Annotated in this window: 86 protein-coding genes, 6 tRNA genes, 1 other RNA gene, 1 pseudogene and 1 CRISPR repeat array; of the genes and pseudogenes, 43 read left to right on the top strand and 51 right to left on the bottom strand. The window is 63.8% G+C overall.

Translation table 11 applies throughout. The annotated features are described in order from the left end of the window. Positions 1-139 precede the first annotated feature (139 nt). The 4 genes from CU_RS09450 to CU_RS09465 all read left to right on the top strand — a co-directional run bounded on the left by CU_RS09450 (position 140) and on the right by CU_RS09465 (position 5282). Positions 140-802, top strand: a complete 663-nt coding sequence (locus tag CU_RS09450; RefSeq protein WP_012361118.1) for an RNA polymerase sigma factor — start codon at positions 140-142, stop codon at positions 800-802. Positions 803-848: 46 nt separating this feature from the next. Then, positions 849-2333: a TIGR01777 family oxidoreductase gene (locus CU_RS09455; RefSeq protein WP_012361119.1), complete on the top strand. Its 1485-nt coding sequence runs from the start codon at positions 849-851 to the stop codon at positions 2331-2333. A 3-nt stretch (positions 2334-2336) separates the two neighbouring features. After that, positions 2337-3602, top strand: a complete 1266-nt coding sequence (locus tag CU_RS09460) for a ferrochelatase (RefSeq protein ID WP_012361120.1) — start codon at positions 2337-2339, stop codon at positions 3600-3602. A 144-nt stretch (positions 3603-3746) separates the two neighbouring features. Continuing rightward, the gene (locus CU_RS09465; RefSeq protein WP_231837669.1) at positions 3747-5282 is read left to right on the top strand and encodes an ABC transporter permease; all 1536 of its coding nucleotides are present in this window, start codon (positions 3747-3749) and stop codon (positions 5280-5282) included. A 225-nt stretch (positions 5283-5507) separates the two neighbouring features. Here CU_RS09465 and CU_RS09470 read toward each other — a convergent pair whose 3' ends face one another. Beyond that, complete coding sequence (locus CU_RS09470) at positions 5508-6545, bottom strand: aspartate-semialdehyde dehydrogenase (protein WP_012361122.1); 1038 nt, start codon at positions 6543-6545, stop codon at positions 5508-5510. 53 nt (positions 6546-6598) lie between these two features. After that, positions 6599-7864, bottom strand: a complete 1266-nt coding sequence (locus CU_RS09475) for an aspartate kinase (protein WP_012361123.1) — start codon at positions 7862-7864, stop codon at positions 6599-6601. Positions 7865-8032: 168 nt separating this feature from the next. Between CU_RS09475 and CU_RS09480 the strand changes: the two genes are divergently transcribed. The 4 genes from CU_RS09480 to CU_RS10200 all read left to right on the top strand — a co-directional run bounded on the left by CU_RS09480 (position 8033) and on the right by CU_RS10200 (position 13917). After that, the gene (locus tag CU_RS09480; RefSeq protein WP_173362370.1) at positions 8033-8878 is read left to right on the top strand and encodes a DMT family transporter; all 846 of its coding nucleotides are present in this window, start codon (positions 8033-8035) and stop codon (positions 8876-8878) included. Positions 8879-8980: 102 nt separating this feature from the next. Beyond that, positions 8981-10756: a long-chain-fatty-acid--CoA ligase gene (locus tag CU_RS09485; RefSeq protein ID WP_012361125.1), complete on the top strand. Its 1776-nt coding sequence runs from the start codon at positions 8981-8983 to the stop codon at positions 10754-10756. A 251-nt stretch (positions 10757-11007) separates the two neighbouring features. Then, complete coding sequence (locus CU_RS10195) at positions 11008-12444, top strand: Ig-like domain repeat protein (protein ID WP_012361126.1); 1437 nt, start codon at positions 11008-11010, stop codon at positions 12442-12444. A gap of 30 nt (positions 12445-12474) precedes the next feature. Beyond that, positions 12475-13917, top strand: coding sequence for an Ig-like domain-containing protein (locus CU_RS10200; protein WP_050816651.1), 1443 nt, complete (start codon positions 12475-12477; stop codon positions 13915-13917). A gap of 146 nt (positions 13918-14063) precedes the next feature. On the opposite strand, the gene CU_RS09500 is transcribed toward CU_RS10200, so the two are convergent. From CU_RS09500 to CU_RS09515, 4 genes are all read right to left on the bottom strand, one after another. Continuing rightward, the gene (locus CU_RS09500) at positions 14064-17306 is read right to left on the bottom strand and encodes a VWA domain-containing protein (protein ID WP_012361128.1); all 3243 of its coding nucleotides are present in this window, start codon (positions 17304-17306) and stop codon (positions 14064-14066) included. 5 nt (positions 17307-17311) lie between these two features. Continuing rightward, entirely contained in the window at positions 17312-18157 is an 846-nt protein-coding gene (locus CU_RS09505; protein ID WP_012361129.1) for an isopeptide-forming domain-containing protein, read from the bottom strand. Next, positions 18150-19088 carry a class C sortase gene (locus tag CU_RS09510; RefSeq protein WP_012361130.1) on the bottom strand — a complete coding sequence of 313 codons (939 nt, stop codon included), beginning with the start codon at positions 19086-19088 and terminating at the stop codon, positions 18150-18152. Before CU_RS09510 ends, CU_RS09505 begins: the two co-directional genes overlap by 8 nt. A 98-nt stretch (positions 19089-19186) precedes the next feature. Next, positions 19187-20668: a SpaH/EbpB family LPXTG-anchored major pilin gene (locus tag CU_RS09515; protein ID WP_012361131.1), complete on the bottom strand. Its 1482-nt coding sequence runs from the start codon at positions 20666-20668 to the stop codon at positions 19187-19189. A gap of 537 nt (positions 20669-21205) precedes the next feature. On the opposite strand from CU_RS09515, the gene CU_RS09520 reads away from it, so the two are divergent. The 3 genes from CU_RS09520 to CU_RS10530 all read left to right on the top strand — a co-directional run bounded on the left by CU_RS09520 (position 21206) and on the right by CU_RS10530 (position 25235). Continuing rightward, positions 21206-22216: a class C sortase gene (locus tag CU_RS09520; protein WP_012361132.1), complete on the top strand. Its 1011-nt coding sequence runs from the start codon at positions 21206-21208 to the stop codon at positions 22214-22216. 406 nt (positions 22217-22622) lie between these two features. Further along, the gene (leuA, locus tag CU_RS09525) at positions 22623-24464 is read left to right on the top strand and encodes a 2-isopropylmalate synthase (RefSeq protein ID WP_012361134.1); all 1842 of its coding nucleotides are present in this window, start codon (positions 22623-22625) and stop codon (positions 24462-24464) included. A gap of 174 nt (positions 24465-24638) precedes the next feature. Further along, positions 24639-25235 carry a TetR/AcrR family transcriptional regulator gene (locus CU_RS10530; protein ID WP_157727792.1) on the top strand — a complete coding sequence of 199 codons (597 nt, stop codon included), beginning with the start codon at positions 24639-24641 and terminating at the stop codon, positions 25233-25235. A gap of 3 nt (positions 25236-25238) precedes the next feature. On the opposite strand, the gene CU_RS09530 is transcribed toward CU_RS10530, so the two are convergent. From CU_RS09530 to CU_RS10205, 3 genes are read right to left on the bottom strand one after another with little or no spacing between them, the layout of a single operon-like run. Beyond that, positions 25239-26651: an APC family permease gene (locus tag CU_RS09530; RefSeq protein WP_012361136.1), complete on the bottom strand. Its 1413-nt coding sequence runs from the start codon at positions 26649-26651 to the stop codon at positions 25239-25241. Further along, on the bottom strand, positions 26644-28269 hold the full coding sequence (locus CU_RS09535; RefSeq protein WP_012361137.1) for a class I adenylate-forming enzyme family protein: 1626 nt from the start codon (positions 28267-28269) through the stop codon (positions 26644-26646). The genes CU_RS09530 and CU_RS09535 overlap by 8 nt, the downstream gene beginning before the upstream one ends. Then, complete coding sequence (locus tag CU_RS10205) at positions 28266-28733, bottom strand: hotdog family protein (RefSeq protein WP_050816652.1); 468 nt, start codon at positions 28731-28733, stop codon at positions 28266-28268. The genes CU_RS09535 and CU_RS10205 overlap by 4 nt, the downstream gene beginning before the upstream one ends. 156 nt (positions 28734-28889) lie before the next feature. Here CU_RS10205 and CU_RS09545 point away from each other — a divergent pair, with 156 nt between their 5' ends. The 3 genes from CU_RS09545 to CU_RS11160 are packed head-to-tail and all read left to right on the top strand — an operon-like array spanning position 28890 to position 33320. Next, complete coding sequence (locus CU_RS09545) at positions 28890-30710, top strand: DNA polymerase III subunit epsilon (RefSeq protein WP_012361139.1); 1821 nt, start codon at positions 28890-28892, stop codon at positions 30708-30710. Positions 30711-30741: 31 nt separating this feature from the next. Continuing rightward, positions 30742-32214: a MurT ligase domain-containing protein gene (locus CU_RS10210; protein ID WP_148264220.1), complete on the top strand. Its 1473-nt coding sequence runs from the start codon at positions 30742-30744 to the stop codon at positions 32212-32214. Beyond that, positions 32214-33320, top strand: a complete 1107-nt coding sequence (locus CU_RS11160) for a type 1 glutamine amidotransferase (protein WP_012361141.1) — start codon at positions 32214-32216, stop codon at positions 33318-33320. Before CU_RS10210 ends, CU_RS11160 begins: the two co-directional genes overlap by 1 nt. A gap of 574 nt (positions 33321-33894) precedes the next feature. On the opposite strand, the gene CU_RS11060 is transcribed toward CU_RS11160, so the two are convergent. Then, on the bottom strand, positions 33895-35835 hold the full coding sequence (locus CU_RS11060) for a calcineurin-like phosphoesterase C-terminal domain-containing protein (RefSeq protein ID WP_012361142.1): 1941 nt from the start codon (positions 35833-35835) through the stop codon (positions 33895-33897). Positions 35836-36242: 407 nt separating this feature from the next. Here CU_RS11060 and CU_RS09565 point away from each other — a divergent pair, with 407 nt between their 5' ends. Then, a complete protein-coding gene (locus CU_RS09565; RefSeq protein WP_012361143.1) occupies positions 36243-37268 on the top strand; it encodes an FAD-dependent oxidoreductase in 1026 nt (341 codons plus the stop codon). 346 nt (positions 37269-37614) lie between these two features. On the opposite strand, the gene CU_RS09570 is transcribed toward CU_RS09565, so the two are convergent. The 7 genes from CU_RS09570 to CU_RS09600 form a co-directional block, all read right to left on the bottom strand. Beyond that, complete coding sequence (locus CU_RS09570) at positions 37615-38436, bottom strand: recombination mediator RecR (RefSeq protein WP_012361144.1); 822 nt, start codon at positions 38434-38436, stop codon at positions 37615-37617. A gap of 89 nt (positions 38437-38525) precedes the next feature. After that, on the bottom strand, positions 38526-38843 hold the full coding sequence (locus CU_RS09575; RefSeq protein ID WP_012361145.1) for a YbaB/EbfC family nucleoid-associated protein: 318 nt from the start codon (positions 38841-38843) through the stop codon (positions 38526-38528). 118 nt (positions 38844-38961) lie between these two features. After that, entirely contained in the window at positions 38962-42270 is a 3309-nt protein-coding gene (locus CU_RS09580) for a DNA polymerase III subunit gamma and tau (RefSeq protein WP_012361146.1), read from the bottom strand. Positions 42271-42325: 55 nt separating this feature from the next. After that, on the bottom strand, positions 42326-42670 hold the full coding sequence (locus tag CU_RS11010) for a TM2 domain-containing protein (protein WP_231837670.1): 345 nt from the start codon (positions 42668-42670) through the stop codon (positions 42326-42328). A 380-nt stretch (positions 42671-43050) separates the two neighbouring features. After that, complete coding sequence (locus tag CU_RS09590) at positions 43051-43731, bottom strand: hypothetical protein (RefSeq protein ID WP_012361148.1); 681 nt, start codon at positions 43729-43731, stop codon at positions 43051-43053. A gap of 32 nt (positions 43732-43763) precedes the next feature. Then, positions 43764-45062: an aminotransferase class I/II-fold pyridoxal phosphate-dependent enzyme gene (locus tag CU_RS09595; protein ID WP_012361149.1), complete on the bottom strand. Its 1299-nt coding sequence runs from the start codon at positions 45060-45062 to the stop codon at positions 43764-43766. A 130-nt stretch (positions 45063-45192) separates the two neighbouring features. Further along, positions 45193-46542 (bottom strand): IS256 family transposase, encoded by a 1350-nt coding sequence (locus CU_RS09600; protein WP_012361150.1) that lies wholly within the window; start codon positions 46540-46542, stop codon positions 45193-45195. 248 nt (positions 46543-46790) lie between these two features. Here CU_RS09600 and CU_RS09605 point away from each other — a divergent pair, with 248 nt between their 5' ends. From CU_RS09605 to CU_RS09620, 7 genes and pseudogenes are all read left to right on the top strand, one after another. Next, a complete protein-coding gene (locus tag CU_RS09605) occupies positions 46791-47975 on the top strand; it encodes an IS256-like element IS3503 family transposase (protein ID WP_012361151.1) in 1185 nt (394 codons plus the stop codon). 221 nt (positions 47976-48196) lie between these two features. Next, on the top strand, positions 48197-49375 hold the full coding sequence (locus CU_RS09610) for an IS256-like element ISCur2 family transposase (protein ID WP_012361152.1): 1179 nt from the start codon (positions 48197-48199) through the stop codon (positions 49373-49375). Between the two features lie 190 nt (positions 49376-49565). Continuing rightward, entirely contained in the window at positions 49566-50744 is a 1179-nt protein-coding gene (locus tag CU_RS09615) for an IS256-like element IS1249 family transposase (RefSeq protein ID WP_005323424.1), read from the top strand. Between the two features lie 68 nt (positions 50745-50812). After that, a complete protein-coding gene (locus tag CU_RS11165; protein WP_011116968.1) occupies positions 50813-50860 on the top strand; it encodes an erythromycin resistance leader peptide in 48 nt (15 codons plus the stop codon). 99 nt (positions 50861-50959) lie between these two features. Continuing rightward, entirely contained in the window at positions 50960-51814 is an 855-nt protein-coding gene (locus tag CU_RS10545) for a 23S rRNA (adenine(2058)-N(6))-methyltransferase Erm(X) (RefSeq protein ID WP_011117480.1), read from the top strand. 164 nt (positions 51815-51978) lie between these two features. Next, positions 51979-52396: pseudogene (locus tag CU_RS10750) on the top strand (transposase family protein); the annotation flags it as partial. A gap of 309 nt (positions 52397-52705) precedes the next feature. After that, a complete protein-coding gene (locus CU_RS09620) occupies positions 52706-53884 on the top strand; it encodes an IS256-like element IS1249 family transposase (protein WP_005323424.1) in 1179 nt (392 codons plus the stop codon). 134 nt (positions 53885-54018) lie between these two features. Here the strand turns inward: CU_RS09620 and CU_RS09625 are convergent. Beyond that, positions 54019-54104 (bottom strand) — tRNA-Ser (locus CU_RS09625). Positions 54105-54320: 216 nt separating this feature from the next. Between CU_RS09625 and ffs the strand changes: the two genes are divergently transcribed. Next, positions 54321-54415, top strand: an RNA gene (ffs, locus tag CU_RS10555) — signal recognition particle sRNA small type. Positions 54416-54435: 20 nt separating this feature from the next. Here the strand turns inward: ffs and CU_RS10215 are convergent. From CU_RS10215 to CU_RS09645, 4 genes are all read right to left on the bottom strand, one after another. Next, a complete protein-coding gene (locus CU_RS10215) occupies positions 54436-54738 on the bottom strand; it encodes a hypothetical protein (protein ID WP_148264209.1) in 303 nt (100 codons plus the stop codon). 127 nt (positions 54739-54865) lie between these two features. Continuing rightward, positions 54866-56050, bottom strand: a complete 1185-nt coding sequence (locus CU_RS09635; protein WP_012361151.1) for an IS256-like element IS3503 family transposase — start codon at positions 56048-56050, stop codon at positions 54866-54868. A 154-nt stretch (positions 56051-56204) separates the two neighbouring features. Then, positions 56205-57554, bottom strand: coding sequence for an IS256 family transposase (locus CU_RS09640; RefSeq protein WP_012361154.1), 1350 nt, complete (start codon positions 57552-57554; stop codon positions 56205-56207). Positions 57555-57644: 90 nt separating this feature from the next. Then, complete coding sequence (locus CU_RS09645) at positions 57645-57830, bottom strand: hypothetical protein (protein WP_012361155.1); 186 nt, start codon at positions 57828-57830, stop codon at positions 57645-57647. A 132-nt stretch (positions 57831-57962) separates the two neighbouring features. On the opposite strand from CU_RS09645, the gene CU_RS09650 reads away from it, so the two are divergent. Next, entirely contained in the window at positions 57963-58850 is an 888-nt protein-coding gene (locus CU_RS09650; RefSeq protein ID WP_012361156.1) for a crotonase/enoyl-CoA hydratase family protein, read from the top strand. On the opposite strand, the gene gluQRS is transcribed toward CU_RS09650, so the two are convergent. From gluQRS to CU_RS09680, 6 genes are all read right to left on the bottom strand, one after another. Continuing rightward, entirely contained in the window at positions 58847-59905 is a 1059-nt protein-coding gene (gluQRS, locus tag CU_RS09655; RefSeq protein ID WP_050816653.1) for a tRNA glutamyl-Q(34) synthetase GluQRS, read from the bottom strand. The two genes, CU_RS09650 and gluQRS, sit on opposite strands and share 4 nt — an antisense overlap. After that, positions 59898-61334, bottom strand: coding sequence for a tRNA guanosine(34) transglycosylase Tgt (gene tgt, locus CU_RS09660; protein WP_012361158.1), 1437 nt, complete (start codon positions 61332-61334; stop codon positions 59898-59900). Before tgt ends, gluQRS begins: the two co-directional genes overlap by 8 nt. Then, on the bottom strand, positions 61291-63696 hold the full coding sequence (locus CU_RS09665; RefSeq protein WP_012361159.1) for an MMPL family transporter: 2406 nt from the start codon (positions 63694-63696) through the stop codon (positions 61291-61293). Before CU_RS09665 ends, tgt begins: the two co-directional genes overlap by 44 nt. A gap of 133 nt (positions 63697-63829) precedes the next feature. Further along, positions 63830-63914: transfer RNA gene (locus CU_RS09670), tRNA-Ser, on the bottom strand. A 123-nt stretch (positions 63915-64037) separates the two neighbouring features. Next, entirely contained in the window at positions 64038-64634 is a 597-nt protein-coding gene (locus CU_RS09675; RefSeq protein WP_012361160.1) for a nucleoside deaminase, read from the bottom strand. Continuing rightward, the gene (locus CU_RS09680) at positions 64549-65079 is read right to left on the bottom strand and encodes a tRNA adenosine deaminase-associated protein (protein ID WP_231837671.1); all 531 of its coding nucleotides are present in this window, start codon (positions 65077-65079) and stop codon (positions 64549-64551) included. The genes CU_RS09675 and CU_RS09680 overlap by 86 nt, the downstream gene beginning before the upstream one ends. A gap of 170 nt (positions 65080-65249) precedes the next feature. On the opposite strand from CU_RS09680, the gene CU_RS09685 reads away from it, so the two are divergent. Further along, on the top strand, positions 65250-66260 hold the full coding sequence (locus tag CU_RS09685; RefSeq protein WP_173362371.1) for a prephenate dehydrogenase: 1011 nt from the start codon (positions 65250-65252) through the stop codon (positions 66258-66260). A gap of 73 nt (positions 66261-66333) precedes the next feature. On the opposite strand, the gene CU_RS09690 is transcribed toward CU_RS09685, so the two are convergent. After that, positions 66334-66406 (bottom strand) — tRNA-Arg (locus tag CU_RS09690). Between the two features lie 158 nt (positions 66407-66564). Between CU_RS09690 and CU_RS09695 the strand changes: the two genes are divergently transcribed. Then, complete coding sequence (locus CU_RS09695; protein WP_012361163.1) at positions 66565-67542, top strand: diaminopimelate dehydrogenase; 978 nt, start codon at positions 66565-66567, stop codon at positions 67540-67542. Between the two features lie 619 nt (positions 67543-68161). On the opposite strand, the gene CU_RS09700 is transcribed toward CU_RS09695, so the two are convergent. After that, positions 68162-68234 (bottom strand) — tRNA-Arg (locus tag CU_RS09700). Between the two features lie 173 nt (positions 68235-68407). Further along, positions 68408-68495: transfer RNA gene (locus tag CU_RS09705), tRNA-Ser, on the bottom strand. A 117-nt stretch (positions 68496-68612) separates the two neighbouring features. On the opposite strand from CU_RS09705, the gene CU_RS09710 reads away from it, so the two are divergent. Further along, a complete protein-coding gene (locus tag CU_RS09710; protein ID WP_173362326.1) occupies positions 68613-69722 on the top strand; it encodes a histidinol-phosphate transaminase in 1110 nt (369 codons plus the stop codon). Between the two features lie 110 nt (positions 69723-69832). On the opposite strand, the gene CU_RS09715 is transcribed toward CU_RS09710, so the two are convergent. Then, on the bottom strand, positions 69833-71491 hold the full coding sequence (locus CU_RS09715; protein ID WP_012361166.1) for an SLC13 family permease: 1659 nt from the start codon (positions 71489-71491) through the stop codon (positions 69833-69835). A 330-nt stretch (positions 71492-71821) separates the two neighbouring features. Between CU_RS09715 and CU_RS09720 the strand changes: the two genes are divergently transcribed. The 6 genes from CU_RS09720 to CU_RS09745 all read left to right on the top strand — a co-directional run bounded on the left by CU_RS09720 (position 71822) and on the right by CU_RS09745 (position 79656). Next, positions 71822-72670: a hypothetical protein gene (locus tag CU_RS09720; RefSeq protein ID WP_012361167.1), complete on the top strand. Its 849-nt coding sequence runs from the start codon at positions 71822-71824 to the stop codon at positions 72668-72670. A 78-nt stretch (positions 72671-72748) separates the two neighbouring features. Continuing rightward, complete coding sequence (locus CU_RS09725) at positions 72749-73147, top strand: DoxX family protein (protein WP_012361168.1); 399 nt, start codon at positions 72749-72751, stop codon at positions 73145-73147. Positions 73148-73292: 145 nt separating this feature from the next. Further along, positions 73293-75998 (top strand): YhgE/Pip domain-containing protein, encoded by a 2706-nt coding sequence (locus CU_RS09730; RefSeq protein WP_231837672.1) that lies wholly within the window; start codon positions 73293-73295, stop codon positions 75996-75998. After that, positions 75998-78229: a YhgE/Pip domain-containing protein gene (locus CU_RS09735; RefSeq protein ID WP_012361170.1), complete on the top strand. Its 2232-nt coding sequence runs from the start codon at positions 75998-76000 to the stop codon at positions 78227-78229. Before CU_RS09730 ends, CU_RS09735 begins: the two co-directional genes overlap by 1 nt. 92 nt (positions 78230-78321) lie before the next feature. Further along, a tRNA-Ser gene (locus tag CU_RS09740) sits at positions 78322-78406 on the top strand. 236 nt (positions 78407-78642) lie between these two features. After that, the gene (locus CU_RS09745) at positions 78643-79656 is read left to right on the top strand and encodes an NAD(P)H-quinone oxidoreductase (RefSeq protein ID WP_050816654.1); all 1014 of its coding nucleotides are present in this window, start codon (positions 78643-78645) and stop codon (positions 79654-79656) included. A 150-nt stretch (positions 79657-79806) separates the two neighbouring features. Here CU_RS09745 and CU_RS09750 read toward each other — a convergent pair whose 3' ends face one another. Then, positions 79807-81123 carry an aminotransferase class V-fold PLP-dependent enzyme gene (locus CU_RS09750; protein ID WP_012361172.1) on the bottom strand — a complete coding sequence of 439 codons (1317 nt, stop codon included), beginning with the start codon at positions 81121-81123 and terminating at the stop codon, positions 79807-79809. A 385-nt stretch (positions 81124-81508) separates the two neighbouring features. Between CU_RS09750 and wzm the strand changes: the two genes are divergently transcribed. Both wzm and wzt read left to right on the top strand, forming a co-directional pair. After that, positions 81509-82375: a galactan export ABC transporter permease subunit Wzm/RfbD gene (gene wzm / locus CU_RS09755; RefSeq protein WP_012361173.1), complete on the top strand. Its 867-nt coding sequence runs from the start codon at positions 81509-81511 to the stop codon at positions 82373-82375. A gap of 43 nt (positions 82376-82418) precedes the next feature. After that, positions 82419-83213 (top strand): galactan export ABC transporter ATP-binding subunit Wzt/RfbE, encoded by a 795-nt coding sequence (gene wzt / locus CU_RS09760; protein WP_012361174.1) that lies wholly within the window; start codon positions 82419-82421, stop codon positions 83211-83213. 114 nt (positions 83214-83327) lie between these two features. Here wzt and CU_RS09765 read toward each other — a convergent pair whose 3' ends face one another. After that, positions 83328-83948 carry a DUF559 domain-containing protein gene (locus CU_RS09765; protein ID WP_231837673.1) on the bottom strand — a complete coding sequence of 207 codons (621 nt, stop codon included), beginning with the start codon at positions 83946-83948 and terminating at the stop codon, positions 83328-83330. A 709-nt stretch (positions 83949-84657) separates the two neighbouring features. Here CU_RS09765 and glfT1 point away from each other — a divergent pair. After that, entirely contained in the window at positions 84658-85962 is a 1305-nt protein-coding gene (gene glfT1 / locus CU_RS09770) for a galactofuranosyltransferase GlfT1 (RefSeq protein ID WP_012361176.1), read from the top strand. 25 nt (positions 85963-85987) lie between these two features. Here glfT1 and CU_RS09775 read toward each other — a convergent pair whose 3' ends face one another. The 4 genes from CU_RS09775 to CU_RS09790 form a co-directional block, all read right to left on the bottom strand. After that, complete coding sequence (locus CU_RS09775) at positions 85988-86572, bottom strand: GtrA family protein (protein WP_012361177.1); 585 nt, start codon at positions 86570-86572, stop codon at positions 85988-85990. After that, the gene (locus CU_RS09780; protein ID WP_012361178.1) at positions 86569-87225 is read right to left on the bottom strand and encodes a GtrA family protein; all 657 of its coding nucleotides are present in this window, start codon (positions 87223-87225) and stop codon (positions 86569-86571) included. The genes CU_RS09775 and CU_RS09780 overlap by 4 nt, the downstream gene beginning before the upstream one ends. Positions 87226-87466: 241 nt before the next feature. Further along, entirely contained in the window at positions 87467-88222 is a 756-nt protein-coding gene (locus CU_RS09785) for a hypothetical protein (protein ID WP_231837674.1), read from the bottom strand. Positions 88223-88271: 49 nt separating this feature from the next. Continuing rightward, positions 88272-88961 (bottom strand): hypothetical protein, encoded by a 690-nt coding sequence (locus CU_RS09790; RefSeq protein WP_012361181.1) that lies wholly within the window; start codon positions 88959-88961, stop codon positions 88272-88274. 94 nt (positions 88962-89055) lie between these two features. Between CU_RS09790 and CU_RS09795 the strand changes: the two genes are divergently transcribed. The 4 genes from CU_RS09795 (at position 89056) to CU_RS09810 (ending at position 92243) form a co-directional block, all read left to right on the top strand. After that, on the top strand, positions 89056-89361 hold the full coding sequence (locus tag CU_RS09795; RefSeq protein WP_231837675.1) for a hypothetical protein: 306 nt from the start codon (positions 89056-89058) through the stop codon (positions 89359-89361). A gap of 147 nt (positions 89362-89508) precedes the next feature. Next, entirely contained in the window at positions 89509-89883 is a 375-nt protein-coding gene (locus CU_RS09800) for a phage holin family protein (protein WP_012361182.1), read from the top strand. Between the two features lie 154 nt (positions 89884-90037). Continuing rightward, positions 90038-91453, top strand: coding sequence for an FAD-binding oxidoreductase (locus CU_RS09805; RefSeq protein ID WP_012361183.1), 1416 nt, complete (start codon positions 90038-90040; stop codon positions 91451-91453). A gap of 31 nt (positions 91454-91484) precedes the next feature. Beyond that, positions 91485-92243, top strand: a complete 759-nt coding sequence (locus CU_RS09810; RefSeq protein ID WP_012361184.1) for a decaprenylphospho-beta-D-erythro-pentofuranosid-2-ulose 2-reductase — start codon at positions 91485-91487, stop codon at positions 92241-92243. Positions 92244-92433: 190 nt separating this feature from the next. On the opposite strand, the gene CU_RS09815 is transcribed toward CU_RS09810, so the two are convergent. From CU_RS09815 to CU_RS10685, 3 genes are all read right to left on the bottom strand, one after another. Next, on the bottom strand, positions 92434-93333 hold the full coding sequence (locus CU_RS09815) for a cutinase family protein (protein WP_231837676.1): 900 nt from the start codon (positions 93331-93333) through the stop codon (positions 92434-92436). Positions 93334-93591: 258 nt separating this feature from the next. After that, positions 93592-94473: a chymotrypsin family serine protease gene (locus CU_RS09820; protein WP_012361186.1), complete on the bottom strand. Its 882-nt coding sequence runs from the start codon at positions 94471-94473 to the stop codon at positions 93592-93594. Between the two features lie 294 nt (positions 94474-94767). Then, positions 94768-94989: a hypothetical protein gene (locus tag CU_RS10685; RefSeq protein ID WP_141759414.1), complete on the bottom strand. Its 222-nt coding sequence runs from the start codon at positions 94987-94989 to the stop codon at positions 94768-94770. A gap of 236 nt (positions 94990-95225) precedes the next feature. Between CU_RS10685 and CU_RS10560 the strand changes: the two genes are divergently transcribed. Both CU_RS10560 and CU_RS09825 read left to right on the top strand, forming a co-directional pair. Beyond that, positions 95226-95675, top strand: coding sequence for an EndoU domain-containing protein (locus tag CU_RS10560; protein WP_081477625.1), 450 nt, complete (start codon positions 95226-95228; stop codon positions 95673-95675). After that, complete coding sequence (locus CU_RS09825; RefSeq protein WP_012361189.1) at positions 95672-95911, top strand: hypothetical protein; 240 nt, start codon at positions 95672-95674, stop codon at positions 95909-95911. The genes CU_RS10560 and CU_RS09825 overlap by 4 nt, the downstream gene beginning before the upstream one ends. Positions 95912-96089: 178 nt before the next feature. Here the strand turns inward: CU_RS09825 and CU_RS10800 are convergent, their stop codons facing one another. The 9 genes from CU_RS10800 to CU_RS09870 form a co-directional block, all read right to left on the bottom strand. Further along, a complete protein-coding gene (locus CU_RS10800; RefSeq protein WP_231837769.1) occupies positions 96090-97304 on the bottom strand; it encodes an IS30 family transposase in 1215 nt (404 codons plus the stop codon). A gap of 721 nt (positions 97305-98025) precedes the next feature. Continuing rightward, positions 98026-102263: a CRISPR direct-repeat array (repeat unit 28 nt; unit sequence GGCTCATCCCCGCTGGCGCGGGGAGCAC). A gap of 75 nt (positions 102264-102338) precedes the next feature. Next, entirely contained in the window at positions 102339-102683 is a 345-nt protein-coding gene (gene cas2e, locus CU_RS09835; RefSeq protein ID WP_041628535.1) for a type I-E CRISPR-associated endoribonuclease Cas2e, read from the bottom strand. Further along, positions 102680-103618, bottom strand: a complete 939-nt coding sequence (cas1e, locus tag CU_RS09840) for a type I-E CRISPR-associated endonuclease Cas1e (protein WP_012361191.1) — start codon at positions 103616-103618, stop codon at positions 102680-102682. The genes cas2e and cas1e overlap by 4 nt, the downstream gene beginning before the upstream one ends. 2 nt (positions 103619-103620) lie before the next feature. Continuing rightward, complete coding sequence (gene cas6e, locus CU_RS09845; RefSeq protein ID WP_012361192.1) at positions 103621-104325, bottom strand: type I-E CRISPR-associated protein Cas6/Cse3/CasE; 705 nt, start codon at positions 104323-104325, stop codon at positions 103621-103623. After that, complete coding sequence (gene cas5e, locus CU_RS09850; protein WP_012361193.1) at positions 104322-105044, bottom strand: type I-E CRISPR-associated protein Cas5/CasD; 723 nt, start codon at positions 105042-105044, stop codon at positions 104322-104324. The genes cas6e and cas5e overlap by 4 nt, the downstream gene beginning before the upstream one ends. Further along, complete coding sequence (gene cas7e / locus CU_RS09855) at positions 105044-106174, bottom strand: type I-E CRISPR-associated protein Cas7/Cse4/CasC (RefSeq protein ID WP_012361194.1); 1131 nt, start codon at positions 106172-106174, stop codon at positions 105044-105046. Before cas7e ends, cas5e begins: the two co-directional genes overlap by 1 nt. Before the next feature lie 48 nt (positions 106175-106222). Next, a complete protein-coding gene (gene casB / locus CU_RS09860) occupies positions 106223-106918 on the bottom strand; it encodes a type I-E CRISPR-associated protein Cse2/CasB (RefSeq protein ID WP_012361195.1) in 696 nt (231 codons plus the stop codon). Then, the gene (gene casA / locus CU_RS09865) at positions 106902-108584 is read right to left on the bottom strand and encodes a type I-E CRISPR-associated protein Cse1/CasA (RefSeq protein ID WP_012361196.1); all 1683 of its coding nucleotides are present in this window, start codon (positions 108582-108584) and stop codon (positions 106902-106904) included. The genes casB and casA overlap by 17 nt, the downstream gene beginning before the upstream one ends. A 163-nt stretch (positions 108585-108747) precedes the next feature. Next, a complete protein-coding gene (locus CU_RS09870) occupies positions 108748-111573 on the bottom strand; it encodes a CRISPR-associated helicase/endonuclease Cas3 (protein ID WP_012361197.1) in 2826 nt (941 codons plus the stop codon). A 449-nt stretch (positions 111574-112022) separates the two neighbouring features. On the opposite strand from CU_RS09870, the gene CU_RS09875 reads away from it, so the two are divergent. Beyond that, positions 112023-113600 carry a sodium/glutamate symporter gene (locus tag CU_RS09875; RefSeq protein WP_012361198.1) on the top strand — a complete coding sequence of 526 codons (1578 nt, stop codon included), beginning with the start codon at positions 112023-112025 and terminating at the stop codon, positions 113598-113600. A gap of 276 nt (positions 113601-113876) precedes the next feature. Here the strand turns inward: CU_RS09875 and CU_RS09880 are convergent, their stop codons facing one another. Next, positions 113877-115331: an MFS transporter gene (locus CU_RS09880; protein WP_012361199.1), complete on the bottom strand. Its 1455-nt coding sequence runs from the start codon at positions 115329-115331 to the stop codon at positions 113877-113879. Between the last annotated feature and the right edge of the window lie 12 nt (positions 115332-115343).

Here is a 115343-nt window from a genome sequence, read left to right on the forward strand (position 1 = left end):
TTCATAAATAGGCTAACGCCTATTGAGTCGGTACGCAACCATTGCCCCTACCTATCGATGGATCGACGAACGCCACTCCCGCATCCCGCTACGCATGGAAGCGTGAAAACCCCAGGCCACTGCTAAACTGGTCTTTAACATGAGCAACTTCTCTCCCTCCTCCACTGGCCGCCACGGCCACACCGCCGAGGTCGACGCGCACGTCACCGACCTCGCGCTGCGCGCCGCCCGGGGAGATAAGGCAGCGCTCAACGAGTTCATCGCCGCCACCCACGATGACGTCTGGCGGCTGCTGGCCCACTTGGCGAACCCAGACCAGGCGGATGACCTCACCCAGGAGACCTACCTGCGGGTACTCTCCGCCCTCCCCCGCTTCGCCGCCCGTTCCACGGCCCGCACCTGGATCCTTTCCCTGGCCCGGCGCGTGTGGGTGGATAGCATCCGCCACGATATGGCCCGCCCCCGCAAGTCCGCCGCCGAGTGGGAGGACGCCGCCGGAGATACCCCCGCGGCAGAGACCACGGGTGGCTCCAGCTGGGTGGAGTGGCTGGACACCCAGGACATGCTCAACTCCCTGGAGCCGGACCGCCGGGAGGCGCTGATCCTCACCCAGATGCTGGGCTACACCTACGCGGAGGCCGCGAAGATCGCGAACGTACGAACCGGCACCATTCGCTCCCGTGTTGCCCGCGCCCGGGCCGAGCTGGTCGATATGCAGCAGGCACAGCAGGCCCGCCAGGAGCGCCAGCAGGCAGAGACCACCGGGACCACCCGCCTGGGGCGGCGGCTGTGGCAGGCGTAGCGCCCGAGCCTGACGTCCTAAAAAATTTAGCGCGTACCCTGGGGTCATGAGCGAGACAGTCTTCGAGCAGACCCTAGATCACCCCATTGAGCAGGTCTGGCGCGTGCACGCCACGCCGGGGATCGTCACCCGGCTGACGCCCGGCTTCACGCGCGTCCGGCTGCTGCAGGAGGCCGGGAATCTGAAGAGCGGGCTGACTCGCATGCGTTTCCCCGGTGGCGTGGTGTGGGAGGGCAAGCACGACCCGGGGTTCTACCGCCCGCTCGTCGCGGCCAGCGGTGGCCAGCCGGCGCACGTGGACTCCCCGGCACAGTTCTCGGACGTCTGTGCGACTCCCGGGATCGGTTCGGCGTTCGGTTGGCGGCATGTCCATTCTTTTCAGGACGTCCACGCCGGCGGCGGAACTCTGCTGCGTGATCGGATCACCACGAACGCACCTGGATTCATCGCAGACCAGCTGCTCAAGGGGGTTTTCGGCTACCGCCAGGCGCAGCTGGCGGGGGATCTGAAGCACCTGCAGCAGGCCCGGGGCTGGGCCGGGGAATCGACCCGCGAGATGACGATCGCGGTAACCGGAGCAACCGGTGCAGTGGGAACGCAGCTGTGCGCGCTGCTGCAGCTGGCGGGGCACCGGGTGATCCGGCTGAGCCGGAACCCGCAGCCGCTCATCGATGAGGCGAATGCGCGCCCCGGCGGGGCGGCGGTGCATTACCGGGCATGGGATCCGGAGCACCCGGCCGAGGACCTGCTGGCCGATGTGGATGCGGTGGTGCACCTGGCTGGTAGTTCGATTGCGGGCAGGTTCACGGAGGAGCACCTGGCGAAGGTCGCGGGCTCGCGGATCGAGCCGACCCGCAAGCTCGCGGAGCTGGCGGCACGTACCGGCCAGGTGCATACCTTCGTGTCAGCCTCGGCGGTGGGCTTCTACGGGGCCGATGCCTCGGAGCCGGTCGATGAAACCGCCCCGGCGGATGAGAATTCGACGTTGGGCCGGATCGTCCGGGATTGGGAGGCCGCGACGGAGCCCGCGGTGGCTGCCGGGCTGCGCGTCGTGCAGGTACGCACCGGTCTGGTCATGGCGGCGGGCACTGCCCTGCTGGATCTGCTGACCGCGCAGGCGAAGCTGGGTGGCGGGGCGCTCGGCAGCGGGCGGCAGTTCTTCCCGTGGATCGCGATGAATGACCTGGTGGATATCTACCACCGGGCGCTGACCGACCCGATGCTGGAAGGGCCGGTGAACGCGGTGGCGCCGGGGATCGTGCGCAACCGGGAGTTCATGGCCACGCTGGCGGAAGTGGGCGGCAACCCGCTGCTCCCGCGGAGCCTGCGGGGCACATTGCAGGTACCGGTCCCGGCGGCCGGGCCCCGGCTGCTGCTGGGCGAGGATGGTGCCGCGGAGCTGGCACTGGCGGACCAGAACGTCCGCCCCGCCGTGCTGGCCGATATGGGGCACGAGTTCCGCACCCCGGAGCTAGCCGACGCGCTGCGGCACGAGTTGGGGAAGAACCCGGCGAGCCCACTACAGTCATAGGTTATGAGCGCTACGGATTCTGCTTTCGCTGCCGCACCGGCTGGCCGGTCGGCTCTGCTGTTCCTTTCCTTCGGCGGGCCCGAGAAGTCGGAGGATGTGATCCCGTTCCTGGAGAACGTGACCCGCGGCCGGGGCATCCCCCGCGAACGGCTGGAGAAGGTCGGGGAGCACTATTACGCCCTGGGCGGGCGCTCCCCCATCAATGACCAGAATAAGCAGATCATCGCGAATATTGAGGCCGAGCTGGCCACCCGTGGCGTGGACCTGCCCGTGTACTTCGGCAACCGCAACTGGGAACCGTATGTCGAGGACACGATGGTGCAGCTGGCCCGCGAGGGCTTCGACACGGTGTACGTGTTCGTCACCAGCGCCTGGGGTGGCTACTCGGGTTGTGGGCAGTACAACGAGGACATCCGCCGTGCCCTGGACGCGGTGCGCGAGGCCGGGCTGGAGGCGCCGCGAGTGCAGCGCCTGCCGCACTTCCACGATCCTCCGGCGTTCATCGCCGCCTTCGCCGCTGCGGTGGACGCGGCGCGCGCGGAGCTTCCCGCTTCCGTCCAGGACGACGCCGACCTGGTGTTTACCGCGCATTCCGTGCCCAATAAGGCGGACGATACCGGCGGGCCGCGCAGCTACGGGGGCAACCTGTACTCCGAGCAGGTGCTCAATGCCTCCCGTCTGATCCAGGAGGCCTCGAGCTTCGCGGGCCAGCCTGGTTCGGGCGCGTCCCTGGGGTGGACGGGCCAGCTGGCGGCGGGCAAGCCGGTGGGCGGCCGCGGGGACGGCCCGGCCCACACGGGTGAGACCGCGGGCGTGGACCTTGGCGTGGGCACTGCCTATGACGTGGAGTTGGTGTGGCAGTCCCGCTCCGGTTCGCCACATGTGCCGTGGCTGGAGCCGGATGTGTGCGATCACCTCGAGGCGCGCGTAGCGGCGGGTAATAAGCGCCCGATCGTGCTCTGCCCGGTGGGATTCATCACCGACCACGTGGAGGTCATGTGGGACCTGGACACGGAGGTCCGGGAGGTCGCGGAGGAGCACGGGGTGCCCTTCGTGCGGGCGGCGACGCCGGGCCTGGATTCCAGCTTCGCCAGCATGATCGTGGACCTGGTCGCGGAGGTCGCTGACGGCGAGCTGCCGGTTGCCGAGTTCACCGAGTCACAGCGTGCTGCGGCGGAGCTGGTGAAGAAGTTGGGGACGGTGCCGAACTTCGGTGGCACCTGCGACGGTGCGCCCTGCGCACCGGGTTGCTGCGGGGCCCAGCGCTAAGCCAACCGCGGCATTGGGGCTAACCGTTGCGCCCAGGCCTCGGAGAATTCGCTGCAGGCTCGGTTCGGGTACTCCCTGTTCGCCGGGTGGCGGGAGGCGCTAGCATCGGGAAGGTCAACTTTCCCCAACCGTCATGAAAGGGTCGTGACGCACGAGATGGCGAATCCCTATAACCAAGACCCCACCGACCCGGCAGCGGGTCCGGACGCGACCGGGCCTGCGAACGCTGATCGCGCCGCGACAACTGACAGCGCCGCCGCAACCGACGGCAACGCTGCGGTAAACGGCGACGTCCCGGTCGGCGACGTCGCTGCTCAGGGCACCACGAGCGACGTCGCTGCTCAGGGCACCGCTGCCGACGGCACCGTCGCGGATGGCGCAACACCGGTGAACGGCGCGGCTCCTGCGGACGACACCGCGGATGGCACCGTCCCTGGCGAAGGACAAGGGCAGAATAAGCCGGCGGGCCCGATGGCGCTGTCCATCGGCACGGCGATCATGTCGATCGCAGCTATCGCGGTGATCTTCCTGACCTTCCTGTGGCCCGCCCAGAATGCCGAACCGCAGAACATCCCGGTTGGCATCGCAGCCTCGGAGAAGACCTTCAACGAGCTCGACAGCCAGATGAAGGAGGTCGCGGAGCAGAACCAGCTCACCGTCCCCTTCCAGATGGAGCGCTACGAGGACGCCTCCGCCGCGCGCACCGCGGTGAAGAATAACGAGGTGCAGGGCGCGCTGGTGATCCCTGACGAGCCGGGGCAGGTGCGTGCGCTGCTGGCGTCCGCGAATGGGCTGGAGCCCTCCCGGTCGATCGCGGAGTTCGCCCAGGAGGTCAACCAGCTGCCGGCGCAGCGCGCACAGCTCGAGGGTAAGCAGCCTTCCCAGGAGGTCATGCAGGCCGCGATGGCTGGTCCGGACATCCAGGACCTGGTGCCGATGTCCCAGCAGGAGCAGCAGGGCAAGACGCTGGGGAAGATGACGCTTCCGCTGGTCTTCGCCGGTCTGCTGCTGGGGCTCGCTTCGGTCGGCCTGCTGCGTGGTGCTCAGCAGCGAGTGCTGACCCTGCTGGCGGGCTCGGTGCTCGGCGGCTTGATCGCGGCTGTTGTAACCGTGCTGACCGTGGGTTATGTGGACGGCAACCTGGTGTCCCTGTGGCTCTCCTTCGCCCTGGGCATCCTGGCTATTTCCGCTCCGGTGGCGGGCCTCGGCGCGCTGCTGGGTGGCTACGGGGCGTGGATCGGCGTGGCGATCCCGGTGCTGGCTTACCCGCTCTCCGGCGCGATCGAGCCACGTGAGTTCCTCGGCGGCTTGGGCAGCCTCGGCGAGTTCCTGGCCCCGGGTGCTGTGACGACGCTGAACAAGCTGCTGGTGCACTTCCCGGACGCTGCGCTGTGGAAGCCGCTGTTGGCGCTACTGGCCTGGTCGGTGCTGGGCATCGCGCTGATCGCGGTGGGTCAGCTGCGCGACCAGCAGGAGGCTACCGAGGTCACTGGCGCGGATATCCAGGATCCCGCTGCCCTGGGGAATGGCGAGAGCACCGCGGGAGCCACGAACGGCGCGCTGACCGAGAGTGGCGCGCTGACCGAAACCGGCGCCGCCGTCCACGGCACCCCGCAGTCGGTTGCTGGCGAGGGCATCAACAATCCTGCTGAGGGCCCAACCAATACGGAGCGCGGCTAGCCCAGTGATTGGGGCGCACCCCGCGGCGGGCGCCCCACATAGCTAACCCCAGGCACCACATCCCCTCAGACAAGACAAAGGGAGCGGCCTAGCGAGATGCTAGGCCGCTCCCTTTCGCTATGCGCCGGGCGACGCTCGGTAGAACTCGGCGCAGCCGGGCAGAACCGGGGCGTTGCCGGACGGAATCGGGCGCTGCCGGGCAGAACCGGGCTCCGTCCGGTGGTGCTACTTCTCGAGCAGCAGCTCCGCGATCTGGATGGTGTTGAGCGCGGCACCCTTGCGCAGGTTATCGCCGGCCACGACGAACACCAGGCCGCGGTTGCCGTCGACCGCCTGGTCCTGGCGGATACGGCCGACGAGGGTGTCGTCGATACCGGTTGCCTGCAGCGGGGTCGGGACGTCCACGACCTTCACGCCCGGGGTGGACTCCAGGACCTCGCGGGCGTGCTCGGCGGTGAGCTCGTTGGCGAACTCGGCCTGCACGGTCATCATGTGGCCGGTGAACACCGGCACGCGCACGCAGGTGCCGGAGACCTTCAGCTCCGGGATACCCAGGATGCGGCGGGACTCGTTGCGCAGCTTCTGCTCCTCATCGGTCTCGCCGGAGCCGTCGTCCACGAGGTTGCCGGCCATCGGCAGGGAGTTGAAGGCGATCGGCGCCACGTAGGGGCCGAGGTCCTCTGCGCTGAAGACGGAGCCGTCCTCCACGAGCTGCTCCATCTTGTCCAGGTTCTCGCGCAGCTGGTTCATCAGGGTCTGCACGCCAGCCAGCCCGGAGCCGGAAACCGCCTGGTAGGAGGAGACGTGCAGGTGGGTCAGGCCGGCTTCCTTGTGCAGCGCGCCCAGTGCCGGCATGCAGGCCATGGTGGTGCAGTTCGGGTTCGCGATGATGCCCTTGCCGGCACCGGTCTTATCGCCGGGGTTGACCTCGGAGACGATGAGCGGAACCTCGGTGTCCTTGCGCCAAGCGGAGGAGTTATCCACCACGGTCGCACCAGCCTCCGCGAAGCGCGGGGCGTGCTCCCGGGAGGTCGCGCCACCGGCGGAGAACAGAGCGATATCGATGCCCTTGAGTTCCTCGGTCGGCGTGGCGGCGACGTCCTCAACAACAATCTTCTTGCCACCGAACTCCAGCTCCTTGCCTGCGGAGCGGGAGGAGGCGAAGAAGCGCACCTGATCGGCTGGGAAGTTGCGCTCCTGGAGCAGGTCGCGCATCACCTGGCCGACCTGGCCGGTGGCGCCGACGACAGCAAGCGTGGTCACGGGGAATCAGTCCTTAAAAGATTGTTTGAGAGAAATTCTTGTGGGCGTAGTGTTTAGCGGCCGGTTCCGGCGTAGACGGTGGCCTCTTCGTCGCCGCCCAGCTGGAAGCGGTCGTGCAGGGCGGTGACGGCCTTATCGACGTCGTGCTCGCGGATCAGCACGGAGATGCGGATTTCGGAGGTGGAGATCAGCTCGATGTTGACGTTCGCGTCACGCAGCGCCTCGGTGAAGTCGGCGGTCACACCCGGGTGGGACTTCATGCCGGCACCGACGAGGGAGACCTTGCCGACCTGGTCGTCGTACAGGACGTTCTGCCAGTCGCCGGACTCCTGCATGCCCTTGAGCAGCTTCACGGCGCGGGCGCCGTCCTCGCGAGGGCAGGTGAAGGTGATGTCGGTGCGGTTGTCGTCCAGCTTGGAGACGTTCTGCAGCACCATGTCGATGTTGATCTCGGCGTCCGCGACGGCGCGGAAGATGCGGGCTGCCTCGCCCGGCGCGTCTGGGATTCCGACGACGGTGATCTTCGCCTCGGAGCGGTCGTGGGCAACGCCCGTGAGTACTGCTTCTTCCACTGGAATATCCTCCATCGATCCGGAAACTAGGGTGCCATTGTCGTTGCTGTATGAGGAGCGCACGCGCAGGGGGACGTCGAAGGCCCGGGCGTACTCCACGGAGCGGAGCATGAGGACCTTGGCGCCGACGGCTGCCATCTCCAGCATCTCCTCGAAGCTGATGTTATCCAGCTTCTTTGCATCGCTGACGATGCGTGGGTCGGCGGTGTAGACGCCGTCGACGTCGGAGTAGATCTCGCAGACGTCTGCGTCCAGAGCCGCGGCGAGGGCGACGGCGGTGGCGTCCGAACCACCGCGGCCGAGGGTGGTGATGTCCTTCGTCTCGCGGTTCACGCCCTGGAAGCCTGCGACGATGCAGATCTTGCCCTCGTCGAGCGCCTCGCGGACGCGGCCTGGGGTGACCTCGACGATGCGTGCGTTGCCGTGGCGCTCGGTGGTGATCACGCCGGCCTGGGAGCCGGTGAAGCTCTGCGCGTCGGCGCCCAAGGATGCGATTGCCATGGCCACGAGGGCGTTGGAGACGCGCTCACCGGCGGTGAGGAGCATGTCCATCTCGCGGGCCGGCGGCACGGGGTTGACCTGCTCGGCGAGGTCCAGGAGTTCATCGGTGGTGTCACCCATGGCGGAGCAGACGACGACCACGTCGTTGCCTTGCTTTTTAGTGTCCACGATCCGTTCCGCCACGCTGCGGATGCGCTCTGCTGATTCCAGCGAGGAGCCGCCGTATTTTTGCACGATGAGTGCCATGTAGTTTTGGCCCGCCTTCCCGGATGCTCGGAGTTATTTGGGGTGGTTTTTCGTGTTGCCGTTGTGGGGCGTTTTACGTGTCACACAGATTACAGTAGGCGCAGGCGCGCCCCTATAGGAGGGCGTTCGCCGGGGGCAACCGGGCCTGGTTTAGGGTGGATTCCGATGATGCATAGCAACGCACTGGCGATTTTCTTCGGTCTCGCCTCCGCGCTCACGATCGCGTGGGGCACGGTGGTTCGGCACCGGGTCGCCGAGGATTCCGGTGGGACGGATACCTCTTCTGTGGTCGCGGCGATCACCCGTGTGCGGTGGTGGGCCGGGCTGGGCCTGTCCTTTTTGGGCTATGCCCTCCAGATCGTGGCGTTGGGCTTCGGCACCTTATTGGTGGTGCAGCCGATCCTGGTGCTCTCCCTGATGTTCACCCTGCCGCTCTCGGCGAAGCTTTCTGGGCGCCGGATTTCGAAATCGGAGACGGCGTGGGCGGCGCTGCTCACGGTCGCGGTGGCGGTGATCGTCGTCTTGGGCCGCCCGCAGGCCGGGGTGGCGCAGCCCTCCCTGCCGCGATGGCTGACGGCGCTGGGCATCGGCGTGGTGATCTTCACGGTGATGTACCTGATTTCCCGGGGGCTGCGGCATGCGAACCGGGCGCTGATTTTGGGCTCGATCACCGGCGGGATCATGGGCTATGTGGCGGTGCTTTCCAAGGCCGTGACGGATATTTTCTCCCGCTCCGGGGTGCTGGATCTGCTGATCAGTTGGGAGCTGTGGGGGCTGATTGGTCTCGCAGTGATCGGCACGGCGGTGCAGCAGGCCTCTTTCAACGCGGGTCCGTTGAAGAACTCCCTGCCGGCGATGACGGTGGTGGAGCCGATCTTCGCTTTCGCGCTGGGGTACACGATCCTGGGCGAGAAGTTCGACGTCTCCGGCTACGAGTGGATCTACATGGCCGCCGCGCTGATCATCATGATCGTGTCCACGGTGGTGCTCTCCCGAAAGACGATCACCGACTAGCCGGAACTCGCCACGCGGGCCGGGGTAGCTGGCATATCATCGTGAGTCGGGCTTGATTCAAAACCCCACCCACTGCCCTCGATTTTCCGGAGGAACCCCACCGTGAGCACTGCACCGTCCCAGAACAGCTCTTCTGACCAGGCCAAGCCGTGGCTGAAGTTCTATACGGAAGGGACCGCCCCGACCCTGGACTACGGGGATACCACCCTGGTCAGCATCTTCCGCGACGCGGTGCGTAAGTATGGCAAGCGGGATGCGATGTGGTTCCTGGGCACGCAGATCACCTACAGCGAGTTCGGTGAGCTGGTGGATAAGGCCGCGGCCGTCCTGAAGGAAAACGGCGTGAAGCGGGGCGACCGGGTGGCCGTCGTCCTCCCGAACTGCCCGGCGAACCTGGTGGCGTTCTACGCGATCGTCTCCCTGGGGGCCACGGCGGTGTATCACAACCCGCTGTACACGGCGCACGAGCTGGAGGGTCCGTTCGCAGATCACGGCGCGAAGGTCGCGGTGTTCTGGGATAACACGGCCGATATTGCGCAGCACCTGGTGGACACCACCCCGCTGGAGAAGGTGTTCACGGTGAACATCACGAAGTCGATGCCGCTGCTGCAGCGGGTCGCGCTCTCCCTGCCGGTGCCGGCGCTGCGCAAGGCGAAGGCGAAGCTGACGGGTGGTCCGACTCAGTTCGAGGACTGGGACGCCGCCTTGGACGCGATGGCTCCGGGGTTGGGTCGCCGCGCGATTCAGGACGCCCTGCCGACAGTGCGGCCGAAGTGCCCGGCGCTGATTCTGTACACCTCGGGCACGACCGGTTCGCCGAAGGGTGCGGTGCTGAGCCACCGGAATATCTGCGCGAACCTGATCCAGGGCAAGGCGTGGGTGCCGGGCCTGGGCGAGCAGGCTGATCCGGAGCGGATGCTGGCCGCGCTGCCGATGTTCCACGCTTATGGCATGACGATGAACGGTGCGCTGGCGCCGCTGATCGGCGGGGAGTTGCTGCTGCTCCCGGCCCCGGAACCGGCCCTTTTGCAGCAGGTGATTAAGAAGAAGAAGCCGACCTGGGTGCCGGGCGTGCCGGCCCTGTACCAGGCGATCGTGAAGCTGGCGGAGGAGAAGGACCTCGACCTGTCCACGATGCGGAACTCTTTCTCGGGCGCCTCGGCGCTGCCGGTGGCGACGGTGGAGAACTGGGAGAAGCTCACCAATGGCCGCCTAGTGGAGGGCTATGGGCTGACCGAGACCTCGCCGATCGTGCTGGGTAATCCGATGAGCGCGGACCGCCGCCCGGGCTACGTCGGTGTTCCGTTCCCGGATACGGAGGCCCGCGTGGTGGATCAGGACGACCCCACGAAGGTGCTGGACTACGGCGAGGAGGGCGAGCTGGTGGTGCGTGGCCCGCAGGTTTTCGGCGGCTACCTGCACCAGGAGCAGCTCAACGAGAAGATCTTTGCCGATGGTTGGTTCCGCACGGGCGATATGGCCGTGATGGAGGCCGATGGCTTCGTGAAGATCGTCTCCCGCCTGAAGGAGATGATCGTCACCGGCGGCTTCAATGTGTACCCCGCCGAGGTGGAGGAAGCGCTGCTGGAGCACCCGGAGGTCAAGGAGGCCGCCGTGGTGGGACTGGCGAAGGAGGACGGCTCCGAACGCGTGGTCGCTGCGGTGACGCTGGCGGAGGCAACGGAGGGCGAGGAGCACGAGCCGCGCCGCGTGGGCGAGAAGCTGCACGATTCGCTGCGCCAGCACTGCAAGAAGGTGCTGACGGGCTATAAGGTGCCGCGGGAGTTCTTCCACGTGGCAGCGCTGCCGGCCGACCAGATGGGCAAGGTGCGCCGCACGGAGATGCGCGCGATTCTGGAGGAGCTGGAGCGCCGCTAGGTCGGACGCGACCGGTCACGCGGCCTAGGCGGGACTCGGCGCTGGTGCGCCGCGTTCCTGCTGGCCCCTCCGCTTCCCGGGCCCCAGTTCACAGGGGTGCACCCGCGGCGAAGCGGTTTTCTTTTCAACTGCAAAGCACTGCTAGTCTTCTCGGTAACTTTTGTGCGCCCACACCCCCAAGGGTTCATGCCCAGGGGCCGTAGGCGCACAGCATTAGCTACTGCTTCACCAATTTTCACGATGGAGTGTGAATGAAGACTCGTTTCACGCTGGCCTCCGCCAGCTCCGCCACGGCACTCGCCCTGCTGCTCACCCCCGTGGCCATCGCCGAGGACGGCGTGCCCACGCCGGAGGGGGCCACCACCGGCGCGACCAACTCCGACGAGGACGGCGCTGCGGGTGGCAACACGACCCCGGCGCCCCAGGAAGGCGCTGAAGACGAAGGTGCTGAGCAGGACTCCGAGAAGGACGCCACCCCGGCGGCCCCGCAAGTGCGGGACGTGGAACTGACGATCTCCTGCAAGGCGACCCCCAGCAAGGTCGCTGGTGTCCAGCATGTCGGCCCTGAGAAGGCAGCCTTCCAACTCACCGCCCCAGGCGAGGTAAAGACCGGGGAGGTCTTCTCCCTCGACCTGGACCTCGACCCGGTGGCGATGGACCTTCCCCTGCCCGCTGGGACCTTTGACAGCGCATCGCGGTTGAAGCTCGACTTCGCCCTTCCTGCTGGGGTGAGCTTCGTGGGTGCGGATATCGACGAGTCCGGCGCCAATATCAAGGGGCTGTCGGCCTTCACTGTGAACGAGCAGGGTTACCCGGACCCGACGGGCCGGATCCTGCGTTTCGCCAGCGCTGATAACCAGACCATTGGCAATAGCCCGAATTCCTCGAAGAGCGCTGAGGGCGGGGTGACCTACAAGGCAGGCCAGAACAAGCTGGACCTGCGTTTCCCGAAGGTCAGCGCGAAGTTCCGCGCCACCTCCCCGGGCGAGAAGGCCTTCGGCGTGCGCACCGCCGGAAAGGCCGGCCAGTACGGCCAGGACGAGAACTTCCTCACCCTGCTCGGCAAGGTATCCGCACCTGTCCTCGGTACCGTGTGGGCTCCGGTCCAGTGTGCACCGCTGAGCGATAAGGCTGGCCCAGTGGACGCGTCGGCGGCATCCCTGCTGACCGTCAATGCCCTGCCGGGTGACGGGGAGGATGCGCTGAAGTACAGCTCCGTCGACGTCCAGATCACGGGCCCGAACACCGGCACTGTGAAGGAACGCGGCACCTACCGCGTCGAGCTGACCCCGAATGAGGGCGAGGCCAAGGACGTCAACGGCGTGCTGACCTTCACCGACAACGGCCGGGCCGTCATGAACGGCGAGAAGCTGCTCCAGGTCCCGGTGGTCCGCGGTGTGGCGGAGGCTGACCTGAGCTGGCTGCAGTCCGGCACGCACACCCTGGAGGCGCGTTTCCACCCGCAGCGCGACGACCTCAGCCTGGTGCTGGGCACCGGCAGCATCGACGTCGAGGTGGCAGCGGCCCCGGGCGAGACCGATGAGCAAGACAAGGGCAAGAAGCCGAATGGCTCGTCCTCGTCCTCCGAGGGCTCGAGCACGAAGGGCTTCTTCGGCGGCATCAAGGAGATCTTCGAGAAGATCTTCGGTTTCTTCGCGGAGTTCTTCCGCTCGATCTTCACGTTCTAACCGGAATCTTCAGCAGAAAGGCTTTCACCAATGATGAACAAGAACAATGCTGGGTTTTCGGTTCACCGGACCGTGGGCACTCGGGGTGCCCGCCAGCTGATGGGCAGCGCGAGCGCGATCGCACTGGCCCTGGGGCTGGTCGTGGCCGCTCCGGCGCAGGCCGAGGAGGCTGTGGAGCAGGAGGCGGGCGCCTCCTCGGTGACCACAGCGGTCAAGCAGGTCAACCTGGAGTGCGTGGAGGATGCCGGCACTATCGGCGGAGTTATCGGGAACGCATCCCAGCTGACTCTCACCCCCGACGTTGTGGACGTGAGCTATCCCGAGCGCGTGCAGCCAGGCGAGACCTTTACCGTCACCGTCCAGCCGGGTGAGATGGCTACCGGCGGCAAGGGCACAGCGCGCATGAAGTACGACATCGCGCTGCCACAAGGCGTGGCGGTTTCCAACCTGCGCATCGTGGAGCCGGGCACGAACCTCAACGCCACTCCCCCCGCCGTGGTGCAGCGGGTCAACGCTGCCGGGCTGCCGGACGAGAACGGTGAATTCGCCCGCATCTGGGATGGGGCAAACTCCGTGAATAACGGCGGCAACGAGAACGATAACTGGAGCAATGGCGTCTTCGGTTTCGGACGGGTTGCTCGTGCGGGGCTTGCGGTTGATGCCAATCAGCAGTTCCGCCTGCCGAAGATCGCCTTCGACGTCACGGCGCCAGACACCCCGGGTGCGGCCATCCGCACCGGCTTGCGCGCTGCTGGGGAGGGCACTGGCCCTGCTGGCAAGAACAATAAGAACAACGCTCTCTCCCTGGTTGCGAGCCAGAACGGCGCCCCGGGCACCGCTGTTGCCGTCTACTGCCACGCGGGCGATGCGGCGCGTGCCCTGACGAATACCGTGATCGCCCAGGCCACGCAGACCGAGCTCGCGCACACCCGCCCCGAGGTCGACCTGGAGGCGGATGCGGAGATCCTGCCGGGTGATGAGGTTCGCTTCACCGCGACGGTCACCTCCGCGGGCGAGAGCCTGCCCGAGGTGCCGGAGGGCGCTGCGGCGCCGAAGGTTGTGTTCTACTCCGGCGATGAGGTGATCGGCGAGGCCGAGGTCGATCCGGCTACTGGCAAGGCTGTGCTGGACTATGCGTTCGCGGCCCGCGGCAAGCACAAGGTTCGCGCGGAGTTCCAGGAGTTCGTGGCCAAGGAGTTCGACGGCACGGTGGCAGCGATCTGGGAGAAGTCCGAGTCTGCGCCGGTGACCGTCACGGTAAGTGCTTTCGGCTTCGATATTGATAACCCGGAACCGAAAAAGCCGGAGGAGGATCAGGGCAACGCTGGTTCCCTGGGCTCCCTCACCCCGGGTGCGGAGGGTTCTTCTGGGGAGCTGCAGTGGTGGCACAAGCTGCTGATCGTGCTGGGTTCCCTGGGCGTGGTGTTCGGTATCGGCGCGCAGCTGGTGCAGTTCCTGCCGGGCCTGCGTTAGAAGGCAGCTAGCAGGCCGCCTTCTCACCAAAGACGAGAAAGGGGCGGGCTCAGCGTTATGTACTGAGCCCACCCCTTCTTTATGTGCCTAATCCCTAGGCCGGGGTGGCGCGATGCACGCGCCACTCTCCTGCCTGGGTTTGGCCTTTAGGCGGTCTTGCGGCGGCCGAACAGGAGGCCCGCCCCCGCGAGCGCGGCACCGATGAGCCCCACCAGACCCACGCCGTAGCCGCCGGTCTTCGGCAGTTCACCCACCGTGACATTGGCAACCTTCATGAAGGTTCCTGTGCGTCCAGACGTTTCATCCTGGCCATACTCCAGGACGAACGAAGCGCCCTGTTTACCGGTCAGTTCAATCTTCTGCTTAACACCATCGAGTCCGATGCGGAAGGCGATGGGCTGCGGGAGCAGTGAGTAGCCGCCTGGCGCCTTGGTTTCGATCAAGACGTATTTGCCCTGATCCATCCGCACCGTGGACTCTTGCCCCGTTCGCCACACCGGCCCATCCCCGGTCGGTTTCGTGCCGGTGGAATCAGCGCGCCACACCTCAAAACTGGAGCCGCCCAGCGGTTCGCCGTTCTCGTCCACCTTCTCAACCCGGAAGTAGCCCTTCTCCGGATCCATTTGGTTCACAACAGAGCAGTTGACGATGCTATCGGCATCTACCTCCAGCTCGAAAGCGTCAGTGCTGTTCACGGGTGTTTTCACAATGACCTGCTTAGCCTCACCACCCTTGTTGGAGTGCGCGGTGCAGACAGCGTAAGCCTCAGTATCATCGGGCTGCTTGTTCCGCAGCAGACTGTGACCGTCCTGCTGCTTTTCAGAGATCCGAACCTTCGGCTTCTGGTCGGGGGCATCCGTCTCCAGGTTGAAGGTCAACCAGCCGCGCTTATCGGTCTTACCGTTCGTCTGGTCCACGCGCTCACCTTGAGGATCGAGCAGGTAGCTGCCCTCGGTCTGAGCAGTGAACTCCCAGCCTTCCAATTGTGGTTTATTTGGAGCCTTGCCGTCGGGCATTACAACACTTTTCTGAAGACTCACGGTACCGACGCAGGAAGCGAGGGCGAGCTGCGAGAGCACCTTGTCCAAATCGCCGAAGGATTCCGCCAGGACGGAGGTGCCCCGACCAGAGATAATGTCACCCATTTCCGTCGCTGTGCGTTCATCAACCGCCCAGGTCTTCCAGTCTTGGTCGCCGAGATCCTTCCGCCGGTTATCCGGAAGGGGCTGCTTGGCAGGTGCGGTGTTGGAGGCCAGCACATCGCCGAGCCCCTGTCCCCACAACGTATCCTCTCGCAGCCCGAACACATCCATCGTCTGGGAATTCAACTGGTCGCGTACGAAGGTTGCATTTGGATCGGCGGTTCCCCACACCATGATCGCGTGCGCCGGGGACTTGTTATACATCGCCCGATAGCGATCAAGATTGTTGTAGTCAGCGGTGGAGTCCTTAGCGATGGGCTCCTTAAAATCCTTCGGGATATTCACAAGTACCGGCTGGATGCGGGTTCCTTGATTCTTCACCTTGTCGGCGGCAACTCGTGCCCGGTTGACATCGGAGACATGGACAATACCGGCAGAGCCGTCATCGCCGCCACCGGGCTTATCCGAGTCGCTAAAAGTTGGGAAACCATCGGTCACGAAGTAAACAACATCGTATTTGTTGTTCTGGTTCTCGGAGTTGTACTCCTCAATTTCCTTGAGCGCTCCCTCCCAGTTCGTCGCGCCCTGCCCACGGCTTTGCAGCGTCGCAGGATCTTTCATATGGCGGCGATAGTTCTCAATGGCCTGAAGGACCCGCTTCTTCCCCTCGGGATCAGCAAGTGGCGTGCTCGCAACCTTGGCGTCGTTGAAACGCGTTCCCTGAGATGCGAAGTTATAGACACCGACCGACGTGGCTGTACCACTGAGCGCCTCAACAATTCGACGGGCCGCGGTCGCTTCAGCATCAACACCGTTCTTGGCGATCACTGAGTTTGAGGCGTCCAATACGATCGCGATGTTCTGGCCACACCTAGGCGCAGGCTTCGGGTTTGCTACTTCAGGCTTATCCCAATCGCTAGGCGCGTCGATTTGGGAATTCTGGTAGACCTCATTGCCGTCTTTTGGGTAAACGTCGCGACGGGCTGCGAGCGTAAAGTGGTCGGCTGGTTGGTTGCCTAAACTGTCGGGCTTGATCTCGCGGTCTGCATCAAAATTAACCAAAGCACAGACCGGGCGGTTATCGGGGTTAGGCACCGCCTTTGCGAACCTCACGTCGGCCGTATCGTTGAGCCCACTTGGGCTGAGCACCACATCAAAAGGTTCATTGATGCGTGTTAGCTGGCCTGTGGCAGGGTCTAGAAAACCAACAGCACGGACTTCACGGATCTGCCGCTTGGCATCGCTGCGCGGGAATATGCGGAAGCCGTTTACATCGCCCCGCGCAGTGAGCGGATTACAGACTGCCTGCGTCTGATTCGGATATTGGAAGTTGCTCGCCTTCTCGAAGTTGATCTTGAAGGTTCCAGGCCCGATGGGGGACTGGATACTGGAGTCGGTGACGGGGTTCGCCGGCCGGAAACCATAGGGCGACACAATCTCAATGGTGCTTCCTGCTTTTACCTTGAGATCGTCGCGCAGGGTAAAGCGCACACCGGCCCAGTTCTGGATGGGCGCTACGCCAGTGCTACCAGGCACGCCACTCGCTTTGTAGACAACAGCACCATCGGGTCCAGTGATGCGCAGCGTCGAGGCCTTGGCGCCGTCGACGTCATAACCGTTTTTATCAGCTACCCACGCCTCGATTGCACCGCTCAGCGTCCCATCTTCGCCCAGCTTTCGGCTGAAGGTGACCGTAGGCTCCTGCCCTTGGGTTGCACGCATGGTGAACTGGCCATGAGTATCCGTGCCCGTCCATTCACGGTCTGGTTTCGTAACCGGTGGCGGCGTGGTGCCACCGCTCAAAGTGCCCTTCGGGGTAACGGACACCGACCCCTGCTCTCGTGGGTAGTTGAACTGGAGGCGTAGATCGAGCTTGTCGCCCTTCTTAAGGGTTGTATCAAGCCCACTGACGGTCCTTGAGAACGGCAGCTTTTGGGATGACGAAAAAGTTTCGGACTTCAACTGCGTGCCGTTATGCGAAAGGGCATACGACAACAAGAAGTGGTTCCCTGTGACTTCGAAGTCGAAGCTATTCATCGTCGCATCGGCGTCGACCGTGAAGGTATAGCTGTTGACAGTGGTGGAGTTCTTAAAGTCCCGTTTCGTTGGGCTCACCGGAATCGCCGTGGTCTGCGCCTGCGCGGTCGGGGCCGGCAGGCTCGGCAGCGCGCCTGGGATAGCGACGCCGAAAACCAGCGCGAGCGCGGCGGTCAGCGCGGCCGCTACACCCATGAACTTTGTTTTCATTGTCGCTACCCTTCTTGCTTTCGCTTCTTCGTGATCAACAGCATCAACAGTCCGGCGCCCATCAGCGCCACCGCGGCGAGGACGAGCCCGATGATCTGCACACCAGTCATCGCCAGGTCTCCCTGTTCGCGTTCTTTCTCATCACCCGGCCCGGGGGTTTCCCCTGGTGGCGGGGTCTCGCCCGGTGGGGTGTCCCCTGGGGGTGGGGTGGTAGGTGGCGTCGTCGGTGGCGTCCCCGGTGGGGTCGACGGCGGCGTCTCCGGAGGTTCGGTCGGTGGGGTGGTCGGCGGAACCGTGCTGCTCGTCTTCGCCACGATCACGCCTTCCACCGGCCGGGGGTTATCGGCAACGGTGTGGAAAGGCACCGCCACGAGGAAAGGCTCGATTTCCCGGTACTCCCCCGCCGCGGCCCCAGCCGGCGCCTGGGAGGTGACCAGGTAGATGCCCTTCTCGAGGCCTTGGAATCGAACTTGGCCGGCCTCGTTGGTGACGGCCGTGATCGTGCGGTCGATCGGCCAGTCAGCAATCTTGTCCGCGCCGGTGTTGCGGACCTTCGCCATGTCTGCGGCGTTCTCCGGGTCGATGCCCTGCAGGCGTTCCAGCTTGATGGTCACGCCCGCGACCTTGCCCGTGGCAGGGCTGAGTGGGTCGCCATTGCCGGAAGAGAGCGTGATGCTCAGCGTGTCGGTCCCGTAGTCGCGGGACACCCCGGGCTGATCCCTGAGCCCGGCAACCTTGGCTGCCTCTGCGATACCGACGGCACCGTGTGCGCCGCCGAGCAGGCCAGCGCTGAGGGCGATGGCCGCCACGAGGCTGCGGCTGGTCCGCGCCGCGCGTGCTTGGCTAGTCATCTGCGCCAGCCCCTTCGTCATTCATCGTTTCTGTCGTTTCCTGGGATTCGTTATCCCGCTTTTGCTTTAGCAGCCACCGCAGCAGCAGGAGCAGAACAACAGCTGCTGCCGCGAGCAGCGCGTACATCCACCACTGCCACCCAGCACCGTGGTTCTTGTCGAAGATTTCGTGGTCCGATTCGTCCAGCGGGACCTGGTGGCCGCGCACCAGCAGGCGGTGCGTGTTGATCCCGTAGGGGGTGCAGGTGATCAGGGTGATGTAGTCCTTGCCCTGCTCCGGGCGGAGATCCTCGGTTTCCGTGGGAAGAACAACCTTGATCTGGTCGACCACGTACTTCAGTTTCTCGCCGGAAACCTGGACGTAGAAGGCATCGCCCTTCTCCGCCTTGTTGAGGTGGTCGAACATGGTGGAGTTCGCCAGGCCCGTGTGGCCGGTGATCACCGAGTGCGTGCCCTTGCCGCCGACTGGCAGGTCGGAGCCGAAGAGGTGGCCCAATCCCTTTTGCAAAGTGTCGTTATCTGTCCCGTGGAAGATCGGCAGGTCTGCCTTGATCTTGGGGAAGATGAGGCGCGCCATCGCGTCGTTCGCGTCGAGCTGGTCCAGGTATTCCTGGTAGTCCGGGTTGTTCTTATCGAAGCGGGCGAGCCAGGGGTCGAGGATGGGGCCGGTGGTTCGGTTCTCGTTGTATTCGTGGGCGCGCTCCCACTGGGTGTTCTTCACCTCTTGTGGGGTGTTCTTTTCGAGTTTCGCGTATTCCTGCGCGGCCTTCGTGGCGAGGTGGTTATTCCACAGGGTGGACGTCACCGGGTACAGCATCACGAGCACCCCGAGGATCACGAGCACCGCGGCCAGCACGGGGCTGGTCTTGGTGCTGTTGGCACGGCGTGGTTCCTTCTTCGGTTCCACGCTGGTGCTGGGGGTGTGATCCACGGGGTGCTCCTGGGGCTGGTTCTGCTTGGCTTGATGTGGGTGAAACCTGGCCCGGGCGATTGCCTTTTCGGGCCAGGTTTTACCTATTCAGCGGGCTATTAGTTCTTAGCGCCGCGGCGTGCGAACCATGCACCGGCTGCCACGATGGCGGCACCGATTGCGGCCAGGATGCCAACACCCATGCCACCGGTCATCGGCAGGTTCGGGGTGTCCTGCTTCTTGTTCTCGATCTCGAGCGAAGCGTTCTCGATGGTGCCACCAGCGACAACCTTTTCGCCTTCCTTCTTAGGGTTGGCGGTGATCTTGAAGGAGCTCCATGCAGCCTTGCCCTGAGGGGTTGCGTATCCCGCAGGCGCCTCGGTCTCCTTCAGGCAGTACGTCTTATCGATGATCTTGTTGTTGTCTTCGATGTTCGTGGCGTGCAGGCCTTCGATCTTGAGCTTGCCTTCAGCGTTGGTCACGAACTCCTGGTTGTCAAGAATGCGGACGTCATCGGCATCACCACAGGTGGCATTGTCAGAACGGTAGACCTCGAACTTCGCGCCCTCGAGCACCTTGCCCTCTTCGCCGGCGTCCTTCTTCACGACGTTGACCTCGCCGTAGTACGAGAACACCTCATTGGTCGGGATGGTGACATCCTCGATCTCGTTCTCATTGTTGGGGTTATTGAAGGTCACATCCGCAGAGTTCACGATCTCACCCTGCGCCTTAACGGTGGCCGGGATGGTGGTAACCACCTGCGAAGAAGGGTTAGCAGTCAGCTTCTCAAAGTTGCTGAAGGTGATGGTGATCTTGTCGCCGTCGTTAGCAATGGCGTAGTGGCTAGCCGGAATCGTCTCACCTGCGATCTCCAGCTTGATCCCGTCAACCTTGGGAGTGACCTTATTCTGGTCGTAGTCATCGGTGATGACGTACTTCTTGACCTCCTGTTGCCCGGTCAGCGCGGGGGTTGGGGTCTTAAGCGTGTAGGTGATGTCCTCGCCGATCTGCTTGTTCGCGTCCACGACCTCCTTAGACGCCTCGGCCTTGGTGTTCTTCGGGTATACGACCGGGTCGTAGTTCCACTCAGTCCCCGTCGAGTTCGTGAACGGCACCGAAATTACAAACGGAGCGCCCTTAATGACTCCCTGCGGCGCTTCAGTCTCGGTAACGACGTAGATACCGACAGGCAGGTTCTCGAACTTCACCTCGCCGTTCGGGTCGGTGGTTCCCTCCTGAGCCTGGAAGCCCTGGTCAATCCCCTTGGCCCGCGCCTGCGCTGCAGTCAGATTAGCCAGCTCAGCCCAATTATCTGCCGTCTCCAGGTCGATATTGACCTTCTCAATCTTGAACTTCACATCGGACAGTGGCTTACCCGGAGCATTCTGAGTACCACCGGTTCCCTCGATAGCCTTCTCACCGTTGAGATCACGCTTGTGGATCGTCAGAGAGCCCTTCTTGGAGAAGTCGATGTTTGCCTTCACCACGGCAGGCTGATCGTCCTGCGCAACGGCGATCGAGCCCGGTGCAGCGATGCCCAGGGAGAGGCCAGCGATGGCGGCGAAAGTGACCGAACGAACGGTCAGAGAGTTCTTCTTCACTGGAGTGAATTCCTTTACATCAGTAGTGACTGGAGCGCCCAGCGCCCCTCGACGTTCAGCGATTCACTCCGGTTAGCTGCTTTTAAGCTTCGCTGGCCCCCTCGGCCGCGTCACCTTAAAGATCGCTGGTGGTCACGCGCACCCGAAGCCGCATTGTTGACAGATCACTGCTGTTGTGATGTCACCAATTTCCCGGACTTCAGCCCCGCGATCCCCACCTAGTGAATCGCACATCATTAATCTACAACGAGTGACACATTTGATCCATCTCCGCACGTAAGAACGATTGAGACATGCGTTACTGCCCCCAAAACAAACCTGTCGGGCGCGCCCTCAAAACCGGCACCACGCTGGCCTATTGAACATCATTTCTTTATAAAACCACAGGTAATACCCACCGCCCATTTTAGGGCAAAAAGTGATTGGCGCCTCACAGTCAAAATTGAGTCTTTTGGAACCTCACAGCGAAGAATAGACTTCGATTCTCGACGCTCCACCGGAGCGAGCCCCGACACCTTTCAGCAGAAATTAAGGCCCATGACAGAGCAGCCCTCAGCGCCGGACACAACGGCAGCGACCCAGCCCCGCCGAGGCAAGAAACTGAACGCCAACGCGATCATCGCCGTTGTCCTCATCCTCGCCGGCCTGGGCGTGCTGCTATACCCGGTGCTCGCCACCCAGTGGAATAACTACCAGCAGTCCCGCGCCGCCGAGGCCTACTCCGAGCTCGAAAAAGGCGTGCCCCCAGAAGTCCTCAATAAGGCCTGGGAGGAGGCACAGCACTACAACGCCAACCTCGGGGACATCGACCCCGGCGATGCGTGGACCAGCTCCGATGACGAGAGCTCCCCGGCGTACCAGCGTTACCTGAAGTACCTCTCCGTCCTGAACGAGACCGAGGCCATGGGTCGCATTGTGCTGCCCTCCATCAAGTCCGACCTGCCGATCTTCCACGGCACTTCGGACCGCGTGCTGGCCCGCGGGGTGGGCCATCTCTACGGCACGGACCTGCCCGTCGGCGCACCCGGCGAGCCCGGCGAGGATGGCTCCATCCCGCCCGCTCCACCAGAGGGCCGACTCTCCGCACTTTCTGCCCACACCGGCCTGCAGAACGCCACCCTGTGGGACAACCTCGACCAGATCGAGAAGGGCGACCCGGTCTACATCGCCGCGGCGGGTGAGAAGCTGAAGTACGAGGTCCGGGATATCGAGGTCGTCACCCCGGATAAGACCAGCCTGTTGCGCCGCACGCCGAATAAGGACCTGGTCACGCTCATCACGTGCACCCCCTATGGCATCAATACCCACCGGCTGATCATCACCGCCGAGCGCGTGCCGATGGACCCGCAGGAAGAGTCCGTCTTCGACGGGCAGGGCACCACCTGGCAGTGGTGGATGTGGGCCATCCTCGCCGCCGCGGCAATCATTCTGTTGCTGCTGATCCGCTGGTGGTGGAAGAACTTCCGAAAGAAGACGGGCGAAGAGGAGGCCACCACGCCGGGCGCTGAGGGCACACAAGAGGCTACGAGCACCGGCACCGAAAGCTAGCGGGCGAAAAGCAACCGGCGATGGCTTAGGATCTACAGGTCATGAGCTCATCTTCCTCTCAGGCTTCTACTACCCGCCGCCTCACCACCACCGGCGCCGTCGCCCTGGCGGTGGCCACCGCCGCAACCCTGGCCACCGCGCCGGCCTCCGCCACCAGAGGCCACTTCCCACTAGGTGAACACCCCCGCCCGGGCAATGGAACTGACATGTGTTCCATTTCACGCTAAACTGAACCACATGATTTCCCCTCACCTGCGCAGCGGCGGCGCCATTCTCCTTATTAGCCGCGGCGGGGCCTAGTAGGTAGACACACCAAACCGACCGGCTCCCCGTCGCGGGGTTTTTGCATGCCGGTCGGTTTTTTCATTGCCACAGCACGACACCGACAACACTTAGGGAAGACACCATGAGCAACACCGACTCCTTCATCTCCGCACCAGCCCAGATCCAGACCCCCAACGGGGAAATCCCGGCAGACCAGCCAGCCTGGAACAAGCAGCGCAACTCCCAGATGCCCAACCGCCGCTACCTGCCCTTCTTCGAGGAAGTCGACCACATCACCCTGCCGGACCGCACCTGGCCGGATAAGGTCATCGACCGCGCCCCGCAGTGGTGTGCGGTCGACCTGCGCGACGGCAACCAGGCCCTGATCGACCCCATGAGCCCAGAGCGCAAGCGCCGCATGTTCGACATGCTGGTGGAGATGGGTTACAAGGAGATCGAGGTCGGCTTCCCGTCCGCATCCCAGACGGACTACGACTTCGTCCGCGAGATCATCGAAGAGAACAAGATCCCGGATGACGTCACCATCCAGGTCCTGGTCCAGGCGCGCGAGCACCTGATCCGCCGCACCTTCGAGGCCTGCGCCGGTGCGAAGAACGTCATCGTCCACTTCTACAACTCCACCTCCGAGCTGCAGCGCCGCGTCGTCTTCCGTAAGGACAAGGAAGGCATCAAGAAGCTGGCCACCGACGCAGCCCACCTGATCAAGGAAATCGCCCAGGACTACCCGGACACCAACTGGCGCTGGGAGTACTCCCCGGAGTCCTTCACCGGCACCGAGATCGAGTACGCCAAGGAAGTCTGCGACGCTGTCGTCGAGGTCATCGACCCGACCCCGGAGAACCCGATCATCATCAACCTGCCCTCCACGGTGGAGATGATCACCCCGAATGTCTACGCGGACTCCATCGAGTGGATGCACCGCAACCTGAACCGCCGCGACTCCATCATCCTCTCCCTGCACCCGCACAACGACCGCGGCGAGGGCGTGGCCGCCGCCGAGCTGGGCTACATGGCCGGCGCCGACCGCATCGAGGGCTGCCTGTTCGGCAACGGTGAGCGCACCGGCAACGTCTGCCTGGTCACCCTGGGCCTGAACATGCTGACCCAGGGCGTGGACCCGCAGATCGACTTCTCCGACATCGACCAGATCCGCCGCACCGTGGAGTACTGCAACCAGCTGCGCGTCCCGGAGCGCCACCCGTACGGCGGCGAGCTGGTGTTCACCGCGTTCTCCGGCTCCCACCAGGACGCCATCAACAAGGGCCTGGCAGCCATGGCGGAACGCGACGCCGCCGAGGACACCCCGGAGGACCCAGCCAGCGCGGACTCCGAGACCCTGACCGAGGCCGTCCGCAACGTCACCTGGGAGGTGCCGTACCTGCCGATCGACCCGAAGGACATCGGGCGCTCCTACGAGGCCGTGATCCGCGTGAACTCCCAGTCCGGTAAGGGCGGGGTCGCCTACATCATGAAGACCGACCACAACCTGGATCTGCCGCGCCCGATGCAGGTGGAGTTCTCCGGCATCGTCCAGGCAGTCACCGACGCCGAGGGCGGCGAGGTGAACCCGAAGGCCATGTGGGACATCTTCGCCACCGAGTACCTGGACCGCACCGCCCCGGTGGACGTGATCTCCACGACCGTCGACGGCGGCCAGAACGAGGGCGAGGAATCCGCCGTGACCTCCCAGATCGAGTTCAACGGTGAGGCGAAGACCCTCAAGGGCCGCGGTAACGGCCCGATCGCCGCGTACTGCGATGCGCTGGAGTCCCTGGGCGTGGACGTGGAGGTGCAGGAGTACAATCAGCACGCCCGCACCAGCGGTGACGACGCCGAAGCCGCCGCCTACGTTCTGGCCGAGGTCAACGGGCAGCGTGTCTGGGGTGTCGGTATTGCGGGCTCAATTACCTACGCCTCCCTGAAGGCGGTGACCTCCGCGGTCAACCGCGCGCTGAATAGCTAACAGGGAGGCTCCCGGGGGGGACGGGGCGGGGCACCGGCGCGAGAGATACAAGCGTTCTACAACCTCTGGGATCCAACCCCGCCCCCGCAAAGCATGGAAAATCACAAGACGCATCAACACACCCACACGTGCCAAGAGCGTCGGAACCGCCTAATTGTTCAACATGCCAGCACGATGGTTAAGCCGAAAACCATGACAACACGAGAAAAAATCTTGCACGCGACACAGCAGATTCTCGTTGAAGAAGGAGTATTGGCCGCCAACACTAATCGAATTGCGGCTCGGGCAGAGGTCAACATTGCCACGCTCTATAAGCATTTCCCAAATAAACAGTCGATCTTCGCAGTACTACTGAAAGAACTCGAAGACGAGCGCATCCGACATATTTCTGAGAATACTGCTTCGATCACAACCAAAGATGCGTGGGTATCTTGGGGTCACGAGATAGTCGGAGCAATGACTCGGTTCCGCCAAGAACGTCCGACGTTAAAGGCATTACGATCAGCTGTTCCCCTTTTCAAGGAGCTCCGCGAAATCGATGAGGAGTCCTCCCGGGATGCGGCAGTTGCCGCATCCCACCGGATAGAAGGAAAAACCGCTGACGCCAAAGCTGAGATAATTGAGTTCTTTGAGCTAGCGTCAAACTTGGTTTCCCACGCACTGGACGCGCACTGTACAGACGGAGATAGCTACTCACGCCGACTGAATGCACTTGAGGGTATGCTCGCGGGAAGTTATGACTATATAAAAAATCTGTCACAGAATCCGTAGCATCTATTCGATCTGTTTAGTATAATCCCCCAGCATTCCCTTCAGACTCTGTTCTTTAGACTGATTTTTGGGAGCTAGCCCGTACAGCACCACGCCCAATGCTAGAAATACGATCACCAGACCGTACTCGAACGGGCTCTGGAAGGCTAGAGGTGACGCAGGCGCTAACGTAAGCGCCACTAGAATGAGACCTCCGACGCCACCCAATGCCGGCAAGTATGAATACCTAACCCGATAGGGGCGTCGAGCCTTCGGATAATTTCGTCGTACGGTATAAAACGCCAACACGGTCAGCACCCAAATTGCTGCTACGAAGAAGCCCCCAACGTTAAGTATCCACTGGATTGCGTCGGGCCCAATAAGCCCCACTATTAATCCCATCGACGCGATGAGAAGAATCGCATTACGGGGCACCCCTGTTTTTCCGTCAACATGACCAAAGACCGTCGGCAGCAACCCAACGCGGGCCAACGAAAAAGCCAATCGCGAAGCCGAAGCGAATACAGAAATTACAGTTGTCACGATTCCGATCACTCCTGCAATGAATGCTAAAGTGGAGAGATTGGAGAAACCAGCGACGCTAAAGGCCTCCACGGTACCGTTCTCTAGTTGCGCAGTTTGCCGCCAAGGAATGATCCACCCGGTAGCATAGAAAATGATGGCATAAAATAGACCAGCGATCAGCACCGAAAGAACGATTAATCTTCCCAATTGATTAGGCCTCACATCGGCTTCTTCGGACAATACCGCCACTACCGAAAATCCAGTGAGGAATCCCAACGCAGGGATCACAAATGCGATAGCGGACGCACCACCCTCCACCGGAGATAAGTCACCGAAAGCCGGCCGGGTATTTTCATAACTGCCCGCCCCAAAAGCAACGACGACTATTAATAGTCCGATAGCAATCAGTATAATGAAGAGAACTAGCTGCAATTTAAAACTAAGTTCCGTGCCGAACCAGTTCACTAGAACAGTTCCCCCCACTAGCACTAGTCCGATTAAAAGGATAGGGAGATACATCACGCCCCCACCAATATCGTACAGCGGGATGACGTCGAGTCCATCTACAAATGTCGAGATCAAACGCCCTGTAGCCGTAATGTAAAAGCCAACAATTCCAGTGTAGGTGGCCAATAGCAGCCACCCGACTAAGAATGCTGGGAATCGTCCGAAGCTGATGTAAGAATATACAAACTCGCCACCTGCCCGTGGAAACATCGCGGCAAGCTCTCCGATACCAACAGCGACACATGCTGCCAAAAATGTCGCAAGCACCATTCCTATAACTACCCCGCCAAGAGTGAAGTTATCGAAAAGAGAACTCGCTAAATAGAGGTAGCTCGAGCCAATAACACCTGCAGCGCCAATTGCCACGAGCCCCCAAGGACCTATAGTCTTCTTTAGCTCAGACATTTAGACCTCCCTCAGTACGGCGTTTTTTCGATAACTCGTTTGCGAGACACTTCAGCGCTTTCCTATCGATTTTTCCATTTGGCAGCGTAGGAAGGCCTTCAATAATCTCAACAAACTTCGGCGCTTTGTACCGGGCCAGCTTGTTCTTGCACTGCCGAATCAAAGCACTTTCCGTTACGTGACTGGAAGTACTAAAATCTGTAGCAAGCACAACAAAAGCAAAGCCCACCTCGGAATACTTATCGTCTGGCACCGAGGTGACAACAGCTTGCGCGACTTCCGGGGCAGACTCCAACGCATCTTCAATTTCCAAAGGGTAAATGTTGTACCCGCCAGACTTGAACATCTCCGAGGTACGGCCAACTAGTTGAAGGTTTCCGCCAGACGTCACCCTCCCAATATCGCCTGTCTTGAGCCAGCCGTCATCGGTAAAGGCCTCGCGTGTCGCTTCAGGCAGGTTCAGATAGCCTGGCAAGAAGGTCCAATGCTTAACGTAGACCTCACCCGTCACGCCTTTCGCCTCGGTGAAGTCCAGCACGCGATCCGCCGATTCGGCTATTTTCATCCGGAACTCCGGGTCCGGCACCCCTACGCTGTTGGCAAGCTCGTCCACTGATGCCCCCTCCCTACTGGAAGTTAGGGACGCAACTGTTTCGGAAGATCCGTATACCGTCGTCATTCGGATGCCCCAGTCGCGCAATTTCATCACATAGGTTGTAGGAAGAGCTGCACCTCCCCAAGCAACCAAGCACAGGTTTTCTTGAGCTACCGCTTCAAAGCCGTCATAGTTCATCAGGCTAATTATTTGGGTTGGTATCTGAAACAATGCGTTTAGACGTTCCGTCTTAATGGCATTGACAGTTGCTGGAACATCGAAGTTTTCCATAAAAAACAGGTAGCCACCCGCGTATTGCACCGGGCCAACGATATCTCCCACGCAGCCAGTGTGATTCACCGGCAAATTACACAGCACTCTAGGAGTTGACACCCCCCACCGCTTTGACTGCACAATCGCAATTCGTGCCAATGCAGCTTGGTGCGCAAGTGCGCCTTTGGGCTTTCCTGTGGTTCCCGACGTATAAAACAACGCACCCGGCACACTGACCTTCAACTTCGATCTGCACGCCTGAAGTGTCTCAGCATCACGTTGCGTAAGGAAGACCTTCGAACTCCCTACTTCACGGCCATGAAAATCGTCGAAATTCTGCGGTTTAAAGCTGTCGTTTTTTCCTACAGCTGCCCTTAACTCGTCAACACTTTGGGCCTTAAGACTCGGGTTAAACAGCACCAAGTCCGGTTCGGCGTCAGCCAAAATGTGCGCCAGCTCTTGACGCTTATAGGCAGGGTTTAATCCCAGCCAAATTCCCCCAACCTGCAAAACGGCAAGGTAGGCAACCATGAACTCAACCGACGGATTTGTCATGAATGCCACGGTGTCCCCGTGCCCAACGCCAGCCCTCATCAGTTGGGCGGAAAGATGGTCCACCTCTGCGCCCAACTCTTCGTAGGTCAAAGTCCTCGTCGCATCGCCAGCAGCCGGTTGATTACGATACTTTTCTCTACTTTCAGTCAGAAGCTGGCTAAGGGACTTTTCCTTGATCAGTTTGTCGACATTCATGCTCGCCCCCGTTCTTCCGCCAATCGATCGACGTACATCATGACCCAGTCAGCAACCATCACCGGTTGCGTAGATCCGCGCCTGTACATCGTGACTGATTCAACGACACGCGCACGTGTATCGGTTTTCAAAACAGCGGACTTGATCTCGCGTACAACGCGCACCTCCTCATCCACCATGACGGGAGCTGTGAAACGCACGCTGTCCAGCCCATAGTTAAACCCGTACGCTCCTTCGACCTCAATGAACGGCTGATCGAAACTGAAGTAAGTCAACAAACTCAGCAGCAAAAAGCCATCCACCAACTCAGGCCCAAGCGCATTGTTTCTACTGATAGTCAGGTCAACGTACTTCTCATCCAAAAATGTTGAGTGGGAAAACTCGCTAAGGTGCCGCTGGTCGATCTTCAAGTAGCCCGACTCCAACCTGGCTCCCACCAAACCCTGAAGGTCAACATCTTTCATAGATAGCAATCTAAACTCCTTCGAAAAAGTAAGTACTTACTTGGACTGTGATCCAGATTACACTACTCGCTGCTTTTGTGCACAAAACTTCAGTTTTCTTTGCCCACTGAAATCCAGTCACGGGCGTCAGCGCCTGGTGGACTAACATGGTTCCCAATGAATAACCAGCAGTTTTCGGATTCGGGCGACCGTCCCGCACCCCGTCGCCGCGCCCGCCGCAGGGTCAGCCGCCGCGCCGGCTCCCCGTCCGCGGCAGCCGTCGCCTCCGCATCCGCCGTCGAGGCCGCCGAAGCGCTCCGCCCAAGCAGCCGACGCTCGAACACAGACGCCACCAGCTACCCCACGACCGGCCGCGACGGCTCCGAGCAGTCCGGCCCGGATCGCGCGGGCTCGGGCAACTCGGGTGGGGGCTCCGCGACGACTGGGAATGCCGTCGAACCCTCCGAGCACCCCAGCCCGGCCCACACCATCCCCACCCCGCCCAGCGTTGAGGACGCCCCCACCGTCGCGGTGGCCGTCACCACCAGCGGGATCCACCCGACCACGGCCCGGCTCATCGCCCTGGCCGCGGTCTACTACGACGCCGACGGCGCCGAGGCCGGCCACTTCGTCCAGGCCCTCAACCCCAGCGAGGACCCCGGCCCGTGGCACATGCACGGCTTCGACGCCGGCGAGCTCGCCCAGCAGATTGGCTTCGCCACCGCCGCCGCGGAGATCAAGGCAGCCCTCGACGGCCGCGAGGTTATCCTCCACGACGCCCCCCTCGCCTGGGGTTTCATTACCCACGAGTTCCGCCGGGCCCAGCGGGCCGCCAACCGCGGACGTGGGCGTGGCCGCTCCGGCAGGGGACGTGGGCGTGGCCGCAGCAAGGCCATCCCCACCCCGGAACCGGCGGTACTGATCGACACCCTGGCCACCACGCGTCGCCAGGAAATGCCCGCTGTGGACCCCCGCGCCAGGGCGGTCGCGCAGCTCTACCCGCATAACGCCCCGGCCGATGCTCTCCCGGAGCTCGGCGCGGCGGCCTCCGACCAGCGGGCCGCCATGCCCGCCGATGAGCTTCTGGTCGCCGATGCCCGCCTGCTCGGGGCGCTGCACGCAGCGCAGCAGGAACGGGCAGACCGTGACGGCGGCGACGTCGTCCGCCTCGACCCCGAGGACCTGACCGCGGACCAGTTCGGTTTGCAGCGCAGCGCCATCCGCGTGGACGCCATCAACGCCCCGCGCCCGCTCGAGAACCCCGGCACCCCGGATAACGACGGCGGCAGCTGGCAGCTCGTCGCGGGCATGGAATTCGTGGTCAGCCCGGACGTCGCCCGCGATCCGGACGAGCTCATCGAGCAGGGCGTGGCGGCCGGACTGGTGTACTCCGAGAAGCTGAACCGCACCTCCAGCCTGGTGGTCTGCAATCAAAACTTCGAGCTGCGCGGCAAGGCCATGCACGCCGATCGGAAGGACATCCCGCTGCTCAGCGACGAGGAGTTCCTCGATGCGCTCGAGGATGTCGCCGAGGGCACGCGGAACACCGACGCGGGCCGCGGTGGTGGCCAGCGGGGTGGTCAGCGTGGTGGCGGCCAGCGCAGTGGGGGCGGTGGCGGCCGTGGCGGTAGTGGCCGTGGTGGTGGCCAGCGCTCCGGTGGCCAGCGTGGCAGCGGCCGGTCCGGCTCCGGTGATTCGGGATCGGGCTCCGGTAACCGGCGCAAGCGCTCGCGCGGGGGACGTCGCCGTGGCGGCGGCTCGCAGGGCGGCGCTAAGAACGATGGCGCTCAGAACGGCTCCGGCAGCGGCAACCAGGCCGGAAAGAACAACGGCTCCACTACCCAGAAAACCGACAGCAAGAACCCGAAGAACACCGGAAAAAACAGTTCCGAGCAGCCGAAACGCAAACGCAAGCGCGGTGGACGTCGTCGTGGCCGCGGCGGACGCGGGTCGAACGGACAAGGCAGCAAGACTAACGTAGGCAAACGTGAAAACTAAGAATCCGAACGGCAACGGCGGCACCCGCCACATGAGCCTGCGCAGCCGCATCGCCTGCCATGCCGCAGACCTCGCGACGTGGGCGTCCCAGAAAACGGGCCGCGGTGCGGGCGGAATGATCGGCGGGCTCATCGCCAACGCCATCGACCCGAACCTCCTCGCGCAGCTTAGCCAGGGCCGCCCGACGGTACTGGTCACCGGCACGAACGGCAAGTCCACGACCACCCGGATGCTCGCGCACGCGCTTGCGTCCCGCTACAGCGTCGCCACCAACGAGGGCGGCGACAACATGGACGCCGGCGTCATCTCCGCGCTGCTCGCGGGAAGGGACAAGGACGTTGTCGCGCTCGAGGTCGACGAGCTCCACGTCCCGAATATCGCGGAGAAGCTGGACGCGGACGTGCTCGTCCTGCTCAACCTCACCCGCGACCAGCTGGACCGCGTGGGCGAGATCAACAAGATCGAACGCGCGCTGCGGGCCTGCGTGGAGGCGCGGCCGGACATGACGGTGATCGCGAACTGCGACGATGTCCAGGTCACCTCCGTGGCGTGGGACGCGCCGAACGTCGTGTGGGTCTCCGCTGGTGCTGGCTTCGTGGGGGATTCCACCAGCTGCCCGCGGACAGGTGGGCACATCGTGCGCACCGAGGACGACTGGTACGCCGTGAAGAAGCTCCCGGATGGGCGCGAGTTCCGCCGGCCCGATCCGACCTGGTGGGTCGATAAGGACGGCCTCAGCTATGGCGGGGACGGTGCTGGTGCGGGCAGTGGTGCTGGCAGCGCTGGCACTGGGAACACCGGCGTGGGGAGCGCTGGCGCGGGCAGTGGTGCTGGCAGCGCTGGCACGGGGAACACCGGCGTGGGGAGCGCTGGTGCGGGCAACACCGGCGCGGGCAGCCGCACCCTTCCCATGAACCTGCAGCTCCCCGGCCGCGCCAACCGTGGCAATGCGGCCCAGGCGATCGCGGCAGCCGTCGTCATGGACGTGCCGGTCACAGACGCACTGCGCGCCGCCGAGGAAGTCACGGACGTCGCCGGGCGCTACTCCCTCGTCGAATTCGAGGGCCGCACGCTGCGCCTCATGCTCGCGAAGAACCCTGCGGGCTGGCAGGAAGCGCTCTCGATGATTGACCGGGACGTGGACTCCGTCGTGATTGCCGTGAACGGGCAGGTCGCGGACGGTCAGGACCTCTCCTGGATTTGGGACGTCCGCTTCGAAGACTTCGAGGGCCAGCAGGTCCTCGCCGCGGGTGAGCGCGGCACCGACCTGGCCGTGCGGCTGGGCTACGCCGGGGTGCGGCACACGCTGATCAAGGACACCGTCGACGCCGTGCTCGCGTGCCCGCCCGGGCGCGTCGAGGTGCTCGCGAACTACACCGCCTTCCGCGACCTGAAGCGCGAACTGGAGCGGCGCGGCGCAACAACCGTTGAGGCTGACGGCACGGACGCCCCCAGCACCACCGGCGAGGCGACAACCACCGCGACCGAGGAGGACGCACGATAATGGCAGAGCTCAACATTGGCCTGGTGCTGCCCGACGTGCTCGGCACCTACGGCGACGACGGCAACGCGCTCGTGCTGCGGCAGCGCGCCCGCCTGCGCGGCATCACCGCGGAAATCCACACCATCCGCTACGGGGAAGCCGTCCCGGAGACGCTGGACGTCTACACCCTGGGCGGCGGCGAGGACGTCGCCCAGCTGCTGGCCGCCGAACACCTGCGCGCCGACGGTGGCCTGGTGCGCGCCGTTGGGGCGGGTCGGCCGGTGCTCGCGATTTGTGCGGGCCTGCAGGTGCTCGGCGAGTCTTTCCACGCTGGCGGGAAGCTTGCGGAGGGGCTTGGGCTGCTGGATGCGACGACGTCGCAGCTGGGCGAGCGCATGATCGGCGAGCTGCACTCGGAGCCTTACCGCCTGGGTGGTGGTGACGGCCGTGGTGCTGGTGCCGGTGCCGACGGCGTGGGTGCTGATGGTGCGGGTGCTGGCGGTGCAGGCGGCGTGGACGCGGGTTCCGGCGCTGGTGGCGCGGGCTCCAACGCCCAGCCGCTGGCCGCTGACCTGAGCGAACTCACCGAGCCGCTCACCGGCTTCGCCAACCACATGGGTGCAACCATTCTTGGTCCCGATGCCTACCCGCTGGGCATCCTGCGCCCCCGCGGCGGGATGGTCGGAAACACGGACGCGCACGGTGTTGAGGCTGCTGACGTCGTCGTAAAAAACGGCGAGAAACAGCAACGCTACGAGGGCGCGGTGCAGGGTTCCGTGATCGCGACGTATATGCACGGGCCGGCGCTGGCGCGGAATCCGCAGCTCGCGGACGTGCTGCTCGCGCGTGCGCTCGGGACGACCGTGGCTGAGCTGCCGGAGCTGGGTGCGGGCAGCATCGCGGAGTTCGAGGGCGTTCCGGCTGGTGATGCTGGGGCTGGCGGCGCTGGCGCTGGGAACGGTGCTGATGCTGGCAGCAGCGCGGGTGCTGGTGCGGGCCACGGCGCGGGCGCTGGTGATGGCGCTGGCGCTGGTACGGGCGCGGGTGCTGGGAGCCCCGACGGCCGTGAATTCGCAGCACAGCTCGCCGCTGAGGTGGAGCAGCTGCGCAAGGAGCGCCTGGGCTAGTCCCCCCAGCAGGGAGCACCTAAGCTCCGCGCGCCCCTAGCCGCGCGCGCCAACCTTCATGCGTTTTGCAGAGTTTAATGTCGCTTTTGGGCCATTTTCCAGCATCAAACTCTGCAAAACGCGTTAGGGGAACGCAAAAAGCGTTAGAGGGCGGGGAGCGGAGAGCTAAACGCGCAATGGGAGGGCAACACACAGTCGGGCCCGGCCCAAGCAACCCCTTCGAGCGCACCTCGCGCACCCTTTGCGTGTTTTGCAGAGTTTGATGCCGCTTTTGGACCAATTTCCGGCATCAAACTCTGCAAAACGCACGAGGAGGGGGGAGAGCAAAACACAACGGGTAAGCCACAACTGGGGGTTGGCCGCCGGGTCGACATCGGGCTGGACCGGGCCGGCAACCGAGCGGGCCCGGCCCAAGCAACCCCTTCGAGCGCACCTCGCGCACCCTTTGCGTGTTTTGCAGAGTTTGATGCCGCTTTTGGGCCATTTTCCAGCATCAAACTCTGCAAAACGCACGAGGAAGGGGGGAGCACAACGCAACGGGCCCCGCGTCTAGCTCGCCCGGCCCAAGCAACCCCTAGCGGACCGTGAAGGTCACCTTCTGGGTGTTGGTCTCCCCGAAGTTATCCACGGCCTTGACCTCGGCCTCGTAGGTACCCGGAGCCAGGTCCTTTGGCAGCGCCGCGCGCCACAGGTGCGGGCTCGCCTTCGCAACATTTCCGCTGGTGGACAGGTTGTGCGTCGCGGAGATCGGGTCAGTGAACTCCCACCCCTCGTTCAGCGCCTCGCCCTGGTGCGGCTGGGTGTGCTCCACATCGAGGGTGCGGGCCTCGCCGTCCTCACCGGTGATCGTCATCTCCACGGTGGAGGCACTCGAACCACCGAAAACGCTGCTGGTCAGGTAGGACTTCCCGTCGCGCAGATCGTCTTTGCTCACCGCCAGCGGGTCGATCTTCTCTGGCTCCGGACCGACCTTCTTGGCGTCCTGCCACTCCTGAGCCTTGGCAGCCCAGTCGCGCCACGCAGGGCTGTTCACGCCGATCAGCTGCTGATGATCGCGGTCCTCGTTGCGCACGGTGTAGAAGCCACCGCGGGTCACCGCATCACCAGAACCGGAGAAGGTCAGGGTGTACACGCCCGGCTCCGCTGCGTCCTGGGTGTACGCGTGCGGGACACCGTTATCGGTCAGCCCGCCGGAGTACCAATCACCGGACACGGCACCCGCCACGACCTGCTCGATCGGCAGGGACTCGATGCCCTCGGCAGCCCACTCCTCACGCTTGTCGCCGGCCCGCAGGTGCTCCATCGTGTGGGTGTGGCCGCCGACGGTGACCGCGTTGGTGTAACCGTCCAGGACCTCGTACAGGGCCTTCGCGTCGTCGGTGATGACTTCCTTGTAGTTCACGATCGGCGCGTGGCCATAGACGACGACGTGCTTGTCCTTCGGGACGTCCGCGAGGTCGTTCTTCAGCCATTCGAGCTGCTGCTCGCCGACCTTCTCGTAGTAGCCGCCGTTGCCGCCGCCCGGCTTCTGGCCCTTGTATTCGATGTTGTCGAGGGCGATGAAGTGCGTGTTGCCGACCTCGTAGGAGTAGTAGGGGGCACCGAACTGGGCACGGTAGGTGTCGGTGGCGTCCTTGTCGGAGTCGACGTCGTAGTCCTGGTCGTGGTTGCCGGGAAGGGCGCGGACCGGACCGTTGACGTCCTTGTACAGGCTGCGCAGGTCGGGGTTGAGGCTGAGGTCGTCGCCGACGTTGTCGCCGAGCAGCATGATGCCGCAGCCGTCGTAGTCATTGCGCTGGGTCAGGTCAGCGGGCGCACCCTTGCGGGCGTACTCGACCTCTTCCTTGTCGTAGGTCTGGGTGTCCGCGGCGACGACGCAGTTCTGGTCGTCCTTGGCCGTGGCCTGGGACTTTGCCATCGGGAAGTTCACGTACTCCGGGACGGCGCCGGTGGGCTTGAGGCCGCCGAACTTCAGGTCCTGCGGGGAGCCGGCTGGCTTGTGGACGTAGCTGAACTGGGCGAAGTTATCCGCGTCGACGGGGACCTGCCAGCCGGCGGGCTGGGTGACGGAAACGTTCATGTCCTCGTATACCGGCAGGGTGTAGCGGCCCTTGGCGTCGGTGGTGGTCACGGCGCGGCCGTTGGTGACCTTGACGCCCTCGATGCCCTTTTCGTTGTCGTCGTAGGTGGAGTTCTTGTTCGCATCGTCGAAGACGTGACCGGTGATGGCGGACTGGTCCTCGGCGTCGTTCTCTGCGGCTTCGACGGAACCCTCGTAGAGGCCGGTCTCGCCCGGGGTGCTGGAACCCAGGTCGCTGGAGCCCGGGATGCTGGAGCCGAAGTCGCTGGAGCCTGGGGTGCTGGAGCCGAAGTCGATGGAGCCTGGGAGACTCGATCCGAGGTCGCTGGAGCCGGCCAGGCCCGGGGCTGCATTGGCGGTACCAACAGTGGTGGTCAGGGTCGTTACTGCAGCCATTGCGAGCAGCGTCGCCCGGATGGGCTTCTTTTCTTGCATTGTCAGAGAACTCCTCTTGGACTAATCATTTGAAAGGCCACGGTGAAAATTACTGGTGGCGGATTTCCTGGGAGTTTCCTCGAGGTGAAGCCGCTTTTTATTTTTAATTAATAACTTTTTGGCGGGTGGCCGGGCCCCTGCTCCCGGCAGCGGGCTACCCGCCCCTCCCGTAGTGCGTTTTGCAGAGTTTGATGCCGCTTTTGAGCCGATTTCCAGCATCAAACTCTGCAAAACGCACTACGGGAGAGCAAAACGCGGAACGGGAGAGCTAAACGCGTTAGAGGGGTGGAGCGGAGAGCAAAACACATCAAACTCGCGAGGGCGTGTGAGCACCCGCGCACCCCTTCGTGCACCAACCCCTTGGCGCGCACCTACCCCCACCTGCTCGCGCGCCCTCGGTATATTCGATGCACATGGTCGCCCATATCCACGATTGCATCATTGTCGGCGCCGGCCAGGCCGGGCTCTCCACCGCGTTCTACCTGCAAAGACGCGGGATCACCCCCGTGATCCTGGACAACCAGCCCGGCCCCGGCGCAGCGTGGCGGCACGTGTGGCCCTCCATGACACTGTTCTCCACCCCGGGTTTCTCCAACATGTCGGGCATGCCCATGCCGAGCTACCACGGGCCCGGGGACTTCCCCGACGCCCAGCACGTCATCGACTATTTCACCGCATACGAGCAACGTTATGACTTCGACATTCGGCGCCCTGTTGACGTCCTAAAAGTGAACGCTGACACCGCGGACGGCTTCGTCCTCGAGACCAGCGAGGGCGAGTTCCGGGCGCGCACCGTCGTCGCGGCGACGGGGACGTGGGCGGCGCCGTTCGTCCCCTTCCTGCCCGGCACCTTCCGCGGGCGGCAAACGCATTCCGCGACCTACGCGGGGCCGGAAGAGTTCCGTGGCAAGAAGGTCGCGGTGGTCGGCGCGGCGAACTCGGGGGCGCAGATCGCGGCGGAGCTTACGGACGTCGCGGAGGTCACCTGGTTCACCCGCCACGAGCCGCGGTGGATGCCCGACGACGTCGACGGGCGCGTCCTGTTCCAGCGCAATCGTGCCCGCGCGCAGGCTGTTCTCGCTGGTGAGGACGATCCCGGTGGCGATCGCAATCTCGGGGAGATCGTGATGCTGCCGAAGGTGCTGGAGGCCCGGGACTCGGGTGCGCTGCGGGCGACACCGATGTTCGATTCGCTGGATGAGCTGACGGAGGCGGGCTTCGATGAGCTCGTGTGGTGCACGGGTTTCCGCCCGGCGGTGCGGCCGTTCCGCGAGCTGGTGCGGACGACGGATGCGGGGCGGTTGCGCTCCGCTGTATCCGGGTTTTACCTGGTGGGTCTCGGGGAGACGACGGGCCCCGGTTCCGGCACGATCATGGGTGTGCAGCCTTTCGCGCGCGAGGTGGCCGGGAAGGTTGCCGACGAGCTGAGTTAGGGAGCCTCCTTGTTCGCGTGCCCTAATCGCGCCACTCCCTTTTCACGGGCGCTGAGCCCCCCTTCCCGCGAGCCCATACTGCGCCCCCCCCCTTTTCGTGTGCTCACACTGCGCCCCGCCCCTATTCGTGTGCTCACACTGCGCCCCGCCCCTATTCGTGTGCTCACACTGCGCCCCGCCCCTATTCGTGAATTTTGCAGAGTTTGATGCCGGATATGGGCCCAAAAGGGGCATCAAACTCTGCAAAACGTAATGGGGGGGGGTGGGTTGGGGCCGGACGGGGCGGAATGGGGCGGGCTAGGGGCCGGGCGGGGACTAGGGCCGGGTGCGCTGGGGCGCGAGTGGGCTAGAGCTTCAGCTGGGTACGGCCCGCGAACGCGCGGGAGAGCGTGAGCTCGTCCACGAACTCCAGGTCCCCACCCATGGGGATCCCGCTGGCCAGGCGCGAGACCGTCAGCCCCGGGAACTCCTTCAGCAAACGCCCCAGGTAGGAGGCAGTGGCCTCGCCCTCAGTGTTCGGGTCGGTGGCGATGATGACCTCGGTGATCTCCGGGGCCTCGCGGTACTCAACCTCGTCGGCACCGCGTTCATTGCCCGTGGCCTCGCTGCCAGCACCCGCACCCAAGCCGTCGCTGCCTACTCCAGCGCCACCAGCACCAGCACCGCTGCCACCACCTGTGCCCGCGCCAGCGCCGCCGTCCATCAGCGACCCCTGCACCGGCCCACCGGCCGACGCGTGCGGCGCGCTCACCGCCACATCCGGCAGCACCCCACCGATCCGCTGCACGAGCGCGGTCACGTTCAGCTCCCCCGGCCCCACGCCATTCAGCGGGTCCAGCGCCCCACCGAGCACGTGGTACCTGCCCCGGTACTCACCGGTGCGCTCGATGACCTGAATGTCCTTCGGCTCCTCGACCACGCACACCAGGCTGGCGTCCCTGGAAGAATCCGCGCAGATGCGGCAGACGTCCTCCTGGGAGATGTTGTGGCAGATACGGCAAAACGCCACGCCGGAGTGCAAATTCCCCAGCGTGGCTTGGAAACGTTCGATGTCCTCGCCGGTCGCGTTTTCCAGCAGGTGGAGGGCGATGCGCTGCGCGCTTTTCGGCCCGATGCCTGGGAGGCTGGCGAACTCGTCGATGACGTCCTGAAGCGGACCTTCAAACAAAGTGAACTTTCCCCGTTTCGTCAGTGGCGCTTAGCCGTAATACGTGCCCCGCGCGCCCCGCCCCCGTGGGCTGCGCGGGCTCGAAGTGTTTAGAAAGGCAGTCCGCCGCCACCAAGGTCAGCCAGCGGGCCCATCTTCTCCTGGGCGAGGTCCTGCAGCTTCTGGTTGGCGTCCTGGAATGCGCCGATGATCAGGTCCTGCAGGGTTTCGACGTCCTCCGGGTCCACGACCTCCTGGTCGATCTTCAGGTCCTGGACCTCGCCACCGCCGGAGAGCACGAGGGTGACCTTGCCGTTGCCGGCCTCACCGACGATGGAGGATGCGACGATTTCCGCCTGTGCTTCCTGCAGCTGCTTCTGCATGCGCTGGGCCTGGGCCATGATGTCGTTCATGTTTGGCTGGGACATTGTGATTGTTCCTTCGCTTCTCGGTTTCTAGGGTTTTTGTTCTTCTTCGGCTGCCACTTTACCCATTCGGCCGGGGCTTGTCGGTGGCAGTTCACTGTGTATTTTCCTGTGTGTTTTCCTAGCGCGTGCGCTCGCCGCCGAGGATGTTCTCGATGAGCTCCCCCGCGATCTCCAGGGCGGGTCGCGTTTCGCGCTTCCCGGCCTCCCCGGTGGCGAGGTCGTCCATGATTTCGTCTTGCTGCCTGCGTAGGGCTTCCTCGGGGTCGGTGGGTTGGGTCCTTTGATTTGGGACGTCAACCCCTTGGCCTCCGAAAGCCCCACCGTTATTGGCCTGCCCGGCGGGGTGTGGGCCGCCCGGCTGGCCGCCCTGCGGGGCGCCGCCGGCCGGCCTGGGGCCTGCGTTGCCTGCACCTGGTGCGGGGCCGTTGGGGTAGCCGCCGGGGCCGGAGTCCCAGGGGTCCTCCGGCGGTTCGTCCGGGAGGGGGACACCATTGAATCCGTTGGCGAGCTTGTATTCCCTGCTGGCGGCGTATTTTGCGGCTCGGGCCCGCCATCCGCTTTGGGGCTTGGGCTCTTCGGTGTGGCTTGGCCTCGTGGGCGCCGGGGTTGGGGACGTTGCCTGGGCGGCGCTGGCTTCGGCCATGCGGCGGGCGCGCTCGAGGGCGCTGGCCCCCGCGCTGGGTTGGGCAGGCTGGGCGGGCTGGGTGGCCTGCGTCGGGGCAGCCTGGCCGAAGCCAGCCGCCTCACCCGGCGCGTCCTGGCCAGCGCTAGTCCCCTCGCCCAGCGCCTGGCCGGAGCCAGCCGCCTCGCTCGGTGCGTGCCCGCCGGCAGCGTTCGCACTGCTTGGCTCCGCTGTGACAGCGGGGGCCTGGTTCGCCGCAGCGTGGTCGGGCCCCACCTGGCCGGGCTCTGCCTGGCTTACCGCAGGCTGGCTTACCGTCGAGTGGCTAGCCTCCGCGCCAGTGGCGTTATTCCCGCTGGTCGTGCTGGTTGGGGTTGCCGACTCCGCCGGGGCCTCCTCAGCTGAGCCGGCCTGGGCTTTTCCCGGGTTATTCCCGCCAACGGTGGCGAGCACTGTGTGCGCGGCGCCGAGAACCTCCTCGGCCGCCTTGCTATAGATCGGGGCATTGCGGTCGCTGTTGACGAACTTCGCCAGCGCTCCCGTGGCATGCTCCACCACGATCTGACCTGCGGTCGGCTGCTCCGCGGCCAGGGTGGCGTCGCGGCCGGCGATCCAGGCGCTCAGGTCGTGCTCGCGCACCTTCTCCAGGATCTTCTGCCATGCCTGCTCGTCGACCTGAGCGGCGTCACCAGCGGGGGCGGTCGCCGCAGCCGAGGTGTCCGCAGGGGCGTCGGTGGATTGTGCCGCCTCTACGGGTGCCTCGGCAGGCTGCCCGGTCGGCTGCACGGAACGCTGCTCAGTGTTCTCGGCCTGGGCATTCCCCGACTGGGGCTGCTGGTCAGAGGGCTCTACACCGCTGACCTCTGTGCTGGCCTGCGACTGCGACAGCGACTGTGCCGCGGCGCCAGCGCGCTGGGACTGATCCGCAGCTGCCTGCTGCGGTGCCTGAGCTGCAGACGGCTGCGGTGCCTGGCCCGCGCCTGCCTGCTGCGATACCTGGCCCGCGTTCGCGTGGGCGGCGGCACGGCGACGGTCCATGATCTCCCGAGCCTCGCGGGCCTGGGCGATCGCCGGGTCCTCGTCCTGTGCACCGGCAGCGTTGCTCTCCTGCCGGGCAGACTGCGCTGCGGCGTTCACATCTTGAGCCGCTGGCTCTGCACCCTGCTGCTCCTGCGCGTTATCCGCGGGCTGCTGGGCGCGTGCTACTTCTGCGGTCTCCTGCACAGCTGGCTTCTCCGGCTGAGATGTTGCCTCCTGAGTGGCCGGAGCAGCTCCCTGCGCGGCGCTCTGCCCATCAGCCTGCTCACCACTCTGGTCCGCCGCCTGCTGGCCAGGCTGACCGGACTGTGCGGGCGCACCAGCTTGCGCGGACTGACCCGGCTGCGCGTCAGCATTCCCCGGCTGCTCTGGCTGCTGCGGTGCCGCTCCCTGCGGCTGTGCGCCCTTCGGCTCTGCGCCCTGCGACACCGCGTTTTGCGGCTCCGCAGCACCCGACTCCGCCGATGCAGCCTCCGCCGACGCCTTGCGACGCCGCGGTCGCTCATAACGCTTACCGCTCGACAAGCCGGACGCGTCCCCCGTCGGGGACGCCCCAGCACCCACGGCCGGGCTCGCCAGCCCACCGCTGGCGCCCATCGGCCCGGCAGCGCGCACCCCCGTGCCCTGCTCCAACGCCTCAACACGCTGCGCGAGCGCCTCCACCGTCATACCCGCGGCCGGAAGCGCCATCCGCGCGCACAAAATCTCCAACAGCAACCGCGGCGACGTCGCCCCACGCATCTGCGAGAGACCATCGTTGACCACCGCAGCACAGCGCGTCAGCGTCGCCGGCCCCAACGCCTCGGCCTGCTGCCGCAACGCGTCCTGCTCCTGGGCCGGAACATCCACCAGCCCGCGCTCGAAAGCATCCGGGACCGCCTGAACAACCAGCAGGTCACGGAAGCGATCCAACAGGTCCATCGCGAAGCGGCGCGGATCGTAACCGGCGTTGATGACGTCGTCGACAACCGCGAACAAGCCCGCCTGATCCTGGGCAGCCAGCGCCTCCGCGGAACGGTCCAGCAGCGAGGAGTCCGTCACTCCCAGCAGCGCCACCGCGCGCTGATAAGTCACGCCCTCCGGACCCGCACCGGCAAGCAGCTGATCCATAATCGACAGCGAATCACGCGGCGAACCCCCGCCCGCGCGCACGACCAGCGGATACACGGCGTCCTCAACCACCGCGCCCTCGTCGGCGACGATGCGCCCCAGCAGGCCGCGCATATCCGGCGGGGTGAGCAGCCGGAAAGGGTAGTTGTGCGTCCGCGACCGGATCGTCGCCAGCAGCTTCTCCGGCTCGGTGGTCGCGAAAATGAAGATGAGGTGCTCCGGCGGCTCCTCCACGATCTTCAGGAGGGTATTGAAGCCCTCCGTGGTGATCATGTGCGCCTCATCGATGATGAACACGCGGTAGCGGGAATCCGCGGGCGCGTAGAACGCCCGGTCGCGCAGCTCCCGCATGTCGTCCACACCGCGGTGGGAGGCGGCGTCCAGCTCGGTGACGTCCAAGCTTCCCGGGCCACCAGGGGCGAGCGCGATACAGGAATCGCACTTCCCGCACGGCGTGGACGTCGGCCCCTCCACGCAGTTCAGCGAGCGCGCGAGGATGCGTGCCGAGGAGGTCTTACCGCAACCGCGCGGGCCCGAGAACAAGTACGCATGGTTGATGCGCCCGCTATCCAGCGCGACGGACAGCGGTTCGGTTACATGCTCCTGCCCTACGACCTCGGCAAACGAGGCCGGGCGGTACTTCCGGTATAAAGCCACGCCCCTAGGTTACCCGGCGCACCAGACACGCCAATTCGTGTTCCATAGGGCGCCCCTAGCGCAGGTCGTTGCCGTCACCATCCGAATCGTAGGGGCCGGACTTCGTCAGGATGAGGATGAACTCCACAAAGGCCCAAATCTGCACGGCGAAGATAAAAGGGATTCCGATGAGGACGATAGCGGTGGCCCATCCAAAGATCGTGAGGCCGAGCTGCCACTTCGCCCGGGTCGTGTAGTTCAAATAAAAGTTGTGTACGCCCAGGGACCCCAGGAAGAAAGCCAGGAGCGCCGCCACAGCCCAGGACTTCGGCTCAGCGTTCTCTGCGTGAAAGCCCTGCTGCACCCCATGCGAGTAACCGGGGTACGCCGGATAGTTCCCAGCCCCATACTGCGGCGGCATGCCCTGCATCTGGCCCCCATAGAACGAGGAACTATGGGCCGGGCCCCCGGAAGCATGACCTCCATGGGCAGGCCCGTACGACTGGCCACCATATGGCGAGCCCCCCTGCGTATGAGGTCCATAGCTCCCCATCCCGGTGGGGTAGCCGGGCACATTTGGGTTCCCCTGATGCCCAGCAGCGCCCGCACCGAATTGATCCTGATATTCATCAGCCAAGGGGTTGTAGGGGTTCTGGAAGTCCCCGAGTCCGCCCATCGGATCGCCAATGAAGGGATCCTCCCCGTGGGGATTATTTGCCCTTTCACCGGAGTAAGGGTTCTGTGCCGCCATCGGTTCCCTCCGTTTTCTGCCTCGCGGCCCGTCGAAACGGGCCGCCTCGTTTAGCGCATCAGATCGTTGATATTGACCTGCTGCTCGACCAAGTAGTTCTGGAGTTCATCCACGCCGTTGCGCCCCTCGTCGGCAGCGCGATCGAGGATATCCAGCTCGGCGTCGGTAATCATCACCAGCTGGGCCGGTACTGTCAGCCGACCCGGGTGCGTGTAGTCGAAGCCCTTGTCGCTCACCGGACCATCCGCACCGATCTGGTCGGCCTTCTTCTCCTCATTCCCGCCGTCGCCAGCGATCTCATGAACCTGCGGAACACCCTTCTCCCAGAGGAAAGGCACGATCAGCAGCCCGTGACGAGCGGAAAGCCCCTCGCGCACGTGGTCACCCAGGCCACGCATCACCGTGCCGGGCTGCGGGGTCCACACGCCGGGGTCCTGGGAGACCATCGTGGCGGCGGCTGCCACCAGGTTCGGCGCAAGATCATCGTGACCCGCGGCCACCGTGACCAACTCGACGCGCACTTCGGTACCCGGCTCTGCCTCCAGACCGACCTCGATGCGACCAGCGTCCAGGCTCATCGCAACGGTCTCCGGCGCGGCCGTGCCGTCCCCGCCAAGAGCGACGGATGCGGCGGCGAACTCCGGGAAGGACTCACCAACCCGGTAGGTGTCCACTTCGAGGGGCTCGGGCAGCAACTGCTCGACCCAGGCGAAAGTTTCCTCTTGGTTCATGTGTCCTCCTTCAGCTCCGACGCGGCCAGGTGTTAGGCCCCGGCCTCCACTGCCTCGATCGCCGCGAGCAGCACGCAGGTCGCAAAACCGTCCATCGCCAGGCGCACCTGCTCCGGCTCCGGCATCGACGGTGCCAGGCGCAGGTTCTGGTCCTTCGGGTCCTGCTTCAGCGGGAACGTCGACCCCGCCCCGGTCAGCGCAACACCGGCCTCCTTGGCCAGCTCAACCACGCGGCCGGCGGTCCCCTCGACTACGTTGACGCTGATGAAGTAGCCACCAGCCGGGTCGGTCCACTCCGCAACCCCCAGGCCGCCGAGGCGCTCCTCCAGGATCTCCACGACCGCACGGAACTTCGGGGCCAGGGAGCCCGCGTGCTTCCGCATCAGCGCGCGCACTCCCTCGGCATCACCGAAGAACTGCGCGTGAGCCAGCTGGTTGACCTTGTTCGGACCAATGCCGCGAACGATCGCGTGGCGCTTCCACCAGTCCAGGTTCTCCTCAGAAGAGGCGAAGAAAGCCACGCCGGAACCCGCCTGCGTGATCTTGGAGGTCGAAGACATACACCAGAAACGATTCGGGTTGCCTGCTTCTGCGGCGAAGCCGAGGACGTCGTACACCGGCGGGAACTCCTCCGTCAGGGTGTGGACGACGTAGGCGTTGTCCCACACGATGCGGAAGTCCGGTGCCGCGGCCTCCAGGGACGCCAGCTCGCGGCAGACGTCCTCAGAGTAGAGAGTGCCCGTCGGGTTGGAGAACATCGGGACAGCCCACATGCCCTTAACCAGCGGATCCTTCACCAGCTCGCGGACCTGATCCAGGTCCGGGCCATCCTCGAGGAGATCCACGGTGATCATCTCGAAACCGAAGTGCTCGGTGATCGTGTGGTGGCGGTCGTAGCCCGGCACCGGGCAGATCCACTTGAGCTTCTCGCCCTGCTCCGCTGCCTCCGCAGCCTCGGCTGCCCACGGCTTGGCGGAATCGTTGGTGCCGAAGGTGTAGGCCCAGGTCACCAGGTCGAAGGCCATGTTCAGGGAGGAGGCGTCGCCGCAGACGATGTTCTCCGGGGCCACGCCGATGATTTCCGACCAGATGTTGCGGATATCCGCGATGCCGGTCAGCCCGCCGTAGTTGCGGGTGTCCGTACCATCGGCGGCGGTGAAGTTCTTGCCCGGGAGGCTGAGCAGATCCACCGCGAAGTCCAGCTGTTCGGCGGACGGCTTACCGCGGGTGAGATCCAACTTCAGGCCCTGGGCCTTGAGATCTGCGTACTTCTTCTCGACCTCTGGCTTGAAGGAAAGAAGCTGGTCACGGTCGATGTTTGCGAGCTGCACGGTGCTGACGCCTCCTGCGTATGGGGCTCAAAGAATTCTGTGGCAAATACCATTTTTGATTCTAACAAGCGCCCCGGACACGGGCTTGTTCCGTAGAGAGTGTCCGATTGTTTGTGTGCGGGGGCTTGGTTTACAAGTAGTCCGCGAATCGGTCGGGGTAAGCCACGGCTAGTTGGTTGATGGCTTGTTTCCACCCGGTGGCTTTCGCTCCTTCAATATAGCCATTGCATTCGATGTCGCGCTTTGCTTTTTTCGCTCGCTGGGCAGCGCGCTTGTCTTCGATGTTGCAGATCATCAGCCACAGCGTTTTCAGCGCCGCGGTGTCGTTCGGGAATTGCCCGCGGTTACGGGTAGCTTTACGCAGTTCAGCGTTGAGCGATTCGATCGAATTCGTGGTGTAGAGCACCCGGCGGGCCGCTGGCGGGAACTGTAAAAACGGCACGAACCGGTCCCAGGCGTCGCGCCAGACTTTGACCGATTGCGGGTATCTCTGGCCCAGTTCACTGGCCTGGAACGCGTCCAGGCTGGCACGTGCGGTGTCCTCGTTGGCGGCCGTGTAGACCTCACGTAGCGCACGGGAGACAGATTTGCGGTCCTGATGCGACACCCACCGGTTCGAAGCCCGAATCAGGTGCACAATGCAGGTTTGCACCATGGAATTCGGCCAGGTTGCCTCGACAGCTTCCGGCAAGCCTTTCAGCCCGTCGCAGCACACGATGAACACGTCCTGGACGCCACGGTTGGCCAGATCCGCGCACACCGATGCCCAGAAGGCAGCGCCTTCATTATCGGCAATCCACAATCCCAGGATGTGCTTGATGCCGTCCATGTCGACACCAACCGCCATGTAGCAGGCCTTATTGACCACGCGGTGACCGTCACGGATTTTCACGCGTAGCGCGTCGAGGAAGATCACCGGGTAAAACTCGTCGAGCTGGCGGTTTTGCCAGATCATGACCTCGTCTAACACCGCATCGGTAATGGTGCTGATCGTATCTGGGCTCATATCCACCCCGAGCGTGGTCGCGAGGTGATGCTGAATATCGCGCACTGTCATCCCACCGGCGTATAGCGAGACGATCATGTCGTCGAGCTCTGTGAGCCGCCGTGCGCCCTTGGGCACCATCTTCGGAGTAAACGTGCCGGCACGATCCCTGGGCACGGTCACTTCCACCGCGCCGTAGCCAGAACTGACGGTCTTGGTGTACGACCCGTTGCGGTGATTGCCGCCGTGCACGGGTTCAACCTGGGCTTTGGACTTGCGGTCGGAGTGGCTATAGCCCAAATGCGCATCCATCTCCGCCTGCAGACCAGCGTTGATTGATGCCTGCAGCAGGCCTTTGACCAGCTCGCTGGCATCATCAGCGGAGGTCGACAGCTCGCTGATCAGGCTAGCCAGCTCAGGATTTTCCATCAGCTTCTCGCTGATCTCGTTGACCCTCGCCGGGTCATGGCCTTTCTTCGGTGACACAGTAGTCATTATCGGTGACACTCCTTCTCGATCAGAGCCTCACACACAAACTTCCTGACACCCTCGTTCCGTATAGGCGAGCAACCCCCAGCAGATACCATCCGAGGGTTAAGTAAAGAAAAGTGTGTCCGCATGCCACCATAACCCCAGACCACACACCACAAATCACCAAAGAATAGCTCCCCGAAAGCTATTACCCACACCATCCCGCACCTCCGGCCACATTTGTGCTAACCGCACACCGGTTGGATTAAAGGATGACCACCAACCGCCCCAGCTGCCCACTATGCGGCAACAACACAAAGAAAAACGGCACCACCAGCAAATCAACCACCCGTTGGCGCTGCACCCACTGCGGACACTCCTTTACCCGCAACACCCAAACCCACAACAAAAACACCGCCACCATGGCTTTGTTCATCCAATGGGCCACCGGCACCCAATCTCTAACCACCTTCGCCGCACACCATGGCGTAACCAGGCAAACCATGCACCACCGATTCCGATGGTGCTGGTGGATCATCCCCACACCCACCATCGACTCATTCCGCATCCATGACCAAATCTTCCTCGACGCGACCTATCTAAAGTCCGGATGCCTCCTGATCGCAGCCAGTAAAACCCACGTCATCAACTGGACCTGGGCCAGACACGAAACCACCGCCGCCTACACCGAACTCCTACGCCCCATTGCCGCACCACTAATCGCAGTCACAGACGGCGGACAAGGTGCCCAATCAGCCATCCACCACTGCTGGCCAACAACACGCATCCAACGCTGCCTCGTCCACGCCCAACGAACAGTCCGCCGCCACACCACCAGCAACCCCCGCACCGATGCCGGCAAAACCCTCTACCGCCTAGCCCTGAAACTCACTCGCATCACCGACCTTGACCAAGCATCCACATGGGTCGCCCACCTGCACGAATTCGACCACACCTACCGGGAATGGATGAACGAGAAAACCACCATCAAAGACCCCGTTACCGGCGCCTACACCAAGGTCTACACCCACCAACGCGTCCGAGCGGCCTATCAATCATTGCTATCTCTGCACCGCAGAGACCTGCTGTTTACCTACCTGCAACCCCCACCAACAACCATCGACCCCGACAACCTTGCAGCAACAACAAACAGCCTCGAAGGTGGCATCAACGCCCCCATAAAAGAACTAGCGCGCAGACACCGCGGACTATCACTACCGCATCAACGCACAGTGATGGATTGGTGGCTGTATCTACATACAGAAGTCCCTGACGATCCGGTCAAGATCGCCAGGGACCAACGATGGGGTCAAGACGCACTTTCCACAGCAACAGACCTGATCACCCACGACACCACAGCCACTACCAATGACATCGGTGCACCAGCAGAATACGACACCGCCATCGACACCAGCTACCAACACAACCTCGGCATCCAAAAAGGCTGGATCAAATAACCGCAACACGCCCGGAAAAGACACACTTTTCTTTACTTAACCCTTACTTAACCCCCATCCGAGGGTTAAACGACAAAATGTGTGTCCGGATTCGTCGATTTGTTTGGGTTGATCAGGGGTAATCCGGAAAGTATATGCTCCAGGAGCTTATATCCGCCCCGGGGCAGCGAAATACCGGGTGTGACAGCAGCGTGTGGTAGGGGCTGGTGTTGGCTTGATCAATGCCAAAGAACAGACCACGCTGCCACTGCGGCGGGGAGATGAAACGCAACGGTAAGACCTGCGCCAACCGCACCCGGTGGCGGTGCAAAATCTGCGGCGCTTCCACCACCAAGCAGCGCCCCGATATCACCAACTCAGCAGCCTTCGCAGCATTTATCACCCACCTCACAACCGGTGCGAGCTTGGAAACCGCTGCCGCCGAAGCAGGGTGTCATCCGCGTACCCTGCAACGCCGGTTTGAACACTTCTGGCTAGTTGATGTCCCCGATCCCACGATCGGGCACGAAGGCCGGGTCTACGACCAGGTCTTTCTTGACGGCACCTACACCGCCGGCGGATGCTTGATTGTTGCCGCCACCTTGGATCACGTCATCGCTTGGCACTGGTGCACACGTGAGACCACCCGCGACTACCAAAGGCTCCTCGAACGTATCCCCGCGCCCCTGATCGCTGTCATCGACGGCGGCCAAGGCGCTGCCAGCGCAATCAAGACATGCTGGCCTGCAACGAAAGTGCAGCGCTGCCTCGTTCACGCCCAACGCGTGGTGCGTCGGCACACCACCTCACGCCCCCGCACCGATGCAGGACGAGCGATTTACCAGCTTGCGCTCAACCTTACGAAGATCACCGATCTTGACGAGGCGGCCGCGTGGGGTGCGCAACTGCACGAATACGGCACTATCTACCGCGACTGGATGAACCAGAAAACGTTCACAACCGACCCGGCGACACGGCAACGCACCTGGTCATGGACGCATGAACGCACCCGCAAGGCCTACAACAGTCTCAACCACCTGTGGCGCAACCAGCTGTTATTTGTCTATCTCGACCCACCTGACGGTGTCCTCGATGTCAGACGGATCAAATCCACCACCAACAGCCTGGAAGGCGGCATCAACGCCCAGTTGAAACTGCTTGCCCGCACCCACCGCGGCAGATCCGGTGAACACCAACGCCGGATGCTGGATTGGTGGCTGTATCTGCAAACGGAACTGCCTGACGACCCTGTTGAGATCGCCAGGCAGTCCAACTGGGGCCAGGACCAACTCGCCAAAGTATCCACCCTGACCCAACACGAGAACCAAGCCGACCACGAAACTGGACGACCAGCCCTCTACGACAACGCTATCGACACCGACTACACACACTCAATCGGCATCCAAAAAGGCCACATCTAACCCCGCGACACGCCGGAGTCAGACACACAGGGTTAAGGGTCAAAAAGTGTGTCCGGAATCGCGGATTTTCACGGATTGACCTGTAGGTTTCCGGAAAGTATATGCTCCGGAAGCATATATCTAGCCCCCGACGGGAAATCCTCGGTGTGGCAGCCGTGATGTGCTATGCGCGGCGTGGTGTGGTGTCGCAATGTCGAAGAACCAACCACGCTGCCACTGCGGCGGTGAAATGAAACGCAACGGCACCACCAGCAAAGGCACCACCAGATGGCGCTGCAAACAATGCGGCGCCTCCAGCGTCAAACGTCGAAACGACATCACCAACGCGGCAGTGTTCACCCAGTTCATCGAGCATTGCACCACCGCAATATCACTCGACGACCTAGCCAAACGAAACGGTGTTAGCCGCGCCACCATGAAGCGGCGCTTCAAGTGGTGCTGGCTCGTTGATGTGCCTGACCCCACCGCCGGCCACCACAAGCGGATCTACGACCAGGTATTTCTCGATGGCACCTACACCGCCGGTGGCTGCCTGATCGTCGCGGCGACCATCGACCACGTGATCGCCTGGCACTGGTGCAAACACGAAACCACCCGCGACTACCAACTGCTGCTTGAACGCATCGAAGCCCCACTCATCGCCGTCATCGACGGCGGCCAAGGCGCATACAGCGCAATCAAAAAGTGCTGGCCGACTACGAAAATTCAACGCTGCCTCGTCCACGCCCAACGCGTGGTCCGCCGCTACACCACCACCAACCCACGCACCGATGCCGGGCGCACCATCTACCGACTTGCGCTGAAACTGACCCGGATCACCACACTGGATGAAGCCGCCGCGTGGGGTGTGCAACTGCACGAGTTTTCAACGATCTACCGGGAATGGATGAACGAGAAAACCATGATCAAAGACCCCAAAACAGGTGCATGGACCCGCGTGTGGACCCACCACAACGTGCGCAAGGCCTACAACAGCCTCAACCATCTTTGGCGGTCCGAGATGCTGTTTGTCTACCTCAACCCGCCAGCAGGAGTCCTTGCGCCCGAGCGGATCAAATCCACCACCAACAGCTTAGAAGGCGGCATCAACGCCCAGCTCAAACTGCTCGCCAGAACCCACCGCGGCAGATCAGGCGAACGACAACGCCGCATGCTGGATTGGTGGCTCTACTTAAAAACGGAACTGCCTGACGATCCAGTACGAATCGCCAGGCAGTCCGACTGGGGCCAGGGCCAACTCGCCAAAGTATCCACCCTGACCCAAACCGAGAACCAAGCCGACCACGAAACAGGACGCCCAGCCCTCTACGACAACGCTATCGACACCGACTACACCCACTCAATCGGCATTCAAAAAGGCCAAATCTAACCCCCGCGACACGCCGAGCCAGACACACATTTTGACCCTTAACCCTTTAAATGGATATAATTAGACCCATGTTGATTTCAGGTACCGCTTTCTTGCGGTTGCGCACCAACCGCTAAGGCGGTTTCCTACCCCGTAGGTTAAAAACCGCTCCAGTCCTTTAGCCGGGCGGCTATTTGTCATGCCCGGCTCCCTTTCAAATCCAAGGAGCACACCTGATGTCTGCATACGGACACGGCCGTCACGAGCATGGCCAAAATTTTCTCACCAACCACAAGATCATCAACTCCATCATCGACCTTGTGAAACAAACCTCCGGCCCCATCATTGAGATCGGACCAGGAAGCGGTGCCCTCACTCACCCGATGGCCCACTTGGGGAGGGCGATAACGGCAGTTGAAGTGGACGCAAAACTAGCTGCCAAAATCACACAAGAAACCTCCTCGGCGGCGGTCGAAGTGGTCCATGATGATTTCCTTAACTTCCGGTTACCCGCCACTCCCTGCGTCATTGTGGGAAACATTCCCTTTCACCTCACCACTGCCATTCTTCGAAAGTTGCTGCATGCGCCAGCATGGACTGACGCTGTACTCCTCATGCAGTGGGAAGTCGCTCGCCGCCGGGCCGGGGTAGGCGCAAGCACGATGATGACGGCTCAGTGGTCCCCATGGTTCACATTTCACCTGGGTTCTCGGGTACCAAGGTCTGCTTTCCGGCCACAGCCAAACGTTGACGGGGGGATCTTAGTGATCCGCCGGGTGGGTGACCCGAAGATTCCGATAGAGCAGCGCAAAGCCTTTCAGGCGATGGTGCACACCGTTTTCACTGCCCGGGGACGCGGGATAGGGGAAATTCTCCGAAGGGCAGGGTTGTTTTCATCACGTTCAGAAACACAATCATGGTTGCGCTCGCGAGGAATCGACCCCGCGACCCTACCTCCCAGATTGCACACCAACGACTGGATCGATCTCTTCCAGGTGACTGGTTCCTCTCTACCTCACCATCGACCCATTTCACCATCGGGAAGTAGTCAACGACCTCCTCAACGGAAAAACCGAAGCCGGCGGCGTTAATCCCCACCAAAACCGAAATCCACCAGTAGTACTAAAAGGGCTCTTCCGGTTTTAGAGTGCATTGATTAGTTCGCCGGGGGTTCGGGCGTGGCACAAGATATTGGGGTCCTTGGCTTTGTAGGAAAAAGGTATCTAATCCATCCGTACAAAACTAAGGACCTACTGTGCAGCCTAACGGAAATGTCATCGTCGATACCATCTGCCGCACCGCAAAACTAGGAACTACTATCACCGGTGCCACAGAAAACGGTGACGTCACTGTTATTGAAGCCGAACCCGTCGAGCCGATCAATGAATGCCCTACCTGCGGGCAGCCTGGAGTATTCCGCGACCACGTCATCCGCAGCCTGGTCGATCTGCCCATCGTCGGCCACCCAACAACTTCATGTGCGCCTTCCACGCTACCGGTGCACCAACAAGCGTTGCTTGCAGAAGATCTTCCGTGCTGGCCTTGCCTGCGCGCCCGACAATTCAAAGACCACGGACCAGGTGACCCACTGGATCCTGCAACGACTCTGCCTAAATCGGATGAGCGTTGCCGCTGCACCCAAGTCATTAGGCCTGGGGTGGGATATGAAGTGTCCCAGGTTTTGTTCCGTTTGATGAAACCCGTTTTTGAAACAACGTACGGAGCACAACGCACGCCGATGCCAAAGCTTCCGCAACATCGACTACCTCATCAAACCCACGACAGTGGGATTCACACCCTCAATCCCCACGCGTGCAATCTGGGTTAAGGGTCAAAAAGTGTGTCCGGAATCGCGGATTTTCACGGATTGACCTGTAGGTTTCCGGAAAGTATATGCTCCGGAAGCATATATCTAGCCCCCGACGGGAAATCCTCGGTGTGGCAGCCGTGATGTGCTATGCGCGGCGTGGTGTGGTGTCGCAATGTCGAAGAACCAACCACGCTGCCACTGCGGCGGTGAAATGAAACGCAACGGCACCACCAGCAAAGGCACCACCAGATGGCGCTGCAAACAATGCGGCGCCTCCAGCGTCAAACGTCGAAACGACATCACCAACGCGGCAGTGTTCACCCAGTTCATCGAGCATTGCACCACCGCAATATCACTCGACGACCTAGCCAAACGAAACGGTGTTAGCCGCGCCACCATGAAGCGGCGCTTCAAGTGGTGCTGGCTCGTTGATGTGCCTGACCCCACCGCCGGCCACCACAAGCGGATCTACGACCAGGTATTTCTCGATGGCACCTACACCGCCGGTGGCTGCCTGATCGTCGCGGCGACCATCGACCACGTGATCGCCTGGCACTGGTGCAAACACGAAACCACCCGCGACTACCAACTGCTGCTTGAACGCATCGAAGCCCCACTCATCGCCGTCATCGACGGCGGCCAAGGCGCATACAGCGCAATCAAAAAGTGCTGGCCGACTACGAAAATTCAACGCTGCCTCGTCCACGCCCAACGCGTGGTCCGCCGCTACACCACCACCAACCCACGCACCGATGCCGGGCGCACCATCTACCGACTTGCGCTGAAACTGACCCGGATCACCACACTGGATGAAGCCGCCGCGTGGGGTGTGCAACTGCACGAGTTTTCAACGATCTACCGGGAATGGATGAACGAGAAAACCATGATCAAAGACCCCAAAACAGGTGCATGGACCCGCGTGTGGACCCACCACAACGTGCGCAAGGCCTACAACAGCCTCAACCATCTTTGGCGGTCCGAGATGCTGTTTGTCTACCTCAACCCGCCAGCAGGAGTCCTTGCGCCCGAGCGGATCAAATCCACCACCAACAGCTTAGAAGGCGGCATCAACGCCCAGCTCAAACTGCTCGCCAGAACCCACCGCGGCAGATCAGGCGAACGACAACGCCGCATGCTGGATTGGTGGCTCTACTTAAAAACGGAACTGCCTGACGATCCAGTACGAATCGCCAGGCAGTCCGACTGGGGCCAGGGCCAACTCGCCAAAGTATCCACCCTGACCCAAACCGAGAACCAAGCCGACCACGAAACAGGACGCCCAGCCCTCTACGACAACGCTATCGACACCGACTACACCCACTCAATCGGCATTCAAAAAGGCCAAATCTAACCCCCGCGACACGCCGAGCCAGACACACATTTTGACCCTTAACCCGACACACATTTTGTCGTTTAACCCTCCGAGGCACCCCGCCTCAATAAAAAGAAACCCCAGGTAGCGAACTACCTGGGGTTTCCCAACTGCGGAGGATGAGGGATTTGAACCCTCGAGGGGCGTGAGCCCCGCACGCGTTCCAGGCGTGTGACATAGGCCGCTAGTCGAATCCTCCGCTGACTACTATACCCAGGGCCACCAAGCGCACAAAATCCCCAGCGCTCGCAGCATTTTCCGGTCACGCGAGGGATGGCCCCGAAAGCGCTATGAGGTCGGTCCAGTCAGACCAGCCTCTAACCCCACGGGGCCAACCCGACACCGTCACGCCCCCACACCAACGCCCGCACAGATGCGAGCGTTGGCCAGGGCCGTGGCGATGCGTTATGCTTTAGGCGGATTCCGCGTGGCGTGCATCTTGTGAACTCCCCCAGGGCAGGAATGCAGCAAGGGTCAACGAGCTCTCACGGGTGCGCGGGGTCCTTTTATTTTGCCCAAAAACTTCGCCGCTACCTGCCAGCCTGCTGATCGCGCGCCCGTTCCGCACGCACGGACGCCACCATCAGGCCCACGAAATTCAGCCCGATCAGGCAACCAACGAGCAGGAAGACCAAGCCCGCAGCCCACAGTCCCGAGGAATCACCGGCGGCAGCCCACAAGGACCACGCGAGCGAGAACCCCGCGGTGAAACCCAGCACAACGCCCAGCGCGCCGGCGAAAAGCCAGCGGGTCCGCAGCGAAAGCATCACCACCGCAAACACCGCGCCGGCACCGCACGCGACCACTTGCCAATCGGCATAGGGGCCACCCATTGGCAGGCCTAGCTGGTCAGGGGTCCAGCTGAGGAAAAGAACCCAGACCACGAGCCCGGCAAAGAACGCCCGCACCCCAGCGCGGGGTTAAGTAAAGAAAAGTGTGTCTTTTCCGGGCGTGTTGCGGTTATTTGATCCAGCCTTTTTGGATGCCGAGGTTGTGTTGGTAGCTGGTGTCGATGGCGGTGTCGTATTCTGCTGGTGCACCGATGTCATTGGTAGTGGCTGTGGTGTCGTGGGTGATCAGGTCTGTTGCTGTGGAAAGTGCGTCTTGACCCCATCGTTGGTCCCTGGCGATCTTGACCGGATCGTCAGGGACTTCTGTATGTAGATACAGCCACCAATCCATCACTGTGCGTTGATGCGGTAGTGATAGTCCGCGGTGTCTGCGCGCTAGTTCTTTTATGGGGGCGTTGATGCCACCTTCGAGGCTGTTTGTTGTTGCTGCAAGGTTGTCGGGGTCGATGGTTGTTGGTGGGGGTTGCAGGTAGGTAAACAGCAGGTCTCTGCGGTGCAGAGATAGCAATGATTGATAGGCCGCTCGGACGCGTTGGTGGGTGTAGACCTTGGTGTAGGCGCCGGTAACGGGGTCTTTGATGGTGGTTTTCTCGTTCATCCATTCCCGGTAGGTGTGGTCGAATTCGTGCAGGTGGGCGACCCATGTGGATGCTTGGTCAAGGTCGGTGATGCGAGTGAGTTTCAGGGCTAGGCGGTAGAGGGTTTTGCCGGCATCGGTGCGGGGGTTGCTGGTGGTGTGGCGGCGGACTGTTCGTTGGGCGTGGACGAGGCAGCGTTGGATGCGTGTTGTTGGCCAGCAGTGGTGGATGGCTGATTGGGCACCTTGTCCGCCGTCTGTGACTGCGATTAGTGGTGCGGCAATGGGGCGTAGGAGTTCGGTGTAGGCGGCGGTGGTTTCGTGTCTGGCCCAGGTCCAGTTGATGACGTGGGTTTTACTGGCTGCGATCAGGAGGCATCCGGACTTTAGATAGGTCGCGTCGAGGAAGATTTGGTCATGGATGCGGAATGAGTCGATGGTGGGTGTGGGGATGATCCACCAGCACCATCGGAATCGGTGGTGCATGGTTTGCCTGGTTACGCCATGGTGTGCGGCGAAGGTGGTTAGAGATTGGGTGCCGGTGGCCCATTGGATGAACAAAGCCATGGTGGCGGTGTTTTTGTTGTGGGTTTGGGTGTTGCGGGTAAAGGAGTGTCCGCAGTGGGTGCAGCGCCAACGGGTGGTTGATTTGCTGGTGGTGCCGTTTTTCTTTGTGTTGTTGCCGCATAGTGGGCAGCTGGGGCGGTTGGTGGTCATCCTTTAATCCAACCGGTGTGCGGTTAGCACAAATGTGGCCGGAGGTGCGGGATGGTGTGGGTAATAGCTTTCGGGGAGCTATTCTTTGGTGATTTGTGGTGTGTGGTCTGGGGTTATGGGAGAGTGTCCGATTGTTTGTGTGCGGGGGCTTGGTTTACAAGTAGTCCGCGAATCGGTCGGGGTAAGCCACGGCTAGTTGGTTGATGGCTTGTTTCCACCCGGTGGCTTTCGCTCCTTCAATATAGCCATTGCATTCGATGTCGCGCTTCGCTTTTTTCGCTCGCTGGGCAGCGCGCTTGTCTTCGATGTTGCAGATCATCAGCCACAGCGTTTTCAGCGCCGCGGTGTCGTTCGGGAATTGCCCGCGGTTACGGGTAGCTTTACGCAGTTCAGCGTTGAGCGATTCGATCGAATTCGTGGTGTAGAGCACCCGGCGGGCCGCTGGCGGGAACTGTAAAAACGGCACGAACCGGTCCCAGGCGTCGCGCCAGACTTTGACCGATTGCGGGTATCTCTGGCCCAGTTCACTGGCCTGGAACGCGTCCAGGCTGGCACGTGCGGTGTCCTCGTTGGCGGCCGTGTAGACCTCACGTAGCGCACGGGAGACAGATTTGCGGTCCTGATGCGACACCCACCGGTTCGAAGCCCGAATCAGGTGCACAATGCAGGTTTGCACCATGGAATTCGGCCAGGTTGCCTCGACAGCTTCCGGCAAGCCTTTCAGCCCGTCGCAGCACACGATGAACACGTCCTGGACGCCACGGTTGGCCAGATCCGCGCACACCGATGCCCAGAATGCAGCGCCTTCATTATCGGCAATCCACAATCCCAGGATGTGCTTGATGCCGTCCATGTCGACACCAACCGCCATGTAGCAGGCCTTATTGACCACGCGGTGACCGTCACGGATTTTCACGCGTAGCGCGTCGAGGAAGATCACCGGGTAAAACTCGTCGAGCTGGCGGTTTTGCCAGATCATGACCTCGTCTAACACCGCATCGGTGATCGTGCTGATCGTATCTGGGCTCATATCCACCCCGAGCGTGGTCGCGAGGTGATGCTGAATATCGCGCACTGTCATCCCACCGGCGTATAGCGAGACGATCATGTCGTCGAGCTCTGTGAGCCGCCGTGCGCCCTTGGGCACCATCTTCGGAGTAAACGTGCCGGCACGATCCCTGGGCACGGTCACTTCCACCGCGCCGTAGCCAGAATTGACGGTCTTGGTGTACGACCCGTTGCGGTGATTGCCGCCGTGCACGGGTTCAACCTGGGCTTTGGACTTGCGGTCGGAGTGGCTATAGCCCAAATGCGCATCCATCTCCGCCTGCAGACCAGCGTTGATTGATGCCTGCAGCAGGCCTTTGACCAGGTCGCTTGCATCATCAGCGGAGGTCGACAGCTCGCTGATCAGGCTAGCCAGCTCAGGATTTTCCATCAGCTTCTCGCTGATCTCGTTGACCCTCGCCGGGTCATGGCCTTTCTTCGGTGACACAGTAGTCATTATCGGTGACACTCCTTCTCGATCAGAGCCTCACACACAAACTTCCTGACACCCTCGGTTATGGTGGCATGCGGACACACTTTTCTTTACTTAACCCCCAGCGCGCGCCGTGCCAAGCAGCTTCCACCAATCGCCACTCGCTACCACGTCCTGCCCGTTCTTCTGCTCACGGCGTTGCACAAGCCAGGTCGCGAGCAACTGCAGACCGAGGGGAAGTGGCCCGACAATGACGTACACCAGCAGTACGCCAAGCACGAGATTGATAACTGAACTCATAGAGCAATTTTACCGCCAAAAGCTCTCCCCGCCGCACTCGCGGCCGCGTGATGAAGAACACCTCCGGGCCCCTCTCCACGCAGCTTCCGCAATCCCCCGCGCAGCACCGCACCCGTGGGTTAGCGTGATCCCATGACAGCCCGCACTGAACACTCTTCCGCCACGACCGCCCAGGAAGCCTCCGCCCGGAACGAGGGCCCCGCCTCCCGCCACGGCGAGGTCACGTTGAACGTCGAGGACGGCATCGCCTACGTCACCCTTCGCCGTCCCGGCAAGCTGAACTCCCTCACCCTGTCCGTTCTCGACGACCTGGTCGCCACCGCGCACAGAATCCGCCGCGACCGCACGATCCGGGCCGTCATTCTCGCAGGTGAGGACCACAACTTCACCGCGGGCCTGGACTTCGGCTCCGCGTTGAAGACCCCCGCTGGCATCGCTAAGGCCTTCGTTCCCCGGCCGTGGCGCGGCACCAATACTTTCCAGGAGGCGTGCTGGGCTTTCCGACGCCTGCCCGTGCCCGTCATCGCGGCAGTCGAGGGCTTCTGCTTCGGCGGTGGGGTACAGCTCGTCGCGGCCGCGGATTACCGCTTCACCACCGCGGACGCCCAGTGGTCCGTGCTGGAGGCCAAGTGGGGCCTGATCCCGGACATGTCGGGGATCTTCTCCCTCAAGCAGCTACTGCCCATCGATACCGCGAAGCGCCTGACCATGACCGGCGAGGTGTTCGACGGCACCCGCGCCGTCGAGCTGGGGCTCGCCTCCGAGGTCGCGGAGGACCCTGCCGGGGCCGCCCGCGCCCTCGCCGAGGAGCTGGCAACCCGCTCCCCGGATTCGGTGGCCTACGCCAAGCGCATCATCGACGAGACCTGGACCGCCGGCCCGCGCCGCACCTTCTTCATGGAGCGCGCCCGCCAGGCCCGCCTGCTGGTCGCCAAGAACACCAAGATCGCGCAGAAGGCTGCAGCCAAGGCGCGCGGCGCGGTTGTGGACGCTCGCTTCAAGCCCCGCGAGGTCCGCTAGCCCAGGTACGTCACCGGCTCGCGGGAGAGCAGCTCCGGGCGGAAGCTCTCCGCCCAACCTTCGAGGATCTCCGCAGGGACCGCCCCCTGCGCCAGGGCGTCGCGCACCCTCGCGGCAGTCACGCCCACGGCCTCCCCCAGTGACTCCCCGATCCACGCCAGGGCATCGGCCACCCCGAGCTCGCGCATCGTGACCGCCCCGTCGCGCTTCGCTAGGCGCTTGCCCTCCGGTCCGAGAACCAGCGGCACGTGCAGGTACTCCACCTCCGGCAACCCCAGCAGCCCGGCCAGGTACGCCTGCCGGGGCGCGGAACTCAGCAGGTCATCCCCGCGAACCACCTGGTCCACGCCCGCGAGCGCATCGTCCACCACGACGGCCAGGTTGTACGCATACTCGCTGCCATCCAGCTGCGCGGTGTTCCCGCCGCGCCGCAGCACCATGTCATCCACCTCGCCGGTATAGGTCCCTTCTTTCAGGACGTCACTGCCCAACGCTTCCCCGGCCGCGAAGCCTTCGGTGATCGTGTGGGTGGTGACCAGGCTGGCCGGGGTGGCGGCCGAGGTAGAAAGATCACCGACGCGCAGCCTTAATGCTGGGCTGCGGCCCGCCTCGGCGAGCTCCGCCCGGCGCGTGCTTCGTTCCTCCTCGCTGAGATTCCGGCAGGTCCCGGGGTACGCGCCTGGGGCGGTGTGCGGGGCGCGGGAGGCCTCCTGGATCTCCTTGCGCGAGCAGTAGCACTCGTAGACCCGCCCCTGGTCAGCGAGCTTCTGCAGGGCATCGGCGTAGTGGTCGAGGCAGTCGCGCTCGTAGACGATCGGCCCGTCGTGGGTGATTCCGAGTGCGGCGAGGTCCGCGAGCTGCCGGCGGGCGGATTCTTCCGAGGAGCGCTGGGCATCAATGTCGTCGACGCGCAGGTGGAAGGCCCGGCCACTGTGGCGGGCGAAGAGCCACGCGAGGATCGCGGTGCGCAGGTTGCCCAGGTGCAGGTCGCCGGAGGGGCTCGGCGCATAACGACCAGCTCCCTGCTGTGCTAAACCGGCGCCCCCGTTAGCCAAGGCGCTGCTCCCAGCCCGGCCCGTAGTAGCGGCCCATGAACTCCGCACGGTACTCCTCGAAGCGGCCCTCCAGCATCGCCTCCCGGATGTTGTCCACCAGCTTGATCATGAAGTGCAGGTTGTGCAGCGTGCACAGCGTGCCCGCGAGGTATTCCTTCGCACGCAGCAGGTGGTGGATGTAGGCGCGGGTGTAGTTCTCGCTCACATAGCCACCCACCTCGGCGTCCACCGGCGTGAAGTCCCGGCGGAAGCGCGCGTTGGAGAGGTTCATCCGCCCATCGAGCGTGTACACCCCACCGCGGCGGCCGAGCCGGGTGGGCGCCACGCAGTCGAAGGTGTCCGCACCAGCGGCGATGGCAGTGAAAAGGTCATCCGGCTCGGAGATGCCCAGCAGGTGCCGTGGCTTGTCGTCCGGGAGCTCCTGGGAGACCCACTCCACGATGGTTCCGAGATTCTCCTTCTCCAAGGCACCGCCGATGCCGAAGCCGCCGAAGCCGCGCTTGCCCTCTGCCTCAGCCTCCTCGGAGAGCTGCACCAGCCCGCGGGCTGCCTGCCGGCGCAGGTCCTCGTACTGGGCGCCCTGCACCACGCCCCACAGGGACTGCAGCGGCCGGTGGCTGCGCAGCTCCGTCTGGCGCTGGTGCTCCTCCAGGCAGCGCTTCGCCCAGCGGTGGGTGCGGGCCACCGACGCCTCCTGGTAGGCCCGGGTATTCGCCAGCGTGGTCAGCTCGTCGAAAGCGAACATGATGTCCGCCCCCAGCTGGTGCTGGATCTGCATGCTGACCTCGGGGGTGAAGCGGTGCTTGGAGCCGTCGATGACGCTGCGGAAGTCCACCCCGTCCTCGTCCACGATCGCCATGCGCTTCTTCTGCTGCGCGATGACCTTATCTTCGGAGACCTTCGAGTCCATCGCGAGGACCTTCTTGTAGCCCACACCGAGGCTCATGACTTGGAATCCGCCGGAGTCCGTGTAGGTCGGCCCGTGCCAGTTCTCGAAGGTGGCCACGCCACCGGCTTCGTCGACGATGTCCGGCCCGGGCTGCAGGTAGAGGTGGTACGCGTTGGAGAGGATCGCCTGCGCCCCCGCGGATCGCACCTGCTCCGGGGTCAGGGTCTTCACCGTCGCTTTGGTTGCGACGGGGATGAAGGCGGGGGTGTTGATGTTCCCGTGCGGTGTTTTGAGCACGCCCACCCGCCCCTGCGTCAGCCGTGTTTCCCGGTCCCCTTCGCCGGAGTGCGATGCGATCGGGTCGGTCACCTCGCCCAGGGGCTTGAGGAGCTCGAAGGACGTATCAGTGGCAAACCCGGCCGCGTCGTGCGGTGGCTGCGAGTGGGATCCGGAAGTCATAACCGACAGTCTAGTGCTCGCCCCGGACCCCACACGCCTAGCGCTTGGCAGCCTCGCCGATCTCCCCGCTGGCGAAGGCATTCTCCAGGGCCGAGCCCTCGACGTCCACGGTGGGCAGCACCTTATCCAGCCACTTCGGCATCCACCACGTCCCCTTACCGAAGAGGAACATCAGCGCCGGGACGAACGTCATACGGATGAAGAAGGCGTCGAAGAGCACGCCCGCGCCGAGCGCGAAGCCGAAGATCTGGATGAACGGCAACGGCTGGAACACGAAGGACGCGAACACGCCAATCATGATCAGCGCCGCCGCCGTCACCACCTGCGCGCCCAGCGAGAAGCCACCGATCACGGAATCCTCCACCGCGGTATAGCGCGAACCGCGCGCCGCGACCTGCGAATCGTGCAGGAAACGCTCGCGCATGCGGGAGACGATGAACACCTGATAGTCCATCGCCAGGCCGAAGGTCACGCCGATGAGGAAGATCGGAACGAAGCTGATCAGCGGGCCCGGCGAGTGCCACAGCCCCCACAGGCCCTCCTGCCAGAACAGCACCGTCACGCCGAAGGCCGCGCCCACCGAAAGCAGGAACCCAAGTGCCGCGATCAGCGTGACCACGATCGAGCGGAAGACCATGAGCAGCAGGATCAGCGCCAGCCCCACCACGAGGCCCAGGTAAATCGGCATCGCGTCGGCCAGCTTGTCGGTGACGTCCTGCTGGATCGCTGTCAGGCCGGTAATGCCGATCGTCGCGCCGGTCGCCGCCTCGATCGCCGCCTGCTGTGCCCGCAGCGTGTGGATCAGCTGCACGGTCCGGTCATCCGTCGGGCCCTCCTTCGGCGTGACCAGCAGCTGCGCGGCGGTCTCGTCCTCACTCATGCCGACGATCTGCGCGTTCACCACGTCCGAGTTCTGGCGCATCTGGTCCGCCGCGTACATGAACGTCGCCTGCGCCGGGCTCGGTTGGTTTTCCGACGTCGGTTCCGTGCCGCCACGGTAAGGCTTCAGCGCCTCCGCATCCGCGCGGGCCTCAGACCCGTCCACCACGACGAGCATCGGGGCATTCTTACCGCCTCCGAAGCCCTCCTCCAGCATCTCCGCGGATTTGCGCTGTGTGGAGGTCACGTTGGCCGTCTTATCCGAGGGCAGCGCCAGCTCGAGGTTCAGCACCGGGATCGACAGCCCAGCCAGCACCACCATCACCAGGGCAAGCATCAGCCCAGGCACGCGGTGCACGAGCTTCACCCAGCGCACGCTGATAGTGTTCTTCTGCTTTTCCGGTGGCACGGCGCGGGCCTCCGTGTCGTGCGGGCCGGCGGCCTCCTTCTTGAACACCCGATCCCCGAGCACGCCGAGCAGCGCGGGCAGCAGGGTCAGGGCCACCAGCACGGCGATGAAGACATTCGCCGCGGCCGCGTAGCCCATATACGTCAGGAAGGTGATGTTCGCCAGGCGCAGCGAGACCAGCGCGATGATCACCGTCAGGCCGGCGAAAACCACCGCCGAGCCCGCCGTGCCGGTCGCCAACCCGATCGCATCCAGTCGGCTGCGCCCGTGCCGCAGCTCGTCGCGGTAGCGGGCCATGATGAACAGTGCGTAGTCGATACCGACCGCCAGGCCCAGCATGAGGCCCAGCGTGGGCGTCATAGAATTCAACGGCACGAAGAAGGTCGCGCCGACCGTCAACAGCGTGCCAATACCGATGCCAACCACCGCGGTGAGCAGCGGCAACCCGGCGGCAAGGAGGCTGGCGAAGGTCACCCACAGGATGATCATCGCCACCACCAGACCAGCGATCTCACTGATCGGTTCGACGGCGACGGGGTCCGCGAAGCCCAGACCACCGGCCTCGACGGTGAGCCCTGCGTCGCGAGAGATGTTCATCGCCTCGGTGACGGCGGCACGGTCCTCGTCGGTGACGTCCGCGGGGACGGGGACGTCGAAGGTGAAGCTCAGCACGCCGGTGCGGCCGTCGTCGGAAACAGCGCGGAGGGTGTGCGCGTCCAGCAGTGCGGTCTCGCGCGGCAGCCCCATGTCCATTTCCTGCTTGACGAGCTCCTTCTGCAGCCCGTCGTTCATCGTCACGGGATTGTGCAGCTGGAGGGTGTCGCCGAGGTGCGAAACGTCCTTCTTAATGGCCTCGACGGTGCGGTCCATCGCAGCCATGTACTCGGGGTCCTTGAGCTGCTTGCCCTCCGGGGCCTGGAATACGACGTTGACGATCGATTCCTCGCCAGGGTCGCCCATCTCGGGGAACTTCTCCTGGAGCAGCTCGGTGGCGTGCGTGGAGGGCATGTCCTCGATTTCGAAGACGTCGTTGAATCCCTTCTGGCTCGTGAGCGCGGCCGCGCCGATACCGACGAGGACGACCAGCCAGATGCCGATGGCGAGCCACTTACGAGTAAAGGACCAGCGTCCGAGGTGAAACAGGAACTTCGCCACGAGCTAAGGGGCCTTCCATGCCGGGAAAAGGGGTATCGCTCCCAGCCTAATGGGTCGGGGCTTAGGTGCCCTAAGCGTGTATTAGCCGCTGGGCAGAAAAAAACCCCGTCCGGGAAGGACGGGGATCGTGTTGCGGTGGCGGAGGGATTTGAACCCTCGGAGGTTTTACCCTCACTCGCTTTCGAGGCGAGTACCTTCGGCCGCTCGGACACGCCACCAGGATCACAGCCAGGTGGCCATGAAAACCTTCGATAAGAGTAGCAAAACCGCACCCGCGCCCCAAAAGCCACGTCAGCGCTTCGGCAACGACCTGTGCCGGCGGTGCCCGGCTCCCCGCAGGGTTAGCGGAGCTTCTCGAAGAAACCCCGCAGGAGCTGCTCGCACTCCGGCTGCAGCACGCCCCCGCGCACCTCGGCCTTGTGCAGCAAAGCCTCCCGTGGCAGGTCCCACACGCTGCCGCACGCCCCGGTGCGGGGCTCGTAGGCGCCGAACACGATGCGACCCACCCGCGCCCCCAGGGCAGCTCCCGCGCACATCGCGCACGGTTCCAAGGTCACGACCAAGGTGCAGCGCTCCAGCCGCCAGGAATCTCCGAGAGCTCGGACCGCCTGCCGCAGCGCGAGGACCTCCGCGTGCGCCAGAGGGTCGGCGTCCTGCTCGCGGCGGTTCGTCGCGGTGGCCAGGACGGTGCCGTCGGCGTCGACGACCAGCGCACCGACCGGAACATCCCCCGGCGGCGTGGAACAGGCGACGTCGATGGCCTGCCGCATCAGCTCCTCGTCAGCGACGTGCCCACCCTGCCGGGGCAGACCGCCCCCGATGAGCCGGTCCGGTTGGGCCGGGCTGCCAGGCTCAGTCGTCATCGTCCTCGTCGTCAGGCAGGTTGGCGTCCAGCAGGTCGGAGAGCTCCTCGTCGAAGCCCAGCTCCTCAGCCACACAGATCAGCTGCTCCGCCGGGTAGTACTCCGGATCGTCGAAAACAACCGTGAGCAGTTGCTCGGACACACCCAGGTCCTCCAGCATGTCGAATTCACCCTCTGGCCAGGGGGTATCGTTCTCGTCGGCCTCGTCGGCCTCTTCCTCGGTGGGGGTGTCGACGTCCAGCTCGTCGAGCATGTCGGTCGCCAGGTAGTCATCGATCGCCGCGGTGGCGTCCGACATCAAAATCCCCACTCCACCAGGGACGGGGCGCACGATCGCGCACCAGGAGTCCTCGATACAGACCAGCCCCAGAACGGCACCTTCGGCGCGTTCGCTGCGGAGGTGGTCGACGAGGCTCTCGAGGGAATCGGTCGCGTCATCAGGCAGCTCGCGGAGCGCCCAGCCATGCTCGGTGCTGGTCGCCACGACAGCGATCGTGTCGAAGGAGTCAGTGTTACTCATGTTTCGGATTTTAGCCGGTCGCCGGGCGTGAGTCTGCACCGCGGAGCCACCCATTGTTGGTGTCGTTCCGGCTACCCTGCCGGCTCACTCAGTCCCCGGCGCGCGTGCGGGGCTTATGAGAGAATTAAAGCGTGAATACGCAGCATGAATCCCAGCCCACCCGTCACCCTCTGCACCCGTCGCCGGGCACCCCGACCGCGTTCGAGCGCTTCCCAGTGTGCGTCCTGGGGCTGGGGTTGATCGGTGGCTCTCTGCTGCGTGATCTCGCGGATGACGGCTGGCCAGCGTTCGGTTGGAATCGTTCCGCGAAGACGGTGGATCAGGCTACTGAGGATGGTTACGACGTCTCCGGGGACCTCACCGCGACCCTACAGCGCGCGGAACGGGAGGACGCCCTCGTCGTCCTCGGGGTTCCGGCTCCTGCGCTACCGGAGATTTTGGACGCCGTCGGCCAGCACGCCCCGAGCGTGGGCCTGACCGATGTGACCAGCGTGAAGGGCGAGGTTCAGGCGCTGGTCGAGGATCGCGGGATGGCTGATCGCTTCGTCGGCGGGCACCCGATGGCAGGAACTGCGCATTCGGGCTGGCGCGCGACCCTCAACGGGCTCTTCGACGGCGCCGTCTGGGTGGTCGCTTACGACCGGGCCGTCGCTGAAAACGAGCCCCCGCGCGCGTGGTTCACCACCTTCGAGCGGGTAGTGCGCATGGCGGAGGCCACCGGCGCGATCACGATCCCGAGCCGCTCGGGCGCGCACGACCGCGCGGTGGCCCGGATTTCCCACCTGCCGCATGTTTTCGCCGAGACCTTGGCGATGGTGGGTGACCAGGGAGGGCCGCTCAGCCTCGCCCTGGCCGCAGGGTCCTTCCGGGACACCACCCGGGTGGCTGGCACCGCCCCATCCCTGGTCCGGGCGATGTGCGAGGGCAACCGGGATGCGCTGATCGAGTGCTTCGATGAAGCCCTGGAGATCCTCAACCAGGCTCGCGAGGAGCTGGAGCACAAGGACCTCAGCGCGCTGACGGAGGCCGGCTATGCCGCCCGGAAGCGCTACGAGGCTACGACGAAGCACGGGGATGCCACGGATCCGCGCCCGGTGATCCGCGTGAGCCCCGGGGCGAAGGGCTGGGTGGACCAGCTACTCAGCGCGGAGTCCATCGGCGCACGCATCGAGATTTTCTAGCCCCTCCGGACTCGCCACAAAAAGCAAGAAACCCCTGGTGGGGCCGAAGCCACCAACCAGGGGTTTGAACTCGTGCGCCCGAAGGGATTCGAACCCCTAACCTTCTGATCCGTAGTCAGATGCTCTATCCGTTGAGCTACGGGCGCAACAGGGCATAACTATACATGCCACCCCACAGAAGCAACAAATCGCAGCTCCTCGCACCAAAAAACGGAATTTTTGCGTGCCTAAACCTAGTGGTGGCCCGAATAATCGGCGTAACGTTGAAGGCCGACAACAAGCCACTCCAACGAAAGGAACACGCATGGCGACAATCAAGGCCGGCATCGTGGGGTACGGCAACCTCGGAAAGTCCGTCGAAGCCGTCATCAAGCAGACCAGCGACATTGAACTGGTGGGCGTCTTCTCGCGCCGCGACAGCCTCGACACCGACGCGCCGGTCATCCCTGTTGCAGACGTGGCTGAGTACGCAGACAAGATCGACGTTCTCTACCTCTGCCTCGGCTCCGCCACCGATATCCCGGAGCAGGCACCGGAGTTCGCGAAGTACGCCTGCACCGTGGACACCTACGACAATCACCGCGACGTCGCCCGCCACTACTCCGCGATGCAGGACGTCGCCGAGAAGGCTGGCAACGTCGCCGTCGTCTCCACCGGCTGGGACCCGGGCATGTTCAGCCTCAACCGCGTGTACGCAGCCGCCGTGCTGCCGGGCGCGCAGCAGAACACCTTCTGGGGCCCGGGCCTCTCCCAGGGCCACTCCGACGCCCTGCGCCGCATCGAGGGCGTTGCCTCCGCCGTCCAGTACACCCTCCCGGCCGAGGAGGCTCTGGACAAGGCTCGCCGCGGTGAGGCCGAAGGCATCACCGGCAAGAACGCCCACAAGCGCCAGTGCTTCGTCGTCCCAGAAAGCGACGACGCCGCGCTGAAGGAGCGGATCGAAAACGACATCCGCACCATGCCGGACTACTTCGTCGGCTACGAGGTTGAGGTGAACTTCATCAGCCAGGAGGAGTTCGACAAGAACCACACCGGCATGCCACACGGCGGCCACGTGATCACCACCGGTGAGCTGGGTGCGACCCGCACCCACCACACCGTGGAGTACACCCTGGAGCTGGACCGCAACCCAGACTTCACCGCAGCCGTGCAGGTCGCATACGGTCGCGCTGCCCACCGCCTGAAGGAGTCCGGCCAGACCGGCGCCTTCACCGTGCTGGAGATCGCACCGTACCTGCTGAGCGAGAAGTCCCTGGAGGACATGCTCCGCGAGGACGTCTAAGCACCTCACTCCGCCGCCAGGCTGGCGCGGACACACAGAAGGGTCGCCACGGAATGAACCGTGGCGGCCCTTCTGACGTCGTAGAAAGAAAAACAGCGCCGCGGCCACCCACCAGGGCAGCGACGACGCTGTCATAAGAGTGCGCCCGAAGGTGTCTGAAGTCACGACATAGTTGACACGGTGTGCCTGGCAGAACATTCCTGATGGTTGTCACATCAGTCGCGACATCGTTGACGCCCACCGATAGCACCGTTGCGGGATGATGGTTGTCACATCAGTCGCGACATCGTTGACACTGACTATGCAAGCGTGGCGCGAAGGCGGGCGGGGATCAGCCAGGCAGGGTGTCAGCCGCTTGCACAGCCCACGATTCAGCACAGGACGAGCTTCTGAGGCCTTGCCGTCGGCGTATGTGCCCCTCCCGCGCCTCACCGCAGAAATCATCACGGAGCACTACATCGACACGTCCCGTGATTATCAAAAACCATACTGGCGAAAAGGGGACCCGCCCCTGGTGTAAAAACACAAAACCGGCGCCGTTGGAAAATAAAAACCAAGGCGCCGGTTTGTCCATCATGTCGCGACTGAGCTGTCAACTATGTCGCGACTGATGACAGAGTGCGCCCGAAGGGATTCGAACCCCTAACCTTCTGATCCGTAGTCAGATGCTCTATCCGTTGAGCTACGGGCGCAGTACTCCAACAAGGCCACGCGACGGCACAATCCACTCGGACCACCACAGGCGCACCACACGCCCCACAACACTGTCCGAAGCTGAAAAACCCCAGCGCCTCACCACAAGAACTGGGCAGCTTGAAACCTCGAAGGTTTCGGCAGCTCATCAGCGAACAGCCTTGTTGAAGAGCGGAGACGAGAGGATTCGAACCTCCGGTCCGCGCAATGCAGACAACTCCTTAGCAGGGAGCCCCAATCGGCCACTCTGGCACGTCTCCAGCATCTGATCAGGACAGGACGAACCCGCCTGACTAGACGATTTTCAAGCATACACAACGGCCGGGAGGCAGACAAACGCCGCCGACCAGGCATTCCGGCGGAGTACGATGCCAGGCATGGTACGTTCCGATCTCTCCAAACTTCCCGCATACGTTCCCGGAAAGGCGCTGCCGGATGCGCTGCGGCTGGCTTCCAATGAGACGGCCGCAGCACCCCTGCCCGCCGTCCAGGAAGCGGTGGCGAATGCTGCGGCGGGACTGAACCGATACCCGGACATGGGGGTCGCAGCCCTGCGTGGCGAGCTCGCTACCTGGCTGTCCCGCACGCCGGGTGCGCCGGAGCTGACGGCGGAGAACATCGCGGTCGGTAACGGGTCGAGCGCGCTGTGCCTGCAGTCCATTCAGGCCACCTGCCAGGACGGCGACGAGGTCGTGTTCCCGTGGCGCAGCTTCGAGGCCTACCCGATCCTCACGCAGATCGCCGGTGCGCGGCCGGTCGCGGTGCCGCTGAGCAGTGATTTTTGCATCGATTTGGACGCCATGCTCGCCGCGATCACAGAGCGCACGCGACTGATCTTCGTGTGCAATCCGAATAACCCCACCGGCACGGTGGTGCCGCAGGCTCAGCTGGCCGAGTTTGTGGCTCAGGTGCCGGAGCACGTCCAGGTGGTGCTGGACGAGGCCTATATCGAATACGACCGCTCCGGGCTGGCCGGGGATGCGGGCACCAAGGGGGCCGGGGTGCCGGCCAGCGTGAACGGGCTGGCGCTGATGGCGCAATTCCCGAATGTGGCGGTGTGCCGCACCTTCTCCAAGGCCTATGGCCTCGCAGGTGTGCGCCTGGGCTACCTGGCGGGCTCCGAGGAGTTCGTCGAAGCACTGCTCAAGGTCGCGATCCCCTTCGGCGTCAACGCGCTGGCCCAGGTCGCGGGCCTGGAAAGCATCGGCGAGGAAGCGCAGCAGCAGCTGCAGCAGCGCGTGGCGGAGACGGTCGCCCAGCGTGAGCGCGTGACCGAATCGCTGCCCGAGGAACTCCAGGTGCCTTCACAGGCGAACTTCGTGTGGCTGCCCGTCGGCGAGAAGGCCGAAGCCCTGGAGGCGGCGATGAAGGAGGAGGGCATCCTCACCCGCTGCTTCGCCGGCGAAGGCGTGCGCATCACGGTGACCGATGAGACGGAGACCGAGGAGCTGATCCCGGCGCTGCGCCGCGCCCTGGCCCAGCTCTAGGCGCCGGCTCGGAACCACCGCACGCTACGGGTCAGCCCCGGCCCGACCTCCACCCCAAAAACAAAGAGCGCGCCACCTGCCCCGGTGGCGCGCTCTTTCCCTTGACCGAGCTACAGCGTCAGCCCGAAGACCGGGACAGCCAGCGCAAAGGTCACGATGGTGATCAGGACGATGCCCACGAGGTTGAGCCACAGGCCACCGCGCACCATGTCGCCGATGCGCACGTAACCCGAGCCGTAGGCGATCGCGTTCGGCGGCGTCGCGACCGGCAGCATAAACGCGGAGGTTGCAGCCAGCGCGACCGGGATCGTCAGCAGCAGGACGTTCATGTCGTTGCCGGCGGTCAGGCCCGTGCCGACGGCCACGCCGCCCATGATCGGGAGGAAGGCCGCGGCCGTCGCCGTGTTGGACGTGAACTCCGTCAGGACCAGGATGACGATGGCCGTCGCCGCGGTCAGCAGCACGATCGGCATACCGCCCAGGCCACGGGCGACCTCACCGATCCACAGGGAGAGGCCGGACTTGTCGAACATGGAGCTCAGCGCCAGGCCACCGCCGAAGAGCAGCAGCACACCCCACGGGACCTCCTTGGTGTGCTCCCAGTCCATGACGCGGCTACCGGAACCGTCGGCCGGCAGCATGTACATCAGGATCGCAGCGGTGATGGCGATGGTGGCGTCGTCGATATTGTGCTCCCAACCAGCCCAGTCGGAGATGACCGGGACGAAGACCCACGCCAGGGCGGCGAGCAGGAAGATGGAGCCCGCGGTCTTCTCCGCGCGGGACATCGCACCCATCTTCTCCAGCTCCTCCTGGATGAGCTCACGGCCACCCGGGATCTGGTCCATCTCCGGCTTGAACACCGTGATCAGCACGAGCCAGGCCAGCACCATGAACACGGCAGCCATCGGCACACCGACCAGCATCCACTGGCCGAAACCAATGTGGATGTCGTGGGATTCCTGCAGGTAGGCGACCATCAGGGTGTTCGGCGGGGTGCCGATGATGGTGCCCAGCGAGCCGATGGAGGCGGAGTAGGCGATACCCAGCATCAGGGCGGTGGAGAACTTCTTCTGCTTCGAGAAGCCACCCACCATGTCGGCGGTCAGCCCCAGCACGGACATACCGATCGGCAGCATTACCACGGCGGTCGCGGTGTTGGAGACCCACATGGACATGAACCCGGTGGCGATCATGAAGCCCAGCACCATCTGCTTCGGCTTCGTGCCCACCAGGGTCACGACGCGCAGCGCGAGGCGGCGGTGCAGGTTCCAGCGCTGCATGCCCAGCGCGAGGATGAATCCGCCCATGAACAGGAAGATCGTGGGGTTGGCGTAGGAGGGCGAGACCTCCTTAAACGGCACCACACCCAGGATCGGGAAAGCCACGAGCGGCACCAGTGCGGTGGCTGCCAACGGCAGGGCCTCGGTCATCCACCAGGCGCCCATCAGGACGGCGATCGCGGCGGTGATGCGCAGCGCGTCAGCGTCGAAGGGCCCCTTCTCCGCATCCGGGTGCGCCCTGTTCACGACGTCCGCGGCATCGGCCGGGAAGATTGCGTAGACGAGGATGGCGAGCAGGACGCCCACGAACAGGCCGACGACGGCGCGGCGGCGGGCCTTCTGCTCCTGTTCGGCACGCTCAGTGATGAGGTCGGCGTCGACCTTCTGCTCCGGGGCGGGCGCCGCCGCGGTGGCCGTGGTGCCGGTGTCCTGTGCATCGCGTTCGACCACGGTGTTCTCCGAATCGCGATTCTTGGGTGCGCTCATCAGCTCCCCCATTCTTATCTGGGCTAGCGCGCGGCTAGGCCGTGTTCGTGAGGTGGATCAACCGGTAGCCGGTTGTTGCGCTGCCGGTTTTCACCCCTATTGTCGGCTATCTTCAGCATTAATGAAAATTTCCCGGGCACCGTGTGTCGGATAGGTTCCTGTTCGACCCCCATATTTTTAGGACGTCTCCCCCTGAACGCTCGGTTATTAAGAGGTATTGATGAAAGATCCCACTCGGATTCCCGGGGTGATGCAGGTACTGCAGCAGGCGTGGGAGGCACAGCCGGAGCTTTCCTTCGCGGAGCTTTTCGCGCGCCTGGAGCCGTTGGGGTGGCCCGTAACTCTTCGGATGAGGAGCTGCTCGCGGCCCTGCATGCTGAGCTGGCGGTGCATCCGTGGGCTTTCGAGCCGGTCCGAAGCGGTGCTGGAGACAACGGAGCTGGAACCAAAGGCGCTGGGGACAACGCTGAGGGCACTGACGGCGCTGCAAGCACTGGGAATCCAGCCGCACCTCTGCGGGGCGGCGCTACCCCCGGGACCCAGCAGCTTGCCCGCGTCGAACTCGCTGCCAACGCGGGCGCCCCGGAACGGGTCGTCACAATCGGTGGCGGCTGGGTCGTGGTTCGCCCGGCGCGCTTCCCCACCCCACACGCCCGGCCCGCCACGGCCAGCCGTGGTGGTCGGTCCGGGGCATCCCGCCGCGGGGGACGGCGGAAGCAGCGCAGCTCGGCCGATGCTTCGGCTTCCCTGATGCAACCGGTGATGTGGGAGTACGAGGCGGTGTTGCGCTGCCGCCCAGGAGAGCCACTCCGGCTGCGCAGCGCGCAGGGTTCCGAGCACCGCTTGGGGCTGGTGCGTCGCATCACGGTGCTGGATCAGCCTGCTCAGCCGGAAGGCGTGCGCTCGCTGGGCGGCCTGCAGCACAGCCAGCTGAGCAACCGGGAGTACATGCTGAGCTTCGATTCGGGCGCAACGATGCTCGTGGACCGGCAGCTGTGGCTCACCCACATCGCCCGGCGCGAGGTTGCTCACGAGTTCCTGCGCTGGCGAGTCCTCAGCCGGGCCGAGGTTGGTTCCCCGCTGGCTTATCGCGCGCCGCGGGGCGAAGGCCAGGGACGGGCCGATGCTGCCATGGAGCTGACGGAGCTGGGTGCGATCACCCGCATCCTCCCGATCTAGGCTTGCTGCGGGCAGCGGTCCTCCGCCAAAGGGCGTATAGCTTGGGGGAACAATTCCCACGCCCCAGAGGAGCCTCTCATGACCACGCCCACCACATCCCAAAAGTTCACCCGCCTGGCCTTGGGTACCATCATGTCGATCGCCGGGGCGAGCCACCTCACGTTCGCGAGGAAGGACTTCCAGGCCCAGGTTCCCAACTGGTTCCCGATGGACAAGGACTTCGTCGTCCTCGCCTCCGGTGTAGCTGAGCTCGGGTTCGGCGCCGCGCTCCTTGGCCTCCCGAAGCAACACAAGCGCACGGGAATCGCGCTGGCGGCCTTTTATACCGCGATTTTCCCAGGAAATATCGCCCAGTACGCCGAGCGCAACGACGCCTTCGGCTTGGATACCGACGGGCGCCGGTTGGCCCGCCTGTTCGGCCAGCCTGTTCTCATCGCTGCCGCCCTCTGGTCCGCTGGCATCCCGCACCGCCGGTAGCCCCCTCCCACGGCGACTCAGCACCCAGCTGAACCAATACTGAATATTTGCCCGCCCAACGCATCTCTCCAGCGCTTGACGCTGCGCAATTCTCTCCTCGGGTCCGACGCGAGTGCTCAACTGCCCCCGAAAATGGTACGGTCACGTGGTGAACACCGCCTGGAAGATCTTTATTCGAGACCTCAAGCGTCTCGTGAGCGTCCGTAAAGTGTGGGTCATTCTCATCGGAGTCATGATCACTCCCGCGCTTTACTCCTGGGTGAACGTCGCAGCTTTCTGGGACCCCTACGGCAACACTGAAAACATCAAGGTCGCCGTCGTCAACGAAGATCGCGGCGCGTCATCGCCGCTCACGGGGTCGCTGAACATCGGCAACGAGGTCGTCGCCGAGCTCAAGGAAAACGACGAGCTCGGCTGGCAATTCATGTCCAAATCCGAGGCCGATCACGCCCTCGCCCGTGGCGACGTTTTCAGCAGCATCGAGATCCCTGACCGTTTCTCCCGGGATCTCCTCTCCACATTTCAGGGAACCTATAGCCAGCCGCAGCTGATCTACCGGCCGAACGAGAAGCTCAGCGCCGTCGCCCCGTTGATCACCGATGCCGGCGCGTCCGCGATCAACGACCAGATCACCAGCTCCTTCAAAAAGCAGCTGGGCGAGACGGCGTCCAAGAAGGTCCGGGAAGAGGGCAACAGCATCTCCGGGCGGCTCGACAACAGCAAGAACAAGGCCGTCACCGGGCTGGACGACACCCTCGTGACACTGGACGAGGGCCAGGAATCCCTGGACAAGATGAAGGGGCGCGTGGCCGGCGCCCGCCCCACCATCGCCGCCACCAAGGATGCACTGAACTCCGCTCATGGCACCCTTGAGGACGCTAAGTCCACCCTCGCGGAGGTCGATAAGTCCGTCGCGATCGTGCAGCGCATGGTCGCGGACTTCTCCGATTCCGCCGGCGACGCCTACGCCCAGAGCACTGCCGCCCTGGCTGAGGGCACAGCCGCCGCGAACTCCTCCGTTGCCGGGGTCAGCAGCGCCGCCGAGCAGGCCGGCCGACAGATCGCCGGCGCCAGCGAGCAGACCACCCAACTCGTCGACCTCGGGGACCGTAATATCGCGCAGCTCCGCGGTCTGATGGGTGCCGCGGGCGTGAGCCCGACCATCGCTGGTCAGCTCAACGCCACCATCGACGACCTGCAGCGCAGCAACGACGCCAACCGCCAGCTACTCGCAGACCTCAACGCCGCGGGCAAGAGCACCAGCGAAACCGCCAAGGTGCTGCGGGAAAGCTCCGAGGAGCTGACGCAGGCCGCAGCCGCCGCACGGGACTCCGCGAAGGGGCTGAACAGCACCACGGGAGACACGCTGCCCAAGCTCAACCGCGCGATCAACCGGCTGAGCGCGGCCACCGGCTCCTTCTCCGGGTCCTTGAGCTCCCAGCAGTCGCTGCTCAGGGAGGCCTCGAACGTCCTGGACGGCGTGGATCGGCAGATCGGCGCCACGACCGACGTCATTGATGACTTCAAGTGCAACCTCAGCAGCCTGCAGGACGGGGTCGAGAACGCGAAGACGGACGTCCTGGCCCTAAGCCTCGGCGACGACGAGGCCTTCCGCGCGGTCCGCGGGCTGAACTCCGAGGACATCGGGCAGTTCATGGCCACCCCGGCCACGCTGGTCAACGAGCCGATGTACCCGGTGAAAAGCTACGGCTCCGGAATGGCCGCCCTGTTCACGAACCTGACGCTGTGGATCGGCGCGTTCGTGCTGGTCGTCATCTTCCGCGTGGAGGTGGACACCGAGGACCTGGGTAAGAGGGCCCGCCGCGTGAGCGTCAGCCAGGCCTTCTGGGGCCGCTTCCTGCTGCTGGCAGCCTTCGTTGTGGGGCAGGCCCTGATCGTGTCCATCGGTAACCTGCTGATCGGCGTGCAGACCGTCAGCCCAACGCTGTACACGCTCACGAACGTGCTGGTCGGGTTCGGATACCTCGGGGTGATATACGGGCTTGTCTCCGCGCTGGGTCACATCGGCCGTGGCCTGGCGGTGGGTATGGCGTTCATCCAGATCCCGGGTGCCTCCGGGCTCTACCCCATCGAGATGACGCCCGACTTCTTCAAGATCGTTCACCCGTTGCTGCCGATGACCTACGGCATCGACGCCGCCCGCGAAACCATCGGCGGCTTCTACGGCACCCACTACTGGCAGGCGCTCGGGGTGCTGGGGTTGATGTCCCTGGCCTTCCTGTTCGTTGGCATGGTCGCCCGACGACGCCTGTCGCACGTGAACCTGATCCTGAACCAGCAGCTCGCCCGTTCCGGCCTGCTGGTCTCCGACAAGGTTCAGGTGGTCGGTTCCGGCTACCGGATGGCGGATGTCATCCACGCGCTGAACAACCACGAGCAGTTCAACGAGTTCACCGAGGAACGCACGGCGAAGGTGCTGCGGGACACGCCGAAGCAAATCCGCCGGACCGCCATCATCGGGCTGATCGGGCTCGCGGTGCTGGGCGTGGTCAACGCCGTCTTCGACACCGAACGCGCCACAATCTTCGCGATCGGTATCGCCTGGGCGCTGCTGATCATCTTCATCATCGGCGCGCGGGAGTACACCGGCCAGAGCTACCTGCACGCCCAGGAGCTGGGCGACCTGGATAGCGATGAGCTGCAGTACGTTGCCGCCACCCAGGCGGCCGGGTCCAAGGAATATACCTTCGACGACGAGCACGAGGAACATCTCGCGCGCGCCCACGCCGAGAAGGCCGGGGGCGGCGATGCGGCCGCCGACGGCGGCGAGGCTGCCGGTGGAAATAACGGTGGCAACAGCGACGTCGAGAAGCAGGAGGGCGAGAACTAATGAGCAAGATCCGCGAAATCCTGCACCATGACCTGCGGTCTGCCCGCAAGAACGTCATCACCATGATCGTGCTTTTCGGGCTCACCGTGGTTCCGCTGGTCTTCACCGTGTTCAACGTGCTCGCCAGCTGGAACCCCTTCGATAACACCGACGAGCTCAAGATCGCTGTGAGCAGCGAGGACGAGGGCCACGACACCGATCTCGCGCAGGTGAATCTTAACCTGGGCGAGCAGGTGCTGGCCCAGCTCAGTCTGAATAAGCAGATCGACTGGATCATCACCACCAAGGAGGACGCCCTCGATGGCACCCGCTCCGGCGAGTACTACGCCAGCATCGTGCTGCCGCCGAGCTTCTCCAAGGACCTGATGACCTTCTACATCGCCGGCACCGAGCCCACGGAGCTGACGATGTACACGAACCAGAAGAAGAACTCACTGGCCCCGATGATCACGGAGCAAGCAGCTACCGGCGCGATCGACCAGATCAACGAGTCCTTCTCCGAGGTCGTCAACAACGTCGGCCTGGGGCTGGTCAAGGACCTGAACAAGGTCCTCACGGAAGGGGACACGAAGGCTGTTCTCGACCGCATGGAAGCCAGCGTCGACGGGGTATCCCGCCAGCTGCGGCAGGGCAGCAACTCCGTGTCCTCGCTGTCCTCCCTGGTGGAGTCCACGATCCCGCTCGCCCAAAGTGCCGAGCGCATCACGGACTCCGCTGGGGCCCAGATGGATGCCCTCGACCTGAGCGGAACTGGCGGCTCCGGTGGCTCTGGCGGAGCTTCCGGCGCGAGCGACGAGGCGCTGGCCAACCTGGGCCGGACCTTCGCCGACGCGGCGTCGTCCCTGAGCGAGTCCCTCCAGGCCACCAGCGACAGCTACAACGCGGTGGGCAACAGTATCGACCGCGTCTTCGGGCGCGCGAACAGCAGCCCGGAGACCTCCGCGAACGCACTGGACCGGATGGCTGACCGCTTCGACGCGCAGCTGGGCGGGCTGAATGACCTGCGCAACACGCTGGAGACCCGCGTGGCCCCAGCACTGCCGATCACCGCGAAGCCCGCGTACCACGGGGTACTGAACAACATCGACGAATCTATCGCGCGGGCCACCGAGCTGCGGGACACCTTCCGCCGGTCCGCCAAGGACCTGCGCTCCGGGAAGACGTCCATGGAGCAGGCGCGGAAGGACAGTAAATCCGCGATCGCGAAGGCTGTCGAGGCCGTCGATAAGGCCAGGAACAGCTACGCAAACGACCTGCAGCCCCAGCTGGCAAAGCTGGGTGAGTCCGTGCAGCAGCTCAGCCAGAGCGTGCAGGGCGTGAAGGCGGATGTGGCGCGCGCGAAGGGCACGCTGGGGGACGCGTCGCTCGCGGACTCTTTGGGATCGATGCAGGCAGCCACCGCGGAGCTGTCCAAGAAGCTGAACCAGCGCGCGGATGATGCCGACAAGCTGGCCCGGGAGATCAAGCGGGCCGGCGAGACCGGCGATCTTTCCCGCCTGGCGCGGATGATCGGCAATGACCCGAGCCTGCTGGCGCAGCACATGGCCAACCCCACGGCGGTGAAGCGCGAACCGCTGAACGAGGTGAATAGCTTCGGCACGGGCATGACCCCGCTGTACGGCGCACTGGCGCTGTGGGTCGGCGCGCTGATCACCTCAGTCGTGGTGCACACGCGCATTTCCGAGCGCGGGGAAGAGACCGAGGAGGCGCTGGATCCGGAGCGCTACAGCCGCGCGCAGGCCTACCTGGGCCGGTTTGGGATCTTCGCGTTGATCGGCACGGTACAGAGCCTGCTGATGGCAGCTGGGTTGATCTTCTTCGTTGGCATCGAGCCCGCGCACCCGTTCCTATTCACGCTGGCCTGCTGGCTGAGCTCCATGGTGTTCATGCTCGTGGTGTACACGCTGGTGATCTCCTTCGGTAACGCGGGTAAGGCGCTGGGCGTGCTGCTGCTGGTGTTCCAGGTCTCGGGCGCGGGTGGCGCATATCCGCTGGAGCTGCTGCCGGGCTGGTTCCAGTCCATGAGCCCGTTCCTGCCGGCGACGTATGCGATCCGGGCGTTCCGCGCCTCCATCGCGGGGATCTACCAGGGCGATTACTGGCTGGACATCCTGGGCTTGCTGGTGTTTGTCCTGCCGGTGCTGCTGCTGGGGCTGGTGCTGCGAAAGGGGCTGGACGGCTACAACCGGCGCATGGACGAGGGCATCGCGGAATCGAAGGTCCTGGCCTAGGGCGGACTCGCGGCCCGCTTGTGGGCCGGGCTCGGGCCTGCCCCGGCACCGTGTGCGGTTTAAAGGGGTACCGGGTAAGCTAACCCGCGCATGGAAGTATGGCAGAGCGGCCGAATGCACTGGTCTTGAAAACCAGCGATGGGCAACCATCCGGGGGTTCAAATCCCTCTACTTCCGCTGATAGCCAAAGCCCCGGTTCCTGATGGAGCTGGGGCTTTGTTGTATCTGTGCTGGTCAACTACCTATTTATCCACCAGCTCTAGTAGCTCACGGCACTCTATCGCCATCGCCCGTTGGGCAATAATTGGGCACAAGCGCCTGCTAAGTACGAGTCCGGCACGCGAAGTTCCCGAAACTAGATGCATCAGCGGAATCCAGACCCCGTGTCTGCGGCCGTTGCTAGGCTGGGCGCCATGAATTCCACCAGCACAAACACCGCACACGCCATCATCCAAACCGACCCGAAGGACCCCAGCTCGCTCGAGTGGCAGGCCATCGATAAGCCCCAGCCCGCCGAGGGCGAGGCTCTGGTCCGCATCCACTACGCCGGGCTCAACCGTGCCGACACCCTGCAGGCCCAGGGGCACTACCCGCCGCCAAAGGGCGTGACGGAGACGATCGGTTTGGAGGCCGCCGGCGTCGTCGAAAATCCGAACGGCGCGACGAAGCCGGACGGCACCCCGTGGCAGGAGGGCGAGGAGGTCGCCGTCCTGCTCAGCGGTGGCGGTTACGCCACGCACGCGGCCGTCCCCGCAGGTCAGCTGATGCCGATTCCGAAGGGCTACAGCCTCGCGGAGGCCGCCAGCGTTGTAGAGGTCGCGTGCACCGTGTGGTCGAATGTCGCTGATATTGCGGGGCTGCGTGAAGGCGAGCTCGCGCTGTTCCACGGCGGCGGCGGGGGCATCGGCCTGTTCGCCACACAGTACGCGCACGCCATCGGCGCGAAGGTCGCGGTTACCGCGGGCAGCCAGGCGAAGCTCGACGTGTGCCGCAGCTACGGCGCGGACACGCTGATCAACTACAAGGAGGAAGACTTCGCGGAGGTGCTGCGCGAGCTCGGCGGCGCGGACGTCATCCTCGACATCATCGGCGCGAAGTACCTGGACTCCAATGTGAAGGCCCTCGCGATGGACGGCCGCATGGTGATCATCGGCATGCAGGGCGGGGTGAAGGGTGAGCTCAACATCGCCCGCCTGCTCAGCAAGCGCGGCACGATCTCCGCGACGGGGCTGCGTTACCGCGATACGGAGGATAAGGCCCGCATCGTGCGCGGCACCCTCGAAGAGATGTGGCCCCTGCTCGAAAGTGGGAAGATTAGCCACCACATCGATCGCACCGTCCCCATTCAGGACGCCGCCGCGGCCCATCAGGCACTGTTGGCGGGCGAGGTCACCGGCAAGGTCGTGTTCGAGGTCCCGCAGAGCTAGGGCTCCGGCCTGGCGCGGGGCTGGGGCTCCGCAGGGCTAAGGCATAGCGCGGAGCCCAGCCTGGCGGGGTTAGGCCTGGCGTGGGGGCTCAGGCTGGCTCGAGGCTGGATCCGCGGGGGCTGGGCGCGGTGCTAGGGCGCCGGTCTGCGGCTAGCGCAGGCTCGCGACCGCGCGGAGCAGGCGGTTCACATCGCCCACCGTGTTGTGCACGCTCAGCCCCACACACACCGCCCCCGTGCTGGACTCGAAAACACCCATCTGCGCCAGCAACTCCGAATCACCCGGAGGAATCACGCTGGTGACTACACCCTGCGCGAACAAGCGGTCGTGCACCGCCTCCGCCGGCACCCCGTCGATGAAGAAGCTCAAGCGAGGGATGCGCTCCACCGAGTCGTAGTCGAAGTGCTCCTCGTACTCCCCCTCCAGGCCGATGACATGCGCGCCCGGCAGGCCGTGCAGCCCATCAACCACCATCCGGGCCAGCGCGTGCACATAGTCCTCCGCCAGGGGAAGCGCGCCACGCAGGCGACGTCGACGCGTCCCCCGCAGGGAGTCACCCTCCGCATCGGACGCTAGGTCCGCCAGGTGATCCACCGCTGCGGAAACACCTCCGAGCAGACCCTCGCTCAATCCGCCCAGCTCCAGCCACTCGCGGGCACGCTCCACCGACGGGTGCACCGCACCGCGCAGCGCGAGCCCACCTGAGCCGGGGTTGACGTCCTTATGAGCACCGAAACGGGCCGCCGAGCGGGCACGGGACTGGCGCGGCGGGTGAGGGAACAGCTCCCCCATCAGCTCCACCGAGCGGAAGACCAGCGCACCGATCGACGGGCCGCCGATCGTCGCGACGTCGAATGCTAGGACGTCCGCCCCCAGGTCAGCGATATCGATCAGGTGGAACGGGGCGATGGCGTTCGCGTCGACGACGAAGATGCCGTCCGACTTCGCGTGCACCGTACGTCCGATCGCGGCGACGTCTGTGACCGTGCCGACGTGTTCATTCGCCGCAGCCACCGCGACGACCGCGGTCTCCGGGCTCACCAGCTCCGTGTACTGCCAGGCGGGAAGGACACCCGTCGACAGGTCGGCCTCCGCCCAGCGGACGTCAGCGCCGTACAGGTCGGCGGCGCGCAGCCACGGGTCGATGTTCGCGCCGTCATCTACGCGGGAGAGGACGACCTGGCGGCCCAAGCGCAGGCGGTGAGACATGCTCTCCGCGAGCTGGTTGATCAACTGCTTGCGCGAGCTGCCCAGGATCACATGCTCCGGGCGGGCACCGACCAGGTCAGCGATCGCGACGCGAGCGGATTTGATGTGGCTTTCGCCGATGCGCGTGCCCGGGCTAGCGGCACGGCTGTGCTCCCCGTGGGTTTCCTCAATCGGGGCGGCCAGCGGGGCAGAACGGAAGGCGCGCGAGACCGCACCAGAGACGCGCTCGGGTAGCTGCGGGTCCGTCGCTGCGTTCATATAAACCCAGCCGTCTGAAAGGGATGTGTACAGACCACGCACCCTGGGGTTGTCGAACCGTGCGTTGTCGAACAAGCCATCTCCCTTCCTGGAAAAACTGCTGGCGCCGGCGTGAAACCGCAGGCCAACCGCATCAGCGACGACCCCGGGCTCCGTCACGCCAAAACAATACCAGCGCCACCTGACAACCTCCGACCCACAACCTCAGGGGTTCCAAGCTGCAACCCAAGGGGCGCTCGGCAGCGTCTCGGGCCCACAGCCGCGATTCCGATGCGCGCACCGCGCAAACTGCAGCGTGAGGGCGGGGAGACCGACACCACAGCGGGAGCCAACCCCGGCGCGCTTGAGCGACCGTGTCCGCACCTCCTATTAGAATGCGTTAGTCATGACAGACCTCAGCAGGATCACCGCAACCCACGACGGCGACATCCCAGCCTCGCGCTCGCAAACCTTCGCCGCCGCCTGGGACGATCTCACACGCGGCTTCCAGCAGCGTGAGCTCTGGCTCGCCCTCGGCTGGCAGGACATCAAGCAGCGCTACCGGCGCTCGGTTCTGGGCCCACTGTGGATCACCATCGCCACCGGTGTGATGGCCGCCGCCCTGGGTCTGCTGTACTCCCAGCTCTTCGGCATCGACGTGGCCGTTTTCCTGCCGCACGTTGCCGTCGGCCTGATCATGTGGGGCTTCATCGCCGGCTGCATCAAGGAAGGCGCAGAGGTCTTCATCTCCAACGAAGGCCTGATCAAGCAACTGCCTTCCGCGCTATCCGTGCATGTCTACCGGCTCGTGTGGCGGCAGTTCCTCTTCCTGCTGCACAACCTCGTGATCTGGCTGGCGCTGCTCGCGATCTTCCGCATCCCGGTCGGGTGGGAGGTGCTCCTGGCAGTGCCGGGGCTCGCGCTGCTCATCATCAACGGCGTGTGGGTAACCATGTTCTTCGGTATCGTCGCGACCCGTTTCCGCGACGTCGCCCCGTTGCTCGACTCCCTCGTCCAGCTGGCCTTTTATATGACGCCAATCGTGTGGACCGCACAAACCCTCACCGATCAGGGTGGTGCGGTCGCCGAGCGGGCAGCGCTGGCCAAGCTCAACCCGCTCTACCACTACCTGGAGATCGTGCGCGGGCCGATGATCAACGTGCCAGTCGAGGCGTCCTCCTGGTACATCGTTATCGCCATGACCGTGGTGGGTCTAGGCCTTGCCCTGTTGGCCATGCGGAAGTGGCGTTTCCGCGTGAGCTACTGGGTGTAACAAGGCGAACGGGTTGGCGTCCTAAAGAAAAGAAAGAACAAGAATGAAGCAGCAAGTCAGCATCGACACCTACAACGCCTGCGTGGATTTCCCGATCTTCGACGCGAAGACCAGGTCGCTGAAGCACACGTTCCTGGGCGCGGCCGGCGGCGCGATCGGGCGGAACGAGTCCAACACCGTGATGGTGGAAGCGCTGAAGGACATCAACCTGCACCTGCAGGATGGCGACCGCGTGGGCCTGGTTGGGCACAACGGTGCGGGTAAGTCCACGCTGCTGCGGTTGCTGTCCGGGATTTACGAGCCGACGCGGGGGTCCGCCGTGGTGCGGGGACGCGTGGCGCCGGTGTTCGACCTGGGTGTGGGCATGGATCCGGAGATCTCCGGCTACGAGAACATCATTATTCGCGGGCTTTTCCTGGGGCAGACGCGCAAGGCGATGAACCGGAAGATGGATGAGATCGCGGAGTTCACCGAGCTGGGGGATTACCTCGCGATGCCGCTGCGGACGTACTCCACCGGTATGCGGATTCGCTTGGCGCTGGGCGTGGTGACCAGCATCGATCCGGAGATTCTGCTGCTCGACGAGGGCATCGGTGCCGTGGATGCGGCGTTCATGGCGAAGGCGCGGTCGCGGCTGGTTGAGATGGTGAAGCGATCGGGCATCCTGGTGTTCGCTTCGCACTCCAATGAGTTCCTGGCGCAGCTGTGCGATAGCGCGCTGTGGATTGACCACGGTGAGATTCGGCAGGCTGGTCCGGTGGACGAGGTCGTGGAGGCTTACGAGGGGCCCGAGGCGGGGCAGCACGTGCGCAACGTCCTGCGCGACCTGGGGCGGTAGCTGGGCTGGGGGTAGCCGGGCTGGGCTGGCTGCCCCCATTCCACGTTTTGCAGAGTTTGATGCCGCTTTTCCCCGCTTTTCCGACCTCAAACTCTGCAAAACTTTCATTAGCACCTAGCTTCTGGCGCGCGAGCCCCGATTCACTAGGGCCTGCACCCTCGCCACAATGTCATCTGACTTCCTCATACTCTGGGCGCTGAGCCGCAACACTGCATAGCCCGCAGCAGTGAGGCGCGAGTTCACCTCGGTGTCCCACTCTCGCTGATCGGGTGCGGAGTGGTACGAGCCGTCATAAAAAATCATGATCCGCAGCGAGCGAGAGCCGAGATCCGCGGTGGCAACAGGGCCACGCTCATCGACCACTTTGAGTTGTGTTTCAAGGTCCGGGATCAAGGGTTTGAGCAGCAGGCGCACCCAGGTCTCTGGCGGAGAGTCCGCTCCGAGCTCGCAATATTTGAGCATCAAACGTTTGACGCGCACCGATGCCGGCAGGAACTCATCCATGCTGGCCAGCAGCAGTTCCGGAGTCTTGCGTGTGAAGGTGCACAGGGCGTCTGCAGCCTGAATGACCCGGATCTCAGTGTGGTTCAACAACCCTAATGGCCGCACATTCCATGCGCACTTCTGCAGCGAGACATCTTTGAGGAACTGGGTTGCCGCCATGTATATCGGAGCAACCGGCAATTCTGGCAAGAGCTCATCAACCTCGCGGATAGGGGCGAACCGCTTACGCACCGTGCTGACTCGAGCCTCGGAATCTGCATGTGACAAACCCCTCGAACTCGGGGTGAGCATGTGTGCTGGGGCACCGTGGTGAAAATAAGGAAAACCCCTAACGGCTAGGGCTGAGATCCCTCCCGCGACCCAGCTCGGGTGGGCATTGAAGTGGCCCCGCACCCGTACCTCGTGAGGAATTTTGAGCGGAGCGCGTCGCCTAGCGCCATTGAGGATCCTCTGTCGCTGATCCAGCGTTGGAGTGCGATCTGCTGCCCGGAGGAGTTCCGTAGGCTTAGCGATCCACGTGCCAAAAGTGCAGCATTCGAAGTAGTTGTACATTTCGGCTCTCGTCACCCCGAGCTCTCTGAGCTGCTTCGGAGTCCTAGGAACCTCCTGGAACTGCTTCGCCGTGAAATGAATTGGACTGCGCATGCTCTCCCCTCAATCCCGCACTGTTGGGCGCGTATCCCATAGTTCTGATGCCGGGTCCCTGAATCCCCCACACTCTCTTAGACAACAATCCACTCTGTTTGGTTCCCGCCAGTGCGAATCTCACTCCCACCCCGCTGCGTTTTGCAGAGTTTGATGCCGGAAAACCTCGCAAAAGCGACATCAAACTCTGCAAAACGCAATGGGGCTCTGGTGCCCCAGAGCCCCGAGCACCCCCGGCAGCCGAGCCCGGCGCGCGTCGCCAGAGCCCGCACGCAGACCGGGTAGAGTAGCACCCATGAAACGCGCGCTCCGAGGACTCAAAAACGCTGCCACCAGCACTATCGCCCGCATCACCGGCTCCCAGGGCACCATCAACACGACCGCCCACGCCTCGGGACGCACCACCACCGCCGGCCCCCGTGCCTCGGCGCACCACACCGGCCCGCACACCCAGCACAACCCAGCCGCAGACCACACGGCACCCAACCCGGGGCGCTATGCCATCGACCCACGCGGCACCATCGCCGCCGTGATCGTCACCCATAACCGCGTTGACCTGTTGGAACGCAGCCTCGACATGGTGGCCAAGCAGACCCGTCGTCCCGACTGGGTCATCGTCGTGGACAACGGCGCCGACCCCGAGGTAGAAACCCTGGTCCACGCAAAGCTCGGCGGGGAGCCGCAGTCCCGTCGCGCGTCCGCGGAGATCGCCGCCCGCCGTTTCGCGGAGATCCAGACCGTCGGGGCGGCGATCACCAAGGCATCCGAGGAAGTTCCCGACGGCGCCGCTGCCAACGACAACGACGACGCCACCCCGTCGACGTCCGCGTCCAGCTCCCCCTCCGCCGCTTCGGGCGACGTCCCCCAGCGACGTCCCCGCCCGATGTACCTGCCCAGCCGCACGAACCTGGGCGGCGCGGGCGGCTTCGCCCTCGGCTTCCTCGCAGCACTCGCCCTGGGCGCGGACTCCATCTGGTGCGCCGACGACGACGGCCGCCCGGCCGATGAGAACGTCCTCGCCACTCTGCTGGACGTCGCCGAGCGCGAGCAGCTCGCGCAGGTATCTCCGCTGGTCACGAACATCAATAACCCGGATCGCCTGGCCTTCCCGCTGCGCCAGGGGCTGACGTGGCGCCGCCGCGTCTCCGAGTTGGAGGGGGACTTCCTCCCTGGCATCGCGAGCCTCTTCAACGGCGCGTTGATCTCCGCCCGTGCAATGGAGATCATCGGTGTGCCGGATTATCGGCTGTTCATCCGCGGCGACGAGGTCGAGTACCACCGCCGCATCGTCCGCAGCGGTCTGCGCTTCGGCACGAGCCTGACCTGCGCTTATGCACACCCGGATGGCTCGGAGGAGTTCAAGCCGATCCTCGGCGGACGCATGCACACGCAGTACCCGGACGGCCAGTTCAAGCGCTACTTCACGTACCGCAACCGCGGTTACCTCATGTCGCAGCCGGGCATGCGGCGGTTGCTGCCACAGGAGTACGCGCGCTTCGCGTGGTTCTTCCTGGTTCAGCGCAAGGACGTCGCCGGCTTCCGCGAGTGGCTCCAGCTGCACACCTTGGGCCGCCAGGAGCGCTTCGAGCGCCCAGAGTAGAGGGTCACGGCGCCTATCCCGCCCGCTAGTTGCGGAAGATCACGAAGCGCTGGATCAGGAAGTTCAGCACCGTGGCGGTGCCCTGCGCGATCACGAAGGAGATCAGGCGCACGACCAGCGGCGAAAAAGCCGTCTGGCTCTCCAGCAGGGGGATTAACAACGGTTTGTACAGGCCGACCTGCACCACAAAGGTCAGCGCATAAGTAATCATCGTGATCACGAAGCGCTTGGTCGAGGGCGCAGCGTTGAAGGTCCAGCGCCGGTTGATCATGTACGCCGTGAGCGTGCCCAGGATGAAGCCGATGGTCTTCGCCACGGTGTCACTGAAACCGAACAGGAACGTGAAGATCGCGGTGGAGCCGAAGTCCACGATCGCGGACAGCCCGCCGGTCAGGATGAAGCGGAAGATCTGTTGGTTCAGTCCGATGTTGTCCTTCACGACGACGTCACCCTCTCCGGCCTCGGCGCCAACCGCACCGTTCGCCGTCACTTCAGCGCCCGACACCCCAGCGCCCACCGCACCGTTTGCCGCCGCATCGTTCGCCGCCATGCCGTCCATCTCACCGCGCGCGTCGCTGGTCACGGACTGTTCTGGCCGCTTGCTGGTCACTTGGGCTCCTTGGTTTCGGTCTTAGGGGCGGCGTTCGCGGCGTGGCCTTCCGAGCCACCCGCACCCTTCGGCCCCTTGTTGCGGAACGTCCAGAGCTTATTGAAGAGGAAGTTCGCAGGCACCGCCACGATCACGCCGATGAAGTTACCCCAGTAGGAGCGGGTGCGCAGGCCGGTGGAGTTATCGAAGATGTCCTCCGGCAGCCCGATCGGCGAGTTCGTGTGCACCACCAGCGTGGACACCGCGAGTGTGATCAGCAGCCCGAAAACCCCCACGGCCATGAACTGCGGCAACTGGATCCACCAGGGCTGCTTGTGGTGGCCCTTGAAGGTCCAGTAGCGATTGAGCACAAAGTTCCACACATTCGCCACGAGAAAAGCCAGCACCGAAAACAGGTGGTACCAGCGCATATTCCACTGGGTGTTGAGCAGCTGGAAAAGCACTTCGAGATCGTCGATTCCAAAGCCCCGGTCGAAGAACTTCTTCGCCAGCACGAAGACCACCTGGTTGACCACGAAGCCGCTGGCGCCGACGAGGCCGAAACGCACAAACTGCCGCGCGATGGCCTTGGAGCGAGCCAAACGCCCCGCGGGCGTAGGCTTCGCGGCCGTGCGCGGCTGCAGCTTGGTGTGGTCGTTGGGAGTCTCTGGCACGGAGGTTAGATTACGCGTATTTCCTGGCCGATTGTTATTCCCTCGCCGCCTGTTCGGGCGTTATATTGGCCACTCCCGTACTGGACAGTCGCGCTGCCGTGACGGCCGCACGCTGATTTTTACGACGCCGCCCCCGGCTTTGCGTCCATGTCACGGTCCACGCCGCGCGGTAACACTGATCGGCTCTGCCAGCGCGAGCCCCGCCCCTGCACCCGCAGTCCACGCCGACCAGTACCCCGGTTTAGTCCTGCAGGCGGATCGGTACCCAGCGGGGCTGGTCGGGCTCGTTTTTCAGCCGGCGCTTCCGCACCGCTTCGAATGCCGCCCAGTCCCGGTTCCACGTCCGCACCCCACGCGCCAACGCGAGCACGCTGGTCACGACCTTTTCCGCGTCCTCGTCCAGCCCCTGCGGCGGGTGGCCCTCGACCGGCTCGATGGGGCGAACCTCTCCCCATCCGGTGGAGCGCTTGCCCCCGTTGGCCTCCTCGAACTCGGCCTTCGCCGCAGCAACCGCGGCCTCAGCCGCTTTCTGGCTGGCGGCGACATCCACGAGGTGGAGCTCGCCTTCCGCCAGGCCGCCGTAGCTAATGTCCCCTTGCGAGTCCTCGGTGAGGAAGACCGGGTGCACGAGCAGCAGCCGCGCCATCGCAGCCGGGTCCTCGCGATCTTCAATCCATTCGGCCTCCCCCGCGAAGCCCTTCACCCCGTCGGGCCCCAGCAGCCAGGCGCCGGAAAAATCGCCGCGCGTCAGCTCCGGATCGGTCTCGACCTGCCAGATCGCGGTCGTCTCCCCCACCCGGCAGGCGACGAGCACGGGCGGGTAATACGTGATCGGCCCTGGCGTGTCTTCCGGCCGGTCGGAGGGCGCCACCGCCAAGGTTGGGGTGGGTGTCAACGCCACGGCGCTCGAAACCTCGGTGCTCGAAGTCTCGGCGCTGGAAACTTCGGCGCTCGAAGACTCGACGCTGGGGCTCTGTGCTTCACTCGCTGGGCTCATGGCCTCGATCTTAGCGACCTCCCCAGACACGCCGTGCCCGCACGCAGACTCAGCTGCGCACCGCCCGTTCCTGGGTCTTCCGGTCCGCCACCACCGCGAGCGCACCAATCACCCCGGAGATCACACCCCACGCGGCATTCGGGTGCTTCACGCCTCGGGATTCCAGCGCCTTCACGCCAGCCCGCTGGATCGCGCGGTCGATGCGCACCCCCACCGTCACGGCAAGGACAAGCACCACCGCCGCACCTGGCAACACGGCGTAAGGCGGCAGGCTGAATACCCGGTCCCACCAGCGAGGATCATTCGGCGGCCAGATTTCCTCTGCGTCCTCCCCGTCCTCGTCGGCCGCACCGTCGCGAACCGCACCGTCATCGACCACGCCGTTTGGGACGACGTCGTCGTTAAAGGCATCGCCATCGACGGCGACGTCCTCCCCCGCAGCCAGGTCGGCGACGTCGCTGTCCTGCGGTACAGCTCCCTCCTGCTGGCGGGCGCGGGCGTCGTCGAGGAGCTTGCGTAGCTCGGCGGTCTGCTTGCTCGCGTGCGAAAATTCCTCCTTCGCGAATTCCATCGTTTCGGCAGTGGAACGCAGCACGTAGGGGCCGATCCCGGCGACCAGCGCGGCGCCCCGGAGCAAGCCACGGCCCCGGCCGGCGGGCAGGAAGTCCTTGATGCCATAGAACGCAGCCGTGCCTGCGGCAGCGGCCAGAGCTTCAAACGCGAGTGGTGGTTTCTTCATGCTCAGCATTTTACCCCGGCAGCCAGGCGCCCCCTTGGCTAGACCACAGCGACCGACGGGGACGTGTCTGCAGCCCCGGCTAGAATTTCTAGGCATGGCAGGACTCTTCGAAAAACTCAGCACAGGCCTCTCCAACATCGTCGGCAAGCAGCCGAAAGAGCAGAAGGAGCCACCGCTGCGAGTCGGTGGCGTCGGGGAGGAAACGACCTATGAGGCAGCAGAGCGCACGCAGCTGCCATTGAACTCGTGGATGACGCGAATGATGGCCCAGGAGCTGCCGATCATGGATTCGGTGAGCCGCCAGCGGGTGCGCGATATCCTGCGCGACTACGACGGGCCGGAGATCACCAGCATCGAGGAACTCCCGGAGGAGATCCGCACAATTATGGACCTGTACTAGCGAAACCGGGCAGCGCGCAGACATGCGCCTAAAGCGCAGATATACTGGTAATTAGCTATTTGTCATACTCGCGGTGCCCGCTTGATGTCGGTTCTGTCCCCGGCATGGCGCTGCCGTGACAGACATGTTGAAGAACGAAGGATTCTAATGCGTTGTGCACTCGACGTTGTGGTTACGGCCGTCGCGCTGTGGCTGGTCACCCTGGTTATTCCTGGAGTGTCAGTGATGGGCGGTATCGGCGCCTTTATTTGGGCCGCACTGGTGTTCATGTTCGTCAACGCCTTCATCGCCCCGGTCGTGCGGCTGCTGAGCCTGCCGCTGCGGATCCTCACCCTGGGGTTGTTCTCGCTGATCGTGAACGCGCTGCTGTTCTCGCTGGTCGGTTGGATCTCTAGCGGCATCGGCAACGGCCTGGTGGTCAGTGGCTTCTGGGCGGCGTTCTTCGGCGCGATCTTCATGGCCATCGCCACCTGGATCGTGGAGGGCACGCTCAAGGCGATTGGCATCGGTTCCGCCCTCTAAGCTCGCTAAAGGTTCCCGTAGCGCGCCCCGCCCGGCGCGTGAGCCTGCCCTCCCACGCGTCGCGGGAGTGAGATACGCGACATCATGGATTTGTACTAGCGAACCGACTGTTTTAGCAGGCTATTCGCAGCCTGCGGCGCTACGCTTGAAAGCCATGAGCATCCATACAACTACAAAGACCCTGACCGGTTGGGGCCGCACTCAGGCCACCACGGCAGAGGTGCTGTCCACGCCAGATGTGGAGACCATCGCGAAGGCCGTGGCCCAGGTCGCGGACGATAATGCGGATAAGCCCAGCCACCTGAAGCGCGGCGTCATCGCCCGCGGCATGGGCCGCAGCTACGGCGACCCGACCAACAACGCCGGCGGTCTCGTCATCGATATGCGGGAGCTCAACAAGATCCACGACATCGACCCGGACACGGCGATCGTGGACGTTGATGCCGGGGTGACGCTCGACCAGCTGATGAAAGCCGCCCTGCCCTACGGCCTGTGGGTCCCCGTCCTGCCGGGCACCCGCCAGGTCACCATCGGTGGCGCGATCGGGCCGGATATTCACGGCAAAAACCACCACTCCGCGGGTTCCTTCGGCGACCACGTCCTGTCCATGGAGCTGCTCGTCGCCGACGGCCGCGTCCTGCACCTGGAGCCAGAGGGCACCCCGGATGACCCGAAGGGTGAGCTGTTCTGGGCCACCGTCGGAGGCATGGGCCTGACCGGCATCATCCTGCGTGCCCGCATCGAGATGACGCGCACGGAGACCGCCTACTTCATCGCGGATGGCGACCTGACCCACTCTCTCGACGAGACCATCGAGTTCCACTCCGATGGTTCCGAGCGCAACTACACGTATTCTTCCGCCTGGTTCGACGCGATTTCGGGTGGCTCCAAGCTGGGGCGTGCGGCGATCTCCCGTGGCTCGCTGGCAACGCTGGACCAGCTCAAGGAGCTGTCGCCGAAGTTGGCGAAGGACCCGTTGAAGTTCAACGCCCCGCAGCTGATGACCGTTCCGGATATCTTCCCGAACTTCACGATGAACAAGCTGTCCATGATCGCCATCGGCGAGCTGTGGTGGCTGAAGTCCGGCGAGTACCGCAACCAAGTGCAGAACCTGACGCAGTTCTACCAGCCGCTGGATCTCATCGGCGAGTGGAACCGCGGCTACGGTTCCAAGGGCTTCCTGCAGTACCAGTTCGTCGTCCCGACGGAGGCAGTGGAGCCGTTCAAGCAGATCATCAAGGATATCCAGGCCTCCGGCCACTACTCCGCGCTGAATGTCTTCAAGCTCTTCGGTGAGGGCAACCGCGCACCGCTGAGCTACCCGATGCCGGGTTGGAACGTCTGTGTGGACTTCCCGATTAAGCCTGGCCTCGGCAAGTTCCTGGACGACCTGGATCGCCGCGTCATGGAGTTCGGCGGCCGCCTGTACCTGGCGAAGGAGTCCCGCACCTCCGCGGAGAACTTCCACAAGATGTACCCAGGCATGGAGGGCTGGCTGAAGACCCGCCACAACATCGACCCGACGGGCGTATTCGCATCCGATATGTCCCGCCGCCTCGAGCTGCACTAAACACCGACGAGCCTTTTAAAGGAGTTATTTCATGATTGATGCTGTTGGAAAGCCACAGTCCATCCTGCTGCTCGGCGGTGCGTCCGACATGGGCCTGGCCGTGGTGGAGGAGTTCCTCTCCCGTGGCCCGGCGCGCGTGGTGCTCGCTGCCCGCGAGGGCGAGAGCTTGGACGACGCCACCCGCCGTTGCCAGGCCGCCGGTGCGTCTGAGGTGGAGACCCTGGCCTTTGATGCGGTGGATTTCGATTCCCACCCGGCGGTGATCGACAAGGCCTTTGCCGCCGGCGATATCGATATCGCGATCGTCGCGTTCGGCATCCTGGGCGATAACGAGAAGCAGTGGCAGGACCAGAAGCTCGCCGTACAGGCAGCCCAGGTGAACTTCACCGGCGCGGTCTCGGTCGGTGTGCTGCTGGGCCAGAAGATGAAGGAGCAGGGCCACGGCCAGATCATCGCCTTCTCCACCGTTGCGGGTGAGATGGTGCGCCGGTCGAACTTCGTGTACGGCTCCACGAAGGCCGGCACGGACGGCTTCTACCGCCTGCTCGGCGAGGCGCTGCGCGGCACTGGTGTGCGCGTGCTGACCGTCCGTCCGGGCCAGGTCCGCACGAATATGACGAAGGATTTGGACGACGCCCCGCTGACCGTCGATAAGACCGATGCGGCGAAGGCGATCGCGAAGGCTGTGGACGATAAGAAGACGATCGTCTGGGTCCACCCGCTGTTCCGCCCGATCATGCTGGTGCTGAAGCACCTGCCGATGTGGGTGCTGCGGAAGCTGCCGATCTAGCGGGATTGGCGTAGGAGCTCCGCGAAGAGCGAAACGGGCCAGCACGGTAAGCGTGCTGGCCCGTTTGTGTTTCCTAGCTACAGTGACGGCCTGCGCCGGGGCCACCGGCAGCTCGACGCTAGGCCGTGGTCACCCAGCAACACGACACTAGGCCGTGACCTTGGCGCAGACAGCGCCCCGGCTGGACGTCCTAGTCCTCGGCTTTCGGAAGGTCGCGGTGGGCGAGGACGTGGCCGACAGCGTGCGGGATCGGGCTGATGAACTGGTAGGTCTTCGTGTGCTGGCGGGTGCCCATCGCGATGCGCGGGGCCTCGCCGACGACCTGCATCGGGTTCAGCCCGGCGTAACCGTTGGCAGCGGAGGCGTGGAGCATATCCTTGGCGATCGCTCGGGCGCCTGGGGTGGCGGCGTAGCGGTTGCAGACGAAGTCGTCGATATTGCAGATGTCGAGGACACGGTCGCCGAGCTTGCCGTAGCCGCGCATGGCGCCGAGGATGCCTTCACCGTCGCGCAGCGTGCCGCCCTTGTGCTTGCTCTCTGGCCCGTTGTGCGGGTTGGCGATCAGCGCGGCGGTGGCGAAACGCTTGGCCGGGATCGGGCCGCGACCTGCGTTGATGTCCGCGATGATGTGGGAGGCGATGTCCGAGCCTTCGGAGAACCCGACGAGCGCGAACTTCGCATTCGGGCAGTGCGCGGCGGTCTGGGCGATGAGCTGGCGGGCCTTCGCGTAACCCTGGCGCATGGACTGGTCGTAGCTCAGGGTGAAGAAGGGGGTTGCTCGGTAGCTGACGGTGCGCTGGGCGATGCCATGTGCACTGAGCTGGTTAGCCACCTGCCCGACGAGGAAGCCGTGCGGGACGGAGTCTGGCACACCGTCGACGGTATTCCCGCCGCCGGGGATGGCAATGACCATGGTGCTGGTGCAGGCGCCCTGCGCGGTTGGGGTGAAGGCGAAGCCGGAGCCGACTGGGGCGGCATCCGCGCTGGCCAGCAGGCCGTTATTCGCCCCGCCCCCGATGGTGGCTGCCCCGCCGAGTGCGAGCACTCCGGTCAGTGCAGCGGCGGCCAGCTTTGCTGCGAACTTCTTCATCCCCACGGTTGTTGCGTCCTTTGGTAACTATGCCCGGATATCTACAAGTAAAACTTAATACATTATGAGCATTTTGGTTACTCGGGGCCGCCGGGCATGATAACGCCCCTCCGACCGGCGGGCTTGTCTTCAGCTGCCGGTAGAGGGGCGGGGACCGTAAGGGGGCGGGGACCGTGAGGGGCGACGTCCCTGGGGAGGACGTCCGTCATCGCGACGTCGTGGCTGACGACGGCGCCGACGACGTCCCTGCTCGCGGCGTTACTTGATGCGCGCGAGGTTGTGGACGTAGCCGTCGTAGGACTTGTAGACGTAGTGGGTTCCACCGGCGAGCTGGCCGATGAGGTGGCGCTTCCCGTCGCGGCCCAGGAGGTAGAGCGGCGCACCGGAGTCACCCGGGCGGGACGGGATGAGCCCGGAGACGTCCTGGGTCTTTTCGTTCACACGGACGATGGGGCCGCAGGTCAAGCCGGTGGTGTTGCCTTCCTTGCAGGCAATGCGCCCGACCATGCCCTGGTGGACACGCAGCGGGGCGCCGAAGGGTGCGCTCACTGCACGGCGATGGATGGCGCGGGTCGCAGCACTAGCTGGCTGGTGGACTGGGTGAACCCGGTCCAGGTGGACAACGTTGTACTGCACCTTGACGTTCGGCTTGAGGCGGAAGTAGCCGAAATCGTTGATGAAGTGCCCACCGGGGCGCTTGTTGCCCTGGACGATGTGCCAGCCGGCGCGGACGTCGGCGGCGTCCGCAATGACCTGACCCTTGTGGCGGATCTGGGTGACATGGCCGGAAATGCAGTGACCTGCGGTGACGGCGTAGTTTGTGTGCCCCCGACGGACGACGTTGGTCACCGTGCAGGGGTTGACGGAGCCGTCGGCGCGCTGGACCCAGAAGCTGGCGCCGCCCCGGATGATGCGGGACTGGTTGAAGCTCATCCCGTCGAGCCGAGCCTCTGAGCTGCCGAGGGAACTACCCAGGGAGCTGCCGCTGGAACCGCTGGATCCGCTGGAGAGGCTGGAGCCACTAGAACCGCTGCTGGCCGCCGCAGCGATGGGCTGGCCGGTACCCAGCATGAGGCCGGTGGCGGCCAGGATGGTGGCCGCTGCTGCTGCGAGGCGCTTCGCCGCGTTCTTCAATGACATCCCCTCGTGGATATGCTGCGCCACCCCTAGGTTGAGCGGTGCAGTTGGATAGAAGCTTTCACTATACTTTCTATCGGGAAATTTGCAATAGATATTGTGCAATTCATGTGCACAGCCACAGCTTATACCGGGGAGCTACCCGCGGTGGGGCGCAAGTGACGCGTAACCAAGCGGGGCAAAGACAGGCCACCGAGCGCAGCACAGTCCTGGATTCACGCGGAACACATCAACCGCGACCGCGCGAGCTCCCAGCTACCCGGCGCGTCGAGTGCGCCGACGATGCTGACAACGGAGCTAATCCCCGCCGTAATCGCCGCCGTCTCCGCCCTCAAACAGGAAGCTCAATCCGATGGCGAACGGCAGCATGAAGAGAATGAAGATGAATGTTTCATGCTCCCCAGCCCAGGCCTGCAGGCTATCGATGATCCCCATTGTTGCCCTCCAGTCGATTTTTCTCTTGAGCTCCCGCGCGCCAGCGAGCGCGGAGCCGGGAGATTTGCCCGACAAAACCGACAATACCGCGGAGGCGACGCGTGCGCGAGGGTTACGACAGCAGCTCTGTGGACGTTGTAGTCGAGGACGAATAAAGGTTGTCCCCGCTAGCGCGGGGAGCACAGATTCGGAGGGAGGTCGACAAGCCAGTGCGCCGGCTCATCCCCGCTGGCGCGGGGAACACCGTAGCGTGTCGTGGGGCGAGGCCGCCGACCTGGGCTCATCCCCGCTAGCGCGGGGAGCACCGTGATGGGAAGTTGATGACGACGGCGCCGTACCTTGGTGGTGAGCCGGTGCCGGATGTAGCGAAGCTTGTGAAGCACTCGGTGTGGGGGTGGAGGCATGGTGATGGCGAAATTCAGCCTGATGCGCCACGAAACGGGCACACGTTCGACTCTGTACGTCGGAAGGGGACATTCTTTCCGAGATCATGGTCTGACCAGGAAATCGCCGAAGCGATCACCACCACGATTGAAAGCCCGGATTTCGTGAAAGCGCGAGCGGTAAGACGCGTCGTGTATCGAGACATTAACGATGTGATGGTCACTGTTGAATGGGACTATGTAAAGGGAACGGCGAAGGGCAACACTGCTTACCCAACGTTCGGGAATGGAGTGGCAAGGTTCGTTCCATCCAAAAATGAGAGGGTAGAGTGGAGTCAGGATCATGAAAAGACTATGAGAAAGGCAAGGAGAGTGATTCAGGAATGAGAGTTGAAGAAGCTGTTCGTGAGTTGCTCGACTTGCCGGAGTTGTCTGACTCTGGAGCGCGATTTCGATTGGAGTGCGGTGAAGTCGCAGACGCTGCATCTTATCTGATCGAAGATGTCGCGGAAGCTGGTGTAGACATCACGAATGAACAGAGGAAAGCCCTTCTTGAGGGACTCATGGAGTATGCGCGCGGTGATAACGATATTTACGAAGCCTACGCACGCTTGCTCGCCTGAATAGGGGATCGCTTAGTCCGCTATATATGGCCACCTCTCCGTGAGGTGGTTTTGTGCTATCTGGTGACTTTTGTGGCGGTTCGATTCCGCTGTAGCGCACGTACCCCGCACCCTGGTGGTGGCGGGGTTTTCTCATGCCCAACAAGCCGGCGGATTCTAGGGGTCGTTGCAACATTTCCTAGCTTTCAGCTAAATCTAACAGCTCCGCCATCCGCTCCGCAGGAGTAGCAAAACCCAACGTCTTACGCGGCCGACAATTCAACCGATGAGCAACAAGCTCCAACTCCTCCCGCCCATAAACACTCAAATCCGCACCCTTCGGAAAATACTGACGCAACAACCCATTAGTGTTCTCATTCGTCCCCCGCTGCCACGGCGACCCCGGATCACAGAAATACACCGGACAATCCGTCGCAATGCTAAACGACCTATGACCAGCCATCTCTGAACCCTGATCCCAGGTCAACGACCCCCGAAGATGCTGCGGCAACGTCATAATCGCCTCCACCAGCGCATCACGCACCGCCACCGCACCATGCCCATCCGGCAAATGCAGCAACATCACATACCGCGTCGTCCGCTCCACCAACGTCCCAATCGCAGACCTTCCACCTGCACCGATAATCAGATCACCCTCCCAATGCCCCGGCACAGCCCGATCCTCAACAACAGCAGGACGATCAGCAATCATGATCATCGGATCAACAAACCGACTCCTCGCAACACGCTGACCACGCGGTTTACGCCGCGTCCGCCCCGTACGAAGGGCATGGGCCACCACCTTCTTCAACTCGCCTCTGGCCTGGCAGTACAGCTCTTGATAGATCGTTTCATGACTCACATGCATAGTCTCATCGCCAGGGAATTCCCTGCGCAACCGGCCAGCCACCTGCTCAGGGGAAAACTCCATCCGCAACCACTGCCACACCTGCTGTTTCAACCGCGGATTCGCCGCAATCTTCGACACCTTCGGCCGAAACCTCCGAAGCGTTGACTTCCGGTGCGCCTCAAACGGGCGATAAATGCCATCATCACCACTATTGCGACTAATCTCGCGCGAAATCGTCCCCGGATCACGCCCAAGCTCACGCGCAATCGCCCGAACCGATAAATTCCGATTCACCCGATCCGCGATGCGCTCCCGCTCCACCAACGACAAGTACCGCCGGTCAATCACCTTCTCCACCGCAGCCTGCGGCAGCACCTCCACCGGAACACTGACCCGGCCATCAACATACGCAAGAACCTGCATAAGCCGTTTATAGCGATAAACTGCCTGACCATCGGGCACAAACGGCACACGCCGACCACGTGTTTTAATCACCCCCTTATCAACATCAAGCGCACCACGTAACCCCATCCCACACGCAGCTGCAGCAGAACGACGATCCAACCCACAGGCCCGAAGCTCCAAATACTCCACTCGCCGCGCCGTAGCCACAGCCCGCCGACCCTCAGGAGCAGGACGGGGCCGCGCACCAATCGATATCCCCACCCGGTATACCGACGAAGGATTCACACCCAACCGCCGCACAATATCCATTGGCGCGACATTCTGGGCAAACAACGCAACAATCTCGTCAACCACCTGTGACGACAACGTCTTATTCCGCAGTGGTAACCCATCACGATGCGCAATCCGATACGCCGTAGCTAACGACCATCCCAGATCCAGCCCAGCCGCACGCACCGACAAACCATCACCCACCACCAACTGGTGGAACCGAGTGATCTCCTCAACCGGTGGATCCCACCGTGACACCGTCATCACCAACACCAACCCTTCAGATCAGTGTTGCAACGACCACTAGAACTTAAGGCCCAGGAGGTTTAACCCAATGGCAGAGAACACTCCCGCCGCCGAGGACAACCAGGCGGCACAGGCTAACGCCCAGGAGGCGACGCCAACCACGCCAGAAACGCAGGCTAAGGAAACCCCGGATATCCCCGAATCGTTCCGCAAGGAGCTCGAGGACGCCCGCCGGGAAGCAGCCCGTTACCGAACCGAACGCAACGAACTGCGCCAGGACACGGAAGCGTGGCGTACCCAGCAGGAGGCAGAGAAGTCTGAACTGCAGAAGGCCCAGGAGGCACTGAACAGGCGCACGGACGAGGGCTCATCCCCGCTGGCGCGGGGAGCACTCGGGGCTGTGGCTGCTGTCGGTAACGCAGGCGGGCTCATCCCCGCTGACGCGGGGAGCACGAGGTGCTTAGTCAGTTCCTCGGCGTACCCCTCGGCTCATCCCCGCTGACGCGGGGAGCACGGCCCACGTGGTCTCGGTGCTCTGGTAGGTGGCGGCTCATCCCCGCTGACGCGGGGAGCACCTACCCCCGTTGCTACCCCCGTTGGTGGGGTTGGGCTCATCCCCGCTGACGCGGGGAGCACAGCCGAACCCGAACCGGGCGGACCAGTCCAGAAGGCTCATCCCCGCTGGCGCGGGGAGCACTGCTGCGCACCGAGGGTGTTTTGCCGGAGTGTGGGCTCATCCCCGCTGGCGCGGGGAGCACTCGTTTGAGCCGATCGGGCAGGTGATTGATCTGGGCTCATCCCCGCTGGCGCGGGGAGCACTTGGGAAGCCTGCGCCGGGGTCTGTGTGGTCGGGGCTCATCCCCGCTGGCGCGGGGAGCACAAGCCCATGCGTCTCACCGGGGCCCACTGTAGGGGCTCATCCCCGCTGGCGCGGGGAGCACAGTCGACTACTGTGCCCGGCGCGTAGCGCGTTGGGCTCATCCCCGCTGGCGCGGGGAGCACAGACCATCACCGCTTTCCCGCCGACTTCGGAGGGGCTCATCCCCGCTGGCGCGGGGAGCACGGAATCACCTACCACGAGGAAACAACCCTCGGCGGCTCATCCCCGCTGGCGCGGGGAGCACTCACCCGGGCGCAGCATCGGGGTGAACGTGATGGGCTCATCCCCGCTGGCGCGGGGAGCACCACATGGGCCGTCCCGACCTCACCCCCGACCTGGGCTCATCCCCGCTGGCGCGGGGAGCACTCTACTGCGATTCAGTGGGCGTGGGAGAACGTGGGCTCATCCCCGCTGGCGCGGGGAGCACATAGCCTTAGCAGTGGCTTTATCCGACGTGTCGGGCTCATCCCCGCTGGCGCGGGGAGCACACATCCCTCGATGTGTTCACAAGCCGCGCCTCAGGCTCATCCCCGCTGGCGCGGGGAGCACGACACCACAATCGCGGTGCCGTGCTTGTGAGTGGGCTCATCCCCGCTGGCGCGGGGAGCACAGGCGACGGATCACGAAACCGGCTTTACCGTGCGGCTCATCCCCGCTGGCGCGGGGAGCACCAACCCTTAGAGAATCTATCGACGTTGCCCCTGGGCTCATCCCCGCTGGCGCGGGGAGCACGCGGGGTAGTAAACGCGCCCGGTGCGCCCCTCCGGCTCATCCCCGCTGGCGCGGGGAGCACTCACGGGTGAGGATTGCCAGGGCGTTGCCGGCAGGCTCATCCCCGCTGGCGCGGGGAGCACTTCTTCAGCACCACGTAGATCGTCGTCGCGGTGGGCTCATCCCCGCTGGCGCGGGGAGCACTCTTCCTCGACCTGTTCGGGTGTCCAGTCCGGGGGCTCATCCCCGCTGGCGCGGGGAGCACTGCTGGTTCCTGCTATGGAGTTCGCGTCTGGCGGGCTCATCCCCGCTGGCGCGGGGAGCACTTCGTGTAATCCTGCAGCCTCCACCGCATGGTGGGCTCATCCCCGCTGGCGCGGGGAGCACAACCGCAACGGAAAACAGCAACTCGCAGCCCCCGGCTCATCCCCGCTGGCGCGGGGAGCACGGGTTCTCGGCGGCCATGTTGCCGATGTACAGCGGCTCATCCCCGCTGGCGCGGGGAGCACGTCGTTGTAGGTGCAGTCGCCGTGGATCACGGCGGCTCATCCCCGCTGGCGCGGGGAGCACTTCCCGGTGGACCAGGTGCGCCAGTCGTCTGTGGGCTCATCCCCGCTGGCGCGGGGAGCACATCAACGCCCGCCAGTTCTTCCAGACGCTCAGAGGCTCATCCCCGCTGGCGCGGGGAGCACATATGCGGATCATCAGACCACCCACACAACGTGGGCTCATCCCCGCTGGCGCGGGGAGCACTCCACCGGCTTCGTAACCTCTGCCCCTGTGCTGGGCTCATCCCCGCTGGCGCGGGGAGCACTTGATCGTGCCCGCGACGATCACCGGGGCCCCCGGCTCATCCCCGCTGGCGCGGGGAGCACAGAATCGCCGTAGCGATCACACCAATAGTGGCCGGCTCATCCCCGCTGGCGCGGGGAGCACTCATCAGCGTTACCGGCGACCATGCTCCACGCCGGCTCATCCCCGCTGGCGCGGGGAGCACGCGGTTATGGCTGGCGGTGGGCTGCTGAAGTGGGGCTCATTCCCGCTGGCGCGGGGAGCACTGCCTAGTTATCGGACGGCTCCGTCCATGAGACGGCTCATCCCCGCTGGCGCGGGGAGCACTTCTGGACTCCTTGGTCACGGGGGTGGGTTTCCGGCTCATCCCCGCTGGCGCGGGGAGCACCTGGTGGCTGCCGCGGTCGCCGCGTGGGCGGGGGGCTCATCCCCGCTGGCGCGGGGAGCACGTGCCCTTTCTGGCGTTTGTGGCTGGGACTGTGGGCTCATCCCCGCTGGCGCGGGGAGCACTGTGACGGAGTTTCCGTTGTTCGCGTAGCGCAGGGCTCATCCCCGCTGGCGCGGGGAGCACGTGAAGGAGGGTGCCGAATGACCGATGTCATGAGGCTCATCCCCGCTGGCGCGGGGAGCACGGGCTGTCGATCGCCCGCCTGGGCTTGGTGGTGGGCTCATCCCCGCTGGCGCGGGGAGCACTGGTGGCGGTAGCCCGCCCCCGGTAGGTGGCGGGGCTCATCCCCGCTGGCGCGGGGAGCACCTAGGGGAAATGGATATTCTCCATTCCGCGCACGGCTCATCCCCGCTGGCGCGGGGAGCACATGATCGCCTGCGACAGAATCTCCCACGCGGCCGGCTCATCCCCGCTGGCGCGGGGAGCACGGCAGGGCTGGCACTTGGCGCGTCGCGCCCGGGGGCTCATCCCCGCTGGCGCGGGGAGCACCCTACCTTTTCTCCACCATTCAGTGGGGGCTCCGGCTCATCCCCGCTGGCGCGGGGAGCACTGCTCGGACGCGGCGACCTGACGCTCCAGGCTCGGCTCATCCCCGCTGGCGCGGGGAGCACACAAGCTCAAACGACAGGCCACGCGCCGTTTTCGGCTCATCCCCGCTGGCGCGGGGAGCACCGTGAGTTAACGCCTTTTGAGTCCTCGGCGGTGGGCTCATCCCCGCTGGCGCGGGGAGCACAGTCGAATTTCTTCTCGCAGTCGGAGCAGACAGGGCTCATCCCCGCTGGCGCGGGGAGCACCTCAAATCAAGCCCAGAATGGCGTGGTAAAGGGGGCTCATCCCCGCTGGCGCGGGGAGCACGCACTCGAGGTTTCATCGAATCCCTTCTTTGCCGGCTCATCCCCGCTGGCGCGGGGAGCACACGCCCCCGCCCCGGCGGATAACGTGATTCTGAGGCTCATCCCCGCTGGCGCGGGGAGCACATTAGGCCCGCCTTCATTTCCGGTAACGCCGCCGGCTCATCCCCGCTGGCGCGGGGAGCACAGTACACCGAGGACTTCAACGAGTTTTGGAGCCGGCTCATCCCCGCTGGCGCGGGGAGCACGTGTCGTCTGTGGTGGTGCCTGAGCCTGGCTACGGCTCATCCCCGCTGGCGCGGGGAGCACGAGGAGTTTGAGCGCATTAGGGACGGCCGTGAGGGCTCATCCCCGCTGGCGCGGGGAGCACGACTCCTCCAGCTGCTTCATCACACCCTCGGCCGGCTCATCCCCGCTGGCGCGGGGAGCACCTGTGGATCAGCTCCAGCAGCTCCTTGCCGTAGGGCTCATCCCCGCTGGCGCGGGGAGCACTTCCCCCAAGTCGCCCTTCGGCGCCTCAGGGAGCGGCTCATCCCCGCTGGCGCGGGGAGCACTTAAGGGCATGAGTAAGGAGTTCGCTAAGAACCGGCTCATCCCCGCTGGCGCGGGGAGCACCCTGTTCGAGAAGCTTTAGTCTTCTCACTCGACGGCTCATCCCCGCTGGCGCGGGGAGCACTGGCGCCTAGCCCCGTATGTTACATTTCGCAACGGCTCATCCCCGCTGGCGCGGGGAGCACCAACAGTTCAACCATGAGGGGTCTACACACCCGGGCTCATCCCCGCTGGCGCGGGGAGCACTTGCTGGCCGCTTTTGTTCCGTATTTTGGGATGGGCTCATCCCCGCTGGCGCGGGGAGCACATTTTCATGATGGAGTCCTTGAAGGACTTCGCCGGCTCATCCCCGCTGGCGCGGGGAGCACACTGGACGACCAGCGAATATTCGAGCCTAAGCCTCATTCTAGCTTCAACTGTACGAAGCCATCCCCAGTCCCGAATTACCGGCCCTCGTACTTTCGTCTCAATTGGCGGGCTCTACTCCAGCCCGTTCTGCGTCGTGTTTTCTCACTATCGCTTTTGCGCATCATGAGCTTAAGACCGTCAAAATCGGTGGGTTCCCAGTCATGCCGATGCGTGCGGAACTCCATACCTTGCTCGTTATTGCTGCTGTAGACCAGCAGTGCACGGCCGTCCTTGCACAACTCCACCGTTCGATCCCATAGAAGCTCACGAATCCGCGCCGAAGGCCTACCAACAAACGTCCCCGGCGCGAGCTCCATCAACCACTTCGTGAGATCCCCTCGCAGCCCGGCTGGGCAAGCGGTGACGATCAGCACCATCACTGGTCCACACCCTCCCCCGCCCAATTAATGCCCGCAGAGGTCAATTCAAGCTCACTCCACAACATGAGCTCGATGTCGCTCAGCGGCTCGTCATCCGGCACGCTCATCACGAACTTCAAATCCCGCACCATCCGCGGCATTAATCGCTGCTCCACAACGGCGTCTCGAACCAATCGCCGCACCATCGGCCCCACGTCTTCGGTGCCAGACGCAACGGCGTTGAACGCAGCCGGGATGGACACCTCCGCCTTATAAAGGTCCGCGACATCGTAAACAAAAGACCGGTCAGTGCCCGTATGAATAACTCCCAAAGCAGGCACGAAACCAAGCCCGACGATCACAGCATGGGCGATGCCGTAAAGCGCCGCGCTGCCCGTCGTCAACGCTTGATTAATCGGGTCGGAGGAATCGTAATCATTCGGGTCGTAGCGGCGCCGGTTCCACGCCACACCAGTCCGCTTCGCCTCAGCCGCATAAAGCCGCTTCATGCGGGCACCCTCCCGGCCCCGCAACTGCGCCATCGTCAGCTTCGACACATCCTCACCTGGAAAGCGCAAGCCATACATCCGACGGGCACATTCCAAGCGTTTGCGTTGATTCGTGACCACTCTGGCCTGTAGTTCAGCAAGCCGGGAGGACTTCGCCGGTGGGCGGCCGTGGGCGTAATAACGCACACCACGCTCACCCACCCACACGGTCGACACCCCACAATCGCCCAGCAGGGCCATCGCAGCATTCGTGATCCGAGTTCCTGTCCCCAGCAGCAGAACAGCGAGCTGCGTTGCAGGCACGTGGGCGACGCCCCGCTGGTCGGTGATCGTTAGCGCGTTACCGTCCCGACTGACCACCGCCCGCTCCACGTAGAGGAAAGAGATCCGATCCCCCATCTGTGACAGGGACTGGCGCTCAATCGGGACCTGCTGCGGGGTGCGCACGGCTACCCTATCGGTGCCAAGGTCAGCAGCCCGCAACCGTAGCCACGGGCCCGGCCGATCCCCTGCGCCAAAGCCTGCCGCAGCAGCTCAGGGTCAGTTACTTCCAAGGTGCCGGTGAAACGAGCCTTCGCAATCCGCACCGGCCGACCGCGCCCACCGCCCGCCTTGTTGCGGTGAAAAACATCAGTCCAACGCTCCGTGACCTGGGGCGCGTCGAACTCAGACCAGCGCGAACGCTCTTCGTCACTAACTTCGTCATCAAGCCGGGGAGCCAACCCGAAGCCGGCCGCATCAGCCTTCCGGTAAAGCCAGCCAATCTGATGCCGGACAGAAACATGGGCCTTCACCTTGCCCCGCCCTCCCTTCCGGGGCTCGGCATACGTCGGGTTGGCCACCAGCTCAAAGCGCCACCGCTGCCCACGGGTGAGCTTTCCCAGGAACCTGGAGTAGTCCGCAGTCTGCGCAGGAAGCGTGTCCCACCCAGCCTGTTCCACTAGAACCGCGCCCGTCGGCTTCTCTGGGCCCACCACATAAAGCACGTGCTCGTGCTCACCTGGATCCACGCGCCACAGCACTCTGGCGTCCGATTCGTCCAGCTCGGGAGGGAATGCGGCACGCACCGCGGCGTGCATGCGCTGCGGGTCACTCAGTAGCTTTCGCCCTTCCCTCCGGTGAGGATTGAGCTGAATTTTCGTGAATGTCGTCATGCTCGCATCACCGTTTCAAAAAACACGTCACCCGTCGCGGACTTCTCGTCACCATCCGGATTGTCAATCTCCACGTCCTCGGCACGGATCACTTCCCGCCACCCGTACTTTCGGTGCTCCGGGCTGAAGGACACCGGCACGTCCTGGCGGGGAACCGAGCCACCCTCACCGGGGTTGGCATCTCGGTAAATCGCCAAAGACACCTTCTTCGGCGACTCCTTGCGGTGCACCGCGGTGGCGTGCCACGTGTCGTGCGCGCGCAGGGCAGACTCCGCGTCGCCATCCACCACACCGATCACAAGGCCAGGGTGCACTGGGCAAGACCGGCGACCCATGTACAGCGGGTAAGCGGGTCTGCGCAGGGCCTCCGCCATCTGGTCCAGCAGCTCCCGATCTTCCGATTCCACCGCCGCGACGAACGCCGCATCTGAGAGGAAGTACCTGGTCACGAGGCTGGCGTTTGCTCCCGGGTTCTTCAGCCAGGGCTGCGCCGTCTGGTAGTCCCGCAGCAGGCTCCCCGACTGATCAACACGCACTGCCATCCGCAATTTGGCCAGGTCCTCCACGCCGTCAGTACGGCGCCGCCCCTGCGCAGCCGCGATCAGCCCCACGATGCCGGACTTGGTTGGCGTGGTGGCCGTCGCCCGAACACTGAAGCGGGACTCGTCGCCCCAGGACTGCATGGGACCTTTGAGTAGTAGTAAGAGGGAATGAGCCATTACTCATCACCCATGAGCTGATCGATGGCGCCGGCCAGCTGCTCCTTCAGCTCCGGAAGAGTCACCTGGGTCGCGATATCGGTGAACGGCTCCGCCAGCTGCCCCAGGCCCATGACGAAGGAGGCCTGCGGCTTGAATCCATAGACGTTCTCCACGTCCCGAGCCTCCTGAGCCAGTACCTCGGCACCGACCTCGCGGCGGCCCTTGTCCTCGGTTGCTTCGACAGGAGCCTCGAAGGCGTTCACCAGGGAGACGGGGCGGGTATCGCGAACCGCGACGTAGACGAGCTCCGGCAGGGTCTGGTTAGCGAAGGTGTTGATCTTTCCGGTCGGCATCGACGCGATGAAGGCCTCAACGAACTCCACGGCAGCCTGCTTCGCTGCGTCCTCGGAGTCCAGGTTCTCGGCCAGACCCTCCAGGTTGACGGTGGCGTAGCGGTACAGCGTCGAGGACATCATCTGTACCGTGCCGATCATGCCAGCACCGGTCTCTTCACCCTCCTCGGCGAGGTCATCGACGGCGGTGAAGTAGTCGAACTCCGGGGCGGAGTCGTGAATCCCGAGTGCGTGGGCGACCTGCACAGCGGCGTCGACGTTGTATGCAGCATCGTCGGCAACCATGCGGCCGAACATGGCGATATCCACCGAGTGCTCCTGGTCGAGGATCGCCTGCGCCTCGCGCTTGGTGAAGTTCTTACCGTCGCGTTCCTGGATCGCCTTCACCGCGTTGTCGATCTGGTGAGCGCTGAGGAACAACAGGTAGCCGGTCTGTGGGTAGGCAACCTCTGCGTCGGTCTCGTCCTTATCCTTAGGCTTCTTCTCGACGGCCGTCTTAATGCCAGCTGCCTTGAAAAGCTGTTCGGTTCGCTCGATCGCGGTGCCCTGCTCCATGCCCTGCTCTTCGAGCTGACGTGCAATCTTCTCCGGGAGTCGCTTGGAACGGTCGCCGATGTTGGCGGCGTCGAAGTTTTCGAAGAAGTAGCGGCGAATCGCACGCTTCCAGGACTGGGAGGAGACGCGCTGGCGCGGCACGCCGCCAAAGATGGCGTTCTTCGGCACGCCCGTGTCATCACGGTTAATCAGGGACGGCGGCAGGGACTGGAGAGCGTAGATATCAATGATCTTGGACATGGTGATTCCTTCCGGATTAGTGGTCGACGGTGTCGTCGTGGTGGTTGTTTAGGACTCTTCGGTGTTGGCTCGGCCGCGGAATGTACCGTTGGCGAAATCTCGACCCCATCGCAGGAGCACGCCGTTACGCCGGCGGGGGTTCTGCAGGCTTCGCAGGTCCTGCGCAAGCTGCCCGTAGTCAAAGCCAATCTTCTTGTCTCGCAGCAGCGCAATGAGATTGCGCAGGTGGATCATGCGCGTGTCCTCGTTAAACGCGGACTGCATCGCGTCAAACCTCGGTTTGATCGACTTCGATTCCACCGTGGCGTGCAGCCGACCGCAGGCCGCGGCGAAAGACTGCTCCGAGTTATGCACCTGCTGCTGGGAACTCTGCATGTGCTGGCCGAAAAGAGTGAGTGCATAGAACGCCGCGCGCTCAGACGGGGATGCGTGGTCCGACTTCCCCTGCTCCCTTTCACTCAGGGGCACGAGCAGTGCCATGAGTACGGATTCCAGCGCGAGGGGGTGGTTCTCCAGCTTGAGGGCTCCCGCCTTACGGAGCTCGGCCAGCGTCCCGCGCGCGTTTGCTGCCGCAGTGTTCCCACCCGCGAGGTAGTCGCGCTGCAGGATCTCTGCCGTGCGCCCGACCGCAAATTTTAGGTTGGGGCGCTGCTCCGCGGGGGTGGCCGCCTCCGCCGTTCCAGTGCCCGCCACGTCCGCAGCCACACCGGGTGACGGAGCGGTTGCTTTAAGATCGCTCGCCATTGCCTTCTCCTTCTTCACTCATCGTTTTCTGTGGGGCGGTAAGGGGTAATTCCTTGTTGAGTTTTCGTTTGAGTTGCTGAAATGCTGTGCCTGCATTGATGACGCGGCCGCCAGAGTCCTCGTCCAGGAGCCTGCCGATCAGCGCCTTTTGACCCGCTCCGTTTAGCAGATCCTGGGCGATGCCCAGCGCTGCCTCACGTACGGTGTGCTGCCAGGAACTCACTTCCTGTGCCATATTCTTCGGATCCAGTCCCCGCAGCCAGTTGTGGAAACGGGGCTCCAGCTGGGCATAGAGGCGGTCGGCGGCATCGACACCGAATTCGTATTCTCCGCCGGCAGCCACGTAGAGCTGGCCAGCGAAGGCGCCCACCGCGGTCGCCGCCCGTCCCGTGGCCTCAGCGCTGTTACGGACATCATTACGAACCGCGCGGCTCCACTCAGAGTTCCGGAGCAGATGCACTGGAAGCCCGATGGAGGAGCTCACGATTGTGCCGTAAGTGGAGCTCTGCGGGCCATAGGCCATGGACACAATCTGCAGGTCGAGGACCTCCCGATCCTCGAGGATTCTCGCGACGTTATCGACATTCTCCGGCCTTTTCGGCGGCAGCTCCCGGCTTGAGAAGCCTGGGTCTCCGTCCACCGCAACAAGGGCATCCAGCGAGCGCCAGGTAGTTCGCTGTTCGTCGTATGGCCGCGGGTAGTAGGCCTCGAAGCCCTTCTTGGACTTGTTCTTACTGAACCTATACGGAGTCATCGGGTCGCCGAAGACGTTCAGCCCAGCATTCGGAATGCGATCGCCATTACTCACCAGCACCCGGGTGACCACACCATCTTCGGTGAAGAGCCGGATCCTGCGGGACTGCCACGTCGCCAAGTCCGCCGGCCCCTTCGGCTGAGTGGCTTCCAGGTCCTGAGGCGCGGCGGTATCGGGCTCGCGCTCCCACACCGGCTTATCCGTCTCAGCGGCAGTGGGAATACAGGACTCCGTGGTGTTCAGCACGAGGGTCTCGAGTAGATTGGCCCCCCTGATCACAGTTCCACCCGTCAGACCAGACCAGCCCTGCCCGATGGGGTAGCCCCTGCCTCCCTTGACCCGTGGATCCCCCACGGCCCCGGACTTAATACCCGAGTAGTCGTAAGCCTGGGCATGGATGAGCCAGCGTGCCGCTTCGTCATAGCTGATCGACACTCGGCCTGGCCCGGTGCGCATGGTGAAGTAGCTATCCTCCGAATCCGGCAAGATCCGGCGGATCTCGTTGCTGGTGTTCTTCGCCGTATGAAGGTCAGCTACCTGCATGAAGGGCACCGTCGGGTCCAGCAGGTCGAAGCGGTTCTCGACGTCAGCCAGGTACCCGAGCACGACCTCGTCCTTCCCCGTCTCCCGCAGTGTTTCCCTCGTATCGAGGAACCACGTTTCCCACTCAAATTTCTTGCGCGACCGTGGGCTCGGGTAACGCCGCACAAAATCGTGGTAGTGCGCCCGCCAAAATATGGCGAGTAATACCCGCAGCACCGCGTAATCCTGCGTGGGGGAATCCCCAACGACGGCTAGCGGCTTCGCACTGCCGTCGAACACCTGGCGGATGCTCAGCAGCTGGTTTCCCTCCGCGGTCCGGCACTTGATCCACGGTTCATGCACGAGGTTAAAGGTCTCGTTACTTCCCACCGTTTTCTCCTTTCCCGCTCACTGTCCCACTCCCTGCCTGTTAATCCTGTTCATTAATCATTTTTCCGATCTAGCTAATAACCTACGTTGGGGTGCAGACACGGTTCGGTCGGCCCGAAGTGGTGTTCGAACAGCCACACTGCTCTCTCCCCGTGATCCTCGGTCACTCCCTTGGCTTAGCCATGACCTCAAGGCCCAGTTCAGAGCTGTATCGGACCAGGAACCTCCCAATCTCGGCCTCTCCCTTCTCATCGAGGCGAAGTGCCAACTGCCCCTTGAGAAGGAAGTGCTCCTGCCACTCCGGTGGTGTTTCTTCCTCCAGCTGGGTGACGACCGCGTCGAAGTCCTCGTCCCAGCGCGTCATCCGAGTCGGGAGCCGAACAGTGCTCATGGCCAGATCCCAGGCCTGCTGGAATTCGGGCGTAACTCCGCTCAGAATCTCCACGGAGTGTTCAGCGCTCCGCGGGGTCAGGGGTCGGTAGCCATAGTCAGTGATCATCACTGGAATGACCTCGACGGTCGGCTCGCTGTCACGGACCTGTGCCGCACCCCGTTCCTCATCTCCCAGTGACTGCGCCGCAGCATTAAGGCCACGGAAGAGCGATTCGAACTCCTTCGCATCGGAGGCAGCCGGAACGCGGTACGTTGCGGACCGCGCGTGCGCTCGCGCCTCCCGGCTTCGGCTCTCACGTTCTGCCTCTGCCCAGAGCTCAGCCCACTCCTGCGGGATCGCGTGGATATTCCCGTACACCGCCTCCACCAAGGGGGCGGTGTCGTCCGGCCGTCGGAATCTTTCCGGCAGGTGCAGCAGGGTGGCAAGGAGAATTTTGGGGTCGTAAATCGCCTGAGCTCCCTTATCGATTTCCGGCACGCCGTCACGGTCCACAACACCGCGGATAAATACCTGCGGTTCCCGCAGCGCTGCCGGCCTGTCCGACGTTGGCCGCTGGTGGCGGTGAATGCGCCCGATACGCTGAATCACCAGGTCCATGGGAGCCAGGTCGGTGATCAGAACGTCGGCATCGATGTCCAAGGACTGCTCCGCGACTTGGGTTGCGACCACGATCTTCCGCGCAGGCCTCCCGGCTCCCCGGCGCGCCGCAGGCCCAAGCTCCTCGCGCAAACGGTCCTCGCGTTGCGAGCGCTCCCAAGCCATGAAGCCCGCGTGGTGCAGCTCAACCTCATCCGGATAGGCCTCGGCGAGCTCCTGGTATGCCTGCTGTGCACGCGCGATCGTGTTGCAAATAACCAGCGCACAACCGCCCTCAGCGAGTAGCTGATCAAGCAGCGCCCGCAGCTCCACGAGCTCGTCCCCGATGACCTGCAGGCTCGCGTCGAGATTCCGCGGCGACGGTTCCGGTTCCCAGACCTCGTCTTTCTCCTCCGTGACCACCGTGATCCGCGGGTATGCGGAGGACTCGACCCTCAGCGGTTCACCGCTGTACGCCTCCGCGAGTTCCTCACGCTGCCGGGTGGGCAGCGTCGCGGTCATGACGATTACGCTCGCCCCGTAGTAGGCGAGCCAGGAGAGGGTGGTTTTGAGGTAGTCGGAGGTATAGGCGTCGTAGGAGTGAACCTCGTCGAAGATAATGACCTTCCCCGCTAGCGCGAGGTGCCGCAGCATGGAGTAACGCTGCACCAGCGCCAGCATGAGGACCTGGTCCACGGTGCCGACGACGATATTGGAGAGCAGTCCGCGCCGTCTTCCGCTCATCCACTGGCTAGCAACGACTTTCCCAGCAGCGCCGCCTGCCTCATCTTCCGCGATTCCTTTGTACTTCAACGCCCGGTAAGGTTCCGCGAGCTGGTTCTTCGAGTGCGCCAGGTACAAGGACGCCACCGTGTCGCCGGTCGTCCCCTGCGCCCAATTGATAGTGCGGTCGAGCAGCCCATTGGCGGTCGCCATCGTCGGCGCGGCGAAGTAGACGCCCTGGACGCCATCCTCGGCCCCGAGCTGATGGGCCGCAGCGAGTGCGGCTTCGGTTTTACCCACCCCGGTTTCCGCTTCCAGGATGTACAGCGCTGGCCCCTCGGTAGCCCGTGCAGCCTCGACCATGGTGCGTTGCACGCTGCGGGCGCAGAATTCTTCTGGCCACGAGAAGGACCGCCGGAAGAACTCATCGACATCCTCAGCAGGTTCTGTGGGTTTCCATGGCAGGGTGATGTCGGTTTTCGCCATGCCACTCTCCAAGCGTTGCGGCATGGGCTGAAGGGCAAGTGGGAAGGCGTCGACGTTGGAGGCAATCCAGTCCGCGAAGACGACGATGCCGGTGAGCAGCTGCAGCTCCGGAGCTCGAGGTGTGGACATCTTGCTCAGAACCGGTTTAATTTCCGTCAACTCAGCGAACCCGTCCAGCAGTTCCTTATGGACCGCCCTCCAGGCCTGCGGATAGTCCTTCAGGGCGTCCTCAATATCCCGACGGAGTTTCTCATCTGCCGGAATTCCATGGTGAGCACCAACGATGGAGCGCAAGCGTCTACGCATAATGCTGGACACCGAGGTCTCCGACTCAAGCCACTCCCCCAGCATCGCAGCGGAGGCCACACTGTGGGGCATGGCCGGTAAATCGGCCTCTCGATACCCAGTGTCGAGCGGTAGCCCGGCGTCCGAGACTGCGTTAAGCAGGTAGTCATATCCAGGCTTTTTCTCCAGCAACCGCTGGAAATTGACACTGGCCTTCCCGGAATCATGCAATCCAGCCAGCCACGTCACGAGGCGGCGCAACTCCCCCACGTCAATACCCAACTCGCCACTTAGGTCATTCTTTGTCGCATCCGCGACCCAGATATCGAAAACCTCCCCGGCGGTCGCGGCCACATCCGCCAGGTGTTGCGGCAGATTGAGATACTCCCCCTCTTCCCCAGACTTCGCCCACAGTGCCGCGAGCTGAGGGCTCACTCCACGCAACCACGCATCAAGCTTGCTGATAAAAGCATCGCGCGTGTTGGGAGTGTTCGAACTCCCAAAGCCATATCCGGGGAAAGTCATACAATCCTCACTACTTCCGGTGGTGAACATAACCATAGCTACTTCACAGATCGAAAGCAAGCATCTCGAACCCCTTTCTAACAATCCCCAATTTCCCAGTTATTTTTTAAAGTTACGCCCGTAACCTTCCTGGGGCGTACTCTTGAGCACGCTCCCCGCAGCTCTAGATCCGGCGGGGATGAGCCTTGGGACATTGGCGAATGCGCCACTTCCCCGCGCTAGCGGGGATCCCCAAGGCTTCTTTTCTTTTCGACCCACCCAACCGCAAAACCTCACTCACACCCACCCTTCGATTTCGCATAACGCGCGTTACACCATAATGTGAGACAGCGCACGCCTTCCCGCTTTTTAGCAAGCGGGCGTTCAGGCAACACTGGTGGAATACCCAGAAACATCGTATTCTTCCCAGAAACGGCGTGATCCACGCCACATCCCCGCCCCGTTCGAGCATGACTCGCCGGGGCCCGCACTTTTCGCTCGGGAGATCCCCGCGCCGGAAACAGACCCAAGGAGGAACATTGACACCCAATCAAGTCGGCCTAGCGCTGGTGCTGCTAGGCGTGATGGTCTTGCTGGGCAAGACCATGCGCATCAAGTGGGGTTGGACCCAAAAGCTGTTCCTCCCTGCCTCCATCCTTGCTGGTTTCCTCGCACTCTTCCTCGGCCCTGAGGTCTTCGGCTCCATCGCCTCGGCTCTGGGCACGGATCGCTTCGCCGAGGGCGGCCTCTTCGGCGAGGAGACCCTCGCCGTGTGGAAGACCCTCCCCGGCCTGCTGATTTCCGTGGTCTTCGGTACCTTGTTCCTCGGCCAGAAGCTGCCGAAGCCGAAGGAAGTCGTGGAGCTTGCCGGCCCGCAGCTCTCCGTGGGTGTGGCCTTCGCCTCCGGCCAGTACGTCGTGGGTATCGCGCTGGTGACCTTCCTGCTCGCCCCACTGTTCGGCATCAACGAGGCCGCCGGTGCGCTCATCGAGATCGGCTTCGAGGGTGGCCACGGCACCGCTGCCGGTATGCAGTCTGTCTTCGAGGACATCAACTGGGCTGAGGGCTACGACCTCGCCGTCGCCGTCGCCACCGTTGGTCTGCTCTCCGGCATCGTCATCGGCGTGGCCGTCATTAACTGGGCCATCCGCACCGGCCGCACCGAGGTGATCACCGAGGTCAAGGACCGTTCCATCGAAGAGCAGCGCGGTCTGTTCCGCCGCGATGAGCAGTACATGGCCGCGAAGATGACAACGCGCCCGTCCTCCGTCGAGCCGCTCTCCCTCCACGTCGCCTTCCTTGCTGTAGCAATCGGCGTCGGCGTGATCCTGCTGAAGGCCCTGCAGTGGGTCGAGCAGATGCTGTGGATCGACAAGATCGAGCTGCTGAGCTACGTCCCACTGTTCCCGATGGCCATGATCGGCGGCATCGTCGTCCAGCTCGGCCTGAACTTCCTGGGCTACGAGCACCTCATCGACCAGAACATGATGCTGCGCATCCAGGGTCTGGCTCTGGACCTGCTGATCACCGCCGCCCTGGCGACGATCTCCCTGCAGGCCATCGCTAATAACTTCTGGGCATTCCTGATCCTGTGTGCCGGCGGCATCCTGTTGAACGTCTTCCTGCTGCTATGGCTGGCGCCGCGCTCCATCCCGGAGTACTGGCTCGAGCGTGGTGTCGGCGACTTCGGCCAGTCCATGGGTGTCACCGCAACCGGCCTGATCCTCATGCGCATCGTCGACCCGCAGGCGGAGTCCCCCGCTTTCGAGTCCTTCGGCTATAAGCAGCTGGTCTTCGAACCCTTCTTCGGTGGCGGCATCATCACTGCCGTATCCATCCCGTTCATCATTGCGGTCGGACCACTCCCAGTCTTGGGTGTCATGACGGCGCTGTTCATCTTCGCCATCGCAACCGGCCTGTTCTACTGGGGCCGTAAGTTCGGCATCGACCGGTCCAAGGCCGCTGGTGGTACCAAGGCCTTGGGCAACCACAAGGCCAACATGGAGGCCAAGGCGGCCGCCGCGGCTGCTCAGCAGCACAAGGACTAAGCCACAACAGCTACTCAAAAGCCAAGCCGGGTGCTCGGCGCAGAACTCTCCGCGCAGCACCCGGCTTTTGCCTTGCCCCCTCCAGGCCCCGCCCCGGCCCTGCTCGTCCTGCTCTGCTTGCCCTATGTGACCAGCCCCGGCTCTGCTCCTCCCCGTGGGCCACCGGCCCCGGCACAGCTTGAGCTACGCGAGCCACCAACCCCCGGCTCCGCTTGCCCCACGTGGGCCACCGGCCCCCTGCACAGCGTGAGGCACCTACCCCCTAGGCGACCCCGTCTAGTTGTCGCTCTGCGCCTTCTTCTCCTTCATCGGCTTCTTCGCATCCAGAGGCACAAACACGGTGAACAGCACAATAACCACCGACATCACCGCACCCACCAGGAAGGCCAAGTTCAGGCCGGAGGCCAGGCCACCCACCGCGTCACCCGGGGTACTATTCATCGCGCGCTGGGTGCCGAAAGTCATGATCGCGATAAAGATCGCGGTGCCGCCGGCAGCAGCCACCTGCTGGAAAGTATTGAGGATCGCCTGCCCATGGGAGGCCAGGGCGTCCGGCACCGCGGCCAGGGCGTTACTCATCAGCGGGGTCATCAGCAACGCGATACCGATGTGCAGCACCACCGCGACCCCCGTCAGCGCCCAGAAAGAGGAGTCCCGGCCCAACGCCACCAGGCCCAGCATCGCGGCGCTCGTCAGGATGGACCCCGGGATGGTCAACACGCGCGTACCCCGGGCGTCGTAGACCCGGCCCACGAACGGCCCCATCACGCCCATCGCCAAACCACCGGGCAGAATCGCCAGGCCCGACTGACTCTCCGAGAGCCCCATCACCTGCTGGGCGAACATCGGCATCAGGATGATGAAGCCGAAAAGCATGCTGAACGTGAGCAACATCAGAGCCAAAGAAAGCCGGTAGTTCCGCTCCCCCAGCGGGGCCAGGTCCAGCAGTGGCTCGCGCACTCGCTTGCCCGCACCCTGCTCTTCCGCAGCGGCCGACTTCCCGGCACGAGCCTCGCGGGCCAGGGCCCGTTGACGTCCGAAAAAGACGGCGAGAACCACAATGCCACCGACCATCACCGCAACGCGGGCCACCGGAATCCCATCGGCCAGGTCAGACAGACCAGCCATGCCGTACAGCGTGGCAGCGAAACCCACCGCAGAGAGGAACACCGAGGGCACGTCCAGGTACGGGCGAGTCGGCTCCTCGAAGTTGCGGACCAGCAGCAGGCCGACCACCAGGGCGAGCACTACCAGCGGCAGCATCAGGATGAAGATCCAGCGCCAGCCCAAAGAGTGCAGCACCAAACCAGAAAATGTCGGGCCCAGGGCCGGGGCCACCGCGATGACCACAGAGACCAGGCCAAAGACCCCGCCGCGGCGCTCCAGCGGAACCAGCCGCATGATCGTCGTCATGAGCAGCGGAATCACCAGCGCGGTGCCGGAAGCCTGAATAATGCGGGCGACCAGCAGCACCGGGAAGACCGGCGCCACAACGGCGAGCACCGTGCCCGCGAGGAAGAGCAGCATCGCTGCGGCGTAGACCTGCCGCAGACTAAAACGCTGCATGATGTAGCCGGTCATCGGGATCACCACGGCCATCGTCAGCATGAAGCTGGTGACCAGCCACTGCGCGACATCCGCGGTGATCTCGAAGTAGCCCATCAGCACCGGCAACGCGACCGAGAGAGTGGTCTCGTTGAGGATGACCACGAAGGCCGCGGCGACGAGCACGCCGATCAGGAG

Origin of the sequence: Corynebacterium urealyticum DSM 7109 (assembly GCF_000069945.1) — a bacterium.
Lineage (GTDB): Bacteria > Actinomycetota > Actinomycetes > Mycobacteriales > Mycobacteriaceae > Corynebacterium > Corynebacterium urealyticum.

Coding starts and splice junctions, on each gene's coding strand:
- CU_RS09450 (WP_012361118.1), top strand. CDS start 140: ATGAGCAACTTCTCTCCCTCCTCCACTGGCCGCCACGGCCACACCGCC.
- CU_RS09455 (WP_012361119.1), top strand. CDS start 849: ATGAGCGAGACAGTCTTCGAGCAGACCCTAGATCACCCCATTGAGCAG.
- CU_RS09460 (WP_012361120.1), top strand. CDS start 2,337: ATGAGCGCTACGGATTCTGCTTTCGCTGCCGCACCGGCTGGCCGGTCG.
- CU_RS09475 (WP_012361123.1), bottom strand. CDS start 7,864: ATGGCACTCATCGTGCAAAAATACGGCGGCTCCTCGCTGGAATCAGCA.
- CU_RS09480 (WP_173362370.1), top strand. CDS start 8,033: ATGCATAGCAACGCACTGGCGATTTTCTTCGGTCTCGCCTCCGCGCTC.
- CU_RS10195 (WP_012361126.1), top strand. CDS start 11,008: ATGAAGACTCGTTTCACGCTGGCCTCCGCCAGCTCCGCCACGGCACTC.
- CU_RS10200 (WP_050816651.1), top strand. CDS start 12,475: ATGATGAACAAGAACAATGCTGGGTTTTCGGTTCACCGGACCGTGGGC.
- CU_RS09500 (WP_012361128.1), bottom strand. CDS start 17,306: ATGAAAACAAAGTTCATGGGTGTAGCGGCCGCGCTGACCGCCGCGCTC.
- CU_RS09505 (WP_012361129.1), bottom strand. CDS start 18,157: ATGACTAGCCAAGCACGCGCGGCGCGGACCAGCCGCAGCCTCGTGGCG.
- CU_RS09520 (WP_012361132.1), top strand. CDS start 21,206: ATGACAGAGCAGCCCTCAGCGCCGGACACAACGGCAGCGACCCAGCCC.
- leuA (WP_012361134.1), top strand. CDS start 22,623: ATGAGCAACACCGACTCCTTCATCTCCGCACCAGCCCAGATCCAGACC.
- CU_RS10530 (WP_157727792.1), top strand. CDS start 24,639: ATGGTTAAGCCGAAAACCATGACAACACGAGAAAAAATCTTGCACGCG.
- CU_RS09530 (WP_012361136.1), bottom strand. CDS start 26,651: ATGTCTGAGCTAAAGAAGACTATAGGTCCTTGGGGGCTCGTGGCAATT.
- CU_RS09535 (WP_012361137.1), bottom strand. CDS start 28,269: ATGAATGTCGACAAACTGATCAAGGAAAAGTCCCTTAGCCAGCTTCTG.
- CU_RS10205 (WP_050816652.1), bottom strand. CDS start 28,733: ATGAAAGATGTTGACCTTCAGGGTTTGGTGGGAGCCAGGTTGGAGTCG.
- CU_RS09545 (WP_012361139.1), top strand. CDS start 28,890: ATGAATAACCAGCAGTTTTCGGATTCGGGCGACCGTCCCGCACCCCGT.
- CU_RS10210 (WP_148264220.1), top strand. CDS start 30,742: ATGAGCCTGCGCAGCCGCATCGCCTGCCATGCCGCAGACCTCGCGACG.
- CU_RS11160 (WP_012361141.1), top strand. CDS start 32,214: ATGGCAGAGCTCAACATTGGCCTGGTGCTGCCCGACGTGCTCGGCACC.
- CU_RS11060 (WP_012361142.1), bottom strand. CDS start 35,835: ATGCAAGAAAAGAAGCCCATCCGGGCGACGCTGCTCGCAATGGCTGCA.
- CU_RS09565 (WP_012361143.1), top strand. CDS start 36,243: ATGCACATGGTCGCCCATATCCACGATTGCATCATTGTCGGCGCCGGC.
- CU_RS09575 (WP_012361145.1), bottom strand. CDS start 38,843: ATGTCCCAGCCAAACATGAACGACATCATGGCCCAGGCCCAGCGCATG.
- CU_RS11010 (WP_231837670.1), bottom strand. CDS start 42,670: ATGCCGCCGCAGTATGGGGCTGGGAACTATCCGGCGTACCCCGGTTAC.
- CU_RS09590 (WP_012361148.1), bottom strand. CDS start 43,731: ATGAACCAAGAGGAAACTTTCGCCTGGGTCGAGCAGTTGCTGCCCGAG.
- CU_RS09600 (WP_012361150.1), bottom strand. CDS start 46,542: ATGACTACTGTGTCACCGAAGAAAGGCCATGACCCGGCGAGGGTCAAC.
- CU_RS09605 (WP_012361151.1), top strand. CDS start 46,791: ATGACCACCAACCGCCCCAGCTGCCCACTATGCGGCAACAACACAAAG.
- CU_RS09610 (WP_012361152.1), top strand. CDS start 48,197: ATGCCAAAGAACAGACCACGCTGCCACTGCGGCGGGGAGATGAAACGC.
- CU_RS09615 (WP_005323424.1), top strand. CDS start 49,566: ATGTCGAAGAACCAACCACGCTGCCACTGCGGCGGTGAAATGAAACGC.
- CU_RS10545 (WP_011117480.1), top strand. CDS start 50,960: ATGTCTGCATACGGACACGGCCGTCACGAGCATGGCCAAAATTTTCTC.
- CU_RS09620 (WP_005323424.1), top strand. CDS start 52,706: ATGTCGAAGAACCAACCACGCTGCCACTGCGGCGGTGAAATGAAACGC.
- CU_RS10215 (WP_148264209.1), bottom strand. CDS start 54,738: ATGGGTGGCCCCTATGCCGATTGGCAAGTGGTCGCGTGCGGTGCCGGC.
- CU_RS09635 (WP_012361151.1), bottom strand. CDS start 56,050: ATGACCACCAACCGCCCCAGCTGCCCACTATGCGGCAACAACACAAAG.
- CU_RS09640 (WP_012361154.1), bottom strand. CDS start 57,554: ATGACTACTGTGTCACCGAAGAAAGGCCATGACCCGGCGAGGGTCAAC.
- CU_RS09645 (WP_012361155.1), bottom strand. CDS start 57,830: ATGAGTTCAGTTATCAATCTCGTGCTTGGCGTACTGCTGGTGTACGTC.
- CU_RS09650 (WP_012361156.1), top strand. CDS start 57,963: ATGACAGCCCGCACTGAACACTCTTCCGCCACGACCGCCCAGGAAGCC.
- tgt (WP_012361158.1), bottom strand. CDS start 61,334: ATGCCTTCGCCAGCGGGGAGATCGGCGAGGCTGCCAAGCGCTAGGCGT.
- CU_RS09680 (WP_231837671.1), bottom strand. CDS start 65,079: ATGAGTAACACTGACTCCTTCGACACGATCGCTGTCGTGGCGACCAGC.
- CU_RS09695 (WP_012361163.1), top strand. CDS start 66,565: ATGGCGACAATCAAGGCCGGCATCGTGGGGTACGGCAACCTCGGAAAG.
- CU_RS09710 (WP_173362326.1), top strand. CDS start 68,613: ATGGTACGTTCCGATCTCTCCAAACTTCCCGCATACGTTCCCGGAAAG.
- CU_RS09715 (WP_012361166.1), bottom strand. CDS start 71,491: ATGAGCGCACCCAAGAATCGCGATTCGGAGAACACCGTGGTCGAACGC.
- CU_RS09725 (WP_012361168.1), top strand. CDS start 72,749: ATGACCACGCCCACCACATCCCAAAAGTTCACCCGCCTGGCCTTGGGT.
- CU_RS09735 (WP_012361170.1), top strand. CDS start 75,998: ATGAGCAAGATCCGCGAAATCCTGCACCATGACCTGCGGTCTGCCCGC.
- CU_RS09745 (WP_050816654.1), top strand. CDS start 78,643: ATGAATTCCACCAGCACAAACACCGCACACGCCATCATCCAAACCGAC.
- CU_RS09750 (WP_012361172.1), bottom strand. CDS start 81,123: ATGAACGCAGCGACGGACCCGCAGCTACCCGAGCGCGTCTCTGGTGCG.
- wzm (WP_012361173.1), top strand. CDS start 81,509: ATGACAGACCTCAGCAGGATCACCGCAACCCACGACGGCGACATCCCA.
- wzt (WP_012361174.1), top strand. CDS start 82,419: ATGAAGCAGCAAGTCAGCATCGACACCTACAACGCCTGCGTGGATTTC.
- glfT1 (WP_012361176.1), top strand. CDS start 84,658: ATGAAACGCGCGCTCCGAGGACTCAAAAACGCTGCCACCAGCACTATC.
- CU_RS09785 (WP_231837674.1), bottom strand. CDS start 88,222: ATGAGCCCAGCGAGTGAAGCACAGAGCCCCAGCGTCGAGTCTTCGAGC.
- CU_RS09790 (WP_012361181.1), bottom strand. CDS start 88,961: ATGAAGAAACCACCACTCGCGTTTGAAGCTCTGGCCGCTGCCGCAGGC.
- CU_RS09795 (WP_231837675.1), top strand. CDS start 89,056: ATGGCAGGACTCTTCGAAAAACTCAGCACAGGCCTCTCCAACATCGTC.
- CU_RS09800 (WP_012361182.1), top strand. CDS start 89,509: ATGCGTTGTGCACTCGACGTTGTGGTTACGGCCGTCGCGCTGTGGCTG.
- CU_RS09805 (WP_012361183.1), top strand. CDS start 90,038: ATGAGCATCCATACAACTACAAAGACCCTGACCGGTTGGGGCCGCACT.
- CU_RS09810 (WP_012361184.1), top strand. CDS start 91,485: ATGATTGATGCTGTTGGAAAGCCACAGTCCATCCTGCTGCTCGGCGGT.
- CU_RS09815 (WP_231837676.1), bottom strand. CDS start 93,333: ATGAAGAAGTTCGCAGCAAAGCTGGCCGCCGCTGCACTGACCGGAGTG.
- CU_RS09820 (WP_012361186.1), bottom strand. CDS start 94,473: ATGTCATTGAAGAACGCGGCGAAGCGCCTCGCAGCAGCAGCGGCCACC.
- CU_RS10560 (WP_081477625.1), top strand. CDS start 95,226: ATGACGACGGCGCCGTACCTTGGTGGTGAGCCGGTGCCGGATGTAGCG.
- CU_RS09825 (WP_012361189.1), top strand. CDS start 95,672: ATGAGAGTTGAAGAAGCTGTTCGTGAGTTGCTCGACTTGCCGGAGTTG.
- cas6e (WP_012361192.1), bottom strand. CDS start 104,325: ATGACGACATTCACGAAAATTCAGCTCAATCCTCACCGGAGGGAAGGG.
- cas5e (WP_012361193.1), bottom strand. CDS start 105,044: ATGGCTCATTCCCTCTTACTACTACTCAAAGGTCCCATGCAGTCCTGG.
- cas7e (WP_012361194.1), bottom strand. CDS start 106,174: ATGTCCAAGATCATTGATATCTACGCTCTCCAGTCCCTGCCGCCGTCC.
- casB (WP_012361195.1), bottom strand. CDS start 106,918: ATGGCGAGCGATCTTAAAGCAACCGCTCCGTCACCCGGTGTGGCTGCG.
- CU_RS09870 (WP_012361197.1), bottom strand. CDS start 111,573: ATGACTTTCCCCGGATATGGCTTTGGGAGTTCGAACACTCCCAACACG.
- CU_RS09875 (WP_012361198.1), top strand. CDS start 112,023: ATGACTCGCCGGGGCCCGCACTTTTCGCTCGGGAGATCCCCGCGCCGG.